Annotated in this window: 111 protein-coding genes and 2 pseudogenes (2 of these 113 cut by a window edge); 69 read left to right on the top strand and 44 right to left on the bottom strand. The window is 44.5% G+C overall.

Translation table 11 applies throughout. The features are described 5' to 3' along the window. On the bottom strand, nt 1–421 hold the 5' end (the start) of the coding sequence (locus AC3CH4_RS11955; protein ID WP_017087469.1) for an aminoacyl-histidine dipeptidase. It extends 1,052 nt beyond the left edge of the window; 421 of the gene's 1,473 nt are visible here — the first part of the coding sequence; its start codon is at nt 419–421; its stop codon lies off the left edge, out of view. Between the two features lie 456 nt (nt 422–877). On the opposite strand from AC3CH4_RS11955, the gene vcdP reads away from it, so the two are divergent. From vcdP to AC3CH4_RS11875, 16 genes are all read left to right on the top strand, one after another. After that, nucleotides 878–964, top strand: a complete 87-nt coding sequence (gene vcdP, locus AC3CH4_RS11950; RefSeq protein WP_004734412.1) for a small protein VcdP — start codon at nt 878–880, stop codon at nt 962–964. Between the two features lie 520 nt (nt 965–1,484). Beyond that, the gene (locus AC3CH4_RS11945) at nt 1,485–2,774 is read left to right on the top strand and encodes an NCS2 family permease (protein ID WP_004734411.1); all 1,290 of its coding nucleotides are present in this window, start codon (nt 1,485–1,487) and stop codon (nt 2,772–2,774) included. Nucleotides 2,775–2,858: 84 nt separating this feature from the next. After that, nucleotides 2,859–3,323 (top strand): xanthine phosphoribosyltransferase, encoded by a 465-nt coding sequence (gpt, locus tag AC3CH4_RS11940; RefSeq protein WP_017076234.1) that lies wholly within the window; start codon nt 2,859–2,861, stop codon nt 3,321–3,323. Between the two features lie 89 nt (nt 3,324–3,412). Further along, nucleotides 3,413–4,666 carry an esterase FrsA gene (gene frsA, locus AC3CH4_RS11935; RefSeq protein ID WP_026012376.1) on the top strand — a complete coding sequence of 418 codons (1,254 nt, stop codon included), beginning with the start codon at nt 3,413–3,415 and terminating at the stop codon, nt 4,664–4,666. 143 nt (nt 4,667–4,809) lie between these two features. Beyond that, nucleotides 4,810–5,199: a sigma factor-binding protein Crl gene (crl, locus tag AC3CH4_RS11930; protein ID WP_004734391.1), complete on the top strand. Its 390-nt coding sequence runs from the start codon at nt 4,810–4,812 to the stop codon at nt 5,197–5,199. 76 nt (nt 5,200–5,275) lie between these two features. Further along, entirely contained in the window at nt 5,276–6,460 is a 1,185-nt protein-coding gene (gene proB / locus AC3CH4_RS11925) for a glutamate 5-kinase (protein WP_017099520.1), read from the top strand. 92 nt (nt 6,461–6,552) lie between these two features. Then, entirely contained in the window at nt 6,553–7,803 is a 1,251-nt protein-coding gene (locus AC3CH4_RS11920) for a glutamate-5-semialdehyde dehydrogenase (protein WP_488542992.1), read from the top strand. 156 nt (nt 7,804–7,959) lie between these two features. Then, nucleotides 7,960–8,409 (top strand): transcriptional regulator NrdR, encoded by a 450-nt coding sequence (nrdR, locus tag AC3CH4_RS11915; protein ID WP_004734394.1) that lies wholly within the window; start codon nt 7,960–7,962, stop codon nt 8,407–8,409. Nucleotides 8,410–8,449: 40 nt separating this feature from the next. Next, complete coding sequence (gene ribD, locus AC3CH4_RS11910) at nt 8,450–9,544, top strand: bifunctional diaminohydroxyphosphoribosylaminopyrimidine deaminase/5-amino-6-(5-phosphoribosylamino)uracil reductase RibD (protein WP_479282576.1); 1,095 nt, start codon at nt 8,450–8,452, stop codon at nt 9,542–9,544. Between the two features lie 84 nt (nt 9,545–9,628). Then, a complete protein-coding gene (locus AC3CH4_RS11905; RefSeq protein WP_009847469.1) occupies nt 9,629–10,285 on the top strand; it encodes a riboflavin synthase in 657 nt (218 codons plus the stop codon). Nucleotides 10,286–10,393: 108 nt separating this feature from the next. After that, nucleotides 10,394–11,503: a bifunctional 3,4-dihydroxy-2-butanone-4-phosphate synthase/GTP cyclohydrolase II gene (ribBA, locus tag AC3CH4_RS11900; protein WP_004734397.1), complete on the top strand. Its 1,110-nt coding sequence runs from the start codon at nt 10,394–10,396 to the stop codon at nt 11,501–11,503. Between the two features lie 280 nt (nt 11,504–11,783). Then, nucleotides 11,784–12,254, top strand: a complete 471-nt coding sequence (gene ribH / locus AC3CH4_RS11895; protein ID WP_004734398.1) for a 6,7-dimethyl-8-ribityllumazine synthase — start codon at nt 11,784–11,786, stop codon at nt 12,252–12,254. Beyond that, nucleotides 12,254–12,721 carry a transcription antitermination factor NusB gene (gene nusB, locus AC3CH4_RS11890; protein WP_488542991.1) on the top strand — a complete coding sequence of 156 codons (468 nt, stop codon included), beginning with the start codon at nt 12,254–12,256 and terminating at the stop codon, nt 12,719–12,721. The genes ribH and nusB overlap by 1 nt, the downstream gene beginning before the upstream one ends. A 278-nt stretch (nt 12,722–12,999) precedes the next feature. After that, on the top strand, nt 13,000–13,974 hold the full coding sequence (thiL, locus tag AC3CH4_RS11885) for a thiamine-phosphate kinase (protein ID WP_114633930.1): 975 nt from the start codon (nt 13,000–13,002) through the stop codon (nt 13,972–13,974). Beyond that, nucleotides 13,974–14,480, top strand: coding sequence for a phosphatidylglycerophosphatase A (gene pgpA / locus AC3CH4_RS11880; protein WP_029222303.1), 507 nt, complete (start codon nt 13,974–13,976; stop codon nt 14,478–14,480). The genes thiL and pgpA overlap by 1 nt, the downstream gene beginning before the upstream one ends. A gap of 50 nt (nt 14,481–14,530) precedes the next feature. Beyond that, nucleotides 14,531–14,890 (top strand): putative quinol monooxygenase, encoded by a 360-nt coding sequence (locus AC3CH4_RS11875; RefSeq protein WP_004734402.1) that lies wholly within the window; start codon nt 14,531–14,533, stop codon nt 14,888–14,890. A 125-nt stretch (nt 14,891–15,015) separates the two neighbouring features. Here AC3CH4_RS11875 and dxs read toward each other — a convergent pair whose 3' ends face one another. Genes dxs through xseB form a run of 3 tightly spaced genes read right to left on the bottom strand, consistent with a single transcriptional unit; the run spans nt 15,016 to nt 18,068 of the window. After that, nucleotides 15,016–16,899 (bottom strand): 1-deoxy-D-xylulose-5-phosphate synthase, encoded by a 1,884-nt coding sequence (gene dxs / locus AC3CH4_RS11870; RefSeq protein ID WP_017084182.1) that lies wholly within the window; start codon nt 16,897–16,899, stop codon nt 15,016–15,018. A gap of 21 nt (nt 16,900–16,920) precedes the next feature. Then, complete coding sequence (gene ispA, locus AC3CH4_RS11865) at nt 16,921–17,805, bottom strand: (2E,6E)-farnesyl diphosphate synthase (RefSeq protein WP_488542990.1); 885 nt, start codon at nt 17,803–17,805, stop codon at nt 16,921–16,923. 20 nt (nt 17,806–17,825) lie between these two features. Further along, nucleotides 17,826–18,068: an exodeoxyribonuclease VII small subunit gene (gene xseB, locus AC3CH4_RS11860; RefSeq protein WP_004734405.1), complete on the bottom strand. Its 243-nt coding sequence runs from the start codon at nt 18,066–18,068 to the stop codon at nt 17,826–17,828. A 298-nt stretch (nt 18,069–18,366) separates the two neighbouring features. Here xseB and pomA point away from each other — a divergent pair, with 298 nt between their 5' ends. The 7 genes from pomA to rlmM all read left to right on the top strand — a co-directional run bounded on the left by pomA (nt 18,367) and on the right by rlmM (nt 25,578). Continuing rightward, nucleotides 18,367–19,131 carry a flagellar motor protein PomA gene (pomA, locus tag AC3CH4_RS11855; protein ID WP_004734406.1) on the top strand — a complete coding sequence of 255 codons (765 nt, stop codon included), beginning with the start codon at nt 18,367–18,369 and terminating at the stop codon, nt 19,129–19,131. 12 nt (nt 19,132–19,143) lie between these two features. Then, entirely contained in the window at nt 19,144–20,091 is a 948-nt protein-coding gene (locus tag AC3CH4_RS11850) for a flagellar motor protein MotB (RefSeq protein ID WP_004734407.1), read from the top strand. A 373-nt stretch (nt 20,092–20,464) separates the two neighbouring features. Next, entirely contained in the window at nt 20,465–21,913 is a 1,449-nt protein-coding gene (gene thiI, locus AC3CH4_RS11845; RefSeq protein WP_065205057.1) for a tRNA uracil 4-sulfurtransferase ThiI, read from the top strand. A gap of 664 nt (nt 21,914–22,577) precedes the next feature. Continuing rightward, nucleotides 22,578–23,486, top strand: a complete 909-nt coding sequence (locus AC3CH4_RS11840) for a transcriptional regulator GcvA (protein WP_017080068.1) — start codon at nt 22,578–22,580, stop codon at nt 23,484–23,486. Further along, on the top strand, nt 23,479–24,102 hold the full coding sequence (locus tag AC3CH4_RS11835) for an alpha/beta fold hydrolase (RefSeq protein ID WP_114633927.1): 624 nt from the start codon (nt 23,479–23,481) through the stop codon (nt 24,100–24,102). The genes AC3CH4_RS11840 and AC3CH4_RS11835 overlap by 8 nt, the downstream gene beginning before the upstream one ends. Beyond that, the gene (locus tag AC3CH4_RS11830; protein ID WP_004734382.1) at nt 24,092–24,490 is read left to right on the top strand and encodes a DUF423 domain-containing protein; all 399 of its coding nucleotides are present in this window, start codon (nt 24,092–24,094) and stop codon (nt 24,488–24,490) included. The genes AC3CH4_RS11835 and AC3CH4_RS11830 overlap by 11 nt, the downstream gene beginning before the upstream one ends. Continuing rightward, nucleotides 24,487–25,578 (top strand): 23S rRNA (cytidine(2498)-2'-O)-methyltransferase RlmM, encoded by a 1,092-nt coding sequence (gene rlmM, locus AC3CH4_RS11825; RefSeq protein WP_054547573.1) that lies wholly within the window; start codon nt 24,487–24,489, stop codon nt 25,576–25,578. The genes AC3CH4_RS11830 and rlmM overlap by 4 nt, the downstream gene beginning before the upstream one ends. A 61-nt stretch (nt 25,579–25,639) precedes the next feature. On the opposite strand, the pseudogene AC3CH4_RS11820 reads toward rlmM, so the two are convergent. The 6 genes and pseudogenes from AC3CH4_RS11820 to queF all read right to left on the bottom strand — a co-directional run bounded on the left by AC3CH4_RS11820 (nt 25,640) and on the right by queF (nt 34,072). Then, nucleotides 25,640–26,401: pseudogene (locus AC3CH4_RS11820) on the bottom strand (DNA/RNA non-specific endonuclease). A gap of 161 nt (nt 26,402–26,562) precedes the next feature. Further along, nucleotides 26,563–27,339, bottom strand: coding sequence for a flap endonuclease Xni (gene xni / locus AC3CH4_RS11815; protein ID WP_146454820.1), 777 nt, complete (start codon nt 27,337–27,339; stop codon nt 26,563–26,565). Nucleotides 27,340–27,480: 141 nt separating this feature from the next. Then, nucleotides 27,481–28,848, bottom strand: coding sequence for a nucleotide 5'-monophosphate nucleosidase PpnN (gene ppnN / locus AC3CH4_RS11810; protein WP_004734386.1), 1,368 nt, complete (start codon nt 28,846–28,848; stop codon nt 27,481–27,483). 376 nt (nt 28,849–29,224) lie between these two features. After that, entirely contained in the window at nt 29,225–30,790 is a 1,566-nt protein-coding gene (locus AC3CH4_RS11805; protein ID WP_004734387.1) for a GGDEF domain-containing protein, read from the bottom strand. A gap of 118 nt (nt 30,791–30,908) precedes the next feature. Next, nucleotides 30,909–33,167, bottom strand: coding sequence for a tetratricopeptide repeat protein (locus tag AC3CH4_RS11800; protein WP_017080074.1), 2,259 nt, complete (start codon nt 33,165–33,167; stop codon nt 30,909–30,911). Nucleotides 33,168–33,226: 59 nt separating this feature from the next. After that, entirely contained in the window at nt 33,227–34,072 is an 846-nt protein-coding gene (gene queF, locus AC3CH4_RS11795; protein WP_488542989.1) for an NADPH-dependent 7-cyano-7-deazaguanine reductase QueF, read from the bottom strand. 131 nt (nt 34,073–34,203) lie between these two features. Between queF and syd the strand changes: the two genes are divergently transcribed. The 3 genes from syd (at nt 34,204) to AC3CH4_RS11780 (ending at nt 37,140) form a co-directional block, all read left to right on the top strand. Continuing rightward, nucleotides 34,204–34,749: a SecY-interacting protein gene (syd, locus tag AC3CH4_RS11790; RefSeq protein ID WP_488542988.1), complete on the top strand. Its 546-nt coding sequence runs from the start codon at nt 34,204–34,206 to the stop codon at nt 34,747–34,749. A 4-nt stretch (nt 34,750–34,753) separates the two neighbouring features. After that, the gene (locus AC3CH4_RS11785; RefSeq protein WP_428783355.1) at nt 34,754–35,530 is read left to right on the top strand and encodes a Zn-ribbon-containing protein; all 777 of its coding nucleotides are present in this window, start codon (nt 34,754–34,756) and stop codon (nt 35,528–35,530) included. 404 nt (nt 35,531–35,934) lie between these two features. Continuing rightward, nucleotides 35,935–37,140 carry a carbohydrate porin gene (locus AC3CH4_RS11780; RefSeq protein ID WP_488542987.1) on the top strand — a complete coding sequence of 402 codons (1,206 nt, stop codon included), beginning with the start codon at nt 35,935–35,937 and terminating at the stop codon, nt 37,138–37,140. Between the two features lie 92 nt (nt 37,141–37,232). Here AC3CH4_RS11780 and AC3CH4_RS11775 read toward each other — a convergent pair whose 3' ends face one another. The 3 genes from AC3CH4_RS11775 to metN form a co-directional block, all read right to left on the bottom strand. Continuing rightward, nucleotides 37,233–38,042, bottom strand: a complete 810-nt coding sequence (locus AC3CH4_RS11775; RefSeq protein ID WP_488542986.1) for a MetQ/NlpA family lipoprotein — start codon at nt 38,040–38,042, stop codon at nt 37,233–37,235. A gap of 81 nt (nt 38,043–38,123) precedes the next feature. After that, nucleotides 38,124–38,807: a methionine ABC transporter permease gene (locus AC3CH4_RS11770; protein ID WP_004734372.1), complete on the bottom strand. Its 684-nt coding sequence runs from the start codon at nt 38,805–38,807 to the stop codon at nt 38,124–38,126. Further along, nucleotides 38,797–39,831, bottom strand: coding sequence for a methionine ABC transporter ATP-binding protein MetN (gene metN, locus AC3CH4_RS11765; protein ID WP_114633916.1), 1,035 nt, complete (start codon nt 39,829–39,831; stop codon nt 38,797–38,799). The genes AC3CH4_RS11770 and metN overlap by 11 nt, the downstream gene beginning before the upstream one ends. Before the next feature lie 240 nt (nt 39,832–40,071). Here metN and gmhB point away from each other — a divergent pair, with 240 nt between their 5' ends. The 5 genes from gmhB (at nt 40,072) to treC (ending at nt 45,566) form a co-directional block, all read left to right on the top strand. Continuing rightward, entirely contained in the window at nt 40,072–40,623 is a 552-nt protein-coding gene (gmhB, locus tag AC3CH4_RS11760; RefSeq protein WP_488542985.1) for a D-glycero-beta-D-manno-heptose 1,7-bisphosphate 7-phosphatase, read from the top strand. Between the two features lie 118 nt (nt 40,624–40,741). Continuing rightward, a complete protein-coding gene (locus AC3CH4_RS11755) occupies nt 40,742–41,077 on the top strand; it encodes an MliC family protein (RefSeq protein ID WP_171316892.1) in 336 nt (111 codons plus the stop codon). Between the two features lie 89 nt (nt 41,078–41,166). Beyond that, the gene (treR, locus tag AC3CH4_RS11750; RefSeq protein ID WP_488542984.1) at nt 41,167–42,111 is read left to right on the top strand and encodes a trehalose operon repressor TreR; all 945 of its coding nucleotides are present in this window, start codon (nt 41,167–41,169) and stop codon (nt 42,109–42,111) included. A 204-nt stretch (nt 42,112–42,315) separates the two neighbouring features. Continuing rightward, nucleotides 42,316–43,740, top strand: a complete 1,425-nt coding sequence (gene treB / locus AC3CH4_RS11745; RefSeq protein WP_016791314.1) for a PTS trehalose transporter subunit IIBC — start codon at nt 42,316–42,318, stop codon at nt 43,738–43,740. 140 nt (nt 43,741–43,880) lie between these two features. Beyond that, nucleotides 43,881–45,566 (top strand): alpha,alpha-phosphotrehalase, encoded by a 1,686-nt coding sequence (gene treC, locus AC3CH4_RS11740; protein ID WP_428785292.1) that lies wholly within the window; start codon nt 43,881–43,883, stop codon nt 45,564–45,566. Between the two features lie 98 nt (nt 45,567–45,664). Here treC and AC3CH4_RS11735 read toward each other — a convergent pair whose 3' ends face one another. The 3 genes from AC3CH4_RS11735 to AC3CH4_RS11725 form a co-directional block, all read right to left on the bottom strand. After that, nucleotides 45,665–46,594, bottom strand: coding sequence for a hypothetical protein (locus tag AC3CH4_RS11735; protein ID WP_171312514.1), 930 nt, complete (start codon nt 46,592–46,594; stop codon nt 45,665–45,667). Nucleotides 46,595–46,739: 145 nt separating this feature from the next. Continuing rightward, nucleotides 46,740–48,248 (bottom strand): winged helix-turn-helix domain-containing protein, encoded by a 1,509-nt coding sequence (locus AC3CH4_RS11730; protein WP_146457463.1) that lies wholly within the window; start codon nt 48,246–48,248, stop codon nt 46,740–46,742. Nucleotides 48,249–48,337: 89 nt separating this feature from the next. After that, nucleotides 48,338–48,940: a YitT family protein gene (locus AC3CH4_RS11725; protein WP_488542983.1), complete on the bottom strand. Its 603-nt coding sequence runs from the start codon at nt 48,938–48,940 to the stop codon at nt 48,338–48,340. Between the two features lie 347 nt (nt 48,941–49,287). On the opposite strand from AC3CH4_RS11725, the gene glyA reads away from it, so the two are divergent. Further along, the gene (gene glyA / locus AC3CH4_RS11720) at nt 49,288–50,538 is read left to right on the top strand and encodes a serine hydroxymethyltransferase (RefSeq protein ID WP_017084166.1); all 1,251 of its coding nucleotides are present in this window, start codon (nt 49,288–49,290) and stop codon (nt 50,536–50,538) included. Between the two features lie 338 nt (nt 50,539–50,876). Here glyA and AC3CH4_RS11715 read toward each other — a convergent pair whose 3' ends face one another. From AC3CH4_RS11715 to tsaA, 6 genes are all read right to left on the bottom strand, one after another. After that, nucleotides 50,877–51,203, bottom strand: coding sequence for a hypothetical protein (locus AC3CH4_RS11715; protein ID WP_488542982.1), 327 nt, complete (start codon nt 51,201–51,203; stop codon nt 50,877–50,879). Between the two features lie 232 nt (nt 51,204–51,435). Next, nucleotides 51,436–51,627, bottom strand: a complete 192-nt coding sequence (locus AC3CH4_RS11710; protein ID WP_004736793.1) for a DUF4250 domain-containing protein — start codon at nt 51,625–51,627, stop codon at nt 51,436–51,438. Between the two features lies 1 nt (nt 51,628). Further along, on the bottom strand, nt 51,629–51,832 hold the full coding sequence (locus tag AC3CH4_RS11705) for a YaeP family protein (protein WP_065205042.1): 204 nt from the start codon (nt 51,830–51,832) through the stop codon (nt 51,629–51,631). A gap of 186 nt (nt 51,833–52,018) precedes the next feature. Beyond that, on the bottom strand, nt 52,019–52,708 hold the full coding sequence (locus tag AC3CH4_RS11700) for a tellurite resistance TerB family protein (RefSeq protein WP_488542981.1): 690 nt from the start codon (nt 52,706–52,708) through the stop codon (nt 52,019–52,021). A gap of 224 nt (nt 52,709–52,932) precedes the next feature. After that, on the bottom strand, nt 52,933–54,648 hold the full coding sequence (locus tag AC3CH4_RS11695; RefSeq protein ID WP_065205040.1) for a proline--tRNA ligase: 1,716 nt from the start codon (nt 54,646–54,648) through the stop codon (nt 52,933–52,935). A 101-nt stretch (nt 54,649–54,749) separates the two neighbouring features. Further along, nucleotides 54,750–55,445, bottom strand: a complete 696-nt coding sequence (gene tsaA, locus AC3CH4_RS11690; protein ID WP_171308078.1) for a tRNA (N6-threonylcarbamoyladenosine(37)-N6)-methyltransferase TrmO — start codon at nt 55,443–55,445, stop codon at nt 54,750–54,752. Nucleotides 55,446–55,568: 123 nt separating this feature from the next. Here tsaA and AC3CH4_RS11685 point away from each other — a divergent pair, with 123 nt between their 5' ends. From AC3CH4_RS11685 to AC3CH4_RS11675, 3 genes are all read left to right on the top strand, one after another. Then, nucleotides 55,569–55,829 carry a type B 50S ribosomal protein L31 gene (locus tag AC3CH4_RS11685; protein WP_016800686.1) on the top strand — a complete coding sequence of 87 codons (261 nt, stop codon included), beginning with the start codon at nt 55,569–55,571 and terminating at the stop codon, nt 55,827–55,829. Further along, nucleotides 55,829–55,954, top strand: coding sequence for a type B 50S ribosomal protein L36 (gene ykgO / locus AC3CH4_RS11680; protein WP_010436457.1), 126 nt, complete (start codon nt 55,829–55,831; stop codon nt 55,952–55,954). The genes AC3CH4_RS11685 and ykgO overlap by 1 nt, the downstream gene beginning before the upstream one ends. 388 nt (nt 55,955–56,342) lie before the next feature. Next, a complete protein-coding gene (locus AC3CH4_RS11675) occupies nt 56,343–57,929 on the top strand; it encodes an AbgT family transporter (RefSeq protein WP_016800687.1) in 1,587 nt (528 codons plus the stop codon). A gap of 105 nt (nt 57,930–58,034) precedes the next feature. Here the strand turns inward: AC3CH4_RS11675 and AC3CH4_RS11670 are convergent, their stop codons facing one another. The 3 genes from AC3CH4_RS11670 to AC3CH4_RS11660 form a co-directional block, all read right to left on the bottom strand. Next, entirely contained in the window at nt 58,035–58,805 is a 771-nt protein-coding gene (locus AC3CH4_RS11670) for a MipA/OmpV family protein (RefSeq protein ID WP_488542980.1), read from the bottom strand. 118 nt (nt 58,806–58,923) lie between these two features. Then, nucleotides 58,924–59,367, bottom strand: a complete 444-nt coding sequence (locus AC3CH4_RS11665) for a YaiI/YqxD family protein (RefSeq protein ID WP_004734361.1) — start codon at nt 59,365–59,367, stop codon at nt 58,924–58,926. A gap of 70 nt (nt 59,368–59,437) precedes the next feature. Further along, nucleotides 59,438–59,725, bottom strand: coding sequence for a hypothetical protein (locus tag AC3CH4_RS11660; protein WP_146531997.1), 288 nt, complete (start codon nt 59,723–59,725; stop codon nt 59,438–59,440). Between the two features lie 767 nt (nt 59,726–60,492). On the opposite strand from AC3CH4_RS11660, the gene AC3CH4_RS11655 reads away from it, so the two are divergent. Further along, complete coding sequence (locus AC3CH4_RS11655) at nt 60,493–61,011, top strand: GNAT family N-acetyltransferase (RefSeq protein WP_054547594.1); 519 nt, start codon at nt 60,493–60,495, stop codon at nt 61,009–61,011. Here AC3CH4_RS11655 and AC3CH4_RS11650 read toward each other — a convergent pair. Together AC3CH4_RS11650 and AC3CH4_RS11645 are read right to left on the bottom strand one after the other, a co-directional pair. Continuing rightward, a complete protein-coding gene (locus tag AC3CH4_RS11650) occupies nt 60,977–61,285 on the bottom strand; it encodes a DUF3301 domain-containing protein (protein WP_004734358.1) in 309 nt (102 codons plus the stop codon). The genes AC3CH4_RS11655 and AC3CH4_RS11650 overlap by 35 nt on opposite strands. 97 nt (nt 61,286–61,382) lie before the next feature. After that, entirely contained in the window at nt 61,383–62,423 is a 1,041-nt protein-coding gene (locus tag AC3CH4_RS11645) for a DUF3549 family protein (protein ID WP_017079398.1), read from the bottom strand. Nucleotides 62,424–62,510: 87 nt separating this feature from the next. Here AC3CH4_RS11645 and AC3CH4_RS11640 point away from each other — a divergent pair, with 87 nt between their 5' ends. Further along, nucleotides 62,511–62,825 carry a YqcC family protein gene (locus tag AC3CH4_RS11640; protein ID WP_054547595.1) on the top strand — a complete coding sequence of 105 codons (315 nt, stop codon included), beginning with the start codon at nt 62,511–62,513 and terminating at the stop codon, nt 62,823–62,825. Then, nucleotides 62,825–63,574: a tRNA pseudouridine(65) synthase TruC gene (gene truC, locus AC3CH4_RS11635; protein WP_029406022.1), complete on the top strand. Its 750-nt coding sequence runs from the start codon at nt 62,825–62,827 to the stop codon at nt 63,572–63,574. Before AC3CH4_RS11640 ends, truC begins: the two co-directional genes overlap by 1 nt. A gap of 125 nt (nt 63,575–63,699) precedes the next feature. Here the strand turns inward: truC and AC3CH4_RS11630 are convergent, their stop codons facing one another. From AC3CH4_RS11630 to map, 3 genes are all read right to left on the bottom strand, one after another. Then, nucleotides 63,700–64,083 carry a DUF3461 family protein gene (locus AC3CH4_RS11630; protein WP_004734354.1) on the bottom strand — a complete coding sequence of 128 codons (384 nt, stop codon included), beginning with the start codon at nt 64,081–64,083 and terminating at the stop codon, nt 63,700–63,702. A gap of 218 nt (nt 64,084–64,301) precedes the next feature. Continuing rightward, nucleotides 64,302–66,923 carry a bifunctional uridylyltransferase/uridylyl-removing protein GlnD gene (gene glnD / locus AC3CH4_RS11625; RefSeq protein WP_065205032.1) on the bottom strand — a complete coding sequence of 874 codons (2,622 nt, stop codon included), beginning with the start codon at nt 66,921–66,923 and terminating at the stop codon, nt 64,302–64,304. 138 nt (nt 66,924–67,061) lie between these two features. Continuing rightward, nucleotides 67,062–67,940, bottom strand: coding sequence for a type I methionyl aminopeptidase (gene map / locus AC3CH4_RS11620; RefSeq protein WP_004734352.1), 879 nt, complete (start codon nt 67,938–67,940; stop codon nt 67,062–67,064). 458 nt (nt 67,941–68,398) lie between these two features. Here map and rpsB point away from each other — a divergent pair, with 458 nt between their 5' ends. From rpsB to AC3CH4_RS11515, 21 genes are all read left to right on the top strand, one after another. After that, nucleotides 68,399–69,130, top strand: a complete 732-nt coding sequence (gene rpsB, locus AC3CH4_RS11615) for a 30S ribosomal protein S2 (protein WP_032500394.1) — start codon at nt 68,399–68,401, stop codon at nt 69,128–69,130. A gap of 137 nt (nt 69,131–69,267) precedes the next feature. Continuing rightward, the gene (gene tsf, locus AC3CH4_RS11610) at nt 69,268–70,113 is read left to right on the top strand and encodes a translation elongation factor Ts (RefSeq protein ID WP_017084154.1); all 846 of its coding nucleotides are present in this window, start codon (nt 69,268–69,270) and stop codon (nt 70,111–70,113) included. 156 nt (nt 70,114–70,269) lie between these two features. Beyond that, complete coding sequence (pyrH, locus tag AC3CH4_RS11605; protein WP_017072669.1) at nt 70,270–71,001, top strand: UMP kinase; 732 nt, start codon at nt 70,270–70,272, stop codon at nt 70,999–71,001. 98 nt (nt 71,002–71,099) lie between these two features. Beyond that, nucleotides 71,100–71,657: a ribosome recycling factor gene (gene frr, locus AC3CH4_RS11600; RefSeq protein ID WP_004734349.1), complete on the top strand. Its 558-nt coding sequence runs from the start codon at nt 71,100–71,102 to the stop codon at nt 71,655–71,657. 98 nt (nt 71,658–71,755) lie between these two features. Beyond that, a complete protein-coding gene (gene uppS / locus AC3CH4_RS11595; protein WP_029222668.1) occupies nt 71,756–72,508 on the top strand; it encodes an undecaprenyl pyrophosphate synthase in 753 nt (250 codons plus the stop codon). A gap of 15 nt (nt 72,509–72,523) precedes the next feature. Beyond that, nucleotides 72,524–73,366 carry a phosphatidate cytidylyltransferase gene (locus tag AC3CH4_RS11590; RefSeq protein WP_017084153.1) on the top strand — a complete coding sequence of 281 codons (843 nt, stop codon included), beginning with the start codon at nt 72,524–72,526 and terminating at the stop codon, nt 73,364–73,366. A gap of 51 nt (nt 73,367–73,417) precedes the next feature. Beyond that, complete coding sequence (ispC, locus tag AC3CH4_RS11585; RefSeq protein ID WP_171329176.1) at nt 73,418–74,626, top strand: 1-deoxy-D-xylulose-5-phosphate reductoisomerase; 1,209 nt, start codon at nt 73,418–73,420, stop codon at nt 74,624–74,626. Beyond that, complete coding sequence (rseP, locus tag AC3CH4_RS11580) at nt 74,623–75,981, top strand: sigma E protease regulator RseP (RefSeq protein ID WP_488542979.1); 1,359 nt, start codon at nt 74,623–74,625, stop codon at nt 75,979–75,981. The genes ispC and rseP overlap by 4 nt, the downstream gene beginning before the upstream one ends. Nucleotides 75,982–76,029: 48 nt before the next feature. Then, nucleotides 76,030–78,435, top strand: a complete 2,406-nt coding sequence (gene bamA, locus AC3CH4_RS11575) for an outer membrane protein assembly factor BamA (RefSeq protein WP_004734344.1) — start codon at nt 76,030–76,032, stop codon at nt 78,433–78,435. A gap of 27 nt (nt 78,436–78,462) precedes the next feature. Further along, nucleotides 78,463–78,963, top strand: a complete 501-nt coding sequence (locus tag AC3CH4_RS11570) for an OmpH family outer membrane protein (RefSeq protein ID WP_004734343.1) — start codon at nt 78,463–78,465, stop codon at nt 78,961–78,963. A 4-nt stretch (nt 78,964–78,967) separates the two neighbouring features. Further along, nucleotides 78,968–79,999 carry a UDP-3-O-(3-hydroxymyristoyl)glucosamine N-acyltransferase gene (gene lpxD / locus AC3CH4_RS11565; protein WP_017079409.1) on the top strand — a complete coding sequence of 344 codons (1,032 nt, stop codon included), beginning with the start codon at nt 78,968–78,970 and terminating at the stop codon, nt 79,997–79,999. Between the two features lie 93 nt (nt 80,000–80,092). Beyond that, entirely contained in the window at nt 80,093–80,545 is a 453-nt protein-coding gene (gene fabZ, locus AC3CH4_RS11560; RefSeq protein ID WP_004734341.1) for a 3-hydroxyacyl-ACP dehydratase FabZ, read from the top strand. Between the two features lies 1 nt (nt 80,546). Next, entirely contained in the window at nt 80,547–81,335 is a 789-nt protein-coding gene (gene lpxA, locus AC3CH4_RS11555) for an acyl-ACP--UDP-N-acetylglucosamine O-acyltransferase (RefSeq protein ID WP_004734340.1), read from the top strand. A 129-nt stretch (nt 81,336–81,464) separates the two neighbouring features. After that, entirely contained in the window at nt 81,465–82,661 is a 1,197-nt protein-coding gene (lpxB, locus tag AC3CH4_RS11550) for a lipid-A-disaccharide synthase (protein ID WP_488542978.1), read from the top strand. Nucleotides 82,662–82,694: 33 nt separating this feature from the next. Then, nucleotides 82,695–83,315 (top strand): ribonuclease HII, encoded by a 621-nt coding sequence (gene rnhB, locus AC3CH4_RS11545; RefSeq protein ID WP_017084147.1) that lies wholly within the window; start codon nt 82,695–82,697, stop codon nt 83,313–83,315. Between the two features lie 193 nt (nt 83,316–83,508). Further along, nucleotides 83,509–86,988, top strand: coding sequence for a DNA polymerase III subunit alpha (gene dnaE / locus AC3CH4_RS11540; RefSeq protein WP_004734337.1), 3,480 nt, complete (start codon nt 83,509–83,511; stop codon nt 86,986–86,988). A gap of 45 nt (nt 86,989–87,033) precedes the next feature. Then, nucleotides 87,034–87,993, top strand: coding sequence for an acetyl-CoA carboxylase carboxyl transferase subunit alpha (gene accA / locus AC3CH4_RS11535; RefSeq protein WP_488542977.1), 960 nt, complete (start codon nt 87,034–87,036; stop codon nt 87,991–87,993). A 131-nt stretch (nt 87,994–88,124) separates the two neighbouring features. Next, nucleotides 88,125–89,459: a tRNA lysidine(34) synthetase TilS gene (gene tilS / locus AC3CH4_RS11530; RefSeq protein ID WP_488542976.1), complete on the top strand. Its 1,335-nt coding sequence runs from the start codon at nt 88,125–88,127 to the stop codon at nt 89,457–89,459. A gap of 58 nt (nt 89,460–89,517) precedes the next feature. Further along, nucleotides 89,518–89,829: a c-type cytochrome gene (locus AC3CH4_RS11525; RefSeq protein ID WP_029222103.1), complete on the top strand. Its 312-nt coding sequence runs from the start codon at nt 89,518–89,520 to the stop codon at nt 89,827–89,829. Between the two features lie 130 nt (nt 89,830–89,959). Then, nucleotides 89,960–90,298, top strand: coding sequence for a nitrogen regulatory protein P-II (gene glnB, locus AC3CH4_RS11520; RefSeq protein WP_004738609.1), 339 nt, complete (start codon nt 89,960–89,962; stop codon nt 90,296–90,298). 61 nt (nt 90,299–90,359) lie between these two features. Next, complete coding sequence (locus tag AC3CH4_RS11515; protein WP_488542975.1) at nt 90,360–91,202, top strand: endonuclease/exonuclease/phosphatase family protein; 843 nt, start codon at nt 90,360–90,362, stop codon at nt 91,200–91,202. A 115-nt stretch (nt 91,203–91,317) separates the two neighbouring features. Here the strand turns inward: AC3CH4_RS11515 and AC3CH4_RS11510 are convergent, their stop codons facing one another. The 3 genes from AC3CH4_RS11510 to gloB all read right to left on the bottom strand — a co-directional run bounded on the left by AC3CH4_RS11510 (nt 91,318) and on the right by gloB (nt 94,404). Then, a complete protein-coding gene (locus AC3CH4_RS11510; protein WP_004734331.1) occupies nt 91,318–92,004 on the bottom strand; it encodes a YIP1 family protein in 687 nt (228 codons plus the stop codon). After that, nucleotides 92,001–93,575: a LysM peptidoglycan-binding domain-containing protein gene (locus AC3CH4_RS11505; RefSeq protein WP_065205026.1), complete on the bottom strand. Its 1,575-nt coding sequence runs from the start codon at nt 93,573–93,575 to the stop codon at nt 92,001–92,003. The genes AC3CH4_RS11510 and AC3CH4_RS11505 overlap by 4 nt, the downstream gene beginning before the upstream one ends. 70 nt (nt 93,576–93,645) lie before the next feature. Then, nucleotides 93,646–94,404: a hydroxyacylglutathione hydrolase gene (gene gloB, locus AC3CH4_RS11500; protein ID WP_004734329.1), complete on the bottom strand. Its 759-nt coding sequence runs from the start codon at nt 94,402–94,404 to the stop codon at nt 93,646–93,648. A gap of 53 nt (nt 94,405–94,457) precedes the next feature. Between gloB and AC3CH4_RS11495 the strand changes: the two genes are divergently transcribed. Further along, on the top strand, nt 94,458–95,240 hold the full coding sequence (locus AC3CH4_RS11495; protein WP_054547607.1) for a class I SAM-dependent methyltransferase: 783 nt from the start codon (nt 94,458–94,460) through the stop codon (nt 95,238–95,240). A gap of 78 nt (nt 95,241–95,318) precedes the next feature. On the opposite strand, the gene rnhA is transcribed toward AC3CH4_RS11495, so the two are convergent. Next, a complete protein-coding gene (gene rnhA, locus AC3CH4_RS11490; protein ID WP_004734327.1) occupies nt 95,319–95,783 on the bottom strand; it encodes a ribonuclease HI in 465 nt (154 codons plus the stop codon). 56 nt (nt 95,784–95,839) lie between these two features. Between rnhA and dnaQ the strand changes: the two genes are divergently transcribed. Further along, entirely contained in the window at nt 95,840–96,607 is a 768-nt protein-coding gene (dnaQ, locus tag AC3CH4_RS11485; protein WP_488542974.1) for a DNA polymerase III subunit epsilon, read from the top strand. A gap of 9 nt (nt 96,608–96,616) precedes the next feature. Beyond that, nucleotides 96,617–97,865, top strand: a pseudogene (locus AC3CH4_RS11480) (TIGR03503 family protein). 161 nt (nt 97,866–98,026) lie between these two features. Here AC3CH4_RS11480 and fadE read toward each other — a convergent pair. After that, complete coding sequence (gene fadE, locus AC3CH4_RS11475; protein WP_488542973.1) at nt 98,027–100,492, bottom strand: acyl-CoA dehydrogenase FadE; 2,466 nt, start codon at nt 100,490–100,492, stop codon at nt 98,027–98,029. A 327-nt stretch (nt 100,493–100,819) separates the two neighbouring features. On the opposite strand from fadE, the gene lpcA reads away from it, so the two are divergent. Both lpcA and AC3CH4_RS11465 read left to right on the top strand, forming a co-directional pair. Beyond that, complete coding sequence (gene lpcA / locus AC3CH4_RS11470; RefSeq protein WP_004734322.1) at nt 100,820–101,395, top strand: D-sedoheptulose 7-phosphate isomerase; 576 nt, start codon at nt 100,820–100,822, stop codon at nt 101,393–101,395. Nucleotides 101,396–101,459: 64 nt separating this feature from the next. Next, on the top strand, nt 101,460–102,305 hold the full coding sequence (locus tag AC3CH4_RS11465; protein WP_017079424.1) for a class II glutamine amidotransferase: 846 nt from the start codon (nt 101,460–101,462) through the stop codon (nt 102,303–102,305). A 141-nt stretch (nt 102,306–102,446) separates the two neighbouring features. On the opposite strand, the gene purN is transcribed toward AC3CH4_RS11465, so the two are convergent. Both purN and purM read right to left on the bottom strand, forming a co-directional pair. Next, entirely contained in the window at nt 102,447–103,133 is a 687-nt protein-coding gene (purN, locus tag AC3CH4_RS11460; RefSeq protein ID WP_488542972.1) for a phosphoribosylglycinamide formyltransferase, read from the bottom strand. A 120-nt stretch (nt 103,134–103,253) separates the two neighbouring features. Next, nucleotides 103,254–104,294, bottom strand: coding sequence for a phosphoribosylformylglycinamidine cyclo-ligase (gene purM, locus AC3CH4_RS11455; RefSeq protein ID WP_488542971.1), 1,041 nt, complete (start codon nt 104,292–104,294; stop codon nt 103,254–103,256). Between the two features lie 169 nt (nt 104,295–104,463). Here purM and upp point away from each other — a divergent pair, with 169 nt between their 5' ends. After that, nucleotides 104,464–105,090 (top strand): uracil phosphoribosyltransferase, encoded by a 627-nt coding sequence (gene upp, locus AC3CH4_RS11450; protein WP_004734318.1) that lies wholly within the window; start codon nt 104,464–104,466, stop codon nt 105,088–105,090. A 149-nt stretch (nt 105,091–105,239) separates the two neighbouring features. Here upp and AC3CH4_RS11445 read toward each other — a convergent pair whose 3' ends face one another. Then, nucleotides 105,240–106,478 (bottom strand): uracil-xanthine permease family protein, encoded by a 1,239-nt coding sequence (locus tag AC3CH4_RS11445; RefSeq protein WP_004734317.1) that lies wholly within the window; start codon nt 106,476–106,478, stop codon nt 105,240–105,242. A gap of 278 nt (nt 106,479–106,756) precedes the next feature. Here AC3CH4_RS11445 and AC3CH4_RS11440 point away from each other — a divergent pair, with 278 nt between their 5' ends. Then, nucleotides 106,757–108,022, top strand: a complete 1,266-nt coding sequence (locus AC3CH4_RS11440) for a DUF2066 domain-containing protein (RefSeq protein WP_488542970.1) — start codon at nt 106,757–106,759, stop codon at nt 108,020–108,022. Between the two features lie 128 nt (nt 108,023–108,150). On the opposite strand, the gene AC3CH4_RS11435 is transcribed toward AC3CH4_RS11440, so the two are convergent. The 4 genes from AC3CH4_RS11435 to bepA all read right to left on the bottom strand — a co-directional run bounded on the left by AC3CH4_RS11435 (nt 108,151) and on the right by bepA (nt 111,111). Further along, on the bottom strand, nt 108,151–108,588 hold the full coding sequence (locus AC3CH4_RS11435) for a DUF2069 domain-containing protein (RefSeq protein WP_004734315.1): 438 nt from the start codon (nt 108,586–108,588) through the stop codon (nt 108,151–108,153). Further along, nucleotides 108,585–109,178, bottom strand: a complete 594-nt coding sequence (wrbA, locus tag AC3CH4_RS11430) for an NAD(P)H:quinone oxidoreductase (RefSeq protein ID WP_171308059.1) — start codon at nt 109,176–109,178, stop codon at nt 108,585–108,587. Before wrbA ends, AC3CH4_RS11435 begins: the two co-directional genes overlap by 4 nt. 6 nt (nt 109,179–109,184) lie before the next feature. Further along, nucleotides 109,185–109,535, bottom strand: coding sequence for an arsenate reductase (glutaredoxin) (gene arsC, locus AC3CH4_RS11425; RefSeq protein WP_017086244.1), 351 nt, complete (start codon nt 109,533–109,535; stop codon nt 109,185–109,187). Between the two features lie 121 nt (nt 109,536–109,656). Next, nucleotides 109,657–111,111: a beta-barrel assembly-enhancing protease gene (gene bepA / locus AC3CH4_RS11420; RefSeq protein WP_054547616.1), complete on the bottom strand. Its 1,455-nt coding sequence runs from the start codon at nt 111,109–111,111 to the stop codon at nt 109,657–109,659. A 178-nt stretch (nt 111,112–111,289) separates the two neighbouring features. On the opposite strand from bepA, the gene AC3CH4_RS11415 reads away from it, so the two are divergent. After that, on the top strand, nt 111,290–111,529 hold the full coding sequence (locus tag AC3CH4_RS11415; RefSeq protein ID WP_017107216.1) for a sulfurtransferase TusA family protein: 240 nt from the start codon (nt 111,290–111,292) through the stop codon (nt 111,527–111,529). Continuing rightward, entirely contained in the window at nt 111,522–112,598 is a 1,077-nt protein-coding gene (locus tag AC3CH4_RS11410) for an AI-2E family transporter (protein ID WP_054547617.1), read from the top strand. Before AC3CH4_RS11415 ends, AC3CH4_RS11410 begins: the two co-directional genes overlap by 8 nt. A gap of 138 nt (nt 112,599–112,736) precedes the next feature. Here the strand turns inward: AC3CH4_RS11410 and bcp are convergent, their stop codons facing one another. After that, complete coding sequence (gene bcp / locus AC3CH4_RS11405; protein ID WP_017079430.1) at nt 112,737–113,207, bottom strand: thioredoxin-dependent thiol peroxidase; 471 nt, start codon at nt 113,205–113,207, stop codon at nt 112,737–112,739. A gap of 12 nt (nt 113,208–113,219) precedes the next feature. Beyond that, nucleotides 113,220–113,762 carry a glycine cleavage system transcriptional repressor gene (locus tag AC3CH4_RS11400; protein WP_017079431.1) on the bottom strand — a complete coding sequence of 181 codons (543 nt, stop codon included), beginning with the start codon at nt 113,760–113,762 and terminating at the stop codon, nt 113,220–113,222. A gap of 374 nt (nt 113,763–114,136) precedes the next feature. Between AC3CH4_RS11400 and dapA the strand changes: the two genes are divergently transcribed. After that, a protein-coding gene (dapA, locus tag AC3CH4_RS11395) for a 4-hydroxy-tetrahydrodipicolinate synthase (protein ID WP_488542969.1) crosses the window boundary here: on the top strand, nt 114,137–114,562 show its 5' portion. The gene runs 453 nt beyond the window's last position; 426 of the gene's 879 nt are visible here — the first part of the coding sequence; it begins with the start codon at nt 114,137–114,139; the stop codon falls past the right edge of the window.

Genomic DNA, 114,562 nt, shown 5'->3' with positions numbered 1-114,562 from the left:
TAGGGCCGTGTTGGATTTCGTTTGAAGCAAGAACCGCTAGGCAAGAAGCCATGCCCATGCCGTTATCAGCACCAAGCGTTGTGCCTTTTGCTGTAACCCATTCGCCATCGATGTATGGCTGGATTGGATCTTTTGTAAAGTCGTGATCAGTGTCTTCGTTCTTTTGTGGAACCATATCGATGTGAGCTTGTAGCACGACACCTTTTTTGTTTTCCATACCCGGCGTTGCTGGCTTTTTGATGAATACGTTGCCTGTTGGGTCGCGACGTACATCTAGGCCTTGCTCTGTTGCCCACGCAATAATGTATTGAGCAAGCTCCTCTTCATGTTTTGAAGGGTGCGGGATTGAACAAATTTTATCGAAAAACTGCCAAATAGGGGCAGGGGACAATTTACTGATCTCAGAATGGAATTCAGACACGGATGACTCCTTTTTTATTTGATAACCATATATTTAGGGTTTCTATAGGTAAAAACTTAGAATAAAAATCTAAAATATGGGTCTGTTTTGATGGCAACAGCATACCACTTGAGCGTTTTGACGAGTAGCGGTTATAAACCTCAAATACCTCAAATTTTGAAAGCGGTCTTGTCCATCTGATCATAATTAAGAGACTTGATGCTTATAAATGGCGTAAGCAAACGTTTGTTTAATTCTATTGTGTAATTTAATTACATAAATAAGTTTTCAAAATAACCAAAATTGACCAAAAGTGTGACGTGTAGCAAAAAATACTTGTAATCTTTTTTCTTTAGAGTATATTAATAACCAACTTCTGAGATGAAGAGTAAATGCTCAAAGGATGAGTCCGTTTTATCGCCTCCAAGGAACCGAGAAATCAAATTCGTTTTTTATTGATTTATTAAGGTGATAGTTATGAAAGGTTTACCATCTGCAATGTTCTGGATTAACAGCTCTGTTTACACTAGCAACTTTGCATACCCTACAAGCTTTGGTTACTAATACCGTAAGCATGTAACTCGAACAGTTTTGTTCACCCCTATATATTGGAATTCTTTTACAGCCCTTTTGGTTGACAGATTCTACCGCCACTCAGTTTTGAGTGGCGTTTTTTTGCCTGCTACTTTCCCAAACCGCTTTCGCTTGTCACTTTCTTTGCTGTTCTTAGTGGTTATTTTTTAAACGCCAAAATATCAATTTGCGTCTTATTACTGATTCTGTTGAAAAATACACAACTCTTGTGGGTTTAAATTGAGAATATGATGGCTACATTCTCAATGGAAATAACCGATGGTTGAAAAAATAACCAAGTAATATTATCGCCTTTATTTTGATTAAACCATTGTTTTTAATCATTATTATTCTTGTTGCTTCTCGTTTTTAATCGCTTTGTTTCATACGGCATTCTGATAAATATCGATTAGAGCCTTAATTCTATCTGGAATTTGTTATTTGATAACTTTATAATCCACAGCCAATCGTTTACGCAACCGTTTACTTTTTACCCTTATAGGATTCGATAATGTTCGAAAAGCTATTCAAACTCAGTGAAAATGGCACCAATGTGCGCACTGAAATCATCGCAGGTCTAACAACCTTCCTAACAATGGCTTACATCATTTTTGTAAACCCAATGATTCTAGCTGATGCTGGTATGGACCATGGCGCTGTATTTGTAGCAACCTGTTTAGCGGCTGCTATTGGCTGTTTCATCATGGGCTTTGTTGCTAACTACCCAATTGCTCAAGCTCCAGGCATGGGTTTGAACGCATTCTTTACCTACGCTGTTGTAATGGGTATGGGTTATACATGGCAAGTTGCTCTGGCAGCGGTTTTCGTATCAGGCGTAATCTTCATCTTCTTAAGTATCTTTAAGATTCGTGAATGGATTATCAACTCGATCCCTATGTCTCTGCGTGTTGGTATCTCTGCTGGTATCGGCCTTTTCCTAGCGTTTATCGCGCTTAGCAATGCAGGCATCGTTGTTTCTAACCCAGCGACTAAAGTTTCACTGGGCGACATTACCGCGATTGCTCCTATTTTAGGCGCGCTTGGTTTCTTCATTACTATTGCTCTTGTTCACCGTGGTGTGAAAGGCGCAGTAATGATCGCGATTCTCGCTATCACAGCGATTGGTATTGCGATCGGTGACGTTCAATACGGCGGCATCATGTCGACACCACCGAGCCTTGCACCTACATTCATGCAGCTTGATTTCTCTGCTGTATTTGAAATCGGTATGATTTCAGTTGTATTCGCATTCTTGTTCGTCGATTTGTTCGATACAGCGGGTACTCTGGTTGGTGTTGCAACGAAAGCAAACCTAATCAAAGAAGACGGTAAACTACCGCGCTTGAACAAAGCACTGCTTGCTGACTCTACAGCAACATCTATTGGTGCATTGCTAGGTACATCAAACACAACTTCTTATGTTGAGAGTGTTGCGGGTGTTGCTGAAGGCGGTCGTACCGGTCTAACTGCTGTTGTTGTTGGTATCTTATTCCTACTGGCTCTTTTCTTCTCGCCACTTGCAGGTATGATTCCGGCTTACGCAACATCAGGTGCACTTTTCTATGTAGCAATTCTGATGATGTCTGGACTAGTTGGCATTGATTGGCGTGATCTTACGGAAGCCGCACCAGTCGTGGTAACATGTCTGCTTATGCCGCTGACGTACTCTATCGCTGAGGGTATCTCACTAGGTTTCATCGCTTACGCTGCAATTAAGCTGCTAAGTGGTAAAGGTCGCGACGTTTCACCTGCGGTATGGGTAATGTCCGTTATCTTTATTCTTAAATACATTTTCGCTTAATCGTCTAGATTTCTGCTTAATCGCTGAAGAGGCTATGTTTGAAATAGCCTCTAATAACATGACAAAATTATTAGGTTTTATACTATGAGCAACAAATTCATTATCACTTGGGACAACATGCAGACTTACTGCCGTCAACTTGCTGAAAAGCAAATGCCAGCAGAGCAGTGGAAAGGCATCTGGGCGGTAAGCCGTGGTGGTTTGGTTCCTGGTGCAATCTTGGCTCGTGAGCTAGGTATTCGTCACGTAGATACGATTTGTATTTCTAGCTACGACCACGATCACCAGCGTGATATGACTGTAGTTAAAGCACCTGAAGGTGATGGTGAAGGCTTCTTAATCGTTGAAGATCTTGTTGATAGTGGTGACACTGCACGCAAGCTTCGCGAAATGTACCCTAAAGCGAAACTGATTGCTGTTTGTGCAAAACCATCTGGCGCACACTTATTAGACGAGTACATCGTGGATATCGCTCAAGACACATGGATTGAGCAACCTTGGGATACTAGCTTAAGCTTCATTGAGCCAGTAAATCGCAAGTCAAAATAAGCGTAAACTTAGTTTTTTGAGAAATGACCCTTTATAGGGTCATTTTTTTTTATATGATTAGTAACAACCATTTCTTATTAAGTATCCCAATGTCTGAATCAGAAGAAACGAGCTCGAACCTTTCGGAAACCTTGTTTGTAAAGCACAAGCAGGCCAAAGAGACCTCAATGCTTACTCGCTACATGCCAAGTTCAGAAGAACTGTTGGATAAAAAGCGTGAAGAGCAGAACTCATCTTGGTATCGAAACCTAAGACGTCTTCAGTGGGTATGGCAAGGCGTTAACCCAATTGAGCAAGAAGCGGTATTGGCTCGCATTGCGTCATCAGACAATTCACGCACGACTGATGAGTGGCTAGACACCGTGATGGGCTACCGCAGCGGTAACTGGGCATACGAGTGGACCAAGCTAGGTATGCAGCATCAGAATCGTTCTAATGAAAAGAACGGCGAAGAAATGGCTGAAGAGTTATTTTCAGCATCGCTGTGTTTCAGCATTGCGGGCTACCCACACCTAAAGAACGATAACCTTGCTGCTCAGGCACAGGTATTAGCGAATGCGGCGTATTCTGAAGCGATCAAACACACCAAATTGATCGTCAAACAAATCGAAGTGCCGTATCAAAACAAAAAGATTAAGGCGAACTTACATCTAACCAAAACAGACAAACCACAACCTGTCGTGATCGTGAGTGCAGGTTTAGATAGTCTGCAAACTGACATGTGGCGTTTGTTTAGAGATTACCTAGCACCGAAAAACATTGCGATGCTAACGATTGATATGCCGTCGATAGGGCACAGTTCGCATTGGCCTTTGACGGAAGATTCTTCTTGCCTGCATCAAGCCGTGCTGAATGAACTGCCTAACATTCCATGGGTGGACCATCATAAAGTCGGTCTGTTTGGGTTCCGATTCGGTGGTAACGCGATGGTGAGGTTATCCTTCCTTGAGCAGCACAAACTCAAAGCCTGTATCTCTCTTGGCGCACCGATCCACGATATCTTTGTTCATGCGGACAAACTTAAGCAGATGCCTAAGATGCACTTGGACGTATTGGCTTCGCGCCTTGGCAAAGGAGCAGTGGATATCAATAGCCTTTCTGGGCAACTGATGGCTTGGTCATTGAAGGTGCAAGGCTTGCTGGCTAACAGTAAAACAAGTGTTCCTATTTTGGCGTTGGCTTTGGAAGGTGACCCTGTTTCACCGCATCTGGATAATCAACTGGTTGCTATTTACAGTGATTACGGCAAAGCGAAGAAAATCAAAACCAAATCAATTACACAGGGGTATGAGCAATCCCTCGAATTAGCGATAAAGTGGCTTGAGGATGAATTATTTAGATGACATTTCTCCGAAATTAGTTAAGCATGAAAAGTGTACAAAGTAAGTACCTGATACTCAGAGAGAATTTATAAAATCCAACTGCGTGTTTTCTACGTATTGCAGTCTGAGTAACGTCATTCTTAACATTGAAATGGAGATTCAATATGTCAGAAGTGACACAACAACCTACGCATTATCGCTTGTTAAACGTTTTAAAGGCTATTGGGCCTTACTTGAGGGAACCGCAATCAGAAGATGGTCATTATATTTTTGATTGCTTGTCTGTGTGTGTGAACGATAAAAAGTCACCAGAAGAGCGTGAGTTCTGGGGATGGTGGCTAGAGTTGGATAAGTCGGAAGAAGGATTTTCGGCGAAGTACAACACGGGAAAATACAACATCGATGGTAACTGGGATCCTTTGCCATTACCTAAAAAGGCGGTCGCTGAGGTGTCTCGAACTCAAGAAGCCTTTCACCAAAAGCTGGTTGACGAACTTCAAAAGAAATTTGAAATCGGCGTTCAGTTAGACGAAGAGTCTGTCGAATTCGTCTGATTTTAAAGGTTACTCTTCTCTATAAAGCAAAAAGGTGCGATTTCGCACCTTTTCTGCTTGTGAATTCTCTTGTTGATTGCTAAAACATCACCTCTTATTTGTTTTATTCATAAAAGACTTCATGACAACAAATCATCAAAGCGGGACAACAACACAGAGTAAAACTGTCGTTGTTAAACTGGGTACCAGTGTCTTAACTGGTGGAACATTGGCATTAGACCGCGCTCACATGGTTGAGCTGGTTCGTCAATGTGCTGAATTAAAAAAACAAGGCCACTCTGTGGTTATGGTTTCCTCTGGTGCAATTGCAGCCGGACGTGAGCACCTTGGTTACCCCGCACTTCCCAACTCGATGGCGAGCAAACAATTGCTTGCAGCAGTTGGGCAAAGTCAGTTGATTCAAGTTTGGGAGTCTTTGTTTGCTATCTATGGCCTTAAAATTGGCCAGATGCTACTGACTCGTGCTGATCTCGATGATCGCGAGCGTTTTCTGAATGCACGTGACACGATCAACGCGCTCGTTGAGCACGATATTATTCCGGTAGTAAACGAAAACGATGCAGTAGCCACCAATGAAATTAAAGTGGGTGACAACGATAATTTGTCGGCACTGGTTGGTATTTTATGTGGCGCTGATAAGCTTTTGTTACTCACTGACCAAAAAGGCCTGTTTACCGCAGACCCTCGTAAAGACCCAAATGCTGAGCTCATCAAAGAAGTAAAAACCATTGATGACACACTGCGTAAGATCGCAGGTGGCAGTGGTACTACGTTAGGTACCGGCGGTATGGCGACAAAACTGCAGGCGGCTGATATTGCTCGTCGTGCGGGTATTGAAGTGATCATTGCAGCGGGCAGTGCTGAGAATGTGGTGTTTGACTCATTGAGTGATAACCCACAAGGCACACGTTTCTTGCCTTTAGCTGAAGCGCTTGAAAACCGTAAACGCTGGATTCTAGCGGGACCAGCTTCTGCTGGTGACATCGTAGTCGACGATGGCGCAGTAAATGCCGTTAACACCAAAGGCAGCAGCTTGTTGGCGAAAGGGGTTGTTCGAGTTAAAGGCGAATTCTCTCGTGGTGAAGTCACTCAAGTCACAGACAGCAAAGGCAAAGTGATTGCGCGTGGTATCGCCAGTTATTCAAGCCAAGACCTAGCAAAAATTGCAGGCAAGCACAGTAAAGATATTGGCGACATTCTTGGATACGATTATGGGTCAGAAGTCATTCATCGTGACGACCTAGTTGTGATTCAAGAGTAGTTCGTGATGATAAGGCGATGCGCTGCGAATATACATAATCGTAAATCGCCTTTTTACATCCAAAGACAGACAGAATTTAGGGAGAGTTAAACGTGGATTTAACTAACATGGGTATTGCAGCAAAAGACGCTGCTTTCCACCTGGCGACCGCATCAACGGCGAAAAAGAACAAAGCATTGGCGATCATCGCTGATGAGCTAGAAGCAAACGCGGCAACGATTCTAGAAGCGAACGCGAAAGATATCGAACTTGGCCGTGAAGCGGGCCTGACTGATGCACTTTTAGATCGCCTGTTGCTCAACGAAGAGCGCTTAACAGGTATCGCTAACGATGTGCGTAACGTGATTAGCCTGAATGACCCAGTTGGCAGCGAAATGGACAGTAAGGTACTTGAAAACGGTATGTCACTGTCTCGCCGCCGCGTACCACTTGGTGTGGTTGGTGTTATCTACGAAGCGCGTCCAAACGTAACTATCGATATTGCAGCACTGTGTCTGAAGACAGGTAACGCAAGCATTCTACGTGGTGGTAAAGAGACGTTCTTCTCGAACATGGAACTGGTTAAAGTAATCCAGTCTGCATTAGAGAAAGCTGAGCTTCCTGCCGCTTCAGTTCAGTACATTGAAAAACCTGATCGTGAATTAGTATCTCAACTACTTAAGTTGGATGACTACGTGGATATGATCATTCCTCGTGGTGGCGCTGGCTTGCACAAGATGTGTAAAGAGAACAGTACCATTCCAGTGATCATTGGCGGTTTTGGTATCAGTCATATCTTTGTTGATGAAAGCGCTGACCTTGAAAAGTCTGTTGATGTGGTTGAAAACTCAAAAGTTCAACGCCCATCTGCATGTAACTCGCTAGATACATTACTAGTGCACGAAGCGGTTGCTGAAGCTTTCTTAGCGCAGCTAACACAGCGTTTAGCAGGTAAGGTAACCTTGGTTGCTGACGCCAGTGCAAAATCACTGCTAGCAGGTTTTGAAGACCAACGTGATGCGGTTGAAGGTGACTTTGACACTGAATGGCTAAGCTACACGTTAGGCGTGAAAGTGGTAGCGGATGTGGCAGAAGCGATTGACCACATGCGCGTACACAACGCGAGTCACTCAGATGCGATCATGACTAATAGTCTAGAGAGCTCAGAGCGTTTCATTAACTCTGTTGGTTCTGCGGCGGTTTATGTGAATGCATCAACACGTTTCACTGATGGCGCACAGTTTGGTTTAGGCGCTGAAGTCGCAGTATCAACCCAGAAGCTGCACGCTCGCGGCCCAATGGGCTTAGAAGAACTGACAAGCTACAAATGGGTAGGTAAAGCGAACTATTTAGTTCGCGGTTAACGCTGGTCGTTAATTTTACTCCTCAGCTCATTTTTGAAATGGCGATCGAGTAGCAATAATCAATGAATCACCACACAAAAGGGCCTTAATTGGCCCTTTTTCTTTCCTAACGTTTGGCAATTCCGTTACACTGATATTCAATTATTTGGAGGTGATATGCATTGTCCTTTTTGTTCAGAGAACGACACTAAAGTAATCGATTCAAGACTGGTAGCCGATGGCCATCAGGTTCGTCGTCGCCGTCAATGCCTTGCATGTAGTGAACGTTTTACGACTTTCGAATCGGCAGAACTTGTGATGCCGAAAGTCATAAAGTCGAATGGAAACCGCGAACCATTTAATGAAGATAAAATGGTGGGTGGTGTACAGCGCGCCCTAGAAAAACGCCCAGTGAGTGCTGATGCGATTGAACTTGCGATCAGTACGATTAAGTCACAACTCCGTGCAACTGGTGAGCGTGAAGTACCAAGCGAGATGATTGGTAATCTTGTGATGGGCCAATTGAAAGAATTGGATAAAGTGGCGTACATTCGTTTTGCCTCTGTTTACCGCAGCTTTGAAGACATCCGAGAGTTTGGCGAAGAAATCGCTAAATTAGAGGATTAACGCCTCAATCATGTCAAACTTTACTCCCCTAGATTTTCAAATGATGTCGCGTGCTATTCAGTTAGCCAAACGCGGCATTTACACCACTACACCCAACCCGAATGTGGGTTGTGTCATCGTACAAACCGACGGTCAGATCGTTGGCGAAGGTTTTCATGCCAAAGCCGGTGAGCCTCATGCTGAAGTACATGCCATGCGAATGGCGGGCGACAAAGCAAAAGGTGCGACTGCTTATGTCACGCTAGAACCTTGTTCTCATTACGGTCGAACGCCACCTTGTGCTGAAGGTTTGATTAAGGCTCAAGTTTCAAAAGTGATTTGTGCCATGCAGGACCCAAACCCAAAAGTTGCAGGTCGTGGTATCAAAATGCTACGCGACGCAGGCATTGAGGTTGAAATCGGTTTATTAGAGCAAGATGCTCTAGACTTGAACCCTGCATTTATCAAGCGTATGCAAACGGGCATGCCATTCGTTCAGTTAAAGATGGCGGCTAGCCTTGATGGGCAAACGGCATTGGAAAATGGTCAAAGCCAGTGGATCACATCGCCAGAAGCGCGTCGTGATGTTCAGAACTACCGAGCAAAGTCAGGCGCTGTGCTATCCACTAGCCAGACGGTGATTGAAGACAACGCGTCGTTGAATGTTCGTTGGGCAGAGTTGCCAAGCAGTATCAAAGATCATTACGCTGAAGACGAGCTGCGTCAGCCTATTCGCGTGATTCTTGATCGTCAAAATCAACTGCGCCCTGAGCTCAAGTTATTCCAAACTCCAACATCGGTATTGAGAGTCGCTGAAGCGTCTGCTGATATTGAAGTCGGAACCACAAAGGCAGGTCAGCTCGATTTACGCGATCTAATGCGTCAATTGCCTGCGAACCATATTGATCATATTTGGGTAGAAGCGGGCGCGACATTGGCAAAAAGCTTGATTGAAGAACAGCTGGTGGATGAGCTAATCCTCTATTTAGCACCTAAACTTATGGGCAGTGACGGACGAGGTTTGATGGGCGCATTAGGGCTCACTTCAATGTCTGACGTTATTGACCTAGAAATTAAAGATGTTCGACAGGTTGGTGTGGATATTCGCATTGTCGCGAAGCCTATTATTGCGAAACCAATTGCGGCTAACCAATAGTCGCGAAATAAATCGTGACGAAACCACAGTAGAAATAGTTACTCCAACTGCATACGTGTTGTTGACAACAAAAAGAGTTTTAAAATGTTTACAGGAATTGTAGAAGCCGTAGGTACATTGAGTGCAATCACTCCCCGCGGAGAAGACATCACCGTAACGGTTAATGTTGGTCATCTTGATATGGCTGACGTTAAGTTAGGCGACAGTATCGCAACCAATGGTGTGTGTTTGACGGTTGTTGAGTATAACGACCACAGCTACAGTGCAGACCTTTCGCTTGAGACCCTGAAAAAAACGGGTTTTGTGGATTACCAAGCTGGCGATAAGGTCAACCTAGAGAAAGCAATGTTACCGACCACGCGTTTCGGTGGTCATATCGTATCGGGTCACGTTGATGGTGTCGGTGAGATTGTTGAGCGTAACCAAGTTGGTCGTGCGATTGAGTTCTGGGTTGAAATGCCAGCAGAGATCTCAAAGTACGTGGCTCAAAAAGGTTCAGTCACCGTTGACGGCATTAGCCTGACTGTGAATGATTTACGCAAGAATGCGTTTAAGCTGACGATCGTTCCTCACACTTCTTCAGAAACCACCATCGACCAATTCAATGTTGGTCGTAAAGTGAATCTAGAAGTCGATGTATTAGCGCGCTACATGGAGCGTTTACTGCAAGGTCAGCAACAAGAATCTGAGCCTGAATCTCGATTAACGATGGAATTCTTACAGCAGAATGGTTTTGCCTAACCGTTGGTACAAAGTGCACTAAACATCACTTTGTAAAAGCGAGCAATATCATCAGGTTTAAATAGTGTCGGTTCTAGGAAGCAGAACCATTTCAAAGGATATAGAACAATGCCAATTAGTACTCCTCAAGAAATTATTGAAGACATTCGCCTAGGAAAAATGGTTATCCTGATGGATGATGAAGATCGCGAGAATGAAGGCGATCTGATCATGGCAGCAGAACATGTCACGCCAGAAGCGATTAACTTCATGGCGATGTATGGCCGTGGCTTAATTTGCCTAACGTTGACCAAAGAGCGTTCAAATCGCATGGGTCTAGCGCCTATGGTTCAAGACAACAATGCTCAATACACGACGAACTTTACGGTTTCAATTGAAGCTGCTGAGGGCGTAACAACGGGTATTTCTGCATCAGACCGCGCTGTTACCGTTCAAGCGGCTGTGGCAAAAGATGCGAAAGCGGCTGACTTAGTTCAACCTGGTCATATCTTCCCACTGACAGCTCAAGAAGGTGGTGTTCTAACACGCGCAGGCCACACTGAAGCAGGCTGTGATTTAGCTCGTCTAGCAGGCTGTGAGCCAGCTTCGGTTATCGTTGAAATCCTAAATGACGATGGCACCATGGCTCGTCGCCCTGATCTTGAAGTGTTTGCAGAAAAGCACGACATCAAACTAGGCACCATTGCTGACTTGATTGAATACCGCAACAACACAGAAACGACGATTGAACGTGTAGCACAATGCCATTTGCCAACAGAGTTTGGTGACTTTGAGCTTGTGACTTACCGTGACACGATTGATAACCAGATCCACTATGCGATGCAAAAAGGCGACCTGTCTGTGGGCGCTCCTTTAGTACGTGTTCACCTGCATGATACGTTTACCGATCTGCTTCACTCCGACCGTGGTACAGAGCGTAGCTGGTCACTAGATAAAGCGATGAAGCGCATTGGCGATGAAGGCGGTGTGTTGGTTATTCTGGGCAACGAAGAGTCGTCTGATTCTTTGATTCACAAAGTGAAGACATTCGAAGCGCAAGACAAGAACGAGCAGCCAACCATGGCGAAGAAGCAAGGTACCTCGCGTCGTGTTGGTGTCGGTTCTCAGATTCTTCAAGACCTAGGCGTGCACGATATGCGTCTGCTGTCTTCAAGCACTAAGCGTTACCACGCATTGGGTGGTTTTGGTCTTAACGTTGTTGAGTATGTTTGCGAGTAAGTCGATATATCTCTGTTTATAGCAACATAATTTACCGATGATTCCAGTGGCTCTTTTGGTGATTAGTTTTGCCAAAAGAGCAAAGTAGTTAAGCCCGATTCAAAACGTGTTAAATACACGAGCTTGACTACTGGTTGCTCCTATATGGTTGAGAGCCGTGCTGCGCTATCATCTTTACATCTCCGGTGTCTGTTCTTCTAAATTAGCATTAGATATTGCTCACAGTTTTGTGCTAGAATCCGGCGATTCTCACTTGATGAAAATAGTTAAAGGAAGGCTTATGAAAGTGATCGAGGGTGGCTTCCCAGCGCCAAATGCAAAAATTGCTATCGTTATTGCTCGTTTCAACAGTTTTATTAACGAAAGTTTACTTTCTGGTGCAATCGATACTTTAAAGCGTCATGGACAAGTAAGCGAAGACAACATCACTGTTGTTCGTTGCCCTGGTGCAGTAGAACTTCCACTTGTAGCGCAACGCGTTGCAAAAACAGGTAAGTTCGATGCGATTGTATCTCTTGGTACAGTAATCCGTGGCGGTACACCTCACTTTGACTATGTTTGTAGTGAATGTAATAAAGGTTTGGCACAAGTGTCTCTGGAGTTTTCACTTCCAGTCGCGTTTGGTGTTCTTACTGTTGATACGATCGATCAAGCTATTGAACGCGCAGGAACCAAGGCTGGTAATAAGGGTGCAGAAGCCGCACTTAGCGCACTTGAGATGATCAACGTTCTTTCTGAAATCGATTCCTAATGGGGGCCAGTGTGAAACCAGCCGCACGTCGTAACGCACGTCAATTTGCTCTACAAGCAATTTATTCTTGGCAAATTACTAAAGAAAATATTGCTATCGTTGAAGAACAGTTCTTATCTGGTGGTAAGTATGATGAAGAAGAGCATCATGCCGCAGAACCTGCTCTCGCTATGCCAGAAACAGACGTTGCATACTTCCGCGACTTACTAACTGGTGTTGCTCTTAGCCACATGGAACTTGATAGCAAGCTTCGTCCATTCGTATCTCGCCCTATGCAAGATCTGGATTTGATGGAACTAGCGCTTCTACGTTTAGCTATGTACGAGATGACTCGTCGCGAAGATGTACCATACAAAGTGGTTATCAACGAAGCTATCGAGCTTGCAAAAGTATTTGCAGCAGAAGACAGCCATAAGTTTGTTAACGGTGTGCTTGATAAAGCTGCACCACACGTTCGTAAGAAATAAGACGTTCGTATATTGAATCTAAAGGTCAGCTTTTATGCTGGCCTTTTTTGTAACTAAATTTCTGTAATATTAATAATACCAATCGTAGTAAATAACTGGTCACCCTAGCTTGCTAAAACGCTCGATAACTGCGTTAGAATTTTTGATTGTAGAATAACTACTTATCGAAAAATTCTGCCTTGTTCTCAAGCCTTTTCCCTATGCTAATTTTGATCACTTACTTACTGTGATTGGTATAATTACGGTGATTTGTATGAAGACTAAAGATAGGGCATGTGATGTCTGGCGAATTTAACCTGATTGAAAAATATTTTGTAAATCGACAACCACAACGTAAAGACGTACATCTGGCTGCGGGCGATGACTGTGCTTTAGTCAAAGCGCCAAGTAATGTTGAGATAGCGATCAGTACCGACACCTTAGTTGCAGGCACGCACTTCTTAGCAGAGGCGAACCCTGCTTGGGTGGCACACAAGGCTTTGGCTTCGAATATTAGCGACCTTGCTGCGATGGGTGCGACGCCTGCTTGGGTTTCATTTGCGTTAACCATGCCAGAAGTCGATGAAGAATGGCTTGCTCCCTTCTGTGACTCCTTCTTCAAGCTCGCTGACTACTTTGGTATTCAGTTAATTGGCGGTGATACAACCAAAGGGCCCCTAAGTCTGACATTGACTGTACAAGGTTTTGTGCCAGAAGGTCGAGCACTGCGTAGAGATGGCGCTAAAGTGGGCGACTGGATTTACGTAACGGGTAACCTAGGTGATAGCAAAGCCGGCTTAGAAGTATTGCTTGATCCTGAACAGAACAAAGTCAAATCTTATGCTCTCGAGCTTGAAGAAAGACACTATATGAGCGTTCCTCGAGTATTGGCTGGTCAAGCGCTCGTGAACCTTGCTTCGTCTGCTATTGATATCTCTGACGGTGTTATTGCTGATTTAAAACATATCCTTAAGCGTTCTCAGGTTGGTGCGAGCATTGATGTGAGTACGCTGCCAATTTCTCCAGAACTACGCCAGTTCGCATCTGATATTGCTTCGGCTCAACAGTATGCGTTGACCAGTGGTGAAGAGTACGAACTGTGCTTTACTGTGCCGGAAGAGAATAAAGGCTCATTGGAAAGTGCTTTGTCACACACTGGAACAAAAGTCACCTGCATTGGCCAGATAAGACCTGTAGAATATTTTGAATTACACAATAATGGTGAACCACTGAGTTGGAACTTAACTGGTTACGATCACTTTAAGGTTAATTGATGACAAACCCACTTTCTGCAATCTCTCTTAAAAATCCTTGGCACTTATTGGCAACGGGTTTTGGTAGTGGCTTATCGCCGATTATTCCCGGCACCATGGGCACGCTTGCGTCGATCCCATTTTATCTATTGCTGGTTCAGTTACCTTTCCCTATTTATGTCATTCTTGTGGTTGTGAGCTGCATTATTGGTATCAAAATATGCCAAGTGACGTCTGATGACATGGGCGTGCACGATCACGGCTCTATTGTATGGGATGAGTTTGCTGGCTTTTGGATCACAATGGGCCTAGTGCCGTTGTTGGGTATTCCTGTTAATGATTGGAAATGGCTATTCGCTGGCTTCGTGCTGTTTCGTTTTTTCGATATGGTAAAGCCTTGGCCAATTGGTTGGTTAGACAAGCGAGTTCACGGCGGCTTAGGTATCATGATTGATGATATCGTGGCGGGTATTATGGCGGCGATTTCACTGTATGCAGTGGCTCATTTTTCAGGTTGGCTCGTTTAAGAATCAATATCCAAAGCACTGACGATAATAGATAAAAACAAGGAATTACAATGTCTAAGAAGGTTTACTGTGTTGCTCAATTTCAGCCTAAAGAAGGCAAATTGAACGAGTTGTTTGAAGTTCTGAAATCACTAGAGCCAAACACAATGCGTGAAGACGGTTGTATCCAATATACAGTGACTCGTCACATTCAGAGCCCATTTGCAGAGGGTGAGAGTTTCCCTATTGCATTCAATGAGATCTGGGCGGACAACGAAGCATTCGAAGCACACTGTCAACGTCGTGAGATTCAACAGTTCTTCCAAGAGCAGTGTGTTGAAGAGACAGGCTTAGTTGAGAACTTCAACGTTGCTATCTACTCTGACGAACCAGAGAACTATGACGCACCTGTGCTTAAGCCTTGTTGCTAAGCAGGCTTAATTGCTAATAACTAACAGCTAAACAACGAATAGTTTATCAGTTAGCAGATACTAAAAAGGTTGACCCTAGGGCCAACCTTTTTTGTTTTGTCGCTTATGCTGTTTGCTTGTGAAAGCTATTTGGCAAGGTAGTCTGAGATAGACTTCTCAATACCTTTCGCATCTAAGCCAAGCTCTTCATGCAGCTCACCTTGAGTACCTTGAGCAATAAACTTGTCAGGTAGGCCAAGGTTTAAAACAGGCATCAGTAGTTTTTCTTGCATCAAGAACTCAATCACACCCGCTCCCGCACCACCTGCAATCGCGTTTTCTTCGATAGTCACTAGTACATCGTGGTCAGCAGCAAGTTGTTTGATCAGAGCTTCATCTAGTGGTTTCACAAAACGCATGTCTGCAACTGTCGCATCGATAGCGTCTGCGGTTTGAAGTGCACTTTCAAGGAAAGTACCAAAGCTCAGGATAGCGACTTTCGAGCCATCTTTTGCTTTTTCGCTTTCGCGAACGATACGACCTTTACCAATCTCAAGAGCGGTAAACTCACTTTGTATCTCAGTACCCATGCCATTACCACGAGGGTAACGAACGGCACTTGGCCCTGTGTGCTGGTGGCCGGTGTAAAGCATTTGGCGACATTCGTTCTCGTCGCTTGGTGCCATGATCACCATGTTTGGAATGCAGCGCATAAAGCTTAAGTCGAACGCACCTTGGTGTGTTTGACCATCGGCACCGACAAGACCTGCACGGTCAATAGCGAACATAACCGGTAGATCCATGATTGCCACATCGTGGATCAGTTGATCGTAGCCACGTTGTAGGAAAGTCGAGTAGATAGCCACAATTGGCTTATCACCGGCAATCGCCATACCTGTTGCTAGCGTCACAGCGTGTTGCTCAGCAATTGCTACATCAAAGTACTGTTCTGGATACTCTTTCGAGAAGCGCACCATACCAGAACCTTCACGCATTGCTGGCGTTATCGCCATTAGCTTAGGATCTTGAGCGGCCATATCACACAGGAAGTCGCCGAAAATCTTAGAGAAAGTTGGTTTAGAGCTGGTGCTCTTAGGCAGACTTGAATGTGCAGGATCGAACTTAGGTACGCCATGGTAGCCAATTGGATCTTTCTCAGCTGGCTCGTAGCCTTTGCCTTTCTTCGTCATGATATGCAGGAACTGAGGGCCTTTAAGATCTCTCATGTTCTTCAGCGTTTTAATCAGCTCATTGACATCGTGACCATCAATTGGACCAATGTAGTTAAAGCCTAACTCTTCAAACATGGTGCCGGGGACAACCATGCCTTTTAAATGTTCTTCTGTACGACGAACGAGCTCTTTAATCGGCGGAACACCTGATAGCACTTTCTTGCCACCCTCACGAATTGACGTGTAAAGACTGCCAGAAAGAACTTGAGCGAGGTGGTTGTTTAGAGCACCGACGTTTTCAGAGATCGACATTTCGTTATCGTTAAGGATAACCAGCATGTCATTGTGAATATCGCCCGCGTGGTTCATGGCTTCGAAGGCCATACCTGCGGTAATTGCGCCATCACCAATCACACTCACGACTTTACGGTTCTTACCTTCTTTCTTCGCACTGATCGCCATACCGAGTCCGGCGCTGATCGATGTTGAAGAGTGACCAACAGATAGGGTGTCGTATTCGCTCTCTTGACGCCATGGGAATGGGTGCAGTCCATCTTTTTGACGGATAGTCGACAAGCGGTCGCGACGACCCGTAAGAATCTTGTGTGGATAGGCTTGGTGGCCAACATCCCAAACCAATTGGTCAAAAGGCGTGTTGTACACATAGTGCAGAGCAACGGTTAGCTCTACTGTACCTAAGCCTGACGCTAAGTGACCACTTGACTGGCTCACCGAGTTAAGAAGATAGGTACGTAATTCATCACAAAGCTGTGTAAGCGTCTCTTTTGGAAGTAGACGCAAATCCTCTGGCTTATCAGCCAAAGCAAGAGTTGGGTACTTTGATATATCAAGAGTCATAGGTAATGCGCGCTTATTGTCTTAGTTCTTGCGCTCGATGACGTATCGGGCGAACTCTTCGAGTGACTGGGTATTGTATGGGATTGCAGCCAAAGCTTGAAGCGCTTCCTGTAGCAGAGTTTGCGCTTTTTCTTGAGCGCCCTCTAAACCTAACAAAGAAGGGTAGGTGCTTTTGTTCAAATCTTGGTCAGAGCCCTGTGGTTTACCCAAAGTTTCGGTATCGCTAATGATATCTAAAATATCATCCTGAACTTGGAAGGCTAACCCGATTGCATCGGCGTATTTATCTAATTTAGGCATCACTTCAAACGCTTTTTCGCCAGCAGCCAGAGCACCTAAACGAATCGCACTCTTCATTAGAGCGCCAGTCTTGTTACGGTGAACTTCTTCTAACTCTTCTAGCGTGACAGAGCGGTTTTCAGCTTCAATATCAAGAGCTTGTCCAATGCACATACCTTGAGCACCAGATGCTTCTGCTAGGCGTTGAATCATTCGAACGCGATTGCTTTCCCCGTCAGCACTTAATGTGCCTTCCGCAAGTATAGTAAACGCGAGAGTTTGTAGGGCATCGCCAGTTAAAATTGCCGTTGCTTCATCGTATTTGATGTGACAAGTCTGATGGCCACGACGAAGTTCATCGTCATCCATTGCTGGAAGGTCGTCGTGAATCAGAGAATAGGCATGAATACATTCGATTGCAGAAGCTGGAGTATCGAGTTCTTCAGCGGTACAGCCGAGCATTTCCCCTGTAATGTAGACAAGAAATGGACGTGCGCGTTTGCCGCCTAAAAGTAACCCATAACGCATCGCGTTGATAAGGTTCTGATTTTGGTGTGGCAGGCGATCAAGCCAAAGGTTCAGCTGCTCGTTATTACGTGCTTGATAAGACAATAAAGTCTCGATCATAGGGGATCTCATACAATTCGTTATTCTGGTTGTGGGTTAAAGTCACTAAGTTCTGCATTTTCATCATTTTGCAGTAAGATGCTAACACGCTGTTCAGCATCATTTAGTTTACTTTGACCAGCACGAGCGAGGGAGATGCCTCGTTCGAACTTTTTCAGCGCATCATCTAAAGCTAGATCACCATTTTCTAGTTGATCAACCAAGCCATCAAGCTCTTCGATAGCCGCTTCAAAGCTCATATTTTCAGGTTTCTTAGTAGCCATAATAAATCTGCGTTTGGAAATATGAACGAACGTTACCCTAGGCCGCTGAGATGGTCAAATGTAACCAAGAAATTTTGCTAGAAAGTTCGTTTTTAAGGGGCTTGAACTCACTTTGGTTGAATAACCTTAGCTTTATCGAGTTTATGCGCTAAGGATAAGAGCAAAGTAAGCCAATAATTGTGATTCAAAAACGAAAAGTGTGATATTTAGGCCAAGAATTTACTAAAAGATCTTATAGTCTGGCCGATAAAAAGATTATCGTCGACGTAGAGCTACAAAAAAGCATGAGGAGTGCTCAGTGGATTTAGCAACCCTAATAGGTTTGATTGGTGGATTTGCCTTTGTAATCATGGCAATGATCCTAGGTGGAAGCCTCGGGATGTTCTATGACACGACATCCATTTTGATCGTGGTGGGTGGTTCAACGTTTGTTGTTCTAATGAAGTTCACCATGGGACAATTCTTTGGAGCAACCAAAATCGCTGGCAAAGCATTTATGTTTAAGGCCGATGAGCCTGAAGATCTTATCGCTAAAGTGGTAGAGATGGCGGATGCAGCACGTAAAGGTGGCTTCTTGGCACTTGAAGAGATGGAAATCAGCAACAGTTTCATGCAAAAGGGTATCGACTTATTGGTGGATGGCCATGATGGTGATGTAGTGCGTGCAGCACTGCAAAAAGACATCGCATTAACAACAGAACGTCACGAGCAGGGCGCGAAAGTGTTCTCAGCATTTGGTGATGTCGCGCCAGCGATGGGTATGATTGGTACCTTAGTAGGTCTCGTTGCCATGCTTTCGAACATGGATGATCCTAAAGCGATCGGTCCTGCGATGGCGGTTGCACTCTTGACTACGCTTTACGGTGCAATCCTTTCGAACATGGTGTTCTTCCCAATTGCCGACAAGCTTGCGCTGCGTCGTGACCAAGAGACACTAAACCGTCGTCTGGTGATGGATGGTGTATTAGCGATTCAAGATGGTCAGAACCCACGAGTTATCGATGGTTACCTCAAGAGCTACCTCAATGAAGGTAAGCGCACGATTGATGGTGAACCCGCGTAAGAGGAGTTGAAGATGGATGAAGAAAATCCATGTAAATGTCCTCCTCCGGGGTTACCTCAATGGATGGGGACATTTGCTGACTTGATGTCATTGCTGATGTGTTTCTTCGTACTGCTGCTCTCATTCTCTGAGATGGACGTACTGAAGTTCAAACAGATCGCTGGATCGATGAAATTTGCGTTTGGTGTACAAAACCGCTTGGAAGTGAAAGATATTCCTAAAGGGACTAGCATCATTGCGCAAGAGTTTCGCCCTGGTCGCCCAGAGCCGACTCCTATCGATGTGATCATGCAGCAGACCATTGATATTACGCAGCAAACGCTTGAGTTTCATGAAGGTGAATCTGAGCGTGCTGGCGGCACAATGCGTGACCAAGGCAAGATGACGGGAGGCAAGTCGCCAGAGGTCTCTACTCATGACAATCAAAACTCTGAGTCAGACCAACAGCAACAGCAAGCCGAAGCTCAATCGCAAGAGATGGAAACCTTGATGGAAAGTATCAAGAAAGCATTGGAGCGAGAGATCGACCAAGGCGCGATTGAGGTTGAAAACCTTGGCCAGCAGATTGTTATTCGAATTCGTGAGAAAGGTGCGTTCCCATCGGGGTCTGCTTTCCTACAACCTAAGTTTCGACCATTGGTTAGACAGGTCGCTGAACTGGTAAAAGATGTACCGGGCATTGTCCGTATCTCTGGGCACACGGATAACCAGCGACTGGATTCAGAGCTTTATCGTTCTAATTGGGACTTGTCATCGCAGCGTGCGGTGTCTGTGGCTCAAGAGATGGAAAAGGTACGTGGCTTCTCTCATCAACGCTTGAGAGTGCGCGGTATGGCCGATACAGAGCCTGTTGAACCCAATGATACTGAATGGCAGCGTAGCCTCAACCGCCGTGTTGAAATCAGTATAATGCAGGGTGAGCCGCTTTATAGTGATGAAGTGCCTGTTATTGGTCAGTAGTAGGCAGAGAGACAGCGATTAGTCTTCAGGTACACATACGTTAGATATACAGGCGTTAGTTAGATATACATACGTTAATCAGCAGATAGCATCGAAAGCTCAACCTTATGATGAGGTTGGGCTTTTTGTTTTGTGGTCTTCAATGATGCTCTCAGCTGTATTTATGTCGTTTTGAAATCTGCTACTTTTAATAACAGGCAGTTTAATGATGAGGTTGAAGCACGCACTCTTTTCCTTGTTTGATTTTCTCATGTATAATTCGCGCCCTTAGATTTAATATTGATCTATTATTGCTTCAATAACTATGTGAAATGACCTTTTACGTGGTGATGAACCTACTAAAATTTGTGAACCTTATTGGCGTGAAAGTACTATGAAATTTATTGTTAAGCCTCATCCGGAAATTTTTATTAAAAGTGAATCGGTGCGTAAGCGCTTCACAAAGATTCTAGAACGTAATATTCGTACTATTCTTCAGCGTCGTACTGAGTCTGTGGCTGTCTTCAACCGTCGTGACTACATCGAAGTGACGTCTGAGAGCGACAAATACTTTAAAGAAACACTCGAAGTATTGACGCAAACTCCGGGTATTCATCACTCCCTTGAAGTTCAGCAATCAGAGTTTAAAGACCTGCATCATATTTACGAGCAAGTTCTTGAGCGAAGCGGTGCTCTTATTGAAGGTAAGACTTTCTCTGTACGTGCTAAGCGTCGTGGTAAACATGACTTTACCTCTATTGAGCTAGAACGCTACGTAGGTGGTGGTTTAAACCAAGCGGTTGAATCAGCAAAAGTAAAACTGAAAAATCCAGATATTACCGTTAAAGTTGAAGTCGAGAACGAGAAGCTAAACCAAGTTATTGAACGTCATAAAGGCCTAGGTGGTTTCCCTCTTGGTACTCAAGAAGATCTGCTTAGCTTGATCTCTGGTGGCTTTGATTCTGGTGTTTCAAGCTACTTACACATCAAACGTGGTTCTAAAGTGCATTACTGCTTCTTCAATCTTGGTGGCCCTGCTCACGAGATTGGTGTTAAGCAAGTTTCTCACTATCTATGGGATAAATACGGCTCATCGGCAAAGGTGAAGTTCATCTCTATCGATTTTGAACCGGTAGTCGCAGAGATTCTTGAGAATGTTGAAGATGGCCAAATGGGCGTGGTTCTTAAGCGTATGTTCATGCGTGCTGGTGGTATGGTTGCAGAACGCTTCGGTATCGAAGCCCTAGTAACCGGTGAAGCATTAGGTCAGGTTTCTAGCCAAACGCTAACTAACCTTCGCCACATTGACAACGTGACCGATACTTTGATCCTTCGTCCACTTATCAACTGGGACAAAGAAGACATCATCGACCTGTCTCGTAAGATTGGCACTGAAGACTTTGCGAAAGTAATGCCTGAGTACTGTGGTGTTATTTCTAAGAAGCCAACAGTGAAAGCGAAGAAAGGCAAATTAGAAGCAGAAGAAGCTAAGTTTAACTTCGAAGTGCTAGAGCAAGTGATCGAGAACGCTCGAGTTATGGATATCCGTGACATCGAGAAAGAGAGCCAAGAGCAAGCGCCTGAAGTTGAACAAGTTCAAGCTGTTGCTGAGCACTCGATCGTTCTTGATATCCGTAGCCCAGACGAAGAAGACGAAAGCCCACTAGAGATCGATGGTGTTGAAATTAAACATATCCCGTTCTTCAAGCTTTCGACTCAGTTTGGCGACTTGGACCAAGCAAAAGAGTACTTGCTGTACTGTGATCGTGGTGTAATGAGCCGTCTACAGGCACTTTATCTAAAAGAGCAAGGCTTCCATAACGTGAAGGTTTACCGCCCATAGTGGTATAGAGTAGCCGAATATTTTGCAAAGCCGTTTACTGAAAAGTAAGCGGCTTTTTTATTTTCTATTGTGAATGTTTTACAGTAGGCAGTAAGAGGCGCGAGTTTGTCGAGTTATCATCATGCTCTGTCTTGAGATTCTGAGATTGAAATGATGGGGGTTTGAGTTGGCTTGTAGGTGACCGAAGAAGTGTGAGTATCTGAGGAACTCTGTTACTTTTTAGTGCTATTCAATGGTTGTATTTGTATGTGTTCAGTTGATTATTTGAGTGGGTGTCTGATTCTGTGATTAACGATGAAAAATAACAAAGATTAATTAGTACAGCTATTGATAAACTTATTGTTATTTTTCTTTGCACATAAAAAAACACCGCCCATAAGGCGGTGTAAACAAATTTGACAGACAGGTCAAAATAAATACAGGAAGTACATGTCTCGTTTCAGTATAGAACTGCAACAAAACATTTGGTAGAACTCTACCCAACTCGAAAAGAACGAGTTTGCAAACACAACATCGCAGGAGCTAAACCAATTGATTCTAGAGAGAATCAAGCCGTTCAGGCTAGCTGCTGCGGGATGAAATATAGAATTTCTCTGGCCGCTAGGCAATGGACAAATTATAATGTTTCAGATAAAAAAAACTAATGCTTATTTAGAGAGTACCTATGTCTCGTCGATTACCCCCATTAAACTCGCTAAGAGTGTTTGAAGCCGCTGCTCGACACTTGAGTTTTACGCGCGCTGCAGAAGAGTTGTTTGTTACTCAAGCTGCAGTCAGTCATCAGATTAAAGCGCTTGAAGAATTCTTGTCTTTGAAGTTATTTCGTCGAAGAAATCGCTCTTTGCTGCTGACTGAAGAAGGTCAGAGCTACTTCTTAGACATCAAAGATATTTTTACCTCACTGGCAGAAGCGACGGATAAAGTGCTTGAGCGAAGTGAGAAGGGCGCATTGACCATCAGCTTACCGCCAAGCTTTGCCATTCAATGGTTAGTGCCAAGGCTTGCAGACTTTAATCAGCAAGAACCTGATATCGACGTACGAATTAAAGCCGTTGATATGGATGAAGGCTCGCTGACCGATGACGTAGACGTAGCTATTTATTATGGTCGAGGCAATTGGTCGGGGCTTAGAGCCGATAAGCTTTATCAAGAATACTTGATCCCTCTTTGCTCACCTTCAGTGTTGCTTGGTACCAAACCATTAGAATCTCTAAGCGATTTAGCATGTCATACGCTATTACATGATACTTCTCGAAAGGATTGGAAGCAGTTCGCTAAGCAAAATGGCATCGATGGGGTAAACGTCAATCACGGTCCTATCTTTAGTCACTCAACCATGGTGTTGCAGGCAGCAGCTCACGGCCAAGGTATTGCACTGGGTAACAACGTGTTGGCGCAACCTGAAATCGAAGCGGGTCGTTTGATTGCGCCTTTTGACGAAGTGTTGGTGAGCAAGAATGCCTTCTATGTGGTTTGTCATGAGAAACAAGCCGATATGGGCCGTATCGCCACCTTCCGCGATTGGATGCTGGCGAAAGCGCAAAGTGAACAAGAGGATTTACTCGATGAATAACGTCATCATTGACGGTGAAGACAATCCAATCACCTTTATCTTTGCACATGGTGCTGGCGCAGGTATGGATCATGAATTCATGCAGTCGGTGGCAAAAGGGTTAGCCTTTAAAGGGATACGAGTGATTCGTTTTAATTTCCCTTACATGATTAAACGTGCTGAAGATGGCAAGCGTCGTCCACCTGACAGAGCCCCTAAGCTGCTTGAAGCTTACCAAGACATCATTGAGCAGTGCGATGCCGATAAGCTTGTGATTGGCGGTAAATCGATGGGAGGGCGTATGGCGAGCCATTTGTCTGAAGTTGATAAGGTGGCAGCGATGGCGTGTTTAGGCTTTCCTTTCCACCCTCCTGGTAAGCCAGAGAAGTACAAAGGTGAGCACTTAGCTGAGTTACAAAAGCCATGTCTTATTCTGCAGGGTGAACGCGATACCTTTGGTAAGCGTGAAGAGTTTACTGATTTCGACCTGTCGGATTCTATTCGTGTTGAATTTATCCCAGACGGTGATCACAGCTTTAAGCCTCGTAAGAGCTCTGGTTACACAGAGCAGCAGAATATTGCCTTAACCGTTGAGAAGCTGTCAGCGTTTATCAAAGAGGTACTCAATGAGAAGTAAGTATTTACTCACGTTTGCAGGTATCTCTGGTGCGATTGCTGTGATGCTTGGTGCCTTCGCGGCTCATGGGTTGAAAGCTATTTTACCTGAATATCTGCTAGGCGTGTTTGAGACGGGTGTTCAGTATCAGTTTATCCATACTTTGGCGATATTGGCGTGTGGCGCTCTGCTGCAGATGAAACTTGGCGCTAAATCACAAAAATATTTTTTCATTGCGGCAATTTGCTTTATCATCGGCATCCTTTGTTTTAGTGGCAGCCTTTATGGCTTGGCACTGACAGGAATAAAATGGTTTGGCCCTATCACTCCGTTTGGTGGTCTACTATTTATCATTGGTTGGGGAGTCTTCTCCTTCGCTGCTTTGAATATAAAAGAGGTAACTCAGTGAAACACGTACTACTTTATTGTCGCTCTGGTTTTGAAAAAGAATGTGCTGGCGAAATTCAAGACAAGGCAACACAACTGGAAGTGTTTGGTTTTCCTCGCTTAAAGAACAATACAGGCTTTGTATTGTTTGAATGTTATCAAGCAGGCGAAGCCGATAAACTGGTTAAAGAGATCGACTTCCAATCGCTGATCTTTGCTCGTCAAATGATCGCGGTAGCGGTTGAAATCAAAGATCTGCCGACTGATGATCGTATCTCTCCAATTCTTGAGGCGCTTTCTGAGAAAGAAGGTTTCCCACGTTGTGGTGATATCCGTATTGAAACGCCAGACACCAATGAAGCGAAAGAGCTTTTGAAGTTCTGCCGTAAGTTTACCGTGCCAATGCGTCAAGCTATGCGTGGTAAAGGTCTGATGACAGCGAAAGACAATATTAAGAAGCCTGTGCTTCACTTATGTTTTATCGCTCCGGGTCATTGCTTGGTCGGTTACTCTTACCCAACCAATAACTCACAGTTCTTTATGGGCATTCCTCGTTTGAAGTTCCCATCAGATGCGCCAAGCCGTTCTACATTAAAGCTAGAAGAAGCGTTCCACGTATTCATCCCTCGTGATGAGTGGGATGAGCGTCTTGCTCCAGGTATGTGGGGCGTAGATTTAGGCGCGTGTCCAGGTGGTTGGACTTACCAACTGGTTAAGCGTTCTATGTTCGTTCACTGTGTTGACAACGGCATGATGGCGGACAGCCTAATGGAAACGGGTCAAATCAAGCACCATATGGTAGATGGCTTTAAATTTGAACCTGACCGTAAGAACGTGACTTGGATTATCTGTGACATGGTTGAGAAGCCAGCTCGTGTTGCTCACTTAATGGGTGAGTGGATCATCAAAGGCTGGGCGAAAGAAGCATTGTTCAACCTTAAACTGCCAATGAAAGGCCGTTACGATGAAGTACTGCAGGATATCGAGAACCTGAAACAGTTCCTGATTGATAACAAAGTTAAATTCAAGATGCAGGCGAAGCACCTATACCACGATCGCGAAGAGATCACGGTTCATATTCAGTCGCTTTCGAATATCTCGCCGTACTAATACGCGGTTAATGAACATACAAAACGCTCCTCATAAGGAGCGTTTTTTTGTTATGAGAGGTTTACTCTGAAGTAGGCCACATCTCCCAAAGCATTGCTTCCATATCACTTTCTACATCATCGCTAGTGTTTGCGAAAAAATCCAAGTTGGTGCGGACTTCTACTTCATCAATAGTTGTGACAAAGCTTGCGAGCTCACTGCTCGATACGTCACGGTGCGGCACAATAAAAGCAATCGCATCGTTGTAATACGGGTCGAGAATCACTTTGTAGAATGCACTTGGAATCATAACGCCATTGCCAATAAAGGTTTCATTCCCGTCATAAATAGGGCCTGTCACCACATAGAGCTCTTGATATTCATTGGCAAGGTCACGTACATGCTCTTCTAGCAATCGCCAGCCAACTCGGTTAAACCCAGGAAGTTGTGGTGACATATTGCTTAGCAAGAAGCTTTCTTGCATCGACACTTCGCTGAAGTCCATTGCTGCAGATGGAGCAAGATGGCCGCGGTCATAACCGGATTTGGAGTAGTCGCTTAGTGTTGATTAGGCGTATTCGGGGAGTTCTGAATCGGCTTTAAAGCGGTTACTTCGTTTGAACTGTCCATTGACGCTTTCTGCGGTGACATGATAGGCGACCCAATCAGCATTCTTCATGGAATAGTTGTAGCCAATGGCATAACCGGTTCGACAAAGCATTTGATCAGAGGATTCTGAAGGCAAACCTTTGACTAGGTGTTCACCACAGGCTTCGGTTGCGACAGCAAGAGGCGCGATATTAAGTAAGAGGGTAGTTAATGATAGTAATAGTATGTTTTTCATTGTGTTTCTCCTTATTGGAGCAATGAAATTAAATACTTATATCAATAAGACTGTGATGAAGGCTAAATGTTAATCAATACTCGGTAAGGTATTGATTAACATTATAATTAGGTTGTGAATGTAATGGAGAACACAACAGAAAAGATGAACATCTAGAAGTGTTAAGCTTGGTTATCAGAGTAGCGAATGTCTTGAAGATTGAAGCCCAAATCGATGTCGGTTTTGAGTGCTGAAACGAGCTTACATACGCGAGCCGATTCAATATGCTCATCGAATTTCTTACGATACTTTTTCGGTAAATCTTCAGCTAGGAATGCCGTTTCTATATCTGGATACGTTGTTAATATCTCTTTGGCCGCTTTTGGTCCAACTCCAGGAATCCCCGGTACTTGGCTTGAGCTAACGCCAGTTAATCCCCAGTAGTCAGCGAGTTGTTCCGGCTTTACACCGAACTCAGCTTCAATAAAGGGCTTGTCTAACCAGCGGTGTTGGAAGTAATCACGGATCTGTAGCGTTGGTGATAACAGTTGGCAATAGCCCTTATCGGTAGAGATTATTGTGACCTTTTCGCCGTGGTCTGCCACTTTCTTAGCGAGTGTTGCTACTAAGTCATCCGCTTCATCACCATCAGATAGCAGTGAATCAATCCCTAATTCCCACCAAGCTTGTTGGATAGCATCAAGGCCTTTCATTAATGGTTCAGGCATCGGCTTGCGGTTTTGCTTGTAGGCAGGAAGGACTTCAGCGCGCCAGCCTCGATCTTGTAAATGATGATCAAATACCGCAATGATATGGGTTGGCTTTGATTCTTTTAGGATGCGATTAAGAGTACGAGCAGTAGTGGTGATGGTTCTTGCAATATCGGTTGGGTCCGGCTGAACAGAGTGAACGCGTCGGATGAGATTCAAAGCATCGATAATAACAAGATGGATAGACATAAGTTTCCACTAAATAGGCAATAAATAAGGGGCTGCTAGCCCCTTATAGTAACGTATCACTTGGTGAGTTGAAACGTTGGCGACGTAAACGTCATGACTTGTTTAGCTTTATGCTTGTGGCCTGTTATCAGTCACTTGTCGTTATTCGCTGCTAGGCATAATTTTATAGCAAGGAACATAGTCAGTGCCACCCGGCAGTTTCATGCGATGTTGTTCAACAAAGTCATTCAGCAGTTGATCCATTTTGGTCATCAGCTCTTTGTCGCCATCAATCAGGAATGGGCCGTGTTTCTCTATCTCTAGAATACCTTCGGCTTTGACGTTACCGGCCACAATGCCAGAAAACGCTTTGCGTAAATTAGCCGCAAGGCTTTCTGTTTTCTGGTCCATATGAAGATCAAGCGCCGCCATAGACTCATGTGTCGGATCGAAGGGCAATTGGAACTCAGGCTCAATATGCAGTGACCAGTTATAGCTGTATGCATCGCCGGTCTCTTTACGGTGAGAGCGTACATCTGGCATCGCTTGTTTCATGATTTTCGCTGCGCGTGCTGGATCATCAATCACGATTTCGTAGTGTTTCTGAGCCTCTTCCCCGAGGGTTTCCCCGATGAACTTATCGATAGAGCGGAAGTAAGCTTCACTCTCTTTTGAGCCCGTTAATACAATCGGCATGGGTTGGTCGACGTTATTTGGGTGCATCATGATCCCTAAGATATACAGCAACTCTTCAGCCGTACCGGGGCCACCAGGGAAAATAATGATGCCATGCGCCATACGAACGAATGCCTCAAGACGCTTCTCGATATCTGGCATGATCACCAGTTCGTTCACTATCGGGTTTGGTGGCTCAGCTGCAATGATTGATGGTTCAGTCAACCCTAAGTAACGATGATCAGTATAGCGCTGCTTAGCGTGACCAATAGCCGCGCCTTTCATTGGTCCTTCCATTGCACCTGGTCCACAACCCGTACAGATGTTGAGTTCACGTAGGCCAAGTTCATTACCTACTTCACGAGTATATTGGTATTCAGTGGCATTAATTGAGTGGCCACCCCAACACACGATCAGGTTAGGTTCGATGCCCGGCGTAAGTGCGCCTGCATTTCTCAAAATACCAAATACGAGGTTGGTAATATGAGTGGCATTAGTCAGGTTGAGTCTTTGGTTGTCTGCAAGATGCATGTTGACGTAGACAATGTCACGCAGCACTGAGAATAGGTGCTCTTGGATACCCTTGATGATTTCACCATCGACAAAGGCATGCTCTGGTGGGTTGCTTAGTTCGAGCTTGATACCACGCTCACGTCGCACGACTTCAACATCAAACGATTGATACTTGTCGAGCAACTCTTTGGAATTGTCGGTGTGGCTTCCCGAGTTAAGTACCGCTAACGTACAGTTACGATACAGTTGGTACAGATCACTAGACGCGGTTTTCTTAAGACGCTCAACTTCAAGTTGAGAGAGTAAATCCATGCTACCGGCAGGGCTGATATGAGTGATCATAGTGCCTCCTTGTTGAAAAGAGCAGGGGGACGTTGAAGTGACCCTCTGACTCGAGAGTGAGAAGCAAACGTTGAAAGTGTTTGGTTAAAGGGGAGAGAGTTAACCAGACGAAACGGTTACGACAGCGTTGCTTAATGGATTATATAATCTTGCTTAACAGTCTATATGCAGGTGCTTAACAGTATATACATGGGTGCTTAATAGCAGATGTATAGATGCTTAAGAGCTACTATAAAATAAATTAAGAGCGTATATACAGCATTGCTTGCCAAGAATGCTTGTTAAGCGAATGTTAATCATTAGCTTAGCAAACATTGAGGGAAATGGTATGTGATAAGTATTTGAAAAAATGAAATAAATTAAATCTAAGGCTGACTTAGTTCCAAACAAGTTGGTTGGTACCGCGTTGCTTTGCTTTGTTTAGCGTCTTATTAAGTCTCTCTAATACTTCTTCAGGCGTATCAGACTCTTTAAACTGAGTACTTGCCGCACACAAGGTAATCGTGATTTGTTGGTCACGGAACTTAAAGGGTAGGCGGCTTACTTGAGCTTGGATGTTTTGAATCACCTGGTGGCAATATTCATCGGTTTGTTCTGGCAACAGCAAGACAAACTCTTCACCAGAAAAGCGAGCCACGGTATCGGTTGTGCCTGCTTCTTTAGTAATAGTTCTCGCGATGATTTTAAGTGCCTTATCACCCGCGGTATAACCAAAGCTGTCGTTGATGGCTTTGAAGTTGTCGATGTCGAGCAGCACTACGCGCAGTGAGTGTTGTGCACGAATCCAACGGCGATACTCAAGCTCTAAGCGATCAGTAAAGGCGGTGCGATTGTAAACTTTAGTGAGCGGGTCAAGTAGCATACGCTGAGCCTGATCTTCTAAGCGCTTGCGGTAATCTTGGGTGACTTCATAGAGTGAATCTAACTGAGTCTTTCCATAACTCATTCTCTCTATTAGAGCTTGTTCTTTCTGTTCTGCGTGATTCAGTCTTTCTGAAAGAGAGGCGATTTCAGTGAGTAGCGGATTAATCGTTCGCTTTAAACTATCAATTTCCTTCGCTTTCTCTACAGAGTTCTGGCTCTTAATGACAAGTTCACTTAACTCAGAGTTAAGGCCTTGGCGGTGCTCAAAGTAACTTTGGCTCTGATCGGCATTTTGGTCTGCCGTTTTGATACTGGAGGCCAGCGAGGAGTTTAGCTGATCGATAAATTGTTCGGACTTCTTACGCTCTAGGTTGGTGCCTTCAATTACCAGTTTGAGGATCTGAAGTGTCAGCTCAAGCAGATTTTGTGTGGAAACACCCAGTAGCAGCTTCGCTCGAATATCGGTAAGCAAATCACCCGATTCACCCTCAAAATCGAGTTCAGTGATCAGATGTTGTAATTCGTTTGATAGGTCGGAAAGGAGTTCTTGTTCCGGAGAATGCGTAACGTCGGCAAAATGAGTGCGTGAGTTATTCGCCATAATCTTAATGGCACGCTCATAAATACCGAGAAGTTTCATGGCATGGTCGACTTTCTGACTGCCATTGCATTCGGAGAAGCTAAGTAAGTTTCGTAGGTCGCGTTTAAGCTGCGCTGGAAGGCCTGTTATGCGTTGCAGCGTTTCCCCACTGTGCTTAATGCTATCGTCCAGATATCCGTTCTGTTTATCCATAGCCAACGTTTTCTGCTTAAGCATCCTTTCTAATACTGCCAGCTTTGGGATCATCGAGCTAATGTCTTTTTGCTTTTCTAGCTCTTCCCGAAGGGCAATGAGGTTTTCATCTAAATGGCTGTTACTGCCAACACATGCGTCACTTAAAGATGTGACGATACGCTTTAGAACTTTTTGTTCTCTAATAAATTTGAACGAGGTGTCTCTTTGCGTCAAACGGACCTGCTCCAACTGAAGTTTGAGCTGGTGGAGTTGCGCCTGAATGTCTTTTTCAAGAATGCCCATAGATGTATTAATTAGCGCCGCGTAGACCGAGCTCGATCATTTTGATGAAATTACGTTGCATCGATAATAACAAAACTAAAAATAAGGTCACGGCTTGCCGCTCTTAACCGCTCGCAAATCAGTCATCTTTTAGCATTTTTTTGATGTTGTCCTCATTCTGGTATGACGATTGTATCTTTATTAACCCTTGATTAATCGCATGTTTACACGCTTCTCTTATGTTACCCGTTGCAAGGCTCGCTGCGGGCGCATTATCGATAGCTTTTAAGTATACCCATTGACTGCTGCGCTCTTTGAGACTGATCTCACGCGCTAGATTGGTCGACATCAATAACACATCGAGCAGTTCTTGGTCGTTAATTGCAGTGTAAGCACGTGGCAGGAACGGGTAGTCAGCGATTCCCATACGGACTGTTCGGTTGATGTTTCGCTCGGGTTCGAAGTCATTAACCCAAGATTGAATCTTTCTGAACAGGGCCTCAGGTGATAAATCACGGTCAGCGTTGGGCTCGATATAAAGCAGGTTCGCGTCCGAGAAATGGTAAACACGAGCTGGACCTTCAAGCTTAGATTTGAGGAATTCGCCAAAAGCATCTTCGAGTTCTAGGCCCGCTTTGTAACCGTTCTGCGTGTACATATTACGTAGGAAAGGTAAGTCAATCATCACGAAGCGTAAACGGTCGTTGAGCGGTTCATGAATCAGTTCACCAAGCTGCCACTGCTCAAAGGTTTGGCTGGTTTGTTCCAATGAATTTGAGAGTTTCGCATTCAGCATTCTTAGATTAGGAAGCTTAGAACGCGAATGCGTAAAGAGGTCGGTACGCAGTGAATCGACCTCTTTGGCTAAGGTTTGAATGAGGTAGCCTCGGCGCAGCACAAAGAAGAATAAGACAATGCTGAACAAGAATAGGGCAAACGAAATCTTTTGGAACTTACGATGTTCTAGTTTGTATTTCTCTAGCTCTTGTTCTTGGCCTGCATAGTGCAGGGTTTGTTCGGCAAACTCTTTTTGTTGGCGGAATGCGTCTTCCCCAACACGGTTGAGTTTTTGCTGCTCTAAAGAGACAAGGCTGTTGTATTGCTTGAGATTTGCCAATGCTTGCTGTGGACGACCTGCCTGTTCATAACCCAAAGAAAGTAAATAGTATGAGCGTTGCGACAGGCGCATATTTTCTACTTGACGCGATATCTCAAGTGCACGTGTCGCATGCTTGATCACATCTTCGCTCTCTTGCAGGTGGTAAGCCAATCCTGCTGATAATAGCGCGGCACGACCTTCCAGTTTTGGAATGTCGGTGTACTCTAGTAGTTCAAGGGCCCGGGTTAAGTACTGCTCAGCTAGAGGGTAATTATAGAGGCGTAAGTAAGTTGCCGATAGACTTAGACGAATATCGATGACTTGGTGTATATCCCTGTCGGTACTTTCGTGATCAAGAACGTTGAAAAAGTGCACTAGGGCAAGGTTATATTTTCCTTGATAGAAGTACACATCACCCATCTTTTTAAGTACTTGAGCTAATATGGGGGAGTTTTCGAAATTATCATAAAAATCAGCGGCTTGAGAGAGGTGCTCTAATGCTTTATCTAACACCTGGCGCTCAAAGAAAAGTTGCGCAAGTAGGCGGTTTACCTTAGCCAAGCGTGAACTCAGATTGCCTTCTACTGATTTCCAATAGCCATACAGCAACTCAGATAACGCGTGATTGTACTCTTTGTGAGTCAGATAAAATTCACCGACCGTGATGTGGTAGTCGATGGTAACTTTTTCTGAGTAACGCTGATCGAGGTAGGTTTTCGCTTCTTGGTAGAACTTCTCGGCTTCGTCGACCTTATTGTCATAAGAGGCGATATCAGCTTTCAGCATGATCAAACGATAGGTAATACCTTCTGTTAAACGTAAGGTTTTATTCACCGATTCTAGGTTTGCTTCAATACTTGTCAGCTCTGCTGTTGCTGTGGCTGACTTTCTGTCACTCAGCCAAAGTAAGCGAACTTTTAGGATCTGAAGGTCCAGTTTTAAGTAATTAAGCTTATAGGTTTTTGCGAGTTCAGAGGCTTTGTCGATGTTTTTAATCGCAATACGAATGTTGCCTAGGTTGTATTCCGCTTTGGCTAAGATCTTATAGGCATCGATGCTGCTGTTTGGCGTTCGAATAGAAGAGTCCGTCTCTTCGCGAGAAATCGCCGATGGGCTTTTCTCGCGTTGATCAGAAAGGACACGCAGCGTTAGGTAACTGTTGGCCATTTGTTTTGCTTGGCTCGGCTCAATCTCTACAAGGTTGTTAGCCTCGTTGAGTAACGCCGACGAATAAACCGACGCATTGACCGATGTGCTTAAGCTTAAAATAAATAGACTAACAACGTATAACCAACGCATTTCAATGTCCCTTTAAAGATTTGGTAGGTTCAAATAAGTGTGAGTGGGTTCACGCCTGATTATTGGCGAGCCATACGCTTATTGTGGCTTGGTCTATCTTGCTCTGTTGAACGGTATGGATTGATATCCAGACCACCACGACGCGTGTAACGTGCAAACACGGTTAGCTTCGATGGCGCACAGTATTTCATGATGTCAGTGAAGATACGCTCAACACATTGTTCGTGGAATTCATTGTGCTCACGGAAAGAAACTAAATAACGTAGCAGTGATTCACGGTCAATTTTCTTGCCTGAATATGCGATCTCAACACTGCCCCAATCGGGTTGGTTGGTGATCAAACAGTTCGATTTTAATAGGTGGCTGTGCAGTGTTTCTTCTACGTCTTGCTCGCCAGCAGCACCTTCAAGCAGTGACGCTTCAAAATCATAACTGGTGATTTGGATGTCTTGGTTGTCGATACAGTCACCCTCCATCGTTACGATAGGTTGGTTGGTGTAGTCGGTTACCGAGTTAACGTTCACAGTCACGGCTTCGCCAGCGCATGCCGACAAGTCTTGAGTCAGACGCTCAGTGACTTGGTCCCAGTTTTGGAATTGAGTTTGATTGTAGCTGTTCAGATACAGCTTGAAAGATTTTGATTCAATTAAATTTGGGCTCGTTGCTGGGATGAAAACTTCACCCACCGCCACTTGTGGTAGGCCGTTGGTGTTTAGCCACGAAAGCTCGTACATCGTCCAAATATCATGGCCAACAAAAGGCAGGTCACCGTTTAGCGCAAGGTCATCACGATTCAGGCTGCGAGGTACTGGCTGCAATAAACTTGCATCGTATTGGTTAGAGTACTCAGTTTTTTGGCCAAGGGTTAAACCCGCTAGCTCTTTTGCGTCAGAATATTTGCTCATACTTTCGTTTCAAATTCGATTAGAATGGGGTCGATTTTACTGAATCCCCATTACCCTGTCATTAAGTCATCGCTTAATCGGTGCTGAAAGGGCTCGGATTCTATTTATTATTTTGTGTTTAGGAGATTTTCATGACTCAACGTGCTCAAGACGCACTACTTTCTTTTAGTCAGCGATACGTTGACGCGTGGCAGCAGCAACACCAAAGCTTACCTCGTAATGAGGAGTTGGTGGACATCGTATCGCCATGCGTAGAAGAAAAGAGTGGCGACGCCGTGTTATGGAAAAGCTATCCACGTGAGCAATTCGCGGATTTCACCAACGTTGAAACCGGAATTGAATTGACTCTGCACGAAGACATCAAAACTTTCTACGGCGCACAATTCAGCGCAGATATGAACGCGACTTTTGATGGTAATGAGCTGACTCTGTTACAGATTTGGAGTGATGAAGACTTCGAATGCTTACAAGAAAACATTTTGGGTCACCTAGTGACTCAGCGTCGTCTAAAGCTAAAACCAACGGTTTTCATTGCCGCGACTGATGCTGAACTGGATGTGATCTCTATCTGTAACTTAACGGGTAACGTGATTCTAGAGCGCTTAGGCACCAAAAATCGTGATGTATTAGCCGAGACATTGGCAGAATTTTTAGAAAAGTTACAACCAGCGGTATAAATAGATGTACGTACTAGAACTTCAATTTGAGTGTTTTGATAACACAACGGTCAGCGCTGTCGATAAGGCGGTTAATGGCTTGATGGACGCACTTCGTTATAACGGACAAGTGTTAGGTCGTGAGTTTCCAATCGTGATGGGCGACGGCGAATTTTATGTTCGCGTTGTATGCCCGGAGCAAGATAGCTTGCACCCGCGTAATCACTCAGATTTCGTGAAAGTGTGTTTTGATCGCTTGTCTAACGCGAGTCTACTAGCGCCTAAAATGCGTTTGCTTGGTCGAGATCTTAATTCCGAAGAAGTGGCAGAAGATGAAACGCCAAGTTGGCAGGTGTTATACACGACATTCGTGCATACCTGTTCGCCGCTGCGTAGTGGCGATAGCTTGTTGCCGATCCCTTTGTACCGCAACCCGCCAACCTTCAATGGTGACCATAAAGCCGTGTTGAAATGGCAGACAGAATGGCAAGCCTGTGATGAAGTACAAATGGGCGGGGGTTGCCGTGCTGAACATGCAACGCTGACCGAGATTAGCGATACCAAAAGCGTATTGTTTAAACGCGGCTGGGGCTTGAGAGGGCGCATTGAATTTCTGACTAAGATTCCAACTTATTACTACTTATATCGTGTCGGTGGGATCAGCCTGAAAGCTGAAAAAGAGCGTAAATGCCCTCAGTGCGGTGGAGAATGGCTGCTTGATGCGCCTATTCACGATATTTTCTATTTCAAGTGTGATGACTGCCGATTGGTGTCAAACATCTCTTGGGATCACCTGAAGTAACCCTTTGGCGGTTATTTAAACGTCATATTTTAGGTGTCGGAGTATTGCTTAAGTGCTCCGATATCGATTTTCCCTTTTATATTAATCGTTTACCATCTTGTTTTCTTACTCGATTTCGCGACTCACAAGCTATTTTTCCCCAATCTTTATTCCCCCTAATTGTTAACTACTGTTCCCCCCAAGTAGGTACAGAACGTGATATTCCCCTCTTTCTGTAGCTCCAACGTATTCATAGAAATAATCCAACACCCATCAACTTTTAGTTACATCAATAGTTAGCCTGATCACAATAATCAATCAGTTCTCTTTCAATTTATATTCTTCTCAATATAAATGGGATCGATCCCATGGGAATGTTCCCATTTGTAAAAATAACCTGATTCTAGATCTGAAAGGAATGGACGATGAAACTGTTACCTATTGCTGCTGCACTCTCTACTGCTTTACTTGCCCCTAATTTATACGCTGATGAAACTACGCCATTGGAGTTTAATGGTTATATGCGCGGAGGCGTTGGCCTGAGTAATGAAGGCGGCTCAAACAGCAAGTGGGAGGTGAGTAAAGTTGGCCGACTCGGCAACGAAAATGACCTGTATGGTGAGTTTGGTTTTAAGAAAGAGGTGTATGCAGAGGACGGCGTTTCATTTTTAGTTGATTCCATGTTGTCGTACTGGCAAGGCCAAGATGAAAACGCAGCGGATAAAAGCGTTGATGTGGTGCAATTGAATGTTCAGGCTGTGGGGCTTTTTGAAGATAAGGACATTGGAATTTGGGCGGGTGAACGTTACTACCAGCGTCATGATGTACACATCGTTGATAACTACTACTGGGACGTAAGTGGTATTGGTGCTGGTGTTGAACACATCAATATGGGGCCAGGCAAATTATCGGTCGCTTTGATTCAAGACACCGTTACGGGCGATGTTTTTGATGGGGAAGAAACTACAGCCATGATTGCAGACGCGCGTTATGCCGGGATTCCACTGTGGAAAAATGCGGATCTTGAAGTCGGTATTGATATGAACTTCGCCAATGAAAAACAAGGTCAAACGATCGACGCGGATGACAGTGTAATGCTAACGGCAAGCTTGAATCAAAACCTTTCAGATGGCTTCAATAAAACGATTCTACAGGTTGCTAACTCTGGTTATGCAGAGCAGATGACAACCTTTGGTACCGGTAAGGGTATCGTACGTGATGCAAGCAATAATGACGCCGAGGGCTTCCGATTGATTAACTGGGGCGTGCTTGCGATTGGCGAGAACATCGAGTTTGGCCACACTGTTCGTTATGCAGCATCAACCGGTGTTGGCGCCAATAATAGCGATGATGATTCTTTTAGTGCGGTAATTCGCCCGCTTTACAAGTGGGACAAGCGTATGCGTACCATTCTTGAAATTGGTGGCTTTGTTGAAACTATCGATAACAAAGATGGGGCGGGTGGTAAATTCACAATCGCTCAGGCTTGGGTTCCACAAGTGGGTTTCTGGTCTCGTCCTGAATTCCGTATCTTTGCTACTTATCTAAACGATGCTGAAAATGACAATGCTTTCGGTGAAGGTAAAAACAGTGAAATGAGCGTTGGTATGCAAGTGGAAGCTTGGTGGTAAGTAGAACTTTCTTGTAAATCATAACCAGTAAAAAAGGGGCTGACGTTATGTCAACCCCTTCGGATATCTATAGATTGCTGTAGTTTAGGTGATTACCAACCTTTTACTACGCCACCTTGGAAGATATCAGAAGCTGCGTTGTACACTTCTTCAGTTTGGTAAGCTTTTACGAAGTTCTGTACATTTTCAGCGTTTAGATTTTCTTCACGAGAAACGATTAGGTTTACATATGGAGAGTCTTTGTCTTCAACGAAGATGCCGTCTTTTTGCGGAGTCAGGTTGATAGAGCTCGCGTAAGTTGTGTTGATGATAGACAGTGCAACATCATCAAGAGAACGTGGCAGTTGAGCTGCGTCTAGCTCAACAATCGTTAGATTCTTAGGGTTACCAACGATGTCACGAACGGTTGCTAGAAGACCAGCGCCTTCACGAAGCTCAAGCAGACCTTGTTGCTCAAGAAGCAGTAGAGAGCGACCTAGGTTAGTTGGATCGTTTGGTACTGCAATACGAGCGCCGTCTTGGATTTCGTCTACAGATTTCACTTCTTTAGAGTAACCCGCGATTGGGTAAACAAACGTGTTACCAGCGATTGTTAGCTTGTAACCACGGTCAGCCACTTGCTGATCTAGGTACGGTGCGTGTTGGAATGCATTGATGTCGATAGAGCCGTCATCCAGTGCTGCGTTTGGTGTTACGTAATCTGTGAACGTCACTAACTCAACATCTAGGCCGTACTGCTCTTTTGCGACTTTAGCCGCTACTTCTGCAACTTGTGCTTCAGCACCTGCCATTACGCCAACTTTGATTTTAGAAGTATCCACTCCTTTCTCACCACAACCTGCTAGTACTAGCGCTGAAGCTGCCGCTGCGATAGTCAGTAAACCTTTAAGGCTAAATTTCATAATAATCTCCTTTTAATAAATCTATTTAATTTGGTTCAGACGACTCTTGTCTTAGATAGTTTGCGTTTTAACGCTGAGTCTTTATCTGTGGTCAACGCGGCGAACCAATGAATCACCGATTGATTGAATAATTTGTACAAGCACAATCAACATTACTACTGTCACTGCCATGATGGTCACATCGTAGCGGTGGAATCCGTAACGAATCGCGACATCACCTAGGCCACCGCCGCCTACAGTTCCGGCCATTGCTGAGTAGCTCACCAGAGTCACTAACGTAATCGTTACTGAGTTGATGATAGTCGGAAGTGCTTCAGGAAGCAGAACCTTATTGATGATTTGTGTTGGTGTTGCGCCCATTGATTGAGCGGCTTCTACTAAACCTGTTGGTACTTCAAGTAGCGCACTTTCGATAAGTCGAGCCACGAATGGGATAGCGCCAATTGTTAGTGGAACAATCGCTGCTGTTGTACCGATGAAGGTACCAATCAACATCTTAGTCAGTGGGATGATCGCAACCATCAGTACTAAGAAGGGCACTGAACGGCCTACGTTGACAACCGCACCAAGAATTTTGTTTAGCTTGGTGTTCTCTAATAGGCCACCTTTTTTAGTCGTATGTAGAATCACGCCTAATGGGATACCGACAGCGAAACCAACGATGCCTGCAACAGCAACCATGTAAAGAGTTTCGCCTGTTGCGCCTAATAGAAGGTTACCGTTAAGGCTGATCCAGTCAGCAATCTCGTTGAAACTAAAGGACATAACCAAGCACCTCTACTTTTACATTGTTGTCGCGTAGGAATTGGATAGCAGCATTATCATCTGCTTCATTGCCGAACAATTCAGCAACCATCATGCCGAACTTCACGCCGCCGGCGTAATCAAGGTCAGAGCTTAAGATGCTGACGTCGATGTTGAATTTGCGTGCGATTTGCGTCATCAACGGAGCATCAACGGTTGCGCCTGTAAACTCAAGGCGTACCAGTGGATAGCTGCTGTTTACACGAGTCTCTTGCAAACGTGCTTGGTAATCTTCAGGAATCGTTAGATCGAGCGTTGAACGAATGAACTGATGTGCCAGCTCTGTTTTAGGGTGTGCGAATATTTCACCTACGGTGCCTTTCTCTACTAACTCACCATCACCAATGATCGCGACTTCGTGACAGATGCTTTTAACCACATCCATTTCATGAGTAATCAGTAGGATAGTGATACTCAACTTACGGTTGATTTCACGTAGCAGCTCAAGAATAGATTGAGTCGTTGCTGGATCCAGCGCACTGGTCGCTTCATCACATAGCAATACTTTTGGGTCTGACGCTAGCGCACGAGCAATCGCGACACGCTGCTTTTGACCACCACTTAAGTTCGCAGGGTAGGTATCACGCTTATCCGATAGACCAACAAGCTCAAGTAACTCACTGACTTTCGCTTCAATCGCAGCTTTATCTCTACCAGCAAGCTCTAAAGGCAGTGCTACGTTGTTAAATACAGTACGAGAAGACAGCAGATTGAAGTGTTGGAAGATCATGCCGATGTTACGGCGAGCTTCGCTGAGTTCTGATTTACTGAGTTTTGTCAGGTCAATACCGTCAACAATCACTTCACCTGAGGTCGGGGCTTCCAACATATTTACACAACGGATCAGAGTACTTTTGCCTGCACCCGAAGAGCCGATAACTCCAAAGATTTGACCTTGAGGTATGTGAAGGTTGATATCGATTAAGGCATTGATTTCTTTAGTGCCTTGATAAAAAACCTTGTTGACTTGATTCACTTTAATCATAGAGAAACCCGTGCAGGTGGAACAGAATAATATGTCGATAGCTCGCTCGATTTACAGACGATGCTATGGTGTTCTATGATCTAAGTCAATAGATATTTTTACGTCTAGACGGCTAAACGTCGATTGTGTTGCTAAGGTAGAAACAAATCGTTAACGAACGCAAAACTAAATAGATAGTGATGAAGCAAATAAAGCGTGTAATAATTAATGATTAATAGAGAGTTGATAGAGAACTGAATTTTGTCTAAACCTGCTGTTTTTTTAGATCGTGATGGTGTGATTAACGTTGATCATGGCTACGTACATGATGAGCATGACTTTGAATACATCGATGGTGTGTTTGAAGCGGCAAAAGCGTTTAAAGATATGGGCTATTTATTGGTACTTGTGACCAACCAATCTGGTATTGCTCGTGGCAAGTTTAGCGAAGATCGTTTTCTTTCTTTGACACAGTGGATGGATTGGAACTTTGTCGATAATGGTGTTGAGTTAGATGGTATCTATTACTGTCCTCATCACCCTGAACACGGCATTGGCGACTACAAGCAAGATTGTGAATGTCGCAAGCCTAAACCTGGTATGTTCATTTCAGCGCGTGACTTTCTCAAAATTGATATGGCTAACTCGGTCATGATTGGCGATAAAGCTGAAGACATGATGGCCGCAGAAGCCGCTGGTGTTGGTACCAGAGTATTGGTGAGAACCGGTAAACCCGTGACTGAAAAGGGTGAGGCACTTGCCAGTGCAGTGCTAGATAGCATTAAAGATGTACCAGCTTTCCTGAAAGGCTGATACATTTTCCTATCGTTAACAGGCTTACTTATTACGTCGGTTCTAACCAGTCAACTGGGGTGCTAACCCATAAATAAGATATCAGCGCCGTTAACTATATAAAGATGAGGAACGCAGTATGAAAGCATTGTTGGCAGCATCTCTATGTACGGTAGCGTTAGTCGGGTGTTCTCAATCCGCGGCGCCTGATAGTGCAGTCTCGGATGACCAATTCGTGACTTATCAATGTGAGTCTGACGCTTCATTTAAGGTCGCTTACCTTGGTAATGAAAAAGCGGTATTACGTTTGCCAGAGAATGAATATCGCCTAACTCAAATAGCGGCAGGTTCAGGAACGAAGTACATCTTAGATGATGGAACCTCTGAACTGATCAATAGTGTCACTTTACGCACTAAAGGTGACAACGCACGTCTAGAACTTGGTCGTGTCGTCTATAAAAATTGCCGAAAGTAAGTCATAGTTAACTTCTAGGATTTACAAACAGTTAAGTGAGGGGTTATGCCCTCGCTTTTTCCTCTCTTCCCTTTAACGTTAGACTTTTTATGAGCAAAAAACTCACTATTCTCGATATTGCTAAGCTGTCCGGTGTTGGTAAGTCAACTGTATCTCGCGTTCTGACCAATGATCCAAAAGTGAAACCTGAAACCCGTGAAAGGGTGGAAAGAGTAATTCAAGAATCTGGGTACTCGCCTTCAAAGTCTGCACAGTCTATGCGTGGTGGCAGTCAAAAAGTCATCGGCGTAATCATTTCTCGTCTGGACTCTCCTTCTGAAAACAAAGCGGTAAGTACGATGCTGGCCGAATTGTATCGAGCGGATTACGACGTCGTGATCATGGAAAGTCAGCTTGATAGAGAAAAAGCCAATGAGCATCTGCAGGTTCTCAAGCGTCGCAATGTAGACGGCATTATTGTATTCGGCTTTACTGACTGTGATATTCCTGCGATTGAAGCTTGGGAACACAAAGCGGTGGTGATTGCTCTGGATACCGAGAACGTGACGTCGATTAACTATGATAACCAACAGGTGATCAATAGTGCGTTAACGCATTTAGCAGATCAGGGGATCTCTGAGGTTGGTTTCATTGGCGTTGATCCTAGTGACAAATCAACCGGTGAACTGCGTCTTAAGGCTTATCTCGAGTGGTGTGAAAATACAGGTTCAATTGCGAACTATCGTACTGGTCAACTTCATCATGAAAGCGCTTATCAGTTGGTGGATGAGGTGCTTGCTCCTGCGACTCAAGCGATTGTGTGTGCCAGTGACACATTGGCTCTTGGCGTAATCAAACGTCTACAAGAGCTACAACGTGAAGATGTGGTGGTGACTGGTGTCGGTGGCAATGATCTTCTCTCTTTCTTGTTCCCTCGAGTATTTAGCATTGATCCTGGGTATCAATCTGCAGGTAAATTGGCCGCTAATCTATTGATCTCTCAGCTTTTAGGCAATTCAGAGATCTCTCATCACACTCAATCTCCGATTCTATAATCCACTCAATCAAGCGAAATTGAACTGCTTAGATTAAAATTAGAGTGTGATCTCTTTCAATTAATGGGACTGTTCCCATTTTAATTTATCATTCATATGGGCATTATAACGACCGTAATTGGGAATGTTCCCATAGATCTAAATCCGAGTGGTTATAGCTACATGGTTTAGATGAGTAATTGAATGAAACCAGGGTGGGGTAGTATGAGTAAGATAGCGAAGCAAGACGTTGCGCGTCTTATCGAGTTAGTCGGTGGCAAAGAGAATATTGCAAGTGTCAGCCATTGTCTGACCCGACTGCGTTTTGTATTGAACGATACGGAACAAGCGAACAAAGCAGAACTAGAGAAGCTTAAGCTGGTAAAAGGCTGCTTTACTAACGCAGGTCAATTCCAAGTCGTGATTGGCACCGAGGTTGATGAGGTGTACGCACTTTTGATTGAGCAAACTGGCAAAGATGCATCATCAAAAGATGAGGCGAAGTTGGCTGCTCGCCAGAACATGAACTTCCTTGAGCGTGGTATCTCCCATTTAGCCGAAATTTTCGTACCACTGCTGCCTGCCATTATTACTGGTGGTTTGATTCTTGGTTTCCGTAATGTGATTGGCGACATTCGCATGTTCGATGGCAAAACCTTAGTTGAAATCAGCCAATTCTGGGCAACCGTTCACTCATTCTTATGGTTGATCGGCGAAGCTATTTTCTTCTTCCTACCGGTTGGTGTGTGTTGGGCGACGGTTAAGAAGCTTGGCGGAACCCCTATTTTGGGTATCACGCTCGGTGTGACCTTGGTTTCTCCACAGTTGATGAACGCTTACATGATAGGTAAATCGGTACCTGAGGTGTGGGACTTTGGCTTGTTCGTGATTGAGAAAGTCGGTTATCAAGCTCAGGTGATCCCCGCAATGTTAGCGGGTGTGGCTCTGGCCTTCATTGAGACAAACCTTAAGCGCATTGTACCTTCTTATCTGTACCTAGTTGTTGTGCCATTTGTCTCGATCATCTTATCTGTGATTCTAGCTCACGCCTTTATTGGCCCATTTGGTCGTATGTTGGGTGATGGTGTGGCTTTCGCTGCCAAAGTCGCAATGACTGGTGACTTCGCGATTCTTGGTTCCGTGGTATTTGGCTTCCTATACGCACCTTTGGTTATTACGGGTATTCACCACACAACCAATGCTGTGGACTTACAACTAATGCAAGACTTAGGTGGCACACCAATCTGGCCTTTGATTGCACTATCAAACATTGCACAAGCTTCAGCGGTTGTCGGCATCATTATTTTGAGTAAACGTGAAGGTGAACGAGACATCTCGGTACCAGCAGCAATCTCTGCTTACCTAGGTGTAACGGAACCTGCGATGTACGGCATCAACCTTAAATACAAATTCCCTATGTTGAGCGCAATGATCGGCAGTGCCGCAGCGGCTGCAATCTGTGGTAGTGCAGGTGTGATGGCGAATGGTATCGGTGTTGGTGGCTTGCCGGGTATCTTATCGATTCAGCCTCAATATTGGTCGATTTACTTAGTCGCGATGCTGGTGGCGGTTGTACTGCCGATAACGCTGACATTGTTCTTCTATAAACGAGCACAGATGAAAGGCGAACTAGAAACCGCCAACGCGTAATGCATTTAACAAGCGATGACTTCAGGTAAGTCATCGCTTTTTCTCTTATTTATAGCTTTTTCTTTTAGTTATAACGGCTATTCGACCATGATTCACATGGTGATTTTTATTTTATATTTTCTGGTAAGTGAGTGTTAGAGATGGCGATGACTGAACATGATGAAAGCTGGTGGAAAACCGCAACCATCTATCAAATCTACCCAAAGAGCTTTTGTGACAGCGGCAATAAAGGTACTGGCGATATCAAAGGGATCATTTCGAAACTGGATTACCTCAAACATTTGAGCGTGGATGCGATTTGGCTAACCCCAGTTTACGCGTCACCCATGATCGATAATGGTTACGATATCTCAGACTATTATGCGATTAACCCCCAATTCGGCACCATGGAAGACTTCGACTTACTGCTGTCTGAAGCGCATCAACGTGGCATTCGCATCGTGATGGATATCGTGGTAAACCATACCTCGACAGAGCATGCATGGTTTCAATCTGCTTTGGGCGATAAAAACAGCCCGTATCGCGATTACTATATCTGGAAAGATCCCGTAGATGGCCAAGCACCAACTAACTGGCAGTCTAAGTTCGGTGGTAATGCGTGGGAACTCGATGAGGCGACAGGGCAATACTTCCTACACTTATTCGCCAAAGAACAGGCTGACCTCAACTGGGAGAACCCGGTTGTACGCGAAGAAGTGAAAGACGTTATCAGCTTCTGGGCTGAGAAGGGCGTTGACGGTTTCCGCTTGGATGTGATCAACCTAATTTCGAAGCAACAAGATTTCCCTAACGATGATATCGGTGATGGTCGTCGTTTCTATACCGATGGTCCACGTGTGCACGAATACCTGAAAGAGATCAGCGAAGCGGTATTCCAGAAATACGGCAGCGTGACCGTCGGCGAGATGTCTTCAACCACGTTGGAACATTGTCAGCAATATTCAAATGTTGATAACAGCGAGCTATCAATGGTGTTTAACTTCCACCACCTTAAGGTTGATTACACCAATGGTGAGAAGTGGACCAATGCACCGTTTGATTTCTTACAGCTCAAGTCGATCTTCAATCACTGGCAAACCGGTTTGAACGGCAAAGGGTGGGGGGCGTTATTTTGGTGTAACCACGACCAACCAAGAGTCGTGAGCCGCTTGGGTAACGACCAGCAATATCGCGTTGAATCAGCCAAGATGCTTGCTGCGTCAGTCCACATGATGCAAGGCACACCGTATATCTATCAAGGTGAAGAGATTGGTATGACCAACCCGGGTTACACCGAGATCAGCCAGTATCGTGATGTAGAGAGTACCAATATGTACGACATCATGGTGAACCGTGATGGTGTGGCTCATCAAGATATGATGGCTATTTTAGCGCAGAAATCACGTGATAATTCTCGTACACCAATGCAATGGAACAGTGAGACGTACGCTGGCTTTTCGCTATCACAGCCATGGTTAGATGTTGCGAATAACTACACTGAGATCAACGCTGAGCAAGCGCTTGAAGATAAAGACTCGGTATTCTATTTCTATAAGAGTTTGATTGAGTTACGTAAAGAAGTGTCCGTGATTACTCATGGCAGCTATCAAGATTTATTGCCTGAGCACCCGTCGGTATTTGCGTACTCTCGTGAGAGTGAAGGACAAACTCTGCTGTGCATTAACAACTATTATGGTGAAGCGTGTCAGGTTGAGTTGCCTAACGAACTTGATCTGGATGAAGCGCAATTGCTATTGGGGAATTACCCTGAAGATCCGTCGCCAGTTTCTGTAAATACGATGATCTTGCGACCGTATGAAACAAGAATTCTCTTGATAGAGCAATAATACTCGTTCCCCTATGCGAGTATAAGCTTTGAGCCTGAATTCCAAATGTCAGGCTCAAAGCTTTCTTCTAATTTAACATTGACGTCTTATTCGATTGCTTAGCCTTTATTGACCGTAAATGAATCGAGAACCCACACTGTTTCGCTCAGTTGCGTGCCATTCTTTTCATCCCAGTCCATCATTTTCACAACGCCAAAATTTGGGTTAAACCATGTCTCGGTATTGCTTTGAAATTCAGCTGAATCATACCCATCACAAACAACGTTGTAAGTGTTTTCAACTTTCAGGTACGCCGTTTCAATTTTCTTACCTTTAACCGTTACCGTTGAGCGCTGACCATTTTCAGAAACTTGTTGCTGCCAATGGAATTCACATTGTGTGTCTGACGGTCCTAAATCATCAATATCACCTTCATAAAAATCATCAAGCAAGGCTTCTAGTTGGCCAGTAGTAACCTCAAACGAAAGCCCGACTGAACTACTGCTGTGGCTAATATTTGGGCTTTTTTCTTTTACTGTACTGCCTGAGGATTTGAATACTGGGTTGGTCACTAAAAAGTCGACAGTCTCACCGTTGCTCAATTCTATATTGGCATCAACTGAGTTAACAAAGCCATCACTGCCTTTGTAAAACAGCTCACTGTCTGTCTCACTTTGCACCGTCACATCTGCAGCATAGAAGTCGTTGATACCGCTGTTTACCATGCTCTCTACCGTTGCCTTTAGCTTCTCTAGTTCAGCAACACCTTTAGTAGTGTTAGAGATAGCTAGCTTATCCAATTCCAACTGAATATTGGCCAACATCAGTTCAGAACTGATGTCTCGGTATGCAAGATCCAACACTGTGTTCTCTTCACCATCTTCTGATACTAGGTACGATAATAGTGTGATGTTCTTCGGTGCAAACTGAGAGTTGTTGATCGGGTAATCGAACTGAGTTGTACCAGTTGAGCCTGATGAAGAAGAGCCACCTCCACAGCCATATAAAGCAAAGAGAGAAGTCGCAAGCAGCGTCATAGATTTATTCATGTTGAGCATTCCTAATATAGTTGGCCTAGAGCGGCCTGTTGTTTTTAGGAATGCTATTGTTGAGAGGGTTAATAGGGCAAAAAACGAAGATACATAAGATCTTAATTTATGTTTAACTTATTGTTTTTAAGTGATTTATATTTATTCATTCGGAAAATTGATGGCCGACATTCGTGCAGTAGTTAAGCATTAGGTTTTCCCATTGCTTGATGATCAGTGGCTCATTGATGCTCAATTTTAGATTTTTCCAAGGCTGGAGACAGGTCGATTTCGACTCAGGTTTGGATAAGCGAGCAAACAACTCTTCTGAAGGAACCACTCGCAGTAACGCGACCAAGGATTCCATGTAGTTGAGGCGAAACTTATCCATATCCCCTTGCTTGTAGGCAATATGGGAAATCATCATATAGACCAGTGCGTTCTCGATGGTCGAGTTACCCGCCGTATTGGTCAGAAACTCTTTGGCAGTTTGCAGGTCTCTTAACTTGAAGTGGATAATCCCAAGCCAGAGTTTGAGCTCATCGGGAATCAACTTAAAGCGTGTTTGCACAAGGCTAGTGAAACTGATCAGTCGCTGGTGGTCAGTCTCAAAGAGCGCCATTTGTCGTGCAATCAATGTTGCAGTCATCACGTTGAGTGGCACGCTATCCAGCTTTAGCGTTTGTTCATTAAGCAAATGGTTTAGTTCTTTATCGCTGACAGACCATTCTGGTGATAGCGGAGCAGGTAGAGCAAAGTAGTTTGCCAGCTCTCTATTTATCTCCATCAAGTCTTCATTGAGGTTATCTAACTCTATTGAGTAGACCCCACGAAAGGCAAGCTTGCCCGAGCTTGGATAAATAAGGCTGACTTTAGCTGCAAGACTTGTATCGACCTCCTGATCCTTTAATTGAATATTGAGCAGGTAGTCACTGGTACGCATGTTTTTTGCGCCCGGAAAGAAAGGAGTACTGTCTATTGGGTCAACGAAGTAACTCGGAGCATCTTGGTTGGCTAAATCGGTATAAGCGTATTCAATTTGCTGTTGGAGCAGTAGCGCTTTAACGGATTTTCGGCGCGTTCTCGCATTATCACCAATGGCATCGATGCGGTTCAGTAATAGTTCGACCTTAGGAATCAGCCTCTGTGTGCGTTCTAGCTCGGAGGCTTGGTTTGACGAGTGCCAAAACATATAACCTAGAGTCGCGGTGCTTATCAGCAACACAACAGAGAATGACAGTAATAAGAGGTTAAGCGGCGACGTCTTTTGGCTGGCCTGAGGTGGCTCGGTTACTTCTGTAATTTCGACTGCTGTATTGGCCAGACTCACTGAGCTCGGATTGAGAAAGTATCCTTTGCGTGGATAGGTCACCAAGATCTTAGTAGCATCGCTTTCTGGTAGGTGCTTTTGCAATACAGAACGCAATGTACTGATTCTATTAGTGAGAACATTCTTTGAAATGAAGTTACTTTGCCAAACTGATTCGATGATCTGCTCAGCTGCGATAGGCTCACCCACGCTAGTAAGAAACAGTTCGAGTAATTCAATAGAACGAGGTTCTAAATCGATGACCTGCTCGTTGCTACTCAAGACACGTGTGACTGGGTTGAATTCTAAACCTTCAATAGAGATCGAGGTTTGAGTGTCTTTGGCGTTAGAGAGGTAATCTTGCATAAGAAAAGAGAGGGTAGCTTATAAAAGCTAAATACTAGCTGTTTTTGTTATGAAAAACAGCTAGTAATTCATTGATTGGATAACTGGAATTAAGACGCGTAGTTGACCGAATAACGAGTAGGCTTGTGGTTCATTGCCAATACGATGTTCAATACTGCGGTGCCCAATACCGAAACGGCAATTACCCAAAGCGATACGAAGAAGCAAGAAGCAAACAGAATACAGGCATCAATGCCCATCTGAGTTTTACCTACAGAGATGCCGTAGCGGTCTTGGATGAACAAACATAATACGTTGAAGCCACCCAAGCTGGAGCGATGACGGAATAGGATTAACATACCTAAGCCCATTAATAAGCCACCGGCAACAGCACAGTAGATCTCGTTATGAACTTCTAGTGAGATAACTAGGTATAAATGATCAGCAAACACAGAAACTAACGCACCAGCAATTGCACTGCTAATGGCAAAGCTACGGCCAAATCGTTTCCACGCTAATAAATAGAATGGACAGTTGGCCACAAAGTACAAAATACCGAAGGTTACAGGTAAGAATTGACTCAAAAGCAGAGCCAAGCCAGTAGTACCACCGGTAAGCAGGTTCGCTGACTGTAAAAAGAAGACGCCTAACGCCACTAAAAACGTGCCAGTGAGAATAGCTACCCAATCTTCTTTACGTGAGTGTTTTTCCATCGTTTTAATAATTACCTAACCAATAAAGGCGTGCATAGTAGAGAAAAACCTTAGCTTTCGGTAGCTTGAGGGGTAAAATTAAGGTAAACCTATGTAATCTGCGTTTTACAGGGTGTAAAGCGTAAAATTGACAGTAAGCGTCATCTTTGGTTGGATAAGCTTAATAACCATGATGAATCTTATATGTGATTATGAAAAAACTGCATGATAAAATTGCAATTAGCTCTTTATGACCTAGATCAAATTATGTAGAATGCGTCACATCAAAACGGTGACGGAAACGTTTGCTTTCGGTCGTTGTGTGGTTTTTTTGAAACTTTCAGTACAATCTGAGTCAGGAGATACAGATGCTTAAGCGTGACATGAACATTGCTGATTACGATGCAGACCTATTCGCAGCTATCCAAGAAGAAACTCTTCGTCAGGAAGAGCACATCGAACTTATCGCTTCAGAAAACTACACAAGCCCACGTGTAATGGAAGCTCAAGGTTCTCAACTTACAAACAAATACGCTGAAGGCTACCCTGGTAAGCGTTACTACGGCGGTTGTGAGTTCGTAGATAAAGTTGAAACTCTAGCAATCGAACGTGCATGTGAACTGTTTGGCGCTCAATACGCGAACGTACAACCTCACTCAGGTTCTCAAGCTAACAACGCTGTATACATGGCGCTATTGAATGCTGGCGATACCGTTCTAGGTATGAGCCTAGCGCACGGTGGTCACCTAACGCACGGTTCTCCAGTAAACTTCTCTGGTAAGCTTTACAACATCATTCCTTACGGTATCGATGAAGCTGGCCAAATCGATTACGAAGAGATGGAAGCTCTCGCAATCGAGCACAAACCTAAGATGATCATCGGTGGTTTCTCAGCTTATTCTCAAGTTTGTGATTGGGCGCGCATGCGTGAAATCGCTGACAAAGTAGGTGCTTACTTCTTCGTAGATATGGCTCACGTTGCTGGTTTAATCGCAGCAGGTGTTTACCCGAACCCAGTTCCACACGCTCACGTTGTTACAACAACAACGCACAAAACGCTTGCTGGTCCTCGTGGTGGTCTTATCCTTTCTAACGAAGGCGAAGATCTATACAAGAAGCTGAACTCAGCAGTATTCCCTGGCGGCCAAGGTGGTCCTCTAATGCACGTTATTGCTGGTAAAGCAGTAGCGTTCAAAGAAGCTCTAGAGCCAGAGTTTAAAGAATACCAAGCACGCGTAGTTGCTAACGCAAAAGCAATGGTTGCTGAATTCCTAGCTCGCGGTTACAACATCGTTTCAGGTTCTACAGAGAACCACCTGTTCCTAGTTGACCTAATCGACAAAGACATCACAGGTAAAGAAGCAGATGCAGCACTAGGTTCAGCTAACATCACAGTGAACAAGAACTCAGTACCAAACGACCCACGTAGCCCGTTCGTTACTTCAGGTATCCGTATCGGTTCTCCTTCTATTACTCGTCGTGGTTTCTCAGAAGCCGATGCGAAAGAGCTAGCAGGTTGGATGTGTGACATCCTAGATAACATGGGTGATGAGTCTGTTATCGAAGCAACTAAAGCAAAAGTACTAGAGATCTGTAAGCGTCTACCGGTTTACGCTTAATTTTTCTTCGTAGTAATTTGAACTTCGTTGTCGAGCATGCTCACTTACATCCGTAAGCTCCGCGTGCTCTCCTAAAATTTCAAACGACTACTTTGAAAAGTACTTTTAAAGGGGCTCATTGAGTCCCTTTTTGTTTTAGGGAAAGGTGCTGAAAACTCCGCGCCTTTTCCTTGAACTAAATCTATTTGATTGAAACATACGATTTGAAGGGCTCCTGTATAGGGGCCTTTTTTGTATTGGTCGGTATGAGCGTTGGGTTATCTGAGAATACAGAAAGGCAGGTACTAAAAAGGGCTGATGTTTGCACATCAACCCTTTGCTGTTTGTTGGTATCGGTTTTACTTTTTGATGCTCAGTAAAGTACCTGACTTACATCTAAACGAGTAGTAGGTGCGGCTCTCGTTGAATTTGCCTAAGCCTTCGCCGTCGCAGTAGTCGATGTTGATATCACGCATTACTTCTAGTGTATCTTCGCTGTTCAAAGCGAATTTAGAACCATCAGAACAGACGATACGAATTCGCTCATCATGGCTTACTGAGTAGATATCGACTTCGGTATTACACAGCTCAAAAGAGGCTTCACGAAAGTTGTCTTGCTGTGTATTTGAAGCGCAACCTGCAGTCAGTGTTGCAGCGAAAACTGCCAAAAGTCCGAGTCTTTTCATTGTTAATCCTTCGCTATCATCAGATTGGGTGATGAGTTTTATATGCTATTTGAGGTAGCCTATACAACAATACGCTTTGGTTCAAGGAGCGTTGGTTGACTCTAAGATATAAAAGTATAGATGTAGACAGATAATTTATAACTGGCTAACTACATGTTTATCCAATACGTATCACCAATAAAAAAGACCAACACTGAGGCTGGCCTTTCAAAATCAAGCTTGTTTTAAATGACTATCGAAACTGTTTGGCTTCTGGAAGAAACTCAAAACCAGCAGATGCAAGTTTAGCGATCAAGGCTGCTTTGTCGATTTCGTAGAAGTTGACTACTCGATCCAAATCACCGCCGAAGTCGTCACGTAGCTTCATGTTGACGATGCTCATCAACATCACAGAGTCCATCTTTTCAAAGTTAGCGAGGTTCATATTAGTCCTCGAAATCTGAGATCAGCAGGTTGGCTGCGGCAAATGCAGCGCGATCACGTGCTTCTTTAGGAAGAGATTCATCTGCAGCAAGGTCATTCAATGTTTTTACCGCGCAGGTGATCGCTTTAGGGATATAGCCTTGGTCGCCACTGCCAATTTGAGAATACAGTGCACGCACCAAATCACAACAATCGTATACTTTCATTTTTATACCTAACCAAATGATAACTGATCTCAATATACACATAGAGATAAGCAAAAACAAAGTGGATCTGATTAAGTTCAGAGTTAGTTTGTTCTTGCTCAATATCTCATTCTGTTAATGCTCAATGTATTACTTTGCTAGCTTGCCATTTGAGTCGTTCTTTACGAGTCGCTTAGTATCTAATGATTAACCAGATATCTGCTGTTCAAGTTGATAAGTAACTTCATCTGCAAGGTTGAGTTGCTTAGCTAACTCTCTGAGGTAGGCCTTCTCCATAAAATTCTGCTCGTCAGCCACAATCAAAGAGGCTAAGTAGATCTCACTCGCTTGTTGAGGTGAAGTTGCGAGCTGAGCAATCTCACTTGGGTCGAGTGGCTTGTGCAGTTCTTCAGAGACCAGTTTAGTCAGTTGATAGTCCGCGCCCATATTTTCGACCGCTTGCTCGATCTTTGCCATCTCCCCCTCATCGACATGACCATCGGCTTTGGACGCAGCAATCATAGATCTTAGAATCAGCACACTATGGTTTGAGTCGTTCTCATCAAATTGAGCTTGTTCGGCATTCGGTGTTTGGCCTTGTTTAGACTGATAGTCGTTGTAGACTTTGTAAGCGAGAGCGCCAAGTGCTGCTGCGCCACCAATACCAGCGGCTTTCTTACCCATTTTCTTGGTTTTCTTCGAGCCCATTAACGCACCTAAGAGTCCTCCGCCAACTGCGCCTGCACCGAAGGCTCCGAGCGTGCTTTTGTTGATACTCTTGTCATTGCTGCCTTGAGTTAGGCCACTTAAACTTGAAGACCCTTGTGAAAGTTTCTGAGTGCCTTGTTTAACGAGATCTGATTTAAGTGCTTGGTTCAGTAAGCTTTTGATATCCATCGATACCTCCAATGGTGAGCATGTCCAAAAAGTTGATGACACCAATATACGGATTTAAAGATGAACAGGGGATTAACTTACGTTATTTACTCTACTGATAAATAGAAGGGAGTTTGAAGCGAAATGACAGGCACAAAAAAGGCCACCTAATGGCAGCCTTTCAATGTTTATCTAGCGAGTAACCAATTATTTAGTCAATACAGACTTATTCAGTTACTTAATTACTAAGCTAGTTGAGCTTTAAGGTGCTCGATAACCGTGTCCATTGCGATAACTTCTTTATCACCAGTACGACGGTTTTTGTATTCGAAGTTACCTTCGTCCATGCTGCGATCACCGATAACGATAGTGTGAGGGATACCCACAAGCTCGATATCTTTAAACATAACACCAGGGCGCTCTTTACGGTCATCGAATAAAACTTCGATACCCATAGCCGTTAATTCAGCGTATAGCTTCTCAGCGGCTTCTTTAACGCGCTCAGATTTGTGCATGTTCATTGGTACGATAGCAACTTGGAACGGTGCTAGTGCATCTGGCCAAGTGATACCGAATTTATCGTGGTTTTGCTCGATAGCCGATGCAACAACACGTGAAACACCGATACCGTAACAACCCATTTCTAGGATTACGCTCTTACCATCAGGACCAAGCACGTTACAGTTCATTGCTTTAGAGTAAGTATTACCTAGTTGGAAGATGTGACCAACTTCGATACCGCGCTTAAGCTGGATAGTACCTTGACCACATGGGCTAAGGTCGCCTTCAACAACGTTACGTAGATCTTCAACTTGAGCAAGCTCAACGTCACGACCCCAGTTGATGCCGAAGTAGTGCTTACCGTCTACGTTTGCGCCAGCGCCGAAGTCACTCATTACTGCTACAGAGCGGTCAACGATGAATGGTAGCTCTAGACCAACAGGGCCAAGTGAACCAGGACCTGCACCAACAAGTGCGCGGATTTCTTCTTCAGAAGCCATCTCTAGCGGAGAAGCAACTTGTGGAAGGTTCTCTGCTTTCACTTCGTTCAGTTCGTGATCACCACGGATGATCAGTGCAATGATATTTGCTTCTACTTCATCAGATGCTTTAACGAATAGAGTCTTAACTGTCTTCTCGATTGCTAGACCGTGTTGTTCTACAAGCTCTGCGATTGTTTTTGCGTTTGGCGTATCAACAAGTTCCATCTCTTGAGTTGGCGCTGCCGCTTCAGTCGTTGGAGCTAGTGCTTCTGCTTTCTCGATGTTCGCTGCGTAATCAGACTCAGAAGAGAATGCGATTAGGTCTTCGCCGCTTTCAGCAAGAACGTGGAACTCTTGAGAGCCGCTGCCGCCGATTGCGCCAGAGTCTGCCAATACTGGACGGTACTCAAGGCCCATGCGGTCGAATGCTTTACAGTAAGCATCGTGCATCGCTTGGTAAGACTTTTCTAAGCCTTCTTTGTCGATATCAAAGCTGTACGCATCCATCATAGAGAATTCACGTGCACGCATTACGCCAAAACGAGGGCGGCGTTCATCGCGGAATTTAGTCTGGATTTGGTACAGATTTAGAGGAAGCTGTTTATAAGAGCTGATCTCGTTACGTACTAGGCTCGTTACCACTTCTTCTGCTGTTGGGCTAAGAACAAACGGACGAGAATGACGGTCTGTGAAACGAAGTAGCTCAGGACCCATCTTTTCAGAACGGCCTGTCTCTTCCCAAAGCTCAAACGGTTGAACTACGGGCATCAAGATTTCAACGGCACCTGCATTATCGATCTCTTGGCGAACGATATTTTCGACTTTACGCAGTACACGTAGACCAGTAGGTAGCCAAGTATATAAACCTGAAGCTAGCTTACGGATCATACCTGCACGTAGCATCAGCTGGTGGCTGATAACTTCTGCGTCGTTTGGAGTCTCTTTCAGAGTAGAAAGAAGGTAGTTACTGGTACGCATTCTATGGTATCCGTTTCATCATTGATAAAAGAAAACTTGCTGCAGTTAGTGACGACAGCAAATCTGATATAGCCGTATATAATATCAGCCTATTTGGGATCTCAAAAGCGTTCAATGTCGGTAACATTGATGAAAAGCGTTTCAACAACGAATTTCACGTTAAGATCGAACAAATTTACCGCATATTCTTTACTGTCTGGCTTGCCTTTCTTATAGGCGGGTCGTGGATCTTGGCCTAACACTTCTTTGATCACCTGAATGATATGGCGCGCCTGTGGGTGACCAGACAGCTTACTTTGGGCTTGCTGCGAGAAGCTCACATCTAACACTTCAGGTTCATCGGCGGCAAACCCTCCTAGTGCATCGGGAATCGAATCCGAGTAGGGGATATAAGGCTTGATGTCTATGATAGGTGTGCCGTCAACGAGATCAACACTGCCTAAGTCCAACCAAGTTTGTCCCTTTTCTTGAGATACCCCTTTGAGTTCAACTGCAGACATGCCTATTCCATTCGGTCTGAATGTGGCACGAGACGCGAAGACACCAATACGTTCATTCCCGCCAAGGCGAGGTGGTCTCACTGTTGGTTTCCAGCCTGCTTCAAGGTTCTTATCGAACAAAAACAACAACCACACATGGCTAAATTGCTCAATATCTCGCACAGACTCAAGGCAGTTTGCTGCGTCAACCAACTTGACTCTTGAGGTGGATGTTGGCACCAATCTAGGCTGCCTGGGTACCGCGAACTTCTCTTTATAGGGAGACTCTATAAAGCCAATAGGTTCAATGGAGTACATGAGTGGACGTTCTCTAATTACGATCTATGGCGGAAAAATATCATAAAATCGCTTGTTTTTCTTTTGATAATAATTATCATTTGATATGTTATAACGTATCAATTTAATATTTAGGGAAATACAATGAAACCGAATATCCACCCTGACTACCGCACAGTGGTGTTCCACGACACCAGTGTTGATGAGTACTTCTTGATTGGCTCAACGTTGAAAACAGAACGTACTATCGAATGGGAAGATGGCAATACTTACCCTTATTTCACGATTGAAGTGTCTGCAAAATCGCATCCTTTCTATACGGGTAAACAGAGAGTGCTACATAAAGAGGGACGTGTTGCTAACTTTACTCGTCGCTTTGGTCAATTAGGTAAGGGATCTAAATAATGAAAGTTGTTAAATCACTTAAAAGTGCGAAAAGCCGTCACCCTGATTGCCAGATAGTTAAGCGTAGAGGGCGTCACTATGTGATCTGTAAATCCAATCCAAGATTTAAAGCGGTTCAAAAATAACCGTCAATATGATGTGACACGTGTGTAAAAACGAGGGGAAAGTCAAACTTCATTCATTTGTCTGTTTTTCTTTTCCTTCGAGAGGAACCTTGCTGAATATTGAGTGCTTATTTAAAGTACGCTGTGCTTTGTTTTTAAATGAATCAATGAGTTATACCATCAGTTATATCTGTAGTGAATGTGTAGTTGTGAATTATAAATCTAGTTTTTGTATTTAATGTAGATTTATTTGCTAATTAATTGTTCAAATGGAGTTAAAAGTAGTCGTTTGTTACACATTTTGTAACATTTTGAATTTCTAATTGATAATTTTGTCGCGTACCCTTCGCTGGCAATTTGAACATCTTTGTCACAATTGCACAGGAATCACTACACAAGGAGGGAACAGATGAGTTCATCTGCTTCAATAAAAAACAACGCACCAAAGAAACCTATTTTCACTCGCTTTTTAGACAGCGTTGAATATTTGGGGAACCTTTTACCCCACCCAATCACTCTTTTTGCAATCTTCTGTGTCGCAATCCTAGTTTCTTCAGGTATTGCTGGTTACTTTGAAGTATCTGTAATGGACCCTCGTCCCGAAGGTGCTAGTGGTCGTGCTGCTGATGGTATGATCCACGTTGTAAGCCTGCTTAATGCAGAAGGCCTACAACTTATCGTTACAAATCTCGTTACAAATTTTGTTGGCTTTGCTCCTTTAGGCACCGTGCTTGTTGCCATGTTAGGTGTAGCCATTGCTGAACATTCTGGTCTTTTATCTGCTGCAATGCGCGGCATGGTAATGGGTGCCTCTCAGCGCATGGTGACAGTAACTGTCGTCTTTGCAGGTATTATTTCGAATACTGCATCTGAGCTTGGTTATGTAGTTCTTATCCCACTTGCAGCGATGCTTTTCCACTCTTTAGGTCGTCACCCTCTTGCAGGTTTAGCGGCTGCATTTGCTGGTGTCTCTGGTGGTTATTCTGCCAACCTACTTATCGGTACGGTTGATCCACTGCTTTCTGGTATCACAGAAACAGCGGCACAAATGCTTGATCCTTCTTACTCTGTTGGCCCTGAATCAAACTGGTACTTCATGTTTGTTTCGACCTTCTTTATCTCGATTGCCGGTGCATTTGTAACAGAGAAGATTGTTGAACCTAAGCTGGGTAAATACAACGACGAAGACGCGTCTGAAGACCTTTCAAATGACTCAATGGGTAAGCTCAATGATACTGAGAAGAAAGGCCTTAAGTTTGCGGGTGTTGCAGTATTAATCGTCAGTGCGCTTTTAGCTTGGACTGTTGTTCCTGCTGATGGTGTTCTACGTTCAGAGGCGGGCACGATTTCAGGCTCTCCATTCCTGAAAAGTATCGTCGCGTTTATCTTTGTATTCTTTGCTATTCCTGGTTTTGTTTACGGTAAAGTTACCGGTTCAATGAAGAATGACCGTGATGTGATTAATGCAATGGCGACGTCTATGTCTTCAATGGGCATGTACATTGTTCTTGTCTTCTTTGCTGCACAGTTTGTTGCTTTCTTTAAGTGGACGAACTTTGGTCAAGTCGTTGCTGTAGGTGGCGCTAGCTTCTTACAAGATATTGGCTTAACGGGTCCAATGTTGTTCTTCGCGTTTATCTTAATGTGTGGCTTCATTAACCTGATGATCGGTTCAGCGTCTGCACAGTGGGCAGTAACAGCACCAATCTTCGTTCCAATGTTGATGCTAGTAGGCTATGCACCAGAAACGATTCAAGCGGCTTACCGTATCGGTGATTCAACAACCAACATCATTACACCAATGATGAGCTATTTCGGTCTTATCCTTGCAGTAGCGACTCGTTACATGAAGAACCTAGGTATTGGTACACTGATTGCGACAATGCTACCTTACTCAATGGTATTCATGTTCGGTTGGAGTATCTTGTTCTACTTATGGGTATTCGTATTCGGTCTACCAGTAGGTCCAGGCGCTGCAACTTTCTACACGCCTTAGTTAACAGTGATGGGCGAACATTTCGATTCGCTTATTAACTGAATAAAAGATGGTATACCCAAGAGCCTGCATTGATGCAGGCTCTTTTTGTATGAGCCAGTAAACTTACAATCCTGCAAACCGATAGGTGACGCCAAACTCCAATGACCAGCCCAAATCTCGTTGGATTAAAGTACTGTCGCTATCATGATGAATAAGGTCTGCTCTCGCGATACCAATCCAAGTCGGCGTAAACTCGTAGAGTCCGATGAACCCGGCTTGATAGACAAAGGTTGACCCAGAATCAAACTGACTCAATCCTGAGGAAGAAGATTCGGCGCTGGAAATACTGTAAAGATGATTTGAGAGCTTTTTGTCTCGATAGTCGATTTCTATGTAAGGCGTAATAGTAAATGGTTGCGTCCAGGTTTCTAATGTTCTGCCTAAGTGAAGCTGAACTTCGTAGCCGTCATGTTCTGAAGTCACATCGTGTAAGTAGGTGAGGCGTGCCCCTACCGTTCCTAAAGTTATCCCCAGTTCTCCATTACCATCTCTGTCTTGAATGCCGTTAGGTAGGTCTACAAAAGTGTTTGACACCTCTGCAAAGCGCCAATTTCCAGATAACCCTACGTAAGGCAGCAGTTGCCAATTGGCTAAGCTACCATCGATAAAGCCTTTTGGACCTGAATAGAATAGGTTGGGTGTCGCGCCAAATTGAGGGGCACTTTTAGTGGAGAAAACACTTTCACCATAGGTGATACTGCCTCCGATGATTCCGAATTCTTTATCGGCAACGTCTTCATTGGCAAAGACTTCATCAGCAAAGTCCTCACCGGCAAAAGAAAGTTGGGTGCTGCCAAAAACAATGGATAGTGAGAGGGCGATTCGACAAATCATAAGCAATACTCCGTTATTGTAATAAATATTAAGAACGGAGTATGTCGATTAAAATTTCATCGGGGCTGTATCGACTAAGTGACGATTTCTAAAGTTGTCGTCATTAGAAAGACTGCGGTTAGCGTTTAGCTAGTAGGCGATCGAGGTGGTTTGCGAACTCACGACGGTCGGTTTGAGAAAGAGTGCTTGGTCCGCCAGTTTGGATACCGCTTGAACGCATAGTATCCATAAAGTCACGAATGTTGAGACGCGCTTTAATGGTCTCTTTGGTGTAAAGCTCGCCGCGAGAGCTTAAAGCAAGCGCACCTTTGGTGATCACTTCGTCAGCCAGAGGAATGTCAGAGGTAATCACCAGATCGCCGGGTTCAGTGCGTTTTACGATTTCATCATCTGCAATATCAAACCCGCTTGGGACTTGAATTGAGTGAATGTTATTACGCTTGGGAACGGGAACCAAATGGTTCGCGACAAAGGTACATTCCACCCCTGTGCGTTCAGCTGCGCGTACGATTGTTTCTCGGATAACCTTAGGACAAGCGTCCGCATCAACCCATATCTTCATAGTGTTCTATTTCTCTGTTAGCTTATTTATCGGTCAACTTATTGCTCAGTTGCCTTATTGGCCAGTTAACTTATTGTTCAGTTAACTTAGCTTCAAGCGTGGCAACGCGAGTGGTAAGTTCAAGGATTTGCTTTTCTAGTTGGCTAACACGATCAAGTGTCGGCTCTTCTTGTGTCGCGACTTCCACTTTAGGGACGCGATTGGCGCTTTTCCAGCTTTTGATAGTCATGATTAAAGCTGGCATCGGAACGGATGTGCTCATACGAGCTTTAACTAAAGCAACTGTCGGCTCTTTCCCTTGTGCTTGCAGTCCTTCAAGCACTGATTTCAACTCTTCAGACACATCTTTTGTCAGCATGTTGACCTCCATTTTTAGTCTTTGGTCATTTTACTCGCTCCGGTGAATGATAGCGAATCATAAAACCGCCCATAGCTTGTGAGAGATCTCTTACAAAGGCTGTGAGATAACACGAATACATCACTAGAGAGATTTAAGTGCATATGGTTAAGTTGCTGAATTTTAATTGTTTTATATAATTAACAACTTTATTGAATTGAAAGTGTGATGCAAATCTATTGTCCAAAATCCTAAATCGCGTAAATTAAACCTTGTCGGAAGGATTCTGACACGGAACAGGAAAGCACCAAGGATTTGGTTATCTTCAGGATGAAGATTTGGTTACTTAGGATTGAGTAGTCAAGCATGGAGCGTAAGGACATTGTAGGGATACAGCCAGTTAACAGGAAGTTAGCTGCAACGGAATGACAATGGACACCTTTAGGATTTAAAGGGTTGGATTAGCATCAGGACGATGTAAAGGACACCGCTCACGGAACAAGTGATGTGCGCTAACTAGGATTGTTAGCTTTCAGGATGATTGGACACCGCTAGGACGGCGAAGTAAAGGAAAGAGCTGAAGGATTACAGCCACTATTATGGATGATGCATGGAGCATTTATTAGTAGCCGGACTGCTGCGAGTAAGACCCTAGCCCTGACACTTCGGTGTCGGGGCTTTTCTTTATCTGAGGCTTTTCTCTATCTAGGGCTCTTTTTAATTCAGGAGCTTTTATCTAAGAGCGCGACATCTGCTTTTCTGCTAATAGTCAACACAAGGAGTGTTTTATGACGATAGCAACCTCAAGAACGCTGTTGGTACCTTATACTGAACAGCTACAACACGACTTTATCAAGTTAAATTGCTGCCCCATTAATCGTGCTGAAATGAATGGGCCGCACTCTATTGCCTCTGCGAAGCTCTTATTTCAAGAGATACTGCAAGACAACGCCGGCTTCTGCCGCGCGATTATCCATAACCAAACCCGTGAATATCTTGGACATGTCTTTGTTTCATCAGAAGAGGGTCAGCATGAGCTTGGCTTTATTTTGGATAAAGAATTTTGGAATCAAGGTCTTGCTAGCGAAGTGCTAAAACCTTTCTTCAGTTTGGTGTGTTTTGAAGAGCACCTAACGAATGTTGTTGCGACCGTTAATGTCGGTCATAACCCATCGATTAAGTTACTCGAAAAGTTAGGCTTTGCATTTAAAGAGACCAAACAAGATCAGTTTGGCCCTTATCATGAATATCGTTATACCGAGTTTTGCGACGTTACATTCTATGAGGCTGTAGCTCAAACCGCATAGAGCGGAAGCCGACCATCGTCAGTTTTCCTTGGTACAGGTCATCACCTAATGCCGAAAACTCAAATTGGTACACAGTATGCCAGCGCCAAATGGTGGTTAGCTCATGGCGCATCTTAAATTTATGACCACTGAAGGCAACGCTTAATAGCTGCAAGTCGAGCTCTTTACATTTTCTCGCAATGGCAGTTTTCGCAAGCTCTGATTGCCTGCGCTGCTGCCAAAAGAAAAAGCAAAAGAAGCACAGCATCAAAATAGCCAATAAGTTATCTATCATTTAATCCATACTTCCTTTTATCTCTATTCCAATTGTCATTACAGCGTATTTCAACGAGCTATAGAGCAAGCCCGCTCTTGAATTAGTCGTCAGTCCGTTATTGAGACTTAGCCGCTTGTTGTAACTCAATCAATGCGTTGGCGAGCTCAGGTGATGGGTTCGAATTCAACAAGGGTAAAAATACCATTCTTAGTGTCGGAATCATCACTAAATCTGCAAATAACTGATTGAACAGGTTTTGATTGCCCGTTTGTGCGAGACGCAGCAAGAATTGCTCAGCAATAGCAGGGTCTTGTAGTGCGTGCCAACTGCGACCCGCTAAACCAATCAACACTTCTTGGTGGCTCAAGCGTGGACTAGCGAGAACTTGGTTAATGATGTTATTCGCGATCCCTTGTTCTGCACCGGAAAGGGCACGAACCAAAGCTGAAAGTAAGAACAAATCAGGCTCTTTACTAGCGATCTCATTCTCTGCAAGCTCTTGTAAGCGTTGCGCGAGTTTGTCATTGATTTGTGTGTGCTCAAGCGCACCTAACGTCGCGTATAGCGGTTCTGATGGCAGCTTATTGATGGCTTTGCGAATAGAGACACCGTTTTGTTGGCTGCCTAAACGCGCACACATATCAGTGATGCCTTGTAGTCCAACCGTTTTCCAGTTATCCCAACCAAGCTCACCCGTGAAGTAATGCTGAGCGTGCTCGTAATATTGGCTCGTCGCAAGGTCTAAACCTGCTCTTACTTGACTATGGAATACGGCCATTTTGTCTTCAGAAGGTTTGAAAGTATAAGGGTTGTTTGACAGCTTTTGTTGTTGCTCTTCGCTGATATCGCCGTTCAAACGCGTACCCATTGCTTCGATAACAAACTTAAGAAAATTACCCACATCGCCTTGATGTAATAGGCCTCTTTCGTCTAGTTTGAATTTTAGAAACCAGATCCAAGGTTGCTTGTGTTCGTTCCAGTAGCTAATCGCTAAGTGAGCTTGTTTTTGAAGTGGAAACGGGTATGGCTGTTTCCCCTGCTCAACATCAGAGAATAGGGTGTTGTCGATCTTCTGGATACGACGACCGAGGTCGTAGATATCGTATTGGCAACCGCTATTCTTTAGCAACTGAGTGAGCGTGTGAATCGTTTCCATAGTAATAAAGCTCCTAACTTTCTTTCCTAAATAGATGGTACTCTATGCCCCAATTTCAAGGTCACTAGATAAATAACTTGGTGAAAAATGACAGCTGCCACAAAGTTACCTCTTTTACTTCAACAATTAGAACAACAAATGCGCCAATGTTCCCTATGGAGCGATGTTTCGCCTTCGGATAAAGCTCTGGCGAGCGTTGAGCCTTTTGCGATTGACTCGCTACAGCCAGAAGAGTGGTTACAGTGGATCTTTATCGTAAAGATCAACGCAATGATGAATGCCCAAATGAGCCTACCGAAAGGCTTTGCGATTCATCCTTATTTTGGTGAAGTATGGAAAAATGAGGCAGACAAAGCTGAACTGCTAGTGACGATTCAGAGCATTGATGAGGTATGTGCGTAATGTTAGAGATCATTTATCAAGATGAGTACTTTGTCGCGGTGAATAAGCCTGCGGGCATGCTGGTGCACCGCTCGTGGTTGGATAAACATGAGACACAATTTGTGATGCAAACACTGCGAGATCAAATTGGTCAGCACGTATTTCCACTGCATCGCTTAGACAGACCTACATCGGGTGTGTTGGTGTTTGCGTTGTCGAGCGAGGTTGCTTCACAGGTGATGCCGATGTTCGCTAACCATGAGATGCAAAAAACCTATCATGCGATTGTTCGTGGTTGGATAGAAGAGGGCGACACGCTCGATTATGCACTCAAAGTTGAGCTGGATAAGATCGCAGACAAGTTTGCAAAAGAAGATAAAGAACCACAAGAAGCTGTCACCGTTTACGAGCCGTTAGCGAAAGTCGAAGTGCCGTATTCAACAGGTCGTTTTCCTACCAGTCGTTATTGCTTAGTTGAGATGATGCCGAAGACAGGACGTAAACATCAGCTGCGTCGTCACATGGCTCATCTAAGACATCCAATCGTTGGTGATACTTCACATGGTGATGGTAAGCACAACCGACTGTTCCGCGATGATTTAGATTCGCACCGTTTGTTGTTGCACGCTTCTGAGTTGCGTTTCATTCATCCTTTTACAAAGAAAGAATTAGTAATGAAGGCCAGCCTAGATGAAACGTGGTTAAGGTTGTTTGAAACCTTTGAGTGGGATACCAGCTTGGTGAATGCTGAAGCACGGTCGTCTAAGTAAAGACCAGGCGTCTAGTAAACATAGAAAATAGAATAAAAATAAAGGGCTGATAGTGATATCAGCCCTTTTTGTGTCTATGCAATCTTTGCGGTAAAACTAATGTTAGTTAGTCGCTCATCGCAGGATCATTTTAGCTTTTCTAGATCGGCTTCGATCTCTGCGATCTTACTTGATACAACCTTCTCTAAGTGGCGTAAGTCGGTAAGGATCTTCTGCTTCACATCGACCTCAGCGGTTGGCGTAGGTTTGGTGATCTTGTTGAGTTCATCAATCACAAGAGTGAGGTTGCGGTTAATCTCTGTCACTTCTTTGTATTGATTATTGCCGCCGCTAACAAGCACACTTTTTACTTGTCGTGGGTACTTAAACTTAACGCTTTTCGCGAACAGTTCACCTTTTTGCTTACGAAAGTAAATCTTCAGGATATCTTTATGAGCTTCTTGGCGAAGGGAGTAACGTTCAATCTGTTTAGGTTCGTGGATACCTAAGCCAGTGAGGTTTGGATACATAAGCGACCTCTAGGTTATGAATGTAATACTTTTATGTAATTGACTTGATCAATGTAGCAGCCTAACGACGAGCTAGATAGTTGATATCTGTGAATTGATTGTAAGTTGTGGGCAAGATCGCTCTCTATCTTTGCCCACACTTATTTGGCTATTAAAGCTGTTCCTAGAGCTAAACTTGTTTCCTAGTCATAACTTACTTCTAGCACTAAATTAGCTTTCTAAGGTGCGAGTTCTGAAACATGCTCAGTTAACCTTTCTCTTAGTGCTTGTTCCTGTTCTTCAGACAGTCTTCCTCCCGCGTCGCTGGTCAGAATAAACAAATCTTCAGCTCTCTCACCTATGGTGGTGATTTTAGCACCGTGCAAGTTGATGTCTAATTCAGCAAAGGTTGCACCGACTTGAGCCAACAACCCCGGCGTATCAAGAGCTCTTAACTCCATCAAGGTGCGTTTCTTACTTTTGGTTGGTAGGAACTCAACTAAGGTTTTTACCTTGAAATGCTGCAAGTTACGTGGCGTACGACGAGTCTTAATCTTAGTTGGGCGGCCATCAGCCAGAACATGAGTTAGATGCTTTGCGACGGCTTTGTGTCTTGCTTCATCAATCGCTTCACCGTGCTGATCCAGTACGATAAAGGTATCCAAAACGTGGCCATCTTTACTGACCATGACTTGTGCGTCGTGAACGTTAAAGTTGCGTCTATCGAGCTCGGCAACCACAGTCGCAAAAAGTGCAGCTTGGTCTTTACAGTAAACGAATACCTCTGTGCCGCCACGTGTCGCTTTTTGGCTGATAAGCACTAAAGGTTGACTCGGATCTTCTAAGCGAAGTAAGTGTTCACAGTGCCATGCGATTTGAGTGTGTGTATGACGCAAGAAATAGTCAGCTTTGAAACGCTGCCACAACACCTCAATCTCACGAGCCGTGAAGCCTTCTTTACGCAGCAGTGCAGATGCCATTTGCTGGTTATGACGAATACGGTCTCTAACATCGACTGGGTTTTCTAAGCCGCGGCGCAGTGCGCGCTGCGTAGAATGGAACAGTTCTGCGAGTAGGGTACGTTTCCAGCTGTTCCATAGTTCTGGGTTGGTTGCACAGATATCGGCTACCGTTAGGCACACCAGCAGTTCTAACGACTCTTCGTCGCGAACTTTCTTGGCGAACTCTGTGATTACGTCCGGATCGTAGATATCACGGCGTTGAGCGGTCACTGACATTAACAGGTGGTTTTGTACTAGCCACGCGACTTGTTTGGCTTCTGGCTTTGATAGCCCGTGCTCAATACAGAAAGAGTAAGCTTCAACAGCGCCAATTTCTGAGTGGTCTCCGCCGCGGCCTTTACCTATGTCGTGGAAGATAGCCGCCAGAATCAACAGCTCTTTCTTTTGAACTCGTGGATACACTTCACAACAGATAGGGTGCTTATCGTGGTTCTCTATTTGGCCAAAGCGGTTGATGTGTTTGAGTAGGCGAATACTGTGTTCATCGACGGTGTAAACGTGAAACAGGTCAAACTGCATTTGACCAACAATTTGGCTCCACTGTGGCAAATAGGCCGATAGCACGCCCAATTTGTGCATCAAACTAAAGGCTTTGTGCAGTGCATTTGGGTGGCGAACCAAATCCATGAACTTGTCACGAGCTTCAGGAATGGTATGCAAGAAGCGATTCAATCGGCGACGTGCGGTTCGCAGTTGGCGCAATGTTGGTGGGCTTACCCCTTCGATAGAAGAGTCATTCGCGATATGGATAAACATATCGAGAATCGTTTCTGGTCTTGCTTGGAATAGAGCCGGTTTACGCGCTTCGATTAATGAACCTCGACGTTGGAAGTCGTTGTCGAGAATCTCGGCTTCCTGTGTTTGACCGCCATTGATGATCGCTTGATCGAACAGCTTAAGCAGCATCTTATTGAGCTCGGCTACGCGACGAAGTGTTCGATAGAACTCTTTCATCATCATCTCGACGCCACGGTTGCCTTCACCACTGTAACCCAGGTGTTCCGCTACCTGAGCTTGATGGGCAAACGTGAGACGGTTGTCGTAACGGCGCAGTTCAATGTGCAGTGCAAAGCGAACACGCCATAAGAAATCTTGGCACTCGACCAACTCACGATATTCAGCATCGGTTAGAAAGCCGTATTTGCTCATCTCCAATAAAGACGTTGCACCAAAGTGTCGACGCGCAACCCAGCTCAGGGTGTGGATGTCTCTGAGCCCTCCCGGAGTCGATTTGATGTCCGGTTCTAGATTATAGGTGGTGTCGTGGTAGCGAGCGTGACGCTCTCTCTGTTCTTGAATCTTAGCTTTGTAGAAGGTCTCACTTGGCCAAAACGAATCAGAATGAATCTTTAGCTTAAGTTCTTGAAAGGTGTCTTCGCTGCCACACAGTAAGCGTGACTCTTGCAGGTTAGTGGCAACGGTTAAATCATCGGTGCCGATATCAAGACACTCTGCAATGGTACGCACCGCGTGGCCGACTTCGAGTTTCAAGTCCCAGAGTAGGGTAATGAATTGACTGACTTTTTCACCCAGTGCGGGTGGCAGTGTTTTTTGCGAGACAATGAGGATATCAATATCAGACAAAGGGTGTAGTTCACCACGGCCATAGCCTCCCACCGCAACAAGTGAAATATGAGGCAGTTTGTTGAATCCAAAATGCTCCCATAAACGATTGAGAAGCAAATCCATGTATTCGGAACGAAGCAGCACCAAATCGGTGACTGGATGATGATTCAGAAATTCATTTTTTTGATACTGCGTGAAGATTTCGAGCTGATTTTTTATTTCGCAGATTTCAATTTGTTCGTCATTGAACGTAAGGGGACATTGATAAGGCATAGTCTGCTATCCGTGCAAGCAAATGAGAATAGTAAACAATTTAACAGAAGCTGATGGAAAATCGAAATTGAGGGGATAAAAAAATATCCTCGACAGGCGAGGATATTTTTAAAAGTCTGAGGTATTCAGCTTGTTGAACTAAGCGTTCTTCATGATACGTGGGATCGTATCGTCGCTGCGTAGTGTTAGTACCTCACAACCAGTATCGGTCACAACTAGAGTGTGTTCCCACTGAGCGGAGTTCTTGCTGTCTGCTGTGTACACTGTCCAGCTATCTTCGTCATCTAGACGACAGCCAAACTTACCCGCATTGATCATTGGCTCGATTGTGAAACACATGCCTGCTTTCAGTACGGTACGGTCACTGTTTTTGTAGTGAACGACTTGTGGATCTTCGTGGAACTCAGAACCAATACCGTGGCCACAGTAATCTTTTACAATAGAGAATTTAGCGCGTGGGTTGTTCTTGTTGTTTGTTTTGATGTACTTCTCAATAGCAGTACCGATTTGGCCAAGTTGAACACCTGGTTTAACCTGACGCATGCCTTCGTAAAGTGCTTCTTGAGCAACCATACACAGACGTTTGTTTGCTGGAGAAACTTCACCCACAAGGAACATCTTAGATGTGTCACCGTGGTAGCCTTGTGGACGAACACTTAGATCAGCATTTTCGTCATCAGGAACAATCACAGTGATATCAACGTTGAGAATGTCGCCATCTTTTAATACTGCAGGTTTGAATTGACCTGTGCTACCCGTCTCATCTTGTGATGCTGGAATACCGTGACACACGATGTGGTTGATAGACGTACAGATTGACTTAGGGAAACCGTGGTAATCAAGTGGTGCTGAGTATGCGCCTCTTTCTAGAGCGTACTCATGACAGATTTGGTTTAGCTCTTCTGTCGTTGTACCCACTTGGATGTGAGGTTCAATCATCTCTAGAATTTCTGAAGCCAGCTTGCCGGCAACGCGCATTTTTTCAATTTCTTCAGCAGTTTTAATTTTTACAGCCATTGCATATCTCTTAATTTGGTAGCACCTAAGTGTGCATATTGGGGCTATTCTATCAGTGCAGCATTTTAGCGCAACATTCCCATGTCCGCACAATGTTGGTGGATACTGCTCAGTCTGAGTAGATAATGTTCGGTTTAATGACGTAGACGCGATTTGAATAGGACACTATTTTATAGAGAAAATTCACCGCTAGGGATCAGTATAGCAGTCGCCATTTTTAGATTTTTTTCTAGCCATAGATAGACAAAATATGGTATAAAGCGCGCCGGACATCAGGACTGTTTTCTCCATTTGGCGAAACAAGCTTTGTGTCTACTAACTTATTTCTTTAAATCACACACATTCCGACACATGTTCCGGGGTGCCTCAACAACACAGATAACGGCTGAAAAGTGGTTAGTTGTTAGGGGTCGGATTCATGGGGAGTGTGGAGGCCTAACCCCATAGAGGATTTTAAAATGGCAACTGTATCAATGCGCGATATGCTTAAAGCTGGTGTTCACTTCGGTCACCAAACTCGTTACTGGAACCCAAAAATGAAGCCATTCATCTTTGGTGCTCGTAGCAAAGTTCATATCATCAACTTAGAAAAAACTGTACCAATGTTCAACGAAGCTCTAGCTGAAATTGCTAAAGTTGGCGAGAAGAAAGGTAAAGTTCTTTTTGTTGGTACTAAGCGTGCTGCATCTGAAGCTGTTAAAGAAGCTGCTATCAACAGCAACCAGTTCTACGTTAACAACCGCTGGTTAGGCGGTATGCTAACGAACTACAAAACTGTTCGTCAGTCTATCAAGCGTCTGAAAGAACTTGAAGCGCAAGCTCAAGACGGTACTTTCGACAAGCTTACTAAGAAAGAAGCTCTAATGCGTACTCGTGAAATGGAGAAGCTAGAGAAATCTCTTGGTGGTATCAAGAACATGGGCGGCCTTCCAGACGCTCTATTCGTTATCGATGCTGATCACGAACACATCGCAGTTAAAGAAGCAAACAACCTAGGTATCCCAGTTTACGCTGTAGTTGATACTAACTCTAACCCAGACGGTGTTGACTTCGTTATCCCTGGTAACGATGATGCAATCCGTGCAGTACAGCTTTACCTAAACGCTGCTGCAGACGCGGTTAAAGAAGGTCGTAACAAAGATGTTGCTGCTGTAGCTGCTGAAAAAGACGGTTTTGTAGAAGCTGAATAATAGCGGCTCTGAGCCATATTTAGTTCACATTAAGCGGTCATAATCGATGGCTTAAGAACTGAATACAGTCAATATCAGGGGCCAATTAATTAGGCCCCTGTTTTTTATCTTTTTTAGAATTTACTGAGGAATAGAGAATGGCAACTGTAACTGCAGCTCTAGTTAAAGAACTTCGTGAACGCACAGCTGCGGGCATGATGGAATGTAAAAAAGCGCTTGTTGCTGCTGAAGGCGACATCGAGCTAGCAATTGAAAACATGCGTAAGTCTGGCGCAGCGAAAGCAGCTAAAAAAGCTGGTAACGTTGCTGCTGAAGGCACAATCATCATTAAAGAAGACGCTGGCGTTGCTGCTCTTCTAGAAGTGAACTGCCAAACTGATTTCGTAGCTAAAGATGCAGGTTTCCTTGCATTCGCTAACGAAGTTGCTGAAGCTGCTCTAGCTGAACGTCTAGACATCGTTGCACTTCAAGCTAAATTTGAAGACGCACGTATCGCTCTAGTAACTAAGATCGGTGAGAACATCAGCATCCGTCGCGTTGAGCTTGTTGAAGGTGTTGCACTAGCTTCTTACCGTCACGGCGAGAAAATCGGTGTTGTTGTTGCTGGTGAAGGCGAAGCTGAAACGCTTAAGCACATCGCTATGCACGTTGCTGCTTCTAAGCCTGAGTACGTTAACCCATCTGACGTACCTGCAGACGTAGTAGAAAAAGAAAAAGCTGTTCAAGTTGAAATCGCTATGAACGAAGGCAAACCACAAGAGATCGCTGAGAAAATGGTTATCGGCCGTATGAAGAAATTCACGGGCGAAGTATCTCTTACTGGTCAAGCTTTCATCATGGAACCTAAGAAAACTGTTGCTGACATTCTTAAAGAGAAAGGCGCATCAGTTACTACCTTCGTTCGTTTAGAAGTTGGTGAAGGTATCGAGAAAGCGGCTGAAATGAGCTTCGCAGACGAAGTTGCAGCGGTACAACAAGGTTAATCCTTAGTGTATTGATTGAAAAAGACCGTGGCAAATGCTGCGGTCTTTTTATGAATAATGAATTATTTTTTGGCTGTTAGCTGTTATGAATGCAAACTGAGCTCTTCAGTTTTTATCCATGACTGTTAATCATCAACTCTTTGGAAGGTAAACTCCATGACTACGAACCCTAAACCGGCGTATCAACGTATTCTGTTAAAACTTAGCGGCGAAGCACTACAAGGCGAAGAAGGTTTTGGTATTGACGCGACGGTCCTTGATCGTATGGCTCAAGAAGTAAAAGAATTGGTTGAACTAGGTGTTCAAGTAGGCGTTGTTATCGGTGGCGGTAACCTTTTCCGTGGTGCAGGCCTTGCTGAAGCAGGTATGAACCGCGTTGTTGGTGACCACATGGGTATGCTAGCAACGGTAATGAACGGCCTTGCAATGCGTGACGCTCTGCACCGTGCTTACGTAAATGCACGTGTAATGTCAGCTATCCCTCTTAAAGGTGTGTGTGACGACTACAACTGGGCAGATGCAATCAGCCAACTACGTCAAGGTCGTGTTGTGATCTTCTCAGCGGGTACTGGTAACCCATTCTTCACTACAGATTCTGCTGCGTGTCTACGTGGTATCGAAATTGAAGCTGACGTAGTTCTAAAAGCGACAAAGGTAGATGGCGTATTTACTGCTGACCCAGTAGCAAACCCAGACGCAGAGCTGTATGATACGTTGTCTTACAACACTATTCTTGAAAAAGAACTTAAAGTGATGGATTTGGCTGCATTTACGCTAGCACGTGATCACAAAATGCCAATCCGTGTATTTAACATGAATAAACCAGGCGCATTACGTCGCGTGGTTATGGGTGAAACTGAAGGTACATTAATCAGCGACGCTGACTAATTTTTCGGGCTTACTGAGGTGTTATGCTTTGGTAAGCTTATCCTTATCACTCCAAATAAAAAGCTTTCTTGAAGAAAGAACATAATCAAGGTGAAATTGTGATTAACGAAATCAAAAAAGACGCTCAAGAGCGTATGGATAAAAGTGTAGATGCACTTAAAAATAGCCTGCAAAAGATTCGTACAGGCCGTGCTCACCCAAGCCTACTGTCTGGTCTTACTGTAGAGTATTACGGTGCACCAACGCCTTTGGCTCAAGTTGCTAACGTTATTGCAGAAGATGCACGTACACTAGCAATTACAGTGTTTGATAAAACACTGACTCCTTTAGTTGAAAAAGCAATCCTGACATCTGACCTAGGCCTAAACCCTATGTCTGCTGGCACGGTTATTCGTGTACCACTTCCAGCGTTAACGGAAGAGCGTCGTAAAGACCTCGTTAAAATCGTTCGTGGTGAAGCTGAAGGTGGCCGTGTTGCTATCCGTAATATCCGTCGTGACGCGAATGGCGATCTAAAAGCACTTCTGAAAGACAAAGAAATCTCTGAAGATGAAGATCGTAGAGCACAAGACGAAATTCAAAAGCTAACTGACATTGCGGTTAAGAACGTAGATGAAGTTCTAGCAACTAAAGAAAAAGAGTTGATGGAAGTTTAATTTTCCATATTCTTTTCTTTCCGGAAAAACGCTGTACTCACGGTTCAGCGTTTTTTTATGCTACTCTGTTCGACTATTAGAATTTGATTCACTCTTTTATGCATAATTCTCAAGCGTTCACAGACTCTCTTCCTAAACACATTGCTATCATTATGGATGGTAATGGCCGCTGGGCAAAAGCTCAGGGCAAGCCTCGCGTCTTTGGTCATAAAAACGGTGTTCAAGCCGTTCGTAAAACCATCTCTTCATCTGCCAGACTTGGCATTAAGGCCGTTACACTTTTTGCGTTTAGTAGCGAGAACTGGCGTCGTCCTGAAGAAGAAGTCGGTATCTTGATGGAACTGTTTATTTCAGTGCTGTCGAGTGAAGTGAAAAAACTTCATAAAAATAATCTACAATTGCGTGTTATTGGTGATAAAAGTCGTTTCAATGATCGACTACAAAAGAAGATAGAAGAAGCAGAAGCTTTGACTAGCACCAATACGGGTATGGTTATTAATATTGCTGCTAACTATGGCGGCAAGTGGGATATCCAGCAGGCAATGACCTCAATTGCTCAACAGGTAAAGTCTGGCGATATTAATGTAGATGACATTGATGAAGCTATGATTACACAGCACCTGACTATGGCAGATATTCCTGAAGTTGACCTACTTATCCGCACCAGTGGCGAGTGCCGCATTAGTAACTTTATGCTTTGGCAATTGGCTTACGCCGAAATGTATTTCACTGAACAATTCTGGCCAGACTTTAATGAAGACAGCTTAGTAGAAGCTGTGACTTGGTTTGTAAACCGCGAGCGTCGTTTTGGATGCACTGGTGAGCAAATTAAAGCTCTGATGGACAGTTAATAAGGATTTTTTGGTTTGAAACAACGAATTATTACGGCGTTGATTTTAGCTCCCCTAGTTATTCTAGGTATTTTCGAGTTATCACTTCCCACGTTTATTCTTTCACTAGCAGTAATCTCGCTATTGGGCTTTTGGGAGTGGACTCAGTTTGTCGAAAGCAAATCGCGTTATTTAGCGCTGATTCCAACGGTTGTAGTCAGTGCTGCAAGTTTTGCTTTTATCCCTTTTGATGCATTTAGCCTTAATCATTTATCTAGCGCTCACTACACCATTCTAACGATTGGCTCTATTTGGTGGGTAATAGCGAGTGGTATGGCAGTGACTTATCCTAAGTCTATGCCCGCATGGAAAGATTCTTCTCTCCTTCGTCACGCATTTGGCGTGCTGACTCTGCTGCCATTTTTCTGGAGTGTGGTTATTCTGCGCGCTAACGGTATCGATGTTGATCCTTACCACGGCGCAAAATTGGTGATGTTTGTTTGTTTGCTCGTTTGGGCTGCTGACAGCGGTGCTTATTTTTCAGGAAAGAGTTTTGGTAAGCGTAAAATGGCACCGGCGGTAAGCCCTAATAAGACGATTGAAGGTCTTATTGGTGGTATTATTACAGCGGTGATCATAGCTTGGATTTTTGCTGACTTGTTTGATATCCAATTCACAAGTCCTCTTCACATGATTGTAATTACCCTTGTGACTGTCGTTATCTCTGTTCTTGGTGACCTTGTTGAAAGCATGTTTAAGCGTGTTTCCGGGGTGAAAGACAGCAGTAATCTGATTCCTGGTCATGGTGGTATACTTGATAGAATAGATAGCTTAACGGCTGCATTCCCTGTCTTTGCTCTGCTTTATTTAGCATTCTAATAATAAAGGGCAGTGATTCTGCCCTTTATTTCATTTCTACGGTCATATGTGATGCGAAATCTAACTATCCTTGGCGCTACCGGCTCAATTGGTGCAAGTACACTAAAAGTCGTTGAACAAAACCCAGATCTCTATTCGGTCGTGGCACTGGCTGCCGGGTCGAATGTCGAAAAGATGTTGGCGTTAGTTGAAAAGTGGCAACCAAGCTATATTGCTATGGCTTGCCCAGATGCAGCATCTCAGCTGACTGAAATGCTGTCCGCTAATTATCCTAACGTTACAGTACTTTCAGGCCCAGAAGGCATGTGTCAGGTTGCTTCTCTAGAGGAAGTGGACACGGTAATGGCTGCGATTGTGGGAGCAGCAGGCTTGCTTCCTACGATGGCATCGGTTAAGGCTGGTAAGCGTATTTTGCTTGCTAATAAAGAAGCTTTAGTGATGTCAGGGCAGTTGTTTATAGACGCCGTGGAAAAGTACGGTGCTGAACTACTTCCTGTAGACAGTGAGCATAATGCTATCTTCCAATGTCTACCGCAAAATGTACAAACCCATCTAGGTCGTTGTAATCTGGAAGATAACGGTATCAACCATATTCTCTTGACGGGTTCTGGTGGTCCTTTCCGCTATACGGATGTTGCTGAGTTAGAATCGGTAACACCGGCTCGCGCTATTGCACACCCTAACTGGTCTATGGGCCCTAAGATCTCTGTTGACTCTGCGACCATGATGAATAAAGGTCTTGAGTACATTGAAGCTAAGTGGCTATTTAATGCTTCTCAAGAACAATTAAAAGTCATTATTCATCCTCAGTCTGTGATTCATTCAATGGTCCAGTACAAGGATGGCTCGGTACTTGCTCAAATGGGTGAACCCGATATGGCGACGCCAATCGCTTTGACGATGTCTTATCCTGAGCGTACAGAAGCTGGCGTTAAGCCTCTGGATTTCACCAAAGTGGGCGAGCTTACTTTTCTAGAACCCGATTTTAGCCGTTACCCATGTTTAAGATTAGCAATTGAAGCGTGTTACCTAGGGCAGCATGCAACAACAGCAATTAATGCTGCCAATGAAATTGCAGTCGATGCCTTTTTGAATAATCGGGTTAAGTTTACCGATATTGCTGTCATTAACGAGCATGTTATGAGCAAAGTATGTGAACAATATAGCTCTGAGGGCTTAGATAGCTTGGAAAGCCTTCTTGAGCTAGATAATATGTCTCGTCAAATAGCCATTCAATTTATTAAAGAGCAGCTAGCATGAGTGGAATTCTGTGGAACTTCGCATCTTTTATTGTAGCGCTTGGTATTCTGGTTGCTGTTCATGAGTTTGGACACTTCTGGGTTGCTCGTCGTTGTGGTGTGAAAGTAGAAAAATTCTCGATTGGTTTTGGTAAATCAATCTGGAGCAAGATCGGGTGTGATGGTACTGAATACAGCTTGTCAGTGATTCCGCTGGGCGGCTACGTTAAGATGCTCGATGGGCGTGTTGACGACCTTTCTGAAGAAGAGCAGCAATACGCTTTTGACAAGAAGCCATTGTGGAAACGCACGGCCATAGTCGGTGCAGGCCCAGCATTTAACTTTATCTTTGCTGTGTTTGCGTATTGGCTGGTATTTTTGATTGGCGTGCCTGCGGTTAAACCGGTGATCGGTGAGGTCACCCCGCAATCTATTGTTGCACAAGCCGGAATTGAAACTGGAATGGAACTTAAATCTATTTCAGGAATCAAAACCGCAGATTGGGAATCAGTCAATATGGGTTTGATATCTCATATTGGTGACCAATCCATGACAGTAACGGTTTCTTCTCAAGACGATATTGGCTTTGAGCAACAGATGACATTGGATATTTCAGACTGGTCTTTCGACCCAGAAACTGAGTCTGCAATGACAACGCTTGGTTTTAGACCGTACTCTCCAGAGATATCAACAGTGCTTGCTCAAGTTATTGATGATGGTGCTGCAGACTCTGCGGGGCTAGAAGCTGGTGACAAAATTGTTGAAATTAATGGGCAGCCAATTGAACAGTGGCAGTCGGTTGTTGAGTTGATTCGCTCGAACCCGATGAAATCCATGAACCTTATTGTACTGCGTAATGGTTTTGAACAGTCGTTGTCTATGACGCCAAAAAGTCGAGAGCTTTCTGATGGTTCAATAATCGGCTATGCGGGTATTGCTCCAGAAGTCGCAGAATGGCCAGAAGATTATCGCTTTGAGTTACAATTTGGTGTAATTGAGTCTGTAGGAAAAGCATTTGATAAAACAGGTCAAATCATTGGTTTGACGCTGACAATGCTCAAGAAGCTCATCGTTGGCGATGTCGGCTTAAACAACTTGAGTGGCCCGATTTCAATTGCTAAAGGCGCAGGTACAACCGCCGATTACGGTTTGGTTTACTTCTTAGGCTTTTTGGCTCTGATTAGTGTCAATTTGGGTATTATTAATTTGGTTCCGCTGCCTATGCTTGATGGCGGACATTTGCTCTTTTTCGCTATTGAGGCCATTACTCGTAAACCTGTCCCTGAAAAAATTCAGGAAATGGGATACAGAGTGGGAGGTGCAATCCTCTTCTCTTTGATGGCTCTGGCAATATTTAATGATTTTACTCGTCTGTGAATGGTTTCTCACAGGCATTGGTAGTAGCAAGGAATAATTAGAATAAATATGGCGATTAAGCAAATTCTGTTCGCAAGTCTATTGGCCACTAGTGTGGCAGCGAACGGAGCACAAAACTTTGTAGTTCAAGATATCAAGATCGAAGGTTTACAGCGTGTTGCACTTGGTGCAGCTCTACTGAAAATGCCAGTGCGTATTGGCGATGAAGTGGATGAAGGCGATGTATCTGAGATCATTCGTGCACTGTATGCTTCAGGTAACTTTGAGGATGTTAAGGTCCTTCGCGATGAAGGTGTTTTAGTTGTTCAAGTAAAAGAACGACCGACCATCGCAAGCATTTCATTTTCAGGGAACAAAGCGATCAAAGAAGAGCAACTTCAACAGAACCTAGATGCATCTGGTGTTCGTGAAGGTGAAGCGCTTGACCGCACAACGCTGAGTAACATCGAGAAAGGCCTTGAAGATTTTTACTACAGTGTTGGTAAATACAACGCGACAGTAAAAGCGGTTGTGACACCTTTGCCTCGTAACCGTTCTGACCTTAAGTTTGTATTTACTGAAGGCGTATCCGCTAAGATTCAGCAAATCAACTTTATTGGTAATGAAGTCTTCTCTGATGCTGAGCTACTGAGCCGTTTCAACCTGAATGTTGATGTTGCATGGTGGAATTTCCTTGCGGATGAAAAATACCAGAAGCAAGTATTAGCGGGTGATATCGAAGCGTTGAAATCGTACTACCTTGACCGTGGTTACCTTAAATTTAAGGTGGATTCTACACAAGTAGCGATCTCTCCAGATAAGAAAGGCGTTTACATCACGCTTGGTATTGATGAAGGCGAAGCCTACACCGTTAAAGATGTCGCGTTTCGCGGTGAGCTGATTGGTCGTGAGGCTGATTTTGAAGCATTAGTACCATTTGAAGACGGCGATACGTACAACGGCTCTTCTGTGACATCACTAGAAGAGGGCGTAAAGCGTATTCTTGGTGAGTCTGGTTATGCGTACCCACAAGTACGTACTATTCCTGAATTTGACGATGAGACCAAAGAAGTGTCATTGGTTATTAATGTAGAAGCGGGCAGCCGTATCTACGTTCGTGATATTCGATTTACGGGTAATAACTCGACCAAAGATGAAGTACTACGTCGTGAAATGCGTCAAATGGAAGGCAGCTGGCTTAACTCTAAGTCAATTGACACCGGTAAGAGCCGCCTTAACCGTTTAGGTTTCTTTGAAACGGTTGATGTACAAACAGTGCGTGTTCCTGGCAGTGAAGACCAAGTTGACTTGGTTTACAACGTTAAGGAAGCGAACTCAGGCAGCATCAACTTTGGTGTTGGTTACGGTACCGAATCAGGTGTCAGCTTCCAAGTCGGTTTGCAACAAGATAACTTTGCGGGTTCAGGTAACCGTGTTGGCGTAAGTGCCATGATGAACGATTACCAAAAGAACGTGAGCTTAGACTACCGAGACCCATACTGGAACCTTGATGGTGTGAGCTTAGGCGGTAAGATCTTCTATAACGAATTCGAAGCCTCTGAAGCGGGTATTGTCGACTATACCAACCAAAGTTACGGCACCAGCCTGACATGGGGCTTCCCTATGGATGAACTGAACCGTATCGAATTTGGTGTTGGCTATACGCACAACAAGATCGGTAACGTTCCGACTTATATCCAAGTGGAACAGTTCGCGAGAAGTATTGACCAATATGGTGACGAAAACATCTTAACCGATGACTTCGATATCAATATCTCTTGGACTCGTAACAACCTTAACCGTGGTTTCTTCCCAACCGAGGGTAACCACCAACGTGCTTTCGCCAAAATGACTGTACCAGGCTCTGACGCTAAGTACTTCAAAGCTCAGTACGATGTAAAACATTACATCCCGCTGACCAAAAAGCATGAGTTCACACTTTTGATGCGTGGCCGATTAGGCTATGGTAATGGTTACGGTCAAACGGATGGTAATGATAACTTGTTCCCATTCTACGAGAACTACTACGCAGGTGGCTTTACAACGTTGCGTGGCTTTGGCTCTAACTCAGCGGGTCCAAAAGCCGTTTACGGGAGCAGTACGGGTAACAACCCTACGTACAGCTCTGCAACCGATGATTCGGTTGGTGGTAATGCGGTTGCCTTGGCAAGTTTAGAGTTAATTGTACCTACGCCGTTTGCTTCTGACGAAGCACGTAGCCAGATTCGAACCAGTGTCTTCTTCGACATGGCAAGTGTATGGGATACCGAGTTCGTAGACCGTGGTGCACCTAACAGTGGCAGCCAGTATTACTACGATTACTCTGATCCAACAAATTACCGTTCATCTTATGGTGCAGCCCTTCAATGGATGTCGCCGATGGGCCCATTGGTTTTCTCTCTAGCGAAACCCGTTAAAATTTACGAAGGTGATGATGAGGAATTCTTCACATTTACCATTGGTAGAACTTTCTAATATTTAAAGGACAATATTTTGAAAAATATGATTAAAGCAGCAGGTTTAGGCCTTGTAGTTCTTAGCTCTTCTTTCTTTGCAACAGCTGCTGAAGCTGCGCAAAAAGTGGGTTATGTAAACACTGCACAAGTATTCCAGGCTCTACCTCAACGCGAAGTTGTTCTTCAAAAAATGCAGGAAGAGTTCAAAGATAAAGCAGCTGAGCTGCAGAGCATTCAAGCAGAAGCAAAAACTAAGATTGAAAAGCTTAAGCGTGATGGTGAACTACTAGGTCCTGACGAAGTTGAGAAGCTTCGTATCGAAGTCGGTCAACTAGACAGTAAGTACAAAATCAAAGCTCAAGCACTAGAAAAAGCAAGCCAACGTCGTGAAGCACAAGAGAAGCAGAAGCTATTCAAAGTGATTCAAGATGCTGTAACTAAAGTTGCAGAGAAAGAAGGCTACGACATGATTGTTGATATTCAAGCTCTGCAGTACGGCAAGCCGGAATACAACATCTCTGAGCAAGTAATTAAATCACTGAAATAAGTTTATGAAGAACCTGACTTTAGCCGAATTGGCAACGATTACCGGGGGAGAGCTACACGGAGACGGTACGGTTACCGTTTCAGCAGTTGCTCCTATGGATAAAGCGCAAGAAGGGAACATTACGTTCCTTTCGAACGTGAAGTACAGCAAGCACCTTGGTGACTGTAAAGCATCCGCTATTATGGTTAAAGAGAGTGAGCGCGAACTGTGTAAGACCAACGTGATTGTGGTCAGCGACCCTTACGTTGCTTTTGCTAAAGTTGCTCAAGCGCTTGATACTACTCCTGCACCCGCAGCGGCTATCGCTGATTCTGCTTCAATTTCAAGCGATGCAACCATTGGACAAAATGTGTCTATCGGTGCGAACGCTGTGATTGAGTCTGGTGTGGTACTTGGTGATGATGTGATCATCGGAGCTGGTTGTTTTATTGGTAAAAATGCAAATATTGGCACAGGCACTAAGCTATGGGCTAATGTAAGTGTTTACCATGAAGTCGTGATTGGTGACGCGTGTTTGATTCAATCAAGCACTGTCATTGGCTCTGATGGCTTTGGTTATGCGAACGAGAAAGGTGAGTGGGTTAAGATTCCACAAGTCGGTTCAGTTCGCATTGGTAACCGTGTAGAAATTGGCGCGTGTACAACCATCGACCGTGGCGCATTAGATGACACAATCATTGAAGATAACGTTATCTTAGATAACCAGCTTCAAATTGCTCACAATGTTCACATCGGATATGGTTCTGCTATTGCAGGTGGTACTATTATCGCAGGCAGCACGACGATAGGTAAGTACTGTATTATTGGTGGCGGTTGTGTGATTAATGGTCATATTGAAATCGTTGGCGGCGTTACAATCACCGGTATGGGGATGGTAATGCGCAGTATCACTGAGAAAGGCATGTACTCTTCGGGTATTCCTTTACAGCCAAACAAAGATTGGCGTAAAACAGCAACGCGTGTACATCGTATTGATGAAATGAACAAGCGTTTGAAAACCGTTGAAAAACTTATCGAGAAGAGCGCGGAATCATAATTCCAGCATTTCTAATAAAAGGCTCGCGTACAGCGAGTCTTTTTCGTTTATAATCCTTCTAATTAAATAAAGAATATACATAGGAATACGACTTTGACTACTGAACAGACAACGATGAACATTACTGAAATTCAGGAACTATTACCTCATCGCTACCCATTCTTAATGGTTGATCGTGTGACTAGCTTTGAAAAAGAAAAAACACTGACTGCGATTAAGAATGTCTCTGTTAACGAACCTCAGTTCACAGGCCACTTCCCTCAACTTCCTGTATTCCCAGGCGTGTTGATCTTAGAAGCAATGGCGCAAGCAACTGGTCTTCTAGCATTTAAATCATTTGGTGCCCCTTCTGGTAACGAGCTTTACTACTTTGCAAGTGTAGATAAAGCTAAATTCCGCAAGCCTGTAGTGCCAGGTGACCAACTGATTATCGAAGTTGAATTCTTAAAAGAGCGTCGTGGTATTGCATCGTTTAACGGCGTTGCTAAAGTTGACGGCGTAGTTGTATGTTCAGCTGAACTTAAATGTGCTCGTAGAGAGTTTTAATATGATTCATGAAACAGCGAAAATTCACCCGGCAGCAGTAATCGAAGGTGATGTAACTATCGGTGCTAACGTGACGGTTGGGCCTTTCACTTACATTGCTGGTAACGTGACAATTGGTGACGACACTGAAGTGATGTCGCATGTGGTGATCAAAGGTCACACAACCATTGGTAAAGAAAACCGCATCTTCCCACACGCTGTTATCGGTGAAGAGAACCAAGATAAGAAGTACGGTGGCGAAGAGACAACAGTTGTGATCGGTGATCGCAACGTGATTCGTGAGGCGGTTCAAATCCACCGTGGTACAACTCAAGACAAAGCAACCACAGTGATCGGTGATGACAACTTACTTTGTGTTAATGCTCACGTAGCACACGATGTTATTGTTGGTAACCATACTCACATTGGTAACAACGCTATTCTTGGCGGTCACGTAACAGTGGGTGACTACGCTGGTGTAATGGCGCTATCTGCGATTCACCCGTTCTGTTCAATAGGTGCTTACGCCTACATTGGCGGCTGTTCTGCTGTTGTTCAAGATGTACTGCCGTACGTGCTTGCACAGGGTAACCATGCGGCTCCATTTGGCCTTAACCTAGTGGGCTTGAAGCGTAACGGATTTGAGAAACCAGAAATTCGTGCACTACAGAAAGCGTACAAAGAGTTATACCGTTCAGGTAAAACACTTGAAGAAGCGAAAGCGGCTTTAGTTGAAATGGCGAAAGAGTTTACTTCGGTTACTCCTATGCTAGAAATGCTAGAGAACTCTGAGCGCGGTATTATTCGTTAATACTTGATATGATTGTTTACCAATCATATCAAGTACGACAATAATGACTTAATCAGATTGGTATAACAAAAAGATCGCTACTCATTGGGCGGTCTTTTTTGTTTTAGGCAAGAAGGGAATTGGAAAACTATGGCACAGCAAGAAGCAGCAACCAATAGCTCGGACTTTGTTTCGAATGAACCTCTACGCGTAGGTATCGTCGTCGGAGAACTCTCGGGTGACACGCTTGGCGAGGGTTTTATTAAAGCGGTCAAATCACAATATCCGAATGCTGAATTCGTGGGTATTGGCGGACCAAAAATGAAAGCGCTTGGTTGTGAGTCTCTTTTCGAAATGGAAGAGCTTGCCGTGATGGGGCTTGTAGAAGTGCTTGGTCGTTTACCTAGTTTGTTAAAAGTGAAAGCGGAACTGGTTAAGTATTTCACTCAAAATCCGCCAGATGTCTTCGTTGGTATCGATGCGCCAGACTTCAACCTAAGACTTGAATTGGATCTTAAGAACGCGGGTATTAAGACCGTTCATTATGTCAGCCCTTCAGTATGGGCATGGCGTCCAAAGCGTATCTTTAAAATCGACAAAGCAACCGACTTGGTACTGGCTTTCTTGCCGTTCGAAAAGGCATTCTACGATAAATATAATGTTGCTTGTGAATTTGTTGGCCATACATTGGCAGACACCATTCCACTAGAGCCGAATAAAAAAGAAGCTCGCGAGCTTTTAGGTTTAGATCAAGATAAGCCTTGGTTAGCAGTATTACCGGGTAGTCGCGGTGGTGAGATGAGTTTGATTGCTCAACCCTTTATTGAAACTTGCCAGCGTATTAAGCAAAAATACCCTGATATCAATTTTGTTGTTGCGCTCGTTAATGAGCAGCGTAAAAAGCAGTTCACTGAAATTTGGCAATCGACGGCACCTGAACTTGAATTTACGTTGGTAGAAGATACCGCCACCAACGTGATTACCGCTGCTGATTCTGTTCTGTTAGCTTCGGGTACTGTTGCTCTCGAATGCATGTTGCTGAAACGCCCAATGGTCGTTGGCTACAAAGTAAATAAACTGACGGGTTATATTGTTAAGAAATTATCGATTACTGAGTTCGTATCGTTGCCGAACATTTTGGCTGGCGAAGAGATTGTGAAAGAGCATATTCTTGAAGAGTGTCACCCAGACTTCTTGTTTCCGTCTGTCGATAAGATGCTATCCGCTGATAACAGTGCATTAATCGAACGCTTTACCGAGATGCATCATTGGATTCGTAAAGACGCGGATAAACAAGCCGCTAATGCGGTATTGAAATTGATAGATCGACTATGTGTTGAGTCATAAAGTGCTTGTTTACAGAACATTAAGAGAAGAATTATGGCAGTAAAAGAGAAAAAAGAGCTTCCTCCTTTTGAGTATCCTCAAGGCTACCAGTTATTTGCTGGTGTTGATGAGGTAGGGCGCGGGCCGTTAGTTGGCGATGTTGTTACAGCTGCGGTTATCCTCGACCCTAATAATCCAATCGAAGGTTTGAACGACTCAAAGAAACTGTCTGAGAAGAAGCGTCTGGCTCTGTTTCCTGAAATCAAAGAGAAAGCCTTGGCTTGGTCTGTTGGTCGTTGTTCCCCGCAAGAAATTGATGAGTGGAATATTCTGCAAGCGACCATGGTTGCTATGCAGCGAGCTATCGCAGGGCTAAGCGTTCAACCGGATATGGCACTAATCGATGGAAACCGCGTTCCTGAACTGCCGATGGATGGTCTTGCTATTGTAAAAGGGGACTTGCGAGTTGCTGAAATCAGTGCGGCATCTATCATCGCTAAAGTTGTTCGTGACCAAGAGATGGAAGAACTTGATAAACTTCATCCAGAGTTTGGTTTTGCTAAACATAAAGGTTATCCGACCAAAGCGCATTTCGAGGCGATTGAAAAACACGGTGTCACCGAGCATTACCGCAAAAGCTTTAAGCCAGTAAAGCGCATTTTAGGTCTCGACTAAAACTCGTCGACTAAGGCTGTATATTGATTAGGGCTTAGTATTGGTTAGAGCTTTATATTGATTAGAGCTTTATATTGCTTAGACTCATGTTGACCGGAGCAAGGCATCGAATAAAGTTGCTTGTTTGCGGTAGAAAAAAATAGAATACACACAGTTGTAATCCTAGGCCTAAACCTAGAACTCAGGAAAAATAATGTCAGATCCAAAATTTGTTCACCTACGCGTACACAGTGATTTTTCGATGGTGGATGGCCTATCTAAGGTGCCACCATTAGTTAAGAAAGTCGCTGAAATGGGTATGCCCGCTCTAGCATTGACCGACTTTACTAACCTATGTGGCTTGGTGAAATTTTACGGTACTGCCCATGGGTGTGGGGTTAAACCTATTATTGGTGCTGACTTCTTGATGCAGTCTCCGGATTTTGGCGATGAATTGACCAAACTCACTGTTATTGCAACGAATAATAAAGGTTACAACAACCTAACATTATTGATTTCAAAAGCTTACCTTCGTGGTCATGTACAACATCAGCCTGTTATTGATAAAGAGTGGCTGATTGAACATGCCGAAGGCCTGATTCTTCTATCGGGAGCAAAAGAGGGTGAGATTGGTAAGGCGCTGCTGAAAGGCAATCGAGAGTTGGTTGCAAGCAGCGTTGAGTTTTACAAAACACATTTCGCAGACCGTTTTTATCTGGAACTAATTCGTACTGGGCGCCCGGACGAAGAGTCTTATCTGCACTTTGCACTAGAGCTTGCTGAACAAGAAGACCTGCCTGTTGTCGCGACCAACGAAGTGGTTTTCATCTCTGAAGACTTGTTTGACGCCCATGAAATTCGTGTGGCGATTCACGACGGTTTTACAATGGTTGATCCGCGTCGACCGAAAAACTACAGCTCACAACAATACTTGCGTAGTGAAGAAGAGATGTGTGAGTTGTTCTCTGACATCCCTGAAGCACTGGAAAACAGTGTCGAGATTGCTAAGCGTTGTAACGTAACTGTTCGACTGGGCGAATACTTCTTACCTAACTTCCCAACGGAAGGTTTGGCGATTGAAGACTTCTTGATTAAAAAATCAGAAGAAGGCCTTGAGCGTCGTTTAGCGTTTCTATTCCCTGATGAGAAAGTTCGAGCTGAACGCAGACCTGAATACGATGAGCGACTTAAGATTGAACTTGAAGTTGTCAACAATATGGGGTTCCCGGGTTACTTCTTGATCGTAATGGAGTTCATCCAGTGGTCAAAAGATAACGACGTACCAGTAGGCCCAGGTCGTGGTTCTGGTGCCGGTTCTTTGGTGGCTTACGCATTGGATATCACCGATCTTGATCCACTTGAATATGACTTGCTGTTCGAACGTTTCTTGAACCCAGAACGTGTATCTATGCCCGATTTCGATATCGACTTCTGCATGGATAAACGCGACCAAGTTATTGATCACGTAGCAGAGATGTACGGTCGTGATGCCGTTTCTCAGATCATCACCTTTGGTACTATGGCGGCAAAAGCGGTAATTCGTGACGTTGGCCGAGTATTGGGCCACCCGTTTGGTTTCGTTGACCGTATTTCTAAGCTGGTTCCGCCTGATCCCGGCATGACGCTAGAGAAGGCCTTCCTTGCTGAGCCTGCATTGCCAGAACTCTACGACGGTGATGAAGAAGTACGCGAACTGATTGATAAGTGTCGTATTCTTGAGGGGTGTACGCGAAATGCCGGTAAGCACGCGGGTGGTGTTGTTATCTCACCCACCACGATTACTGACTTTGCACCTATTTATGCAGATGCGGAAGGCAACTTCCCGGTAACGCAATTCGATAAGAATGACGTTGAAACCGCCGGTTTGGTTAAATTCGACTTCTTGGGTCTACGTACCCTGACTATCATCGATTGGGCGTTAGGCCTCGTAAACCCACGCTTGAAGAAAGAAGGTAAAGAGCCGGTTCGTATTGAATCGATTCCTCTAGATGACCAAGCGTCATTTAACCTATTACAAAATTCTGAAACGACGGCGGTATTCCAACTGGAATCACGCGGTATGAAAGATCTGATCAAGCGTCTACAACCCGACTCTTTTGAAGATATCATCGCATTGGTAGCTTTGTTCCGTCCGGGCCCTCTGCAATCAGGCATGGTAGATAACTTTATCGACCGTAAACACGGCCGAGAGGCTGTATCTTACCCTGATGAAACGTGGCAACACGAATCGTTAAAAGAAACACTAGAACCAACTTACGGCATCATCCTGTATCAAGAGCAGGTAATGCAAATCGCTCAGATCCTTGCGGGTTATACGCTTGGTGGAGCGGATATGTTGCGTCGTGCGATGGGTAAGAAAAAGCCTGAAGAGATGGCAAAACAGCGCGGTACCTTTAAAGAAGGTGCTGAAGCCAATGGTGTTGATGGCGAACTGTCCATGAAGATCTTTGACTTGGTAGAGAAGTTTGCGGGCTACGGCTTCAACAAATCTCACTCTGCGGCATACGCACTGGTTTCTTATCAAACGCTGTGGCTGAAAACCCACTACCCGGCGGAGTTTATGGCAGCGGTAATGACCGCAGATATGGATAACACCGAAAAGGTTATTGGCCTTGTCGATGAGTGTTTCCGTATGAAGCTCAAGCTACTTCCACCCGATATCAACTCGGGTCTATACCGCTTCAATGTCGATGAAGACGGCGCGATTGTTTATGGCATTGGTGCGATTAAAGGGGTAGGTGAAGGCCCTATTGAAGCCATCATTGAAGCGCGAAATAAAGGCGGTTACTTTAAAGATTTATTCGACTTTTGTGCACGTCTTGATCTGAAGAAGGTCAACAAACGTGTTATTGAAAAGTTGATTCTATCAGGCGCGTTAGATAGATTAGGTCCTCACCGAGCGGCGATGATGGCATCATTGAAAGATGCGGTGAAGGCGGCGAGTCAACATCACCATGCCGAGTCGTTTGGTCAGTCGGATATGTTCGGTGTGTTAACCGATGCTCCGGAAGAAGTTGAACACAAGTATACCCAAGTACCTAAATGGCCTGAAAAAGTTTGGCTTGAAGGTGAGCGTGAGACGTTAGGTTTGTATTTAACGGGTCACCCGGTTAATGCGTACATTAAAGAGCTCGCGAAATACACCAGCTGTCGCTTGAAAGATGCGACGCCGACGCGTCGTGATCAGTCTTTAACGATTGCAGGTTTGGTCATTGCTGCTAGGGTAATGACCACGAAGCGCGGAACTCGAATTGGTTTGATGACCCTCGACGACCGATCGGGGCGAATGGAAGTGATGTTGTTCTCGGATGCGCTCGATCGCTACGCTGAATTACTCGAAAAAGACAAAATTGTGGTCGTTTCTGGACAGGTCAGCTTTGATGATTTCAATGGTGGGCTTAAAATGTCCGCGCGCGAGGTCATGGACTTAGGAAGCGCCCGTGAGAAATATGCTCGTGGGGTATCGATATCTATCGATCAATCCCAAATTAACGGTCAATTTTTTGAACGCTTTAGTCAAATCTTAGAACCTTATAGAGCCGGAACGGTCCCAGTCAATGTATACTACCAGCGTGCCGACGCTAGAGCGCGGTTAACATTGGGCACAGAATGGCGTGTGACGCCAAGTGATACATTACTAGACGAATTAAAACAGCTGCTTGGAAATAGCCAAGTAGAACTCGAATTTAACTAAAATTTAGCTTCGTGAATACGGAGCTGAATCAACAAGGATTCATAGATGAGCCTGAACTTTCTAGAATTTGAAAAGCCTATCGCTGAACTTGAAGCAAAAATCGAAGCGCTACGTGACGTTTCGCGTCACGGTGGTGACACAGCGGTAGATCTAGACAAAGAAATCGAACAACTAGAGAAAAAAAGCTTAGAGCTTAAACAGAAAATCTTTAGTGATTTAGGTGCATGGCAGGTAGCTCAACTTGCTCGCCACCCTCAACGCCCTTACACCAAAGATTACCTGGAGCATGCCTTCACTGAATTTGAAGAGATGGCGGGCGATCGCGCTTACGCTGACGACAAAGCTATTGTGGGTGGTATGGCTCGTCTAAATGGTCGTCCTGTTATGGTTATTGGTCACCAGAAAGGTCGTGAGACTAAAGAGAAAGTGATCCGTAACTTTGGTATGCCAAAGCCCGAAGGTTACCGTAAGGCACTTCGCCTAATGGAAACGGCTGAGCGTTTCAACATGCCAATTATTACTTTCATCGACACAGCGGGTGCTTACCCTGGTGTTGGTGCTGAAGAACGTGGTCAATCTGAAGCGATCGCAAAGAACCTTAAAGTAATGGCGGGCCTTTCAGTTCCAGTTATCTGTAACGTTGTGGGTGAAGGCGGTTCTGGTGGTGCACTAGCGATTGGTGTTGGTGACTACGTGAACATGCTTCAGTACTCTACGTACTCAGTAATCTCTCCAGAAGGTTGTGCTTCAATCTTATGGCGTGATTCAGATAAAGCACCACAAGCTGCTGAAGCGATGGGTCTAGTTGCTCCTCGTCTTAAAGAGCTTGAGCTTATCGATGAAATCATCCCTGAGCCTCTAGGTGGCGCGCACCGCGATCCAATACAGACAGCTCTGAACATGAAAGACATGTTAGTTAAGCAGTTAGAAGAGCTTGAGCAATTTGATAACGAAGCACTTCTAGAGCGTCGTTACCAGCGCCTAATGAGCTACGGTTACTGCTGATAAGCGGCCTTAGCAAGGTATAAGACCTGCTTTCCATAACAAGTTGATGAAAGGGTTGGACTCAGTGCCAACCCTTTTTTATTATTAAAACATTCTCCTTTCTCATTAGTACACACGGCTCACTTAACCCCATGACTCACTTAATCGAAACTTTTACCTCTGCATTTCAACAAAGCGTGCTCAAGCCTCGTCGGTTGATCGTGGCTTTCAGTGGCGGTGTTGATTCTCGAGTCTTGTTAGAGTTAGCAGCGCAGTTCGCGCAAACGCATGGCATTGAGTGCTGCGCGGTGCACGTTCACCACGGTTTAAGCAAGAATGCTGATCACTGGGCTGAGCAATGCCAAGCATGGTGTGATGCTTTGTCGGTTTCGTTAGTTATAGAACGAGTCTCGCTGGATATCGACAGTGGTGAGAGCGTAGAAAAGCTGGCTCGAGACGCGCGATACCAAGCCTTTAAAAAGCATATTAGACAGGGTGATGTATTAGTTACAGGTCAACACATCGATGACCAAGTAGAGACTTTCTTGTTGGCGTTGAAGCGTGGCAGTGGTCCGAAAGGGCTCTCTTCAATGGCGAAGGTGATGCCGTTTGGCGAAGCGTTTATCGTTCGACCGCTACTTTCAGTGACTCGATCAGACATTGAAGCGTCGGCGCACGACATGGGTTTAACTTGGGTCGAAGATGAGAGTAATCAAGACGTTCGCTTTGACCGCAATTTTATTCGTCATCAAGTTACTCCGGCACTGACTGAGCGCTGGCCTAGTTTCCGAGAGGCGGTCAGTCGTAGTGCTCAATTATGTGCAGAGCAAGAGTTACTGTTGGATGAGTTGCTTGAATCACACTTTCAGCAAGCTTTAGGGGATAGCCAAAACTTAAGTATTGAGGCGTTATCTCAACACTCAGATTTACTACGAGCACGACTGCTAAGAATGTGGTTGAGTCATTGTAATCAACCGATGCCGAGTCAAAAGCAGCTCAAGCTTATTTGGGATGAAGTCGCATGCGCTCAGGCGGACGCCAACCCTAAGCTGGTGTTGAATGATGCCGAAGTTCGACGTTTTAATCATCAGCTCTATTTAGTGAGAGAGACTAAAGACCTATCCGACTGGCAAAGCCATCTTTTAATGGGAGAGAGTGTGACGCTACCCGATGGCTTAGGGGAGCTACGCTTAAATTCAGCACTGAGTGATGGCGCATCGAACAACCGTGATGTGCAAAGCTTTAGTTTGCCGGATACAAGCGCAACACTAAGAGTGATCTTTAACCCTGAAGGACTTTCGGCTCACCCTGTTGGGCGCGGGCATAGTAGAAAACTCAAGAAGCTGTTTCAGGAATACCAAGTACCCAGTTGGTTAAGACGCAGAACGCCGATATTAATGGATGGCGATCGAGTGATCGCTGTTTTAGGCTTATTCGTAGATAAAAACTACGAAGGTCAAGATTGTGAAGCGCTTTGGAGCAAGTAGAAAAAGTTTGTGTCACAATTCACCGTCACTTTAATAAAAATAATTAATGGAATATGCAATGAAGAAAATCACACTAGGATTAGTTCTCGGACTTGGACTATTGAGTGGTAACGCTCTGGCGGGTGATGTTGCTGCGGGTCAAGCTAAAGCAGCAATCTGTGCGGCTTGTCATGGCGCCGATGGTATCGCTATGATTCCAGGTTACCCAAACCTGAAAGGACAAAATGAGCAGTACATCGTTTCATCGATCAACGCTTACAAAACAAAACAGCGTAATGGTGGCTTGGCCGCTGTGATGCAGGCTCAAGCTTCTATGCTGAGTGATGAAGATATCGCGAATCTAGCCGCTTACTACGCAAGCCTTAAGTAAAACCTTCTCAAAGCGCTGATTAAGCAAGATGATAAATTTCGAGCCAGAGCTTTAAAGCTCTGGCTTTTTTCATTGAATGTTTACTATAGCTAACCGATAATGAGCTATTCGCACAGTTTAAGGGATGAACATGAAAAAGATTGAAGCCATTATCAAGCCATTCAAACTTGATGATGTACGTGAAGCACTTGCAGAAGTGGGTATTACGGGTATGACAGTATCTGAAGTTAAAGGCTTTGGACGCCAGAAAGGTCATACTGAGCTATATCGCGGCGCAGAGTACATGGTCGACTTTTTACCTAAAGTGAAATTGGAAATCGTTGTGACCGACGAAGTGGCTGACCAGTGTGTTGATACCATTATCGAAACGGCTCAAACCGGTAAAATCGGCGACGGTAAGATCTTCATTACTGACGTTGAACGTGTGGTACGTATTCGTACTGGCGAAGAAGACGAAGACGCCGTATAAAAAAACTATTACCCTAAAAGGAGCGTTTATCGCTCCTTTTTCATTTCTGGTAGGGTGCTGTATGTTTAAGAAAACCATCATTGTTATCGCCGTATTGATAACGCTTGCTGTCGTTAGTTTTCATTTTATCTTCGTGATCCCGAATAAACCCAACCTGATCACTTCCTCTCAAAGTACCAGTAACGACATCTACAGTTGCTACCAAAACTCCGCACCGAAAGCGATTGATGTGTCTGATGGACTAAGCATTACCGTGTGGAATATCTACAAGCAAAATCGCAGTAATTGGCAGAGTGAACTGAACAAATTGACGGCAGGAAGCGATCTTGTATTGCTGCAAGAAGCGAGTATGACAGTAGAGCTTCGCCAATGGGTGACAAGCGGCCAGTGGGGAAGCACTCGTGTGAATGCGTTTGAAGCCTTTGAACAAAGTGCTGGCGTACTTAACTTAGCGACGCATTTACCGATCGAAGCTTGTGCGTATACTCATGAAGAACCTTGGCTTCAATTGCCTAAATCGGCGCTTTGGTCGCGTTACCAACTAAGCAATGGCGAAGAGTTGGCTGTGATTAATATCCATGCCGTGAACTTTACCTTTGGCACGGAAGATTACAAGGCTCAGCTGAAGAGCTTAACTGGCAATCTGCAACAGTATCGTGGGCCTGTTATTTTTGCTGGGGATTTTAATAGCTGGAGTGAGGCTCGCTTTGCTGTATTGAAAGATGCGTTGGAACAGGTCGGTTTGACGGAAGTTGCCTTTGAACCGGATAACCGTACTCAGTTTATGACAGGATTGGTGCTCGACCATGTGTTCTATCGAGGGTTAGAGGTAGAAAATGCAAAAGCGCCCATTACGGACGCTTCTGATCATAACCCTATGCGAGTGACCTTTAAGGCTAAATAGTAAGAAGTTATTAGCTTATTAGTCATTGGATCTTAGCTATTTGCCATTCACCGTTCACACTGTGGTTACTTTGGGTAATAAGCTAGAGAGTTTTCGCTAGCCTTACCTCTTCAACTTAAAAGATTAAAATGTAGAGCGCCCAGATTAGGTAGTAGCCAACCCATGGCAAGCCAGAGATGACCAATGCTTGACCACGCTCAAACTCAGTCCACGTTAATACCGCGGCGTAACCCAACACGATATACCATGGTAATAACAGTGGTAAAGAGCTGGCAAACTGCGACCAATCATTGGTTAGTGGTAACTTGATTAAGCCGTTTAAGCTGTTCAAGTCAGCAGCGTAGCTCATCACTTGTCCATGCTTGAGTATCAGGCTTGCATAGCTTGCTACATCACCTAAAACAGCCGGGAATATCACAACCGATGCCGCTGCAAACCATCGCCAAAAGCTATGTTGATGCTGGCTTGGTTTGGTTGCTAGGTTAAACCAGAATGCCAACAGAATGATGGTTAACGTACGGCCAAACACATCGCTGATGATTTCACTCGCGAGTAAGGTATTACTGTCAAGTAACGCCAATTGGTCAGGGTTCGTTTGAGCCAGTTGTTGTGACAATTCTGCACTTAACCATGCAAAATCTACATTCGAAAAATAAGCACCCCAGAATAAAAACGGGCTGAGCATTAATACGACGTAGGGTTGCCATCCCCAAGCACTTCGCTGATAAAGCGCTAAGAAACAAGCTGTTGGTGAACGGAATATATCCAACAGCATGACGAGTGGGTTACTTGACGGGTTCATACACTTACCTTAGTTACATCAACATACAGCTTCAGTTTTTGTCCTGGCTGTAGGTATTTCTTGTTCTGCAAAGCGTTCCATTTTACAACATCTGCGCTTTTTACTTTGAACTTTGATGCAATACCGCTGACTGTGTCACCTGATCTTACGTTATAAAAGACAGTTCGGATGATGGCACCGTCGGAACTATTCTTCCAAATGACCAATTCTTGACCAATTCGAAGCGTGTCGCGTGGCCCCATACCATTCCACTTAGCCAGTGATTGGTGAGATACCTTATTTGCGCGTGCAATCGTCCATAGGCTGTCACCACTTTTTACGGTATGACTAAGCTTATATTGACCACGACTCTTCGACTGTGTGCTTGCTAGGCGATTTGAAGCGCTTAGTGCGTATGTCTTGTCGTCTTTGGTGGATGTTGGGATAAGTAAGTGCTGTCCAATACGAATATTGTTGTTGCTCAAACCGTTTGCAGAGCGGATCACTTTGCTGGTGGTGTTATATTTACTTGCTAGTACGCTAATGCTGTCACCAGACTGAACCTTGTAACGCACCAACTTCATGCCTTTGCCTTTATTGGCCGCCACTTCTTTGTTGAACTTTTCAACAGAGCTTAGGGGAAGCAATAATTGCTGATGTTTTTCAGGTGCGGTCGCCCATTGGTTATAAGCGGGGTTGTAGCCTTGCAGTTCTTTGACTGGAATACCTGCGTAGCTTGCAGCAATCGCTAAATCAAGCTGTTCGTTTGGGTTAACCAGGGTCAGTACTGGCTTGTTTGGAATCGCAGGGATATCGATGCCATACTTTTCTTGGTTGGCAATCACATCAGCTAGCGCAAGGAGTTTAGGTACGTAGCTGCTGGTCTCTTTTGGCAAGTCCAAAGAGAAGAAGTCGATTGGCTTACCCAACTTCTTGTTCTTGCGGATAGCACTGTTTACACGACCGCCGCCACTATTATAGGCAGCAATGGCATGGTTCCAATCGCCATCGAAACGTCGGTTAAGGTCTGAGAGGAAATCCAATGCGGCGTCAGTAGAGGCAGCGACATCACGACGACCGTCGTACCAGAAGTTCTGTTCAAGTCCGTAGTCTTTGCCTGTGCCAGAAATGAATTGCCATAGACCTGCTGCGCTGCCATGAGAGTAGGCAAATGCATCGAAAGAACTTTCTACAACGGGTAATAGTGCCAATTCTAGTGGTAAGCCTTTTTCTTCAATCTTAGTGGTGATCAGATAAAGGAAAGGTTCAGCACGTTGTGAGACGGTTTTTAGATGACTAGGGTGTTTTAAATACCAAGTTCGGTAGTAATCAACCTTCTTTTGGTCGGGTACTTCCATTTCTAGTTGCATCGCAATACGTTTCCAAACATCTTCTTGTGTTTGTGGAGTAACGACAGGTGCTTCAACTTTTTGATCTTCTTTGGCTGCTGCTTCTGATGAAACGTTCGCTTGAGAAACTTCTTTAGTAGGAGGTGTGTTGGTTTGCTCGGAAGCTTGGTCTGGATTCTCTGACTGAGTTAATTGGCAACCAGAAAGTAGTAATACCAAAGCCCAGCTGTACTTAACTCGCATGTTACAGCCTTTTTAATTAACGGCCGGTGATAATACTTGCCACCCCCTATGAGTGACAAGTCTGTATTTGTTAAAATTCGTTCTTCCACGCACGTAAAGCGGTAAATACCGATAAAGGATCGGTCTGCTCAGTACGATTAGATACTGATTTCACTACACTTGGCTCGGTATAGCGCAAGAAAGGGTTCACAAACTTCTCTTGTCTCAAATTTGTGGGGATGGTCGACTTATTCTGAGCTCGCAGTCGGTTCACTTGGTCGCGATATTGCTGCAAATGTTGGTTGTCAGGCTCAACCGCTAATGCGAAAGCGATGTTCGCGGCAGTGTATTCATGAGCACAGTAAACCTCGGTTTCTTGAGGAAGTGCTGTGATCTTGTTCAGTGCATCAAACATTTGCTGTGGCGTGCCTTCCATGATTCGACCGCAACCTGCTGAAAACAGCACATCGCCACAAAATAGTTTGGCATCGCCTACATAACCAATGTGACCAGCTGTGTGGCCACTGAGCCCGAGTACTAAAAAGACTTCACCAAACAATTCTAATTGATCACCATCATCAACGGGGTGAGTTAAGGTCGGGATTGGTTCATTCCTTGGACCCACAACATCGATGCTTGGAAACTGTCTGACTAGTTCTGGAACGCCACCAATGTGATCATGGTGGTGGTGTGTAATCAAGATTGCATCTAAAGTTAGCTCATGATGTGCTAAGTACTCTAATACTGGAGCCGCATCACCAGGGTCGACGACAGCACAACGGCGATCGCTATTTTGAATCAGCCAGATGTAATTGTCGTTAAATGCAGGTATGCTTTTGATATGTAACATTATTGATTCTCCAGTCACTTTTAGTGAGACAGAATAAGTGAGACAGGTTATTGATGAAGCCAGCACGTAGCAGAAAGAAGTTTGAGCGTCCTTACACTTGGGCACAATTGCACAATGGGGACTGGTTGAGAGAATCTATTCAAACTCGACTCGATGAGTGGTGCCCAAAGCTATTTGGTTACCATATGCTCAAGCTTGGCGGTCTCAGTAGTGAGATTTCTAGCTGCACATGCAACATTCAACATCAAGTAAACCTAGATATCCAGAACCCATTACATAATGTGATAGCGGATGGCTATAATTTACCCTTTTTGGAGAAAAGCTTTGATGTTGTGGTGCTGAGTCATCAGTTAGATTATAGCAATGACCCACATCGATTATTGAGAGAAGTCGACCGAGTGATGATGGACGATGGTTATATCATTATTACTGGCTTCAATCCGTTTAGTATTACCGGACTAGCAAGTTTACTGCCTTGGCGAAAGAACAGCTTGCCTTGGAGTGGACGTATGTACACGCCAAACCGAATTAAAGACTGGTTAGGTGTATTGAACTATGAAGTGATTCACTGCGATACCTATGCACTATTTCCGATGAGTAAGTATCAGGCGATGTGGACGTGGTTAGAGAACAGCTTGGGCGGCTGTGCTTCCTTTGCTGGTAGCCAATACTTTATTGTTGCTCGTAAACGAACTTACCCACTTAAGCCTATCAAGCCACATTGGCACCTTAAGCGACGTTTCTCTCCGGTTGGAGCAAGCTTTAGAACCAATACGCGTCGTACCATGGATTCAACTAAAGCTTCATATCCGTTGAAAACAGAAAAAGCCGATTAGTTGTCGGCTTTTGATCTGCTAATTCGGTTGAGAAATTATAAATCGCTTTCTGAAATGTGCGTCTAATTTAAAAAGCGGTTAGCTTGGCTGATAGCCCGTATCTTCTTGAGTCGGATTTTCCGCTGCGTTTCTTGCTAAATCATCACACATTTCATTTTCTCTGTGCCCGGCGTGTCCTTTAACCCAGCGCCAATCAACACTATGACGAGCAGTTTCTTTATCGAGCCTTTGCCACAGGTCTGCGTTTTTAACCGGTTTCTTGTCGGCGGTTTTCCAGTCACGCTTTTTCCAGTTGTGGATCCACTGTGTGATGCCTTGGCGAACGTATTGGCTATCCGTGGTCAGAATCACAGAGCAAGGTTCCTTGAGTGCTTGGAGAGCGATGACAGCTGCGAGCATTTCCATACGGTTGTTGGTCGTTAGTGTAAAGCCTTCGGCTAGTGTCTTTTCTACTTTTTTATAGCGAAGTACGATGCCATAGCCACCAGGACCTGGGTTGCCTAAACAAGAACCGTCAGTGAAAATTTCAACTTGTTTCGTCATGATTTGATACTATTACCTCAAGCACATTATCGGCATAGTCTGACACAGTTATCCTTATGAATACCAGTAGCACTCCAGAACAAAACACGAACGAAAAAAACAGTTCGGACGAAAATAAGCGCATCATTGTACTCGATACCGAAACCACCGGTATGAATACAGAAGGTGGCCCTCACTATATGGGGCATCGCATCGTTGAAATTGGTGCGGTAGAGATCATCAACCGTAGGCTGACCGGGCGTCACTTCCACGTCTATATAAAGCCCGATCGTGCGATTCAAGAAGAGGCGATTGGCGTTCACGGTATTACCGATGAATTCTTGATTGATAAGCCAGAATACCAAGACATACATAAAGAGTTTCTCGACTTTATCAAAGGTGCTGAGCTGGTAGCTCATAACGCGCCCTTCGATACGGGCTTTATGGACTATGAGTTTGAGAAGCTCAACCCAGCGATAGGTAAAACGGATGACTACTGTAAAGTTACCGATACCTTGGCCATGGCGAAGAAGATATTTCCAGGCAAAAGAAACAACCTAGATATCTTATGTGATCGTTACGGTATTGATAACTCGCACCGTACCCTCCACGGTGCATTGCTCGATGCGGAGATCCTAGCCGACGTCTTTTTATTGATGACAGGTGGGCAAACTTCGCTGCAATTTAACGCCGGGCAAAAGGAAGGTGAAGGTGAAAGTATACGAAGAGCAGAAAGTGGTCGAAAATCCCTAAAGGTTTTACGAGCTACGGCCGATGAAGTAGAAGCGCATCAAAGTCGTTTAGATCTCGTCGAGAAAAGCGGAAGCTGCCTCTGGCGTCAGTAGGGAGAAACTATGTTAAGGGTATTGGCTACCGGTTACTTATTGCTGTTAAGCTTTAGCTTACATGCGGCAACAGAATCCGTAATGAGTTTATTGGACAACCGTTTTCGAGTTGATCCCAGTATTGAACAAGTCACCTTTGTGATTTATCGAGCCGATAACTCTAAACCTGTCGTTTTGGTTCGTCCGGATGGCAAGAAATATTACTCTTGGCGCAATGCTGATAATGTCCGTTGGTACGAAGAATCATCCATGGACATCATATCTATCGACAAACCGATGCCAGGACCTTGGCAAGCGGTTGGTAAAGTCTCACCTAAGAACAACATCAAGCTATTGTCTCACCTTGTTTTAGATGCCAATGACTTCCCAGACAAACTGTATCAAACCGAACACATTAAATTTACGGCTCGTTTGACCTCTGACGGCAAGCCTCTTGTGCTGCGTGATTTTTTAGATCGCGTGAAACTTAAGGTCACTTTTACTAAGTTCGTTGAAAATGAAGAGTCTTTAGTGAGAGAGGCGCGCCCAATTCCGGTTGTGATGGGCGAGTTTGCTGACGATGGCAGTGGTCTTGATGAAAAAGCCGGAGATGGCGTTTTCACTGTGTCGTTGCCGATTGATATTGAGCCAGGTAAATACCGCGCGCGTATTACTTCTGGCAATGGTGTGTTCCTGCGAGCGCAAGAGCAAGAAGTTTTGGTGTACCCAACACCGATCACTACAACCTTCATTCAGTCTCGAAAAGAGGGGCAGCTTCATACGATTGTCGTTTCAGGGGAGCCGGGCATGATTGCGCCTGAGTTCGTTAGCGGTTCATGTTGAACACAAAGCTCCGGATGAATACGAAATGTATAGGCAGGGCCAAGCTGAGGTCGATGCAATGAAAGTCGCTTTAGAGCTGCCTTATAATGGCGATTTGGGGATTTATAACTGGTCGGGGATGGTTTACGCCACTGATGCCTCAAGCCAACGTCCACTGATCTTTCCCATTACCGAGCACTCGTACAGCGTTGTTGAAGATATCGACTTAGCGGAGTCACGACGCCTGCAAGAACAAGCGCTTGCTGAGCAAAAGCGTATCGCAGCAGAGCTGATGATACTTCAGAAGCGTGAAGGTGACAGGCAGCGCAGTATGATCATTATTGCGGTGGGTAATGTGGTCGCGATTCTATTGGGCTTATTGATTTGGTTTGTGGTTCGTCGGGTAAAGGCGAAGAAAAAAGCTCAACCAGAGATGCAGCTTAAGGCTCCTAAGTAACTAGCTTATATCATTAGAGTTGTCTTGAGAGAGCATACCTCGAGAGAACAAATTTCGAGAAAGTAAGCTTCGAGAATGTAAGCATTAAAATTTGTGACAACGATGTCATGACAAAAAAAACGGGACTCATAGGAGTCCCGTTTTTGTTTCTTTTTCTAACCTTAAGCGACGTTATCAATCGATTGGTCTGAGTACTGAGACTTTGCTGCAAGCTCCTCTGGAGAGAAGTCGTCAACGTTGATCGTGTACAGTCTATGTTCCTCGGCGCTAATCAGCAGGTCTGCCTCTTCTTGCGTTAAGATGCCTTTCTCTAGCCCTAATTGAGCCACAAGGTCTAGTCGTAAGAAAGCGCGCTTTTGGTGCGTTTCTTTGCAGACTTTGTCGAATAGCGGTTCAGCTTGAAGAATGACTTCTAGTGCTTTCTCTATCTTACCTACTGGGTTGTATTCGGTTGCTTCTAAATATTGACCACGGCCAATACGTGAACGTGTTTCGCTTGGCGTTTGGAGAATATGAGCAACTTGACTATCTAGTTTGTCGTTTGGTGCACGACGAATGCGACCGAATGGCATCAACACAACACGAAGTAAACGGCCAATCACAGGATTAGGGAAGTTCGCTAGGAACTCATCAATCGCAACTTCAGTCTGACGTAAACTATCTTGCATACCCCAATGTACTAACGGTAAATCTTCAGCGTGGCTGCCTTCACTTTCGAAGCGCTTAAGTGTTGCTGAACCTAGGTACAGTTGGCTTAGGATATCGCCTAATCTTGCTGATAGGCGCTCTCTGCGTTTCAGTGAACCACCCAAAACGGCCATTGAAATGTCAGAAAGTAGCGCTAAGTTGGCACTGTAGCGGTTCAATTTTTGGTAGTAGCGTTGAGTCTGTTTGTCCGCTTTATTAGATGGTGTTGGCGTGTCTGAGCCTCGACCATCAGTTAAACCAAACCACACACTGCGGACTAGGTTGCTCATCGTAAAGCTAACGTGTCCTGCTAACGCTGAATCAAACTTATCCAGTGCATCGCTGCTTTCAGAATAAGCGGCTTCCATTTCATTCAGTACGTAAGGATGACAACGAATTGCACCTTGACCATAGATGATCATCGAACGAGTTAGGATGTTGGCACCTTCCACGGTAATCGCGATTGGCGCGCCTTGGTAGCTACGAGCTAAGAAGTTTGATGGACCTAAGCAAATACCTTTACCACCGACGATATCCATCGCATCGATGATGCTGCGTTGGCCACGGTGAGTACAGTGGTACTTCACAATTGCTGAGATAACCGAAGGCTTTTCGCCAAGATCGATACCTGCAACCGTTAGGTTACTCGCTGCATCCATTACGTAGGCATTACCTGCTAGGCGTGCAAGCGGCTCTTCAACCCCTTCCATACGTCCAATAGGTTGTTTGAACTGGCGACGAATGCGAGCGTAAGCACCGGTTGCCAGCGCAGCCGATTTAATGCCGCCCGTTGAGTTTGAAGGCAGTGTGATACCACGACCAACAGATAGACACTCAACTAGCATACGCCAGCCTTGTCCTGCCATTTTCTGACCACCAATGATGAAATCGATAGGAACGAAGAGATCATCACCTTGGGTTGGGCCATTTTGGAACGGTACGTTAAGTGGGGAGTGACGATTACCAATCTTCACGCCTTTTAAATCTGTAGGGATAAGCGCACAAGTGATACCGAGCTCTTGCTTGTCACCAAGTAGGCCGTCTGGATCTCGTAATTTAAACGCAAGTCCCAATACTGTTGCGACAGGTGCAAGGGTAATGTAGCGCTTGTTCCAAGTGAGGCGCATACCTAGAACTTCTTCGCCTTGCCATTGACCTTTGCATACGATGCCGTAATCGGGGATTGAACCTGCATCTGAGCCTGCTTCTGGGCTAGTTAGGGCAAAACAAGGGATCTCTTTACCTTCCGCTAAGCGGGGTAGGTAGTGGTTTCTTTGCTCTTCTGTACCGTAGTGCTGCAATAGCTCACCGGGGCCTAACGAGTTAGGTACGCCAACGGTTGATGACAATACGCTAGAAACGCCCGTTAGCTTTTGTAGCACTAAAGATTGAGCGTAAGCTGAGAATTCTAAACCGCCATACTTTTTCTTGATGATCATTGCGAAGAATTTATGGTCTTTCAGGTATTGCCATACTTCTGGTGGCAAATCAGCCAGCTCATGCGTTACTTGGTAATCATTGACCATTTCACACACTGTATTTACTGGACCATCTAAAAATTCTTGCTCAGCTTCAGACAGCTTAGGGTCAGCGATGTTTTGAAGTTTCTTCCATTCAGGCTTGCCTTTGAACAGCTCTGCTTCCCACCACACAGTACCCGCTTCTAATGCTTCCTTTTCTGTCTGAGACATTGCAGGCAGTACTTTTTTAAACAAAGAAAGTGCTTTTTGACTGATGATAGTCTGACGAATTGCGGGTACAGCAAAAATCGCAATGGCTAAGAGATAGCAAAGCCAGCCAGTGACAGCAACGCCGCCAAACAGTGTTAATGCTACCATTGTGCCGGTTAATACGATTAATGCGCGTACTAGGCTAACTCTATGGTAAAGACAGACGCTTAAGACTGCTGTCATGCCGAGTAGGGAGAGCAATATGTTCATGATCGATTTCCTTTTCAGAGATCACTTATTGTTATTAAGTTTAGGTAAGAGGTCTAACCAGTCAAGTGTAAACAAAATATTAAATATTTGTAAAACTCCAAGGTGGGTAAAAAGTGATCTCAATAGAGTTAAAGTTCTAATTGTGAGAGGTTGGTGGCGAATATTTGGGCGGATCGGCAGTGATAGGCTAATAAAGGTGGCAATCTTTGGGCTTAAGTGTCGACACTATTTCATGTTTGTGGGTAAACTCAATGATAAAGCGGGGGAAACCCCCAGTTCTCATTTCGCGCACTTTAAGTTGCGTCAAAAAAATAAGAGATAAGCCTTATGTACCATGACCTAATCAAAAGTGAATTGAACGAAGCTGCTGACGTTCTTAACAAGTTCTTGAGTGATGACCATAACATTGCCCAAATTGAAGCTGCCGCAAAACTGATTGCAGATTCATTTAAGCAAGAGGGTAAAGTACTTTCTTGCGGTAACGGTGGCTCACACTGTGATGCGATGCACTTCGCGGAAGAGCTGACTGGCCGATACCGTGAAAATCGTCCAGGTTACGCTGGTATTGCGATTTCAGATCCTAGCCATCTGTCTTGTGTGAGTAATGACTTTGGCTACGATCACGTATTTTCTCGTTATGTAGAAGCGGTAGGTCGTAAGGGGGACGTGTTGTTTGGTTTATCGACTTCAGGTAACTCTGCCAACATTTTGAAAGCGATTGAAGCCGCTCAAGCTAAAGGCATGAAAACCATTGCGCTAACCGGTAAAGATGGCGGTAAAATGGCAGGTTGTGCCGATATCGAAATTCGAGTTCCACATTTTGGTTACGCTGACCGCATCCAAGAGATTCACATTAAGATCATCCACATTGTGATTCAGCTTGTTGAAAAAGAAATGGAATAATAGTTTTAAAGACATTTGGGGCCAACTTAGGCTCCATTGGTTTTGATAGGGAGTAGATTAAACCATGTGTGAATTGCTCGGTATGAGCGCGAATGTGCCAACTGATATTTGTTTTAGCTTTACTGGTCTTATGCAGCGTGGAGGCAATACCGGCCCGCACCGCGATGGCTGGGGTATTACTTTCTATGAAGGAAAGGGTTTCCGTACTTTTAAAGATCCTAACCCTAGTTGTGAATCCAAGATCGCTGAGTTGGTTCAAAACTACCCAATTAAAAGTCAAGCTGTTGTCAGTCATATCCGTCAAGCTAATCGTGGTGGCGTTAATCTAGAAAACACTCACCCTTTTACTCGTGAGCTTTGGGGACGATACTGGACCTTCGCTCATAATGGCCAATTAACGGATTACGATGATCTGGTTAGTGGTCGTTTCAGGCCTGTCGGTGAGACGGACAGTGAACTTTCTTTCTGTTGGTTAGTGAAACAATTAGAAGATCGTTTTCCTGAGCCTCCTCAAGACATGGAAGGTATGTTTCGCTTTGTCGCTGAGTGTTGTGATCAGCTAAGAGAGAAAGGCGTCTTCAACATGTTACTCAGTGATGGTGAGTACGTGATGACCTACTGTACCAATCATTTGTACTGGATAACAAGACGCGCGCCTTTTGGCAATGCGAGCCTGATTGATGAAGATGTTGAGATAAACTTCCAAGAAGAGACCACGCCGAATGATGTGGTCACGGTGGTAGCAACTCAGCCTCTAACATGCAATGAAGAGTGGTTTAGAATGAAGCCGGGCGAATACGCGTTGTTTCATTTTGGTGAGCTGATCGGCAATAACCATAAAGCCTTGGAAGATGTTGCTTATGCACCTAAAAAGGTTGCAAGCCAAGCACCAACTGAGCCATTGAGCTAAACGTTCCGAATAGTATCATTTTTGATCCGAACATAAGAAAGGCCGCTTACTGAACCAATAAGTCAATAAGCGGCCTTTTTATTTTCTGATTTTTAAGGGCTTGCTCTTTAATGATTTACTTTGCGAGAACAGCTATACGAATTACTCTTCTGCGTAACCGTGTTTGCCTAATATTTTACCGTCTAAGACAGCTTGCCCGTTTACCATCGATAAACGATCTTCGGCAAACCATTTACAGACCATAGGGTAAATGCAGTGTTCTTGGGTGAGCACTCGGCTTGCTAATATGTCGGCATCATCCCCTTCAAATACTGGCACCTTAGCTTGTAAGATTACAGGGCCACCATCGAGCTCTTCGGTAACAAAGTGGACGCTGGTGCCATGCTCTTTGTCTTTTGCATCAATAGCACGCTGGTGGGTGTGGAGCCCAGGATACTTAGGTAATAGAGAAGGGTGGATATTGATCATTTTCCCCGCGTAATGGCGGACAAAATCTGAACTCAGAATGCGCATGTAGCCAGCGAGTACAATCAGGTCGGGTTGGTAAGCATCGATCTGAACCATCAATTCATGATCAAACTCTTCACGCGAGTTAAATTCTTTTGGATTCACCGAGTGAGCGTCAACACCTGCTGATTTTGCGCGCTCTAGACCAAAAGCATCCGCTTTATTTGAGAAAACTGCCTTAACAGAGGCGTCAATCGTGTGGCTGTCACAGGCATCCAAAATAGCTTGTAAGTTGCTTCCGCTTCCTGAGACTAAAACGACGATGTTTTTCTTAGAGTGACTGTTATTCATAGAATGGCTGTTCTTCATAGAGTGGGTCATGCGATTGGTTAACTAAAGTATTTACAATTTACCTACATAAACTAAGGTTTTCTGCGGGCCAAATAGCAAAATGAGGACCAATAGGTCCTCATTTATTAACTAAGTAAGTGAACGTATCACTTATTTAATTTCAACTTGCTCTTCGCCAGCTTCAGCGTTTGCGATCTCACCGATAACCCAAGCGTTTTCGCCTTCAGCTTTCAGTAGTTCAACAGCAGCGTCTGCTTGTTCTTTAGGTAGAGCAACAATTAGGCCTACGCCACAGTTGAAAGTGCGGTACATTTCAAATGTCTCCACGTTTCCTTTCTCTTGTAGCCAGCTGAAAATAGCAGGCCATTCCCAGCTTTTTCCATCAATCACTGCTTTAGTGCCTTCAGGAAGTACGCGTGGGATGTTCTCCCAGAAACCACCACCAGTGATGTGCGAAATAGCATGAATGTCATGCTCTGCGATCATCTTAAGTGCCGATTTGATGTAAATCTTAGTAGGTTCTAGTAGGTGCTCACCGATAGTGCGACCTTCTAGTTCTTCATTCTTATCAGCACCAGAAACTTCTAGAACTTTACGAATCAAAGAGTAACCGTTTGAGTGTGGACCACTTGAGCCAACAGCGATAAGTGCGTCGCCTGCTGCTACTTTAGTGCCATCAATGATGTCAGCCTTTTCTACAACACCAACACAGAAGCCAGCAACGTCGTAGTCGTCGCCTTCGTACATGCCTGGCATTTCAGCTGTTTCGCCACCGATTAGTGCACAACCTGCTTGAACACAACCTTCAGCAATACCTGAAACAACGTCTGCTGCTGTATCTACATCTAGCTTACCTGTTGCGTAGTAGTCTAGGAAGAATAGCGGCTCACCACCTTGAACGATTAGATCGTTCACACACATTGCCACTAGGTCGATACCAATGGTGTCGTGTTTTTTCATATCCAAAGCAAGGCGAAGTTTAGTACCAACACCATCAGTACCTGAAACAAGTACTGGCTCTTTGTATTTCGTTGGAAGTTCACATAGGGCGCCAAAGCCACCAATACCGCCCATTACTTCAGGGCGACGAGTGCGTTTAACAGCACCTTTGATACGGTCTACTAGTGCATTACCTGCGTCGATATCAACACCAGCGTCTTTGTAGCTTAGAGAAGAAGTATTACCACTCACGGGATAGTCCTCGAACTTAAGTTGGATGTGAAAACGGCGCTATTCTAACAGGGCTTGATTACCAAGAGCAAACGTTTGCGCGGTTTTTTTTATTAGAATAAAGATTCTGAAATAACCCCACAGTTCGTGTATAATCTACAGGTTTGTTTAAATATTGCCGGAGTTGGAAATGAAAGTTGTTGAAGTGAAACACCCGCTAGTAAAACATAAAATTGGCCTGATGCGTGAAGGTGACATTAGCACTAAGCGTTTTCGTGAGCTAGCGACAGAAGTGGGTAGCCTTCTAACATACGAAGCGACATCAGATTTTGAAACTGAGCGTGTGACGATTAACGGTTGGAACGGTCCAGTAGAAGTTGACCAAATTAAAGGTAAAAAAGTAACTGTAGTGCCAATCCTACGTGCTGGTCTAGGCATGATGGACGGCGTTCTTGAGCACATCCCAAGTGCACGTATCAGCGTTGTGGGTATCTACCGTGACGAAGAAACGCTTGAGCCAGTACCATACTTCAACAAGCTTGCATCTAACATCGACGAGCGTATTGCTCTAGTGGTAGATCCAATGCTTGCGACGGGTGGTTCTATGATCGCAACTATCGACCTTATGAAAGAGAAAGGTTGTAAGCACTTTAAGATTCTTGTGCTTGTTGCTGCTCCTGAAGGTATCGCTGCTCTAGAAAAAGCGCACCCAGATGTTGAGCTGTACACGGCTGCAATCGATGAGAAGCTAAACGACAAGGGCTACATTGTTCCTGGTCTTGGCGATGCTGGTGATAAGATCTTCGGTACTAAGTAATTCAGTTTCGGTTTAAATTAATTCAAAGAGTTTTAAATTTAACTGAACCTGCTTAATTAGCCGTATAAATAAAAGGGAGAGCATTCGATGCTCTCCCTTTTTTGATTTTGTTAGGTTGTGATTTTTTTGAATCCAGCCTTACCAATAAATTAATCGATTTGAGCTTTGTCTACTACGGTGTTGTCGCCTAATTCTTCTGGAAGGACTAGGTTAAGTAGGATTGCCACAATGCCACATAAGCTTACGCCCTGTAGGCTAAAGTCACCGATGCCAAATGCCATGCCGCCAATACCGAAGACTAACGTAATACCCACAATCACAAGGTTGCGTGATTTATGTAGGTCTACTTTATTCTGAATTAGAGTATTCAAGCCTACCGTCGCGATTGAACCAAACAGTAGAATCATGATGCCGCCCATCACAGGAACAGGAATCGTTTGAAGTAGCGCGCCTAGCTTACCGACCAATGCAAGAACAATTGCTGTTACCGCAGCCCAAGTCATGATCACTGGGTTGAATGCTTTGGTCAGCATTACTGCACCTGTTACTTCACTGTAGGTTGTGTTTGGTGGTGCGCCCAGCATAGAAGCTGCAATCGTCGCCACACCGTCACCTGTGATCGTGCGGTGTAGACCTGGTTTCTTAAGGTAGTCTTTGCCGGTAACGTTCGAGATAGCAAGCATGTCGCCCACGTGCTCAACAGCAGGTGCAATTGCCACAAACACCATAAAGAAGATAGCGTTGATGTTGAATTCTGGTGCAGTGAAGTTTGGTAGTGCTAACCAAGCTGCTTGAGCTACGGGGGTAAAATCAACTACGCCGTATACCAAGCTCGTTACGTAACCCGCTACAATGCCACCAAAGATAGGCAATAATTTAAGGAAGCCTTTCGAGAAAACACTGATGACAATCGTCACTAGCAATGAAATAGACGAGATCCATAACGCGGCGTCTGCATCGATAAGTTGAACCGCACCATCGCCGGTTTTACCTAGCGCCATGTTTACTGCAACAGGCGCAAGACCTAAGCCGATAACCATGATCACAGGGCCAACCACCACGGGTGGAAGCAGTTTATGGATGAAGGCTACGCCACGCACTTTAATCAACGCGCCCATTAAGACATACACAACACCTGCTGCCATTAGGCCGCCCATGGTTGCACCAACACCCCAAGTTTGAATACCAAACATGATAGGCGCGATGAATGCAAAAGAAGACGCTAAGAAGATTGGCACTGAACGGCGTGTAATAAGTTGGAATAAAAGGGTACCGATACCCGCGCCAAAGAGTGCAACGTTGGGATCAAGTCCTGTTAGTAGCGGCACGAGTACAAGCGCACCAAACGCTACAAACAGCATTTGCGCACCTTGCAGAGCATTTTTCATGTTATGTCCTTAAAAATGGTCGTTATATGAAAAGTGAAAAATAAAATTCGCGGGATTCTATCACTTAGCAATCGATTGCCACACCAAATAGATCAAATTTATTTATCTTAGTTATGTTTTATATCCATCCTCGCCTGAAAAACTCAGTTTATAAGTGAGCGATTTATCATGGCCAGGTGATATTTTAAGGTTATTAAACACAGTGGGCGCTATCGACCTTGCCCCTCAATCCATAGTTGCTTATCATCTAGGCACAAGATTTGAATATTAGGATCAGTATGCGCTATATAGCATTGTTGTTGATGGGACTATTAGCCTCTCCGAGTTATGCCTTAACTCAAGTAGATATTTTTAGTGCTGAAGTTGCGATTAACGCTGAAAACAAACAGCCAGAACAAGTGGCAAGAAATACCGGCATGGAGCAGGTTTTGATACGTGCGACTGGCCAAACCGATGTCGCTTCGAATGAGACGATTCAAAAGGCGATGCGTAAAAGTTCGCAGTACATGTCTCAAATGAGTTTTGGCGAAAGCAATGACCAATCAACATTGCGTATGCGTTTTAACGGTGCTCAAATCCGTTCTCTATTGACGCAAGCACAGTTGCCGTACTGGCCTGACACGCGTTCAAACATCCTTGTTTGGCTGGTGGAAGAACAGAACTACGACAAGAATATTGTGTGGGAACACTCCAACTCACAATTAGCGGCAGGTTTACAAGCCAACGCAAAAGAGCGCGGTTTGCCTCTAACGCTACCTGTGGGTGATTTTGATGACATTACGGGTATTGCGACTTCTGATCTTTGGGGTAGCTTTGTTACACCAATCAGTAAAGCGAGTCAGCGTTACCCGGTTGATGCTGTTCTTGTGATAAAAGCTCAATCTTCAGGTCTACGTTGGACTCTATACGATCAAAAGCCAAACCAATTGACGAGCGCACCAAAATCGCCAGTCAGTGGTTCGCTATCGGGCAACAGCGCGACGACTTCTAAGAAACTTGTCGACCAAATCAGTAACTACTACGCAGGTAAAAGTGCGGTTACAGTAGCAAGTGAATCATCAGAGTCGATTTTAACGCAATTTATTAGCCTGAATAACGCACAAGACTTCTTCCAATTGGAGAATGCACTTAAGCGTTTAAACTCGGTGGCAAGCTTAGATATTCTGAAAATTCAGAATAACGAAGTAACTTTCCGAATTCACTTATTGTCGACTCAACAAGAGTTTGAGCAAGAAGTGGAAAGCATTCGCCAAGTCGCAAAGGTTGAAGAATCTTACATTGAACCTGAAGTGAGCCCTGAATTTGAAACGCAAGACAACGCCATGTCTGTAGGCGATGATTCAGCAGCTGTTACTGATACGACCCTGAACGATGGCGCAGAAGCGACGGTTAACGAAGCAGACCCAAGTGTTCAAGTCATCAAAGTTAGTGAGTTATCAACTGAAGCGGATGCTGAGCTAACAAATACGTCTGGCTCGGAAGAGCTAACAGTTGTTGCGCCAGTACATGCTAAGCCAAGCCTAGTATACGAATGGGTTCGCTAGTGATTGTCTTCTGACATGACCGATTGAAATGAATTCATGAAAAAAGCCCTGCAAGAGAAATCTCGCAGGGCTTTTTGTTTGTTGTCACTTTTTTCTATTGATACTAGGTCAGGACAACCTAATTCAGGTTACTGCTCGAACTTAGCTTTCTCGGTCTTTTCTACTTCAGAAAGGCGCTTAAGTTTGATGCCTAATTCTTTGGCTCTAAAGCGAGTAAATAAGATATTGCCCGCGAAGCCTAGAGTCGTCAGAAGCAGTTCTACAGCTGCTAATAAGCGCTCGCCACCGTCTACATACAAAATAGTTAATGCGTGTAGGAAGTAGAGCATTAAGACAAAGTTCGCCCAAGCATGCGTATAAGGTTTACCTGCTAGAATGCCCGGTAATGGGAGTAACAGCGGTATAGCCCAAGCGATCGCAAGCGTTACATTACTTAGATGAGGATGCGGCGAAAGTGTCATCTGCCAAGCAATCACCCAGAATAAAAGCGACAAGTTGCCCGCTAGAGCAAGGTAGCGGAATAGCTTGGTTGTGGGAGACATCGCCTTCTCTGGCATATACATCATTGAGAAATTCCCTTCTGGTTTATTGCGATGCGCGCTAGGCGTTTGCCTAGGTTTTGCGCCAACTCAATTTCATCTTTGCTTAATGAAGCGCTCTCTCCGGTACTACTCGCACCATAGGGTGTGCCACCAGTTTGAGTGGTATGCAGCGCAGGTTCTGAGTAGGGGATGCCCACCACTAACATGCCATGGTGAAGCAGTGGCAACATCATACTTTGTTGTGTGGTCTCTTGCCCGCCATGCAATGATGAAGAAGAGGTAAACACGCAAGCTGGTTTATCGATCAGATCGCCATTTATCCACAGTGATGTTGTGCTGTCCCAAAAGTGCTTCATAGGTCCAGCCATGTTGCCAAACCAAACCGGACTGCCTAGTGCTAAACCATCGCAAGAACGGAGCTCTTGCAATGTCGCGATAGGATCGGTTGGCTGATAACGCGAATCAGGCTGCTCTTCTGCTGTGTATACTTCGTTCACGGTTCTTAACATGGCTTCGCAGTTAGGGATAGATTCAACCCCTCGTGCAATTTGCCTTGCTAGCGCTCGTGTGTTGCCGTGGCGGCTGTAGTAGAGAACAAGAATGTTGATGCTCATATCGGCTTACAGAATCTCTAGCACTTGCTCTGGTGGACGACCAATCTTTGCTTTGTTGTTCGCAACAACAACAGGGCGCTCAAACAGTTTTGGATTTGTCGCCATTGCTGAGAATAGATCTTCATCGGTAACCGATGCATCGCCAAGATTAGCCTCTTTGTAATCCGCTTCTTTGGTGCGCATCATTTCGCGAACACTGTCAAAACCAAGCTGCGTGAAAAGCACTTTAAGTTGCTCGATGGTTAAAGGTGTGTCTAGGTATTTGATAACCTCTGGCTGTACGCCGTTCGCTTCAAGCAGTTCGAGAGTTTGACGGCTCTTTGAGCAACGTGGGTTATGATAAATCACGACAGACATGGTTCTTCCTCATTATTATTTTTGATTTAGTTGTTCAGTTGAAACCACCTGAGTAGCTTCTTTATTATGTAACGTTGAGCTTTCTTTTTTTCTGACAACGAACCGCTGCCAATAAATACACTTACTGTAACGACAAGAAGCGTTCACGCTGAATCATTAGTTGATCAATTCGGGCGTCGTAACGTGCTTGTTTTAGGCTGCCGAGCTCTGCGATTTGGCTAGCCTGCGTATAGTACTGAATCGCTTTGTTCCAGTTGGCTTGCAGTGCCAAGATCTCTGCACGAGCAGCCAGTTCTTCGTCGCTATTACCCAGGCTTGTATTTACTTTTGAAAGTAGGTGCCAGCCGTTGGTGTCGTTCGGGTTATCGTGTGTGTAACGTTGCAACACGCGAACGGCTTCCTGTAGGTCTTCATTTTCAATCAGCGCATTGGCGTAGTTAATGGTTAGAACCGGGTTGTTTGGTTGGCGAACCAGTGCTGATTCGAGTTCTTTAATCGCAATCTCAGGCTTTTTCTGTTCAATGTGTAGATCCGAAATGGCATCTAGATAAAACAGGTTGGTTGGGTCGCTGTTGATGAGCTTGGTCAGAATCGGCTCAGCTTTGTCTAATTTTTTAGAATCTAAGTAAACCAATGCTTGGCCATACTCTAATGATGGAACCAAGGCTTTTGGTGCTTTCTTCAGCTTACGTTCAAACCAATCTAGAGCGGCATCATTATTAATGCCCGCATAGCGCGCGACAATGCGAGCTCTTGCTAGATGGTAATCCAGTGATGGAGCCAGTTTAAGTGGCGGATAGCTGCGAGCGCGAGCGCGAGAATCGGTGATTCGATCTTCTGGTAATGGGTGAGTCAGCAGCATTGGGGGTGGTGTGCTTGCATAGCGGTATTCATCAGCCAACCGACCGAAGAAACGCGGCATCGCATTCACATCGAACCCTGCTTTCGCCAGTGTATTGATACCAAAGCGGTCAGCTTCTTTTTCATTACTACGGGTGTAGTTGATCTGGCTCTGCATGTTACCAGCGGTTGTGGCAGTTAGAGCTGCGATACCTGCTTCAGGTGCTGCAATGGCCAATAATACAGAGGCTGCTAGCGCTGCGATGGTTGCTGGAGAACGACGAGCTTGATCTTCCATACTACGCGCTAAGTGACGTTGGGTAACGTGCGCGATTTCGTGCGCCAATACTGAAGCCAACTCACTTTCAGATTGTGCATGCAGGAACAGACCTGAGTGCAAAGCAACATAACCACCAAAGAATGCAAAGGCGTTGATGTTGCGGTCACGGATCATAAAGAACTGAAAAGGGGTCTTTACATCATTCGCGTTCGCGACAAGGCGATGGCCGAGTGTATCGATATATTGGTTTAGAACAGGGTCGTTGACGATGGGCTGGCTGCTTCTGATGATGCGCATGTAGGCATCACCATAGATAAGTTCTTGGTCGATAGTGAGGGTGCCGCCAGCAGCGGTGCCGATATCCGGTAGCTCCAAACCATTGGTATTCGCCAAAGTTGGGGTGCTTAATGTGGCTGCGATGCATAAGCAAGCAATTGAACGAGCGCGTTTAAACATATTAGTCAGTAATACTCCGTTTCTTCTGACAGTAAGACAAGAGCAATGCAAATTGGTTCTTTATCTGATTTAACCTTTACTAAGTGCGTGCGCTATCATTAAGGAAGATGAATGAATGATGGCGCGTTTTCAAAAACAGATTACAATACGACCCTTATAATAAGCATCGAGCCCAAGAATGACACCTAATATTCTAGATTTACGCCAAGAGCGATGTCCAATGGCTTTATTATTAGCCAAGCGTCACAGTGTAAAGTTAGAAGTAGGACAGTCATTGTCAATTTATGTCTCTGATAACAGCTCGATGAAAGATATTGTTACTTTTTTGTCTAAGCAAGCCTATGACGTCATCGCTGAGGTTTGCTCTAATTACCATCATATCCTCGTCACTAAAAAGGAATTGCAGTCAGATGCTTGAAATGGTCAATCGTTGGTATAAACGACGTTTCTCTGATCCCCATGCTGTCAGTTTGGTTGCCATCATTCTATTCGGCTTTATTACGATCTACTTCTTTGGTCATCTCATCGCGCCATTGTTGGTGGCTATTGTGTTGGCTTACTTACTTGAGTGGCCGGTTACCCAACTTCAAAGACTCGGTGTTCCAAGAACCCCTTCAGTGATGTTGGTGATCTTAATGTTCTTTAGCGTGATGCTATTGGCGATATTTGGTTTGGTACCGACCATTTGGGAGCAAGTGGGTAATCTCATCAATGATATTCCAAGCATGTATGGCGGCTTACAGAAGTTCATCGCGACGATTCCTGAGCGCTATCCTGAGTTAGCAAACTTGCAGATCGTTGAATCGATTGTGTCTAACGCGAAAAATAAAGCATTGGGCTTTGGTGAAAGTGTTGTTAAAGGTTCTTTAGCTTCTCTTGTGAGCTTGGCTACGCTTGCGGTTTACTTGATTCTTGTGCCGCTGCTTATCTTCTTCTTACTAAAAGATAAAGAAGAGATGATTAGCATGGCGAGTGGCGTGCTACCGAAAAATCGTCGTCTAGCGACCAAGGTTTGGGTTGAGATGAACCAACAAATCTCGAACTACATTCGCGGCAAGGTGCTTGAGATCTTGATCGTCGGTGGTGTCAGCTATGTGACCTTTGCGATTCTAGATTTGCGTTATTCAGCTCTGTTGGCTGTCGCGGTCGGCTTCTCGGTACTGATTCCTTATATCGGTGCGGCAGCTGTGACCGTTCCAGTTGCGATTGTTGGCCTGTTCCAGTGGGGATTAGAGCCTCAATTTTACTGGCTGCTTCTTGCTTACGGTATTATCCAAGCACTAGATGGCAACGTGCTCGTTCCTGTTCTGTTCTCTGAAGCCGTGAACCTACACCCAGTAGCGATTATTGTAGCGGTATTAGTGTTTGGCGGATTGTGGGGATTCTGGGGCGTGTTCTTCGCTATCCCGCTTGCTACGCTGGTAAAAGCGGTTTGGAATGCTTTACCGAGTCATGCTCTCGACGATGACCCTGAGCATCAATCGTAATTGAAGAACAATACAGTTGAGTAAGTATTAAAAAGGCCGAATATCCATGATATTCGGCCTTTTTGTATTTGGCTTAGTCAATTGTTAACTTAGATCATCTAGGTATGAAATTAGGTCATTAATTCACTAGAAACAACATTAAGCTTCTGGATTGAAGTAGTCTAGAACCACTTCGTGGTGAGTTTTAGTCTTGAACTTGTTGAAGACGTGTTCAATCTGGCCTTCTTCATCAATTAGGAAGCTAATACGGTGCAGACCGTCGTACACTTTACCCATGAATTTCTTCTCGCCCCAAACGCCAAACTGTTCAGCAACGCTGTGGTCTTCATCAGATAGCAGTGTGAAGTTTAGAGATTTCTTCTCGACGAAATTTGGTAGGCGTTTTACTGGATCAACACTCACACCTAGAACAACCACATTTAGGTCATCAAGTTGTGCTTTGATATCACGCAGGCCTTCAGCTTGCACAATACAACCTGGAGTCATTGCTTTTGGGTAAAAATAGAACAGGACTTTTTTACCTTTGAAGTCACCAAGAGATACGATATTGCCATCTTGATCAGGAAGAGAAAAAGCAGGTGCTGGAACACCAGCCGTTAGCGTATTCATGATATTTCCTTTTTAAAAACTGTTTTTGATAAAGTTGAGCGAGCCTTGTACGGATAGGCTCTGACACAGCGCGTCAAATTCTTCTTGTAGCTGCATCAAATTACATTCTGATTGCACAGAAGCGGTAATAGAGATATGGAATTGGTCGTTATCGAGCTGAACTTTAGATTTATTGATGGTTCGCGCACTTAACGAATCGAGGCCGATGTTTCGGTCTGCGAAGAACTGGGTAAACTGCTCGGTAAGGCCGATTTTATCGTCTGACTCAACGAACACCTCTACGGTGTAAGAGTTCTCAATAACATCATGAGTTGAGGTTCGCTTCATAATCGTAATCAAGTCGTGCTCTTGTCCAAGCAAGGGCAGGGTGGTTTCAACGCGGGTGATGTTGTTTGCCTTTCCAGACAGCAGCATGATAAGCGTAAATTCTTCGCCAAATAGAGCGATACGGCTATCAATAATGTTACAGCCTGATTGGGTGACTAAATGAACCACTTGGTTGCATACACCTGGGCGATCTGTGCCCACAGCTGTGATTACTAGATGTTGAGTCATAAAATCACGTCTCTTTATATTCCATTGATTCATGCATGTTAGCACAGTTAGCTTGTGGAATAAGCGTGCGTACGGGGCTTTTTATGAGGTACCTTGCTTCTAACATGCAACCAATGATAAGAATATTGAGAGCGTTAAAAAATGAGATTGAGCGGTGAGAGCACAGCTTACTTGTTACTGACATCCAGTGCTGTGCTATCCGCTAGATTGAGCGCAGGTTACCCAAATTCTCGGTAGAACGCCGTTAGAAGTCGTTTTACCTCAAACATACGACAATATTTAATGCAGATGTTGCCGGTAAGCCACTTTAATGTCTTGTGTTTATTGATTGGCTTACAGTAACATGCAAAAAGAATAAATTAAGGGAGATAGACATGTTTTCAGGAAGTATCGTTGCGCTAGTTACGCCATTTAATACAGATGGTGAAGTGGATTTCGACAGCCTTAAAAAGTTAGTTGAGCACCATGTTGCTGCAGGTAGTGATGGTCTGGTTGCGGTTGGCACAACAGGTGAGTCTTCAACACTCACTATTGAAGAGCATGTCAAAGTCGTCAATAAGATCGTTGAATTTGCTGATGGTCGTATTCCCGTTATCGCTGGTACAGGTGCAAATGCAACTCACGAATCTGTTCTATTCAGCCGTTTGCTGAATGGTTCTGGTATTGCTGGTTGCCTGAGCGTAACGCCTTACTACAACAAACCGACTCAAGAAGGTTTGTACCAACACTACAAAGCGATTGCTGAAGTCAGTGACGTTCCACAAATCCTATACAATGTACCGGGTCGTACTGCGGTAGAC

The organism is Vibrio sp. QJM3NY_26 (assembly GCF_057786005.1).
The sequence above is the reverse complement of the archived record's forward strand: the minus strand, read 5'-3'. Positions and strand labels throughout refer to the sequence as shown.

Excerpts from the sequence above, each read along its gene's own strand:
- vcdP (WP_004734412.1), top strand. The coding sequence starts at position 878 with ATGAAAGGTTTACCATCTGCAATGTTCTGGATTAACAGCTCTGTTTAC.
- AC3CH4_RS11945 (WP_004734411.1), top strand. The coding sequence starts at position 1,485 with ATGTTCGAAAAGCTATTCAAACTCAGTGAAAATGGCACCAATGTGCGC.
- gpt (WP_017076234.1), top strand. The coding sequence starts at position 2,859 with ATGAGCAACAAATTCATTATCACTTGGGACAACATGCAGACTTACTGC.
- frsA (WP_026012376.1), top strand. The coding sequence starts at position 3,413 with ATGTCTGAATCAGAAGAAACGAGCTCGAACCTTTCGGAAACCTTGTTT.
- crl (WP_004734391.1), top strand. The coding sequence starts at position 4,810 with ATGTCAGAAGTGACACAACAACCTACGCATTATCGCTTGTTAAACGTT.
- nrdR (WP_004734394.1), top strand. The coding sequence starts at position 7,960 with ATGCATTGTCCTTTTTGTTCAGAGAACGACACTAAAGTAATCGATTCA.
- ribD (WP_479282576.1), top strand. The coding sequence starts at position 8,450 with ATGATGTCGCGTGCTATTCAGTTAGCCAAACGCGGCATTTACACCACT.
- AC3CH4_RS11905 (WP_009847469.1), top strand. The coding sequence starts at position 9,629 with ATGTTTACAGGAATTGTAGAAGCCGTAGGTACATTGAGTGCAATCACT.
- ribBA (WP_004734397.1), top strand. The coding sequence starts at position 10,394 with ATGCCAATTAGTACTCCTCAAGAAATTATTGAAGACATTCGCCTAGGA.
- ribH (WP_004734398.1), top strand. The coding sequence starts at position 11,784 with ATGAAAGTGATCGAGGGTGGCTTCCCAGCGCCAAATGCAAAAATTGCT.
- nusB (WP_488542991.1), top strand. The coding sequence starts at position 12,254 with ATGGGGGCCAGTGTGAAACCAGCCGCACGTCGTAACGCACGTCAATTT.
- thiL (WP_114633930.1), top strand. The coding sequence starts at position 13,000 with ATGTCTGGCGAATTTAACCTGATTGAAAAATATTTTGTAAATCGACAA.
- pgpA (WP_029222303.1), top strand. The coding sequence starts at position 13,974 with ATGACAAACCCACTTTCTGCAATCTCTCTTAAAAATCCTTGGCACTTA.
- AC3CH4_RS11875 (WP_004734402.1), top strand. The coding sequence starts at position 14,531 with ATGTCTAAGAAGGTTTACTGTGTTGCTCAATTTCAGCCTAAAGAAGGC.
- dxs (WP_017084182.1), bottom strand. The coding sequence starts at position 16,899 with ATGACTCTTGATATATCAAAGTACCCAACTCTTGCTTTGGCTGATAAG.
- ispA (WP_488542990.1), bottom strand. The coding sequence starts at position 17,805 with ATGATCGAGACTTTATTGTCTTATCAAGCACGTAATAACGAGCAGCTG.
- xseB (WP_004734405.1), bottom strand. The coding sequence starts at position 18,068 with ATGGCTACTAAGAAACCTGAAAATATGAGCTTTGAAGCGGCTATCGAA.
- AC3CH4_RS11850 (WP_004734407.1), top strand. The coding sequence starts at position 19,144 with ATGGATGAAGAAAATCCATGTAAATGTCCTCCTCCGGGGTTACCTCAA.
- thiI (WP_065205057.1), top strand. The coding sequence starts at position 20,465 with ATGAAATTTATTGTTAAGCCTCATCCGGAAATTTTTATTAAAAGTGAA.
- AC3CH4_RS11840 (WP_017080068.1), top strand. The coding sequence starts at position 22,578 with ATGTCTCGTCGATTACCCCCATTAAACTCGCTAAGAGTGTTTGAAGCC.
- AC3CH4_RS11835 (WP_114633927.1), top strand. The coding sequence starts at position 23,479 with ATGAATAACGTCATCATTGACGGTGAAGACAATCCAATCACCTTTATC.
- AC3CH4_RS11830 (WP_004734382.1), top strand. The coding sequence starts at position 24,092 with ATGAGAAGTAAGTATTTACTCACGTTTGCAGGTATCTCTGGTGCGATT.
- xni (WP_146454820.1), bottom strand. The coding sequence starts at position 27,339 with ATGTCTATCCATCTTGTTATTATCGATGCTTTGAATCTCATCCGACGC.
- ppnN (WP_004734386.1), bottom strand. The coding sequence starts at position 28,848 with ATGATCACTCATATCAGCCCTGCCGGTAGCATGGATTTACTCTCTCAA.
- AC3CH4_RS11805 (WP_004734387.1), bottom strand. The coding sequence starts at position 30,790 with ATGGGCATTCTTGAAAAAGACATTCAGGCGCAACTCCACCAGCTCAAA.
- AC3CH4_RS11800 (WP_017080074.1), bottom strand. The coding sequence starts at position 33,167 with ATGCGTTGGTTATACGTTGTTAGTCTATTTATTTTAAGCTTAAGCACA.
- queF (WP_488542989.1), bottom strand. The coding sequence starts at position 34,072 with ATGAGCAAATATTCTGACGCAAAAGAGCTAGCGGGTTTAACCCTTGGC.
- syd (WP_488542988.1), top strand. The coding sequence starts at position 34,204 with ATGACTCAACGTGCTCAAGACGCACTACTTTCTTTTAGTCAGCGATAC.
- AC3CH4_RS11785 (WP_428783355.1), top strand. The coding sequence starts at position 34,754 with ATGTACGTACTAGAACTTCAATTTGAGTGTTTTGATAACACAACGGTC.
- AC3CH4_RS11780 (WP_488542987.1), top strand. The coding sequence starts at position 35,935 with ATGAAACTGTTACCTATTGCTGCTGCACTCTCTACTGCTTTACTTGCC.
- AC3CH4_RS11775 (WP_488542986.1), bottom strand. The coding sequence starts at position 38,042 with ATGAAATTTAGCCTTAAAGGTTTACTGACTATCGCAGCGGCAGCTTCA.
- AC3CH4_RS11770 (WP_004734372.1), bottom strand. The coding sequence starts at position 38,807 with ATGTCCTTTAGTTTCAACGAGATTGCTGACTGGATCAGCCTTAACGGT.
- metN (WP_114633916.1), bottom strand. The coding sequence starts at position 39,831 with ATGATTAAAGTGAATCAAGTCAACAAGGTTTTTTATCAAGGCACTAAA.
- AC3CH4_RS11755 (WP_171316892.1), top strand. The coding sequence starts at position 40,742 with ATGAAAGCATTGTTGGCAGCATCTCTATGTACGGTAGCGTTAGTCGGG.
- treR (WP_488542984.1), top strand. The coding sequence starts at position 41,167 with ATGAGCAAAAAACTCACTATTCTCGATATTGCTAAGCTGTCCGGTGTT.
- treB (WP_016791314.1), top strand. The coding sequence starts at position 42,316 with ATGAGTAAGATAGCGAAGCAAGACGTTGCGCGTCTTATCGAGTTAGTC.
- treC (WP_428785292.1), top strand. The coding sequence starts at position 43,881 with ATGGCGATGACTGAACATGATGAAAGCTGGTGGAAAACCGCAACCATC.
- AC3CH4_RS11735 (WP_171312514.1), bottom strand. The coding sequence starts at position 46,594 with ATGAATAAATCTATGACGCTGCTTGCGACTTCTCTCTTTGCTTTATAT.
- AC3CH4_RS11730 (WP_146457463.1), bottom strand. The coding sequence starts at position 48,248 with ATGCAAGATTACCTCTCTAACGCCAAAGACACTCAAACCTCGATCTCT.
- AC3CH4_RS11725 (WP_488542983.1), bottom strand. The coding sequence starts at position 48,940 with ATGGAAAAACACTCACGTAAAGAAGATTGGGTAGCTATTCTCACTGGC.
- glyA (WP_017084166.1), top strand. The coding sequence starts at position 49,288 with ATGCTTAAGCGTGACATGAACATTGCTGATTACGATGCAGACCTATTC.
- AC3CH4_RS11715 (WP_488542982.1), bottom strand. The coding sequence starts at position 51,203 with ATGAAAAGACTCGGACTTTTGGCAGTTTTCGCTGCAACACTGACTGCA.
- AC3CH4_RS11710 (WP_004736793.1), bottom strand. The coding sequence starts at position 51,627 with ATGAACCTCGCTAACTTTGAAAAGATGGACTCTGTGATGTTGATGAGC.
- AC3CH4_RS11705 (WP_065205042.1), bottom strand. The coding sequence starts at position 51,832 with ATGAAAGTATACGATTGTTGTGATTTGGTGCGTGCACTGTATTCTCAA.
- AC3CH4_RS11700 (WP_488542981.1), bottom strand. The coding sequence starts at position 52,708 with ATGGATATCAAAAGCTTACTGAACCAAGCACTTAAATCAGATCTCGTT.
- AC3CH4_RS11695 (WP_065205040.1), bottom strand. The coding sequence starts at position 54,648 with ATGCGTACCAGTAACTACCTTCTTTCTACTCTGAAAGAGACTCCAAAC.
- tsaA (WP_171308078.1), bottom strand. The coding sequence starts at position 55,445 with ATGTACTCCATTGAACCTATTGGCTTTATAGAGTCTCCCTATAAAGAG.
- AC3CH4_RS11685 (WP_016800686.1), top strand. The coding sequence starts at position 55,569 with ATGAAACCGAATATCCACCCTGACTACCGCACAGTGGTGTTCCACGAC.
- ykgO (WP_010436457.1), top strand. The coding sequence starts at position 55,829 with ATGAAAGTTGTTAAATCACTTAAAAGTGCGAAAAGCCGTCACCCTGAT.
- AC3CH4_RS11675 (WP_016800687.1), top strand. The coding sequence starts at position 56,343 with ATGAGTTCATCTGCTTCAATAAAAAACAACGCACCAAAGAAACCTATT.
- AC3CH4_RS11670 (WP_488542980.1), bottom strand. The coding sequence starts at position 58,805 with ATGATTTGTCGAATCGCCCTCTCACTATCCATTGTTTTTGGCAGCACC.
- AC3CH4_RS11665 (WP_004734361.1), bottom strand. The coding sequence starts at position 59,367 with ATGAAGATATGGGTTGATGCGGACGCTTGTCCTAAGGTTATCCGAGAA.
- AC3CH4_RS11660 (WP_146531997.1), bottom strand. The coding sequence starts at position 59,725 with ATGCTGACAAAAGATGTGTCTGAAGAGTTGAAATCAGTGCTTGAAGGA.
- AC3CH4_RS11655 (WP_054547594.1), top strand. The coding sequence starts at position 60,493 with ATGACGATAGCAACCTCAAGAACGCTGTTGGTACCTTATACTGAACAG.
- AC3CH4_RS11650 (WP_004734358.1), bottom strand. The coding sequence starts at position 61,285 with ATGATAGATAACTTATTGGCTATTTTGATGCTGTGCTTCTTTTGCTTT.
- AC3CH4_RS11645 (WP_017079398.1), bottom strand. The coding sequence starts at position 62,423 with ATGGAAACGATTCACACGCTCACTCAGTTGCTAAAGAATAGCGGTTGC.
- AC3CH4_RS11640 (WP_054547595.1), top strand. The coding sequence starts at position 62,511 with ATGACAGCTGCCACAAAGTTACCTCTTTTACTTCAACAATTAGAACAA.
- truC (WP_029406022.1), top strand. The coding sequence starts at position 62,825 with ATGTTAGAGATCATTTATCAAGATGAGTACTTTGTCGCGGTGAATAAG.
- AC3CH4_RS11630 (WP_004734354.1), bottom strand. The coding sequence starts at position 64,083 with ATGTATCCAAACCTCACTGGCTTAGGTATCCACGAACCTAAACAGATT.
- glnD (WP_065205032.1), bottom strand. The coding sequence starts at position 66,923 with ATGCCTTATCAATGTCCCCTTACGTTCAATGACGAACAAATTGAAATC.
- map (WP_004734352.1), bottom strand. The coding sequence starts at position 67,940 with ATGGCTGTAAAAATTAAAACTGCTGAAGAAATTGAAAAAATGCGCGTT.
- rpsB (WP_032500394.1), top strand. The coding sequence starts at position 68,399 with ATGGCAACTGTATCAATGCGCGATATGCTTAAAGCTGGTGTTCACTTC.
- tsf (WP_017084154.1), top strand. The coding sequence starts at position 69,268 with ATGGCAACTGTAACTGCAGCTCTAGTTAAAGAACTTCGTGAACGCACA.
- pyrH (WP_017072669.1), top strand. The coding sequence starts at position 70,270 with ATGACTACGAACCCTAAACCGGCGTATCAACGTATTCTGTTAAAACTT.
- uppS (WP_029222668.1), top strand. The coding sequence starts at position 71,756 with ATGCATAATTCTCAAGCGTTCACAGACTCTCTTCCTAAACACATTGCT.
- ispC (WP_171329176.1), top strand. The coding sequence starts at position 73,418 with ATGCGAAATCTAACTATCCTTGGCGCTACCGGCTCAATTGGTGCAAGT.
- rseP (WP_488542979.1), top strand. The coding sequence starts at position 74,623 with ATGAGTGGAATTCTGTGGAACTTCGCATCTTTTATTGTAGCGCTTGGT.
- bamA (WP_004734344.1), top strand. The coding sequence starts at position 76,030 with ATGGCGATTAAGCAAATTCTGTTCGCAAGTCTATTGGCCACTAGTGTG.
- AC3CH4_RS11570 (WP_004734343.1), top strand. The coding sequence starts at position 78,463 with ATGATTAAAGCAGCAGGTTTAGGCCTTGTAGTTCTTAGCTCTTCTTTC.
- lpxD (WP_017079409.1), top strand. The coding sequence starts at position 78,968 with ATGAAGAACCTGACTTTAGCCGAATTGGCAACGATTACCGGGGGAGAG.
- lpxA (WP_004734340.1), top strand. The coding sequence starts at position 80,547 with ATGATTCATGAAACAGCGAAAATTCACCCGGCAGCAGTAATCGAAGGT.
- lpxB (WP_488542978.1), top strand. The coding sequence starts at position 81,465 with ATGGCACAGCAAGAAGCAGCAACCAATAGCTCGGACTTTGTTTCGAAT.
- rnhB (WP_017084147.1), top strand. The coding sequence starts at position 82,695 with ATGGCAGTAAAAGAGAAAAAAGAGCTTCCTCCTTTTGAGTATCCTCAA.
- dnaE (WP_004734337.1), top strand. The coding sequence starts at position 83,509 with ATGTCAGATCCAAAATTTGTTCACCTACGCGTACACAGTGATTTTTCG.
- accA (WP_488542977.1), top strand. The coding sequence starts at position 87,034 with ATGAGCCTGAACTTTCTAGAATTTGAAAAGCCTATCGCTGAACTTGAA.
- tilS (WP_488542976.1), top strand. The coding sequence starts at position 88,125 with ATGACTCACTTAATCGAAACTTTTACCTCTGCATTTCAACAAAGCGTG.
- AC3CH4_RS11525 (WP_029222103.1), top strand. The coding sequence starts at position 89,518 with ATGAAGAAAATCACACTAGGATTAGTTCTCGGACTTGGACTATTGAGT.
- glnB (WP_004738609.1), top strand. The coding sequence starts at position 89,960 with ATGAAAAAGATTGAAGCCATTATCAAGCCATTCAAACTTGATGATGTA.
- AC3CH4_RS11515 (WP_488542975.1), top strand. The coding sequence starts at position 90,360 with ATGTTTAAGAAAACCATCATTGTTATCGCCGTATTGATAACGCTTGCT.
- AC3CH4_RS11510 (WP_004734331.1), bottom strand. The coding sequence starts at position 92,004 with ATGAACCCGTCAAGTAACCCACTCGTCATGCTGTTGGATATATTCCGT.
- AC3CH4_RS11505 (WP_065205026.1), bottom strand. The coding sequence starts at position 93,575 with ATGCGAGTTAAGTACAGCTGGGCTTTGGTATTACTACTTTCTGGTTGC.
- gloB (WP_004734329.1), bottom strand. The coding sequence starts at position 94,404 with ATGTTACATATCAAAAGCATACCTGCATTTAACGACAATTACATCTGG.
- AC3CH4_RS11495 (WP_054547607.1), top strand. The coding sequence starts at position 94,458 with ATGAAGCCAGCACGTAGCAGAAAGAAGTTTGAGCGTCCTTACACTTGG.
- rnhA (WP_004734327.1), bottom strand. The coding sequence starts at position 95,783 with ATGACGAAACAAGTTGAAATTTTCACTGACGGTTCTTGTTTAGGCAAC.
- dnaQ (WP_488542974.1), top strand. The coding sequence starts at position 95,840 with ATGAATACCAGTAGCACTCCAGAACAAAACACGAACGAAAAAAACAGT.
- fadE (WP_488542973.1), bottom strand. The coding sequence starts at position 100,492 with ATGAACATATTGCTCTCCCTACTCGGCATGACAGCAGTCTTAAGCGTC.
- lpcA (WP_004734322.1), top strand. The coding sequence starts at position 100,820 with ATGTACCATGACCTAATCAAAAGTGAATTGAACGAAGCTGCTGACGTT.
- AC3CH4_RS11465 (WP_017079424.1), top strand. The coding sequence starts at position 101,460 with ATGTGTGAATTGCTCGGTATGAGCGCGAATGTGCCAACTGATATTTGT.
- purN (WP_488542972.1), bottom strand. The coding sequence starts at position 103,133 with ATGACCCACTCTATGAAGAACAGCCATTCTATGAATAACAGTCACTCT.
- upp (WP_004734318.1), top strand. The coding sequence starts at position 104,464 with ATGAAAGTTGTTGAAGTGAAACACCCGCTAGTAAAACATAAAATTGGC.
- AC3CH4_RS11445 (WP_004734317.1), bottom strand. The coding sequence starts at position 106,478 with ATGAAAAATGCTCTGCAAGGTGCGCAAATGCTGTTTGTAGCGTTTGGT.
- AC3CH4_RS11440 (WP_488542970.1), top strand. The coding sequence starts at position 106,757 with ATGCGCTATATAGCATTGTTGTTGATGGGACTATTAGCCTCTCCGAGT.
- AC3CH4_RS11435 (WP_004734315.1), bottom strand. The coding sequence starts at position 108,588 with ATGATGTATATGCCAGAGAAGGCGATGTCTCCCACAACCAAGCTATTC.
- wrbA (WP_171308059.1), bottom strand. The coding sequence starts at position 109,178 with ATGAGCATCAACATTCTTGTTCTCTACTACAGCCGCCACGGCAACACA.
- arsC (WP_017086244.1), bottom strand. The coding sequence starts at position 109,535 with ATGTCTGTCGTGATTTATCATAACCCACGTTGCTCAAAGAGCCGTCAA.
- bepA (WP_054547616.1), bottom strand. The coding sequence starts at position 111,111 with ATGTTTAAACGCGCTCGTTCAATTGCTTGCTTATGCATCGCAGCCACA.
- AC3CH4_RS11415 (WP_017107216.1), top strand. The coding sequence starts at position 111,290 with ATGACACCTAATATTCTAGATTTACGCCAAGAGCGATGTCCAATGGCT.
- AC3CH4_RS11410 (WP_054547617.1), top strand. The coding sequence starts at position 111,522 with ATGCTTGAAATGGTCAATCGTTGGTATAAACGACGTTTCTCTGATCCC.
- bcp (WP_017079430.1), bottom strand. The coding sequence starts at position 113,207 with ATGAATACGCTAACGGCTGGTGTTCCAGCACCTGCTTTTTCTCTTCCT.
- AC3CH4_RS11400 (WP_017079431.1), bottom strand. The coding sequence starts at position 113,762 with ATGACTCAACATCTAGTAATCACAGCTGTGGGCACAGATCGCCCAGGT.